The organism is Cytobacillus purgationiresistens (genome assembly GCF_030813235.1).
Taxonomy (GTDB): Bacteria; Bacillota; Bacilli; order Bacillales; family Cytobacillaceae; genus Cytobacillus; species Cytobacillus purgationiresistens.
The window spans coordinates 57,672-148,230 of sequence record NZ_JAUSUB010000009.1 but is presented as its reverse complement, the minus strand read 5'-3'; the positions used below and the strand labels follow the sequence as shown (position 1 = coordinate 148,230).

Annotated in this window: 93 protein-coding genes, 8 tRNA genes, 2 rRNA genes, 3 pseudogenes and 3 riboswitches; of the genes and pseudogenes, 87 read left to right on the top strand and 19 right to left on the bottom strand. The window is 38.5% G+C overall.

Annotated elements, in window-relative coordinates; genetic code table 11:
• The 11 genes from J2S17_RS12410 to rocF all read left to right on the top strand — a co-directional run.
• A 23S ribosomal RNA gene (locus J2S17_RS12410) occupies nucleotides 1-94 on the top strand; the annotation flags it as partial.
• Nucleotides 95-258: 164 nt separating this feature from the next.
• A 5S ribosomal RNA gene (gene rrf, locus J2S17_RS12405) occupies nucleotides 259-375 on the top strand.
• A 29-nt stretch (nucleotides 376-404) separates the two neighbouring features.
• Nucleotides 405-479, top strand: a tRNA-Asn gene (locus J2S17_RS12400).
• Between the two features lie 24 nt (nucleotides 480-503).
• A tRNA-Thr gene (locus tag J2S17_RS12395) sits at nucleotides 504-576 on the top strand.
• A 20-nt stretch (nucleotides 577-596) separates the two neighbouring features.
• A tRNA-Glu gene (locus tag J2S17_RS12390) sits at nucleotides 597-671 on the top strand.
• A 5-nt stretch (nucleotides 672-676) separates the two neighbouring features.
• Nucleotides 677-749 (top strand) — tRNA-Val (locus J2S17_RS12385).
• Between the two features lie 29 nt (nucleotides 750-778).
• Nucleotides 779-851: transfer RNA gene (locus tag J2S17_RS12380), tRNA-Thr, on the top strand.
• A gap of 12 nt (nucleotides 852-863) precedes the next feature.
• Nucleotides 864-947, top strand: a tRNA-Tyr gene (locus J2S17_RS12375).
• Between the two features lie 79 nt (nucleotides 948-1,026).
• Nucleotides 1,027-1,101, top strand: a tRNA-Gln gene (locus tag J2S17_RS12370).
• Between the two features lie 8 nt (nucleotides 1,102-1,109).
• A tRNA-Lys gene (locus J2S17_RS12365) sits at nucleotides 1,110-1,182 on the top strand.
• A 261-nt stretch (nucleotides 1,183-1,443) separates the two neighbouring features.
• On the top strand, nucleotides 1,444-2,340 hold the full coding sequence (gene rocF, locus J2S17_RS12360) for an arginase (protein ID WP_307475255.1): 897 nt from the start codon (nucleotides 1,444-1,446) through the stop codon (nucleotides 2,338-2,340).
• 30 nt (nucleotides 2,341-2,370) lie between these two features.
• Here rocF and J2S17_RS12355 read toward each other — a convergent pair whose 3' ends face one another.
• Nucleotides 2,371-2,535 carry an aspartyl-phosphate phosphatase Spo0E family protein gene (locus J2S17_RS12355; protein ID WP_307475253.1) on the bottom strand — a complete coding sequence of 55 codons (165 nt, stop codon included), beginning with the start codon at nucleotides 2,533-2,535 and terminating at the stop codon, nucleotides 2,371-2,373.
• A 277-nt stretch (nucleotides 2,536-2,812) separates the two neighbouring features.
• Between J2S17_RS12355 and sigW the strand changes: the two genes are divergently transcribed.
• The 24 genes and pseudogenes from sigW (at nucleotide 2,813) to J2S17_RS12240 (ending at nucleotide 24,360) form a co-directional block, all read left to right on the top strand.
• Nucleotides 2,813-3,376, top strand: coding sequence for an RNA polymerase sigma factor SigW (gene sigW, locus J2S17_RS12350; protein ID WP_307475251.1), 564 nt, complete (start codon nucleotides 2,813-2,815; stop codon nucleotides 3,374-3,376).
• Nucleotides 3,377-3,388: 12 nt separating this feature from the next.
• Nucleotides 3,389-4,036 (top strand): anti-sigma factor family protein, encoded by a 648-nt coding sequence (locus J2S17_RS12345; protein ID WP_307475249.1) that lies wholly within the window; start codon nucleotides 3,389-3,391, stop codon nucleotides 4,034-4,036.
• Nucleotides 4,037-4,351: 315 nt separating this feature from the next.
• A complete protein-coding gene (gene cdaA / locus J2S17_RS12340) occupies nucleotides 4,352-5,194 on the top strand; it encodes a diadenylate cyclase CdaA (protein ID WP_307475247.1) in 843 nt (280 codons plus the stop codon).
• Nucleotides 5,187-6,482 (top strand): CdaR family protein, encoded by a 1,296-nt coding sequence (locus J2S17_RS12335; protein WP_307475245.1) that lies wholly within the window; start codon nucleotides 5,187-5,189, stop codon nucleotides 6,480-6,482. The genes cdaA and J2S17_RS12335 overlap by 8 nt, the downstream gene beginning before the upstream one ends.
• A gap of 76 nt (nucleotides 6,483-6,558) precedes the next feature.
• A complete protein-coding gene (glmM, locus tag J2S17_RS12330; protein ID WP_307475243.1) occupies nucleotides 6,559-7,911 on the top strand; it encodes a phosphoglucosamine mutase in 1,353 nt (450 codons plus the stop codon).
• Nucleotides 7,912-8,186: 275 nt separating this feature from the next.
• Nucleotides 8,187-8,309: a hypothetical protein gene (locus J2S17_RS12325; protein ID WP_307475241.1), complete on the top strand. Its 123-nt coding sequence runs from the start codon at nucleotides 8,187-8,189 to the stop codon at nucleotides 8,307-8,309.
• 114 nt (nucleotides 8,310-8,423) lie between these two features.
• Nucleotides 8,424-10,223: a glutamine--fructose-6-phosphate transaminase (isomerizing) gene (gene glmS / locus J2S17_RS12320; protein ID WP_307475240.1), complete on the top strand. Its 1,800-nt coding sequence runs from the start codon at nucleotides 8,424-8,426 to the stop codon at nucleotides 10,221-10,223.
• Nucleotides 10,224-10,422: 199 nt separating this feature from the next.
• Nucleotides 10,423-10,554, top strand: a pseudogene (locus J2S17_RS28865) (hypothetical protein); the annotation flags it as partial.
• 51 nt (nucleotides 10,555-10,605) lie between these two features.
• On the top strand, nucleotides 10,606-10,728 hold the full coding sequence (locus J2S17_RS12315) for a hypothetical protein (RefSeq protein WP_307475238.1): 123 nt from the start codon (nucleotides 10,606-10,608) through the stop codon (nucleotides 10,726-10,728).
• Nucleotides 10,709-12,151, top strand: a complete 1,443-nt coding sequence (locus tag J2S17_RS12310) for a Tn7-like element transposition protein TnsE (protein WP_307475236.1) — start codon at nucleotides 10,709-10,711, stop codon at nucleotides 12,149-12,151. The genes J2S17_RS12315 and J2S17_RS12310 overlap by 20 nt, the downstream gene beginning before the upstream one ends.
• A 495-nt stretch (nucleotides 12,152-12,646) precedes the next feature.
• On the top strand, nucleotides 12,647-13,324 hold the full coding sequence (locus J2S17_RS12305; protein WP_307475235.1) for a response regulator transcription factor: 678 nt from the start codon (nucleotides 12,647-12,649) through the stop codon (nucleotides 13,322-13,324).
• Entirely contained in the window at nucleotides 13,321-14,325 is a 1,005-nt protein-coding gene (locus J2S17_RS12300; RefSeq protein ID WP_307475233.1) for a HAMP domain-containing sensor histidine kinase, read from the top strand. Before J2S17_RS12305 ends, J2S17_RS12300 begins: the two co-directional genes overlap by 4 nt.
• A gap of 136 nt (nucleotides 14,326-14,461) precedes the next feature.
• On the top strand, nucleotides 14,462-15,046 hold the full coding sequence (locus J2S17_RS12295; RefSeq protein WP_307475269.1) for an ATP-binding cassette domain-containing protein: 585 nt from the start codon (nucleotides 14,462-14,464) through the stop codon (nucleotides 15,044-15,046).
• Between the two features lie 60 nt (nucleotides 15,047-15,106).
• Complete coding sequence (locus tag J2S17_RS12290) at nucleotides 15,107-15,310, top strand: hypothetical protein (RefSeq protein ID WP_307475232.1); 204 nt, start codon at nucleotides 15,107-15,109, stop codon at nucleotides 15,308-15,310.
• Complete coding sequence (locus J2S17_RS12285; protein ID WP_307475230.1) at nucleotides 15,267-15,830, top strand: ABC transporter permease; 564 nt, start codon at nucleotides 15,267-15,269, stop codon at nucleotides 15,828-15,830. The genes J2S17_RS12290 and J2S17_RS12285 overlap by 44 nt, the downstream gene beginning before the upstream one ends.
• The gene (locus J2S17_RS12280) at nucleotides 15,827-16,585 is read left to right on the top strand and encodes an ABC transporter permease (RefSeq protein ID WP_307475228.1); all 759 of its coding nucleotides are present in this window, start codon (nucleotides 15,827-15,829) and stop codon (nucleotides 16,583-16,585) included. Before J2S17_RS12285 ends, J2S17_RS12280 begins: the two co-directional genes overlap by 4 nt.
• Before the next feature lie 104 nt (nucleotides 16,586-16,689).
• On the top strand, nucleotides 16,690-17,505 hold the full coding sequence (locus tag J2S17_RS12275; protein ID WP_307475226.1) for an ATP-binding cassette domain-containing protein: 816 nt from the start codon (nucleotides 16,690-16,692) through the stop codon (nucleotides 17,503-17,505).
• Between the two features lie 4 nt (nucleotides 17,506-17,509).
• Nucleotides 17,510-18,214: a hypothetical protein gene (locus tag J2S17_RS12270; protein WP_307475224.1), complete on the top strand. Its 705-nt coding sequence runs from the start codon at nucleotides 17,510-17,512 to the stop codon at nucleotides 18,212-18,214.
• A 274-nt stretch (nucleotides 18,215-18,488) separates the two neighbouring features.
• The gene (locus tag J2S17_RS12265) at nucleotides 18,489-19,211 is read left to right on the top strand and encodes a CPBP family intramembrane glutamic endopeptidase (protein ID WP_307475222.1); all 723 of its coding nucleotides are present in this window, start codon (nucleotides 18,489-18,491) and stop codon (nucleotides 19,209-19,211) included.
• 718 nt (nucleotides 19,212-19,929) lie between these two features.
• Nucleotides 19,930-20,067: an alpha/beta fold hydrolase gene (locus tag J2S17_RS12260; RefSeq protein WP_307475221.1), complete on the top strand. Its 138-nt coding sequence runs from the start codon at nucleotides 19,930-19,932 to the stop codon at nucleotides 20,065-20,067.
• Nucleotides 20,068-20,721: 654 nt separating this feature from the next.
• Complete coding sequence (locus J2S17_RS12255) at nucleotides 20,722-21,471, top strand: SAM-dependent methyltransferase (protein WP_307475219.1); 750 nt, start codon at nucleotides 20,722-20,724, stop codon at nucleotides 21,469-21,471.
• A gap of 363 nt (nucleotides 21,472-21,834) precedes the next feature.
• The gene (locus tag J2S17_RS12250) at nucleotides 21,835-22,425 is read left to right on the top strand and encodes a hypothetical protein (RefSeq protein WP_307475217.1); all 591 of its coding nucleotides are present in this window, start codon (nucleotides 21,835-21,837) and stop codon (nucleotides 22,423-22,425) included.
• Nucleotides 22,426-22,802: 377 nt separating this feature from the next.
• On the top strand, nucleotides 22,803-23,318 hold the full coding sequence (locus J2S17_RS12245; RefSeq protein ID WP_307475215.1) for a DinB family protein: 516 nt from the start codon (nucleotides 22,803-22,805) through the stop codon (nucleotides 23,316-23,318).
• A gap of 664 nt (nucleotides 23,319-23,982) precedes the next feature.
• On the top strand, nucleotides 23,983-24,360 hold the full coding sequence (locus tag J2S17_RS12240) for an SET domain-containing protein (protein WP_307475213.1): 378 nt from the start codon (nucleotides 23,983-23,985) through the stop codon (nucleotides 24,358-24,360).
• Between the two features lie 673 nt (nucleotides 24,361-25,033).
• On the opposite strand, the gene J2S17_RS12235 is transcribed toward J2S17_RS12240, so the two are convergent.
• The gene (locus J2S17_RS12235) at nucleotides 25,034-26,014 is read right to left on the bottom strand and encodes an ABC transporter substrate-binding protein (protein ID WP_307475211.1); all 981 of its coding nucleotides are present in this window, start codon (nucleotides 26,012-26,014) and stop codon (nucleotides 25,034-25,036) included.
• Nucleotides 26,015-26,249: 235 nt separating this feature from the next.
• On the opposite strand from J2S17_RS12235, the gene J2S17_RS12230 reads away from it, so the two are divergent.
• From J2S17_RS12230 to J2S17_RS12220, 3 genes are read left to right on the top strand one after another with little or no spacing between them, the layout of a single operon-like run.
• Entirely contained in the window at nucleotides 26,250-27,263 is a 1,014-nt protein-coding gene (locus J2S17_RS12230; RefSeq protein ID WP_307475209.1) for a FecCD family ABC transporter permease, read from the top strand.
• Nucleotides 27,250-28,305 (top strand): FecCD family ABC transporter permease, encoded by a 1,056-nt coding sequence (locus tag J2S17_RS12225; RefSeq protein ID WP_307475208.1) that lies wholly within the window; start codon nucleotides 27,250-27,252, stop codon nucleotides 28,303-28,305. The genes J2S17_RS12230 and J2S17_RS12225 overlap by 14 nt, the downstream gene beginning before the upstream one ends.
• A gap of 27 nt (nucleotides 28,306-28,332) precedes the next feature.
• On the top strand, nucleotides 28,333-29,130 hold the full coding sequence (locus J2S17_RS12220; protein ID WP_307475206.1) for an ABC transporter ATP-binding protein: 798 nt from the start codon (nucleotides 28,333-28,335) through the stop codon (nucleotides 29,128-29,130).
• Between the two features lie 134 nt (nucleotides 29,131-29,264).
• Here the strand turns inward: J2S17_RS12220 and J2S17_RS12215 are convergent, their stop codons facing one another.
• On the bottom strand, nucleotides 29,265-29,774 hold the full coding sequence (locus tag J2S17_RS12215; protein WP_307475204.1) for a VanZ family protein: 510 nt from the start codon (nucleotides 29,772-29,774) through the stop codon (nucleotides 29,265-29,267).
• Nucleotides 29,775-30,028: 254 nt separating this feature from the next.
• On the opposite strand from J2S17_RS12215, the gene J2S17_RS12210 reads away from it, so the two are divergent.
• Together J2S17_RS12210 and J2S17_RS12205 are read left to right on the top strand one after the other, a co-directional pair.
• Nucleotides 30,029-30,562: a sigma-70 family RNA polymerase sigma factor gene (locus J2S17_RS12210; protein ID WP_307475202.1), complete on the top strand. Its 534-nt coding sequence runs from the start codon at nucleotides 30,029-30,031 to the stop codon at nucleotides 30,560-30,562.
• Nucleotides 30,555-31,955 (top strand): DUF4179 domain-containing protein, encoded by a 1,401-nt coding sequence (locus tag J2S17_RS12205; RefSeq protein WP_307475200.1) that lies wholly within the window; start codon nucleotides 30,555-30,557, stop codon nucleotides 31,953-31,955. Before J2S17_RS12210 ends, J2S17_RS12205 begins: the two co-directional genes overlap by 8 nt.
• Nucleotides 31,956-32,057: 102 nt before the next feature.
• Here the strand turns inward: J2S17_RS12205 and J2S17_RS12200 are convergent, their stop codons facing one another.
• Nucleotides 32,058-32,936 carry a glycoside hydrolase family 73 protein gene (locus J2S17_RS12200; protein ID WP_307475199.1) on the bottom strand — a complete coding sequence of 293 codons (879 nt, stop codon included), beginning with the start codon at nucleotides 32,934-32,936 and terminating at the stop codon, nucleotides 32,058-32,060.
• A 174-nt stretch (nucleotides 32,937-33,110) separates the two neighbouring features.
• On the opposite strand from J2S17_RS12200, the gene J2S17_RS12195 reads away from it, so the two are divergent.
• From J2S17_RS12195 to J2S17_RS12180, 4 genes are all read left to right on the top strand, one after another.
• Complete coding sequence (locus tag J2S17_RS12195) at nucleotides 33,111-33,698, top strand: TetR/AcrR family transcriptional regulator (protein WP_307475197.1); 588 nt, start codon at nucleotides 33,111-33,113, stop codon at nucleotides 33,696-33,698.
• Between the two features lie 28 nt (nucleotides 33,699-33,726).
• Nucleotides 33,727-34,551 carry a DUF4097 family beta strand repeat-containing protein gene (locus J2S17_RS12190; protein WP_307475195.1) on the top strand — a complete coding sequence of 275 codons (825 nt, stop codon included), beginning with the start codon at nucleotides 33,727-33,729 and terminating at the stop codon, nucleotides 34,549-34,551.
• A 110-nt stretch (nucleotides 34,552-34,661) separates the two neighbouring features.
• The gene (locus J2S17_RS12185) at nucleotides 34,662-34,868 is read left to right on the top strand and encodes a helix-turn-helix domain-containing protein (RefSeq protein WP_307475194.1); all 207 of its coding nucleotides are present in this window, start codon (nucleotides 34,662-34,664) and stop codon (nucleotides 34,866-34,868) included.
• 42 nt (nucleotides 34,869-34,910) lie between these two features.
• Nucleotides 34,911-35,156 (top strand): hypothetical protein, encoded by a 246-nt coding sequence (locus J2S17_RS12180; protein ID WP_307475193.1) that lies wholly within the window; start codon nucleotides 34,911-34,913, stop codon nucleotides 35,154-35,156.
• A 60-nt stretch (nucleotides 35,157-35,216) separates the two neighbouring features.
• Here the strand turns inward: J2S17_RS12180 and J2S17_RS12175 are convergent, their stop codons facing one another.
• Both J2S17_RS12175 and J2S17_RS12170 read right to left on the bottom strand, forming a co-directional pair.
• Nucleotides 35,217-35,885, bottom strand: a complete 669-nt coding sequence (locus J2S17_RS12175; RefSeq protein ID WP_307475191.1) for a VOC family protein — start codon at nucleotides 35,883-35,885, stop codon at nucleotides 35,217-35,219.
• 278 nt (nucleotides 35,886-36,163) lie between these two features.
• Complete coding sequence (locus J2S17_RS12170) at nucleotides 36,164-36,478, bottom strand: hypothetical protein (protein WP_307475189.1); 315 nt, start codon at nucleotides 36,476-36,478, stop codon at nucleotides 36,164-36,166.
• A 12-nt stretch (nucleotides 36,479-36,490) separates the two neighbouring features.
• Here J2S17_RS12170 and J2S17_RS12165 point away from each other — a divergent pair, with 12 nt between their 5' ends.
• Together J2S17_RS12165 and J2S17_RS12160 are read left to right on the top strand one after the other, a co-directional pair.
• On the top strand, nucleotides 36,491-36,622 hold the full coding sequence (locus J2S17_RS12165; protein WP_307475187.1) for a hypothetical protein: 132 nt from the start codon (nucleotides 36,491-36,493) through the stop codon (nucleotides 36,620-36,622).
• A 203-nt stretch (nucleotides 36,623-36,825) separates the two neighbouring features.
• The gene (locus tag J2S17_RS12160; RefSeq protein ID WP_307475186.1) at nucleotides 36,826-37,296 is read left to right on the top strand and encodes an SET domain-containing protein; all 471 of its coding nucleotides are present in this window, start codon (nucleotides 36,826-36,828) and stop codon (nucleotides 37,294-37,296) included.
• A 226-nt stretch (nucleotides 37,297-37,522) separates the two neighbouring features.
• Here J2S17_RS12160 and J2S17_RS12155 read toward each other — a convergent pair whose 3' ends face one another.
• A complete protein-coding gene (locus tag J2S17_RS12155) occupies nucleotides 37,523-37,792 on the bottom strand; it encodes a hypothetical protein (RefSeq protein WP_307475184.1) in 270 nt (89 codons plus the stop codon).
• A 219-nt stretch (nucleotides 37,793-38,011) separates the two neighbouring features.
• Between J2S17_RS12155 and J2S17_RS12150 the strand changes: the two genes are divergently transcribed.
• The 4 genes from J2S17_RS12150 (at nucleotide 38,012) to J2S17_RS12135 (ending at nucleotide 40,851) form a co-directional block, all read left to right on the top strand.
• Nucleotides 38,012-38,545: a GNAT family N-acetyltransferase gene (locus J2S17_RS12150; RefSeq protein ID WP_307475182.1), complete on the top strand. Its 534-nt coding sequence runs from the start codon at nucleotides 38,012-38,014 to the stop codon at nucleotides 38,543-38,545.
• Between the two features lie 107 nt (nucleotides 38,546-38,652).
• Entirely contained in the window at nucleotides 38,653-39,033 is a 381-nt protein-coding gene (locus J2S17_RS12145; RefSeq protein WP_307475180.1) for a VOC family protein, read from the top strand.
• 287 nt (nucleotides 39,034-39,320) lie between these two features.
• The gene (locus J2S17_RS12140) at nucleotides 39,321-39,548 is read left to right on the top strand and encodes a DUF3951 domain-containing protein (protein WP_307475178.1); all 228 of its coding nucleotides are present in this window, start codon (nucleotides 39,321-39,323) and stop codon (nucleotides 39,546-39,548) included.
• A 337-nt stretch (nucleotides 39,549-39,885) separates the two neighbouring features.
• Nucleotides 39,886-40,851 (top strand): LLM class flavin-dependent oxidoreductase, encoded by a 966-nt coding sequence (locus J2S17_RS12135; RefSeq protein WP_307475176.1) that lies wholly within the window; start codon nucleotides 39,886-39,888, stop codon nucleotides 40,849-40,851.
• Nucleotides 40,852-40,934: 83 nt separating this feature from the next.
• On the opposite strand, the gene J2S17_RS12130 is transcribed toward J2S17_RS12135, so the two are convergent.
• Nucleotides 40,935-41,834, bottom strand: coding sequence for a 3-hydroxyacyl-CoA dehydrogenase (locus tag J2S17_RS12130; protein ID WP_307475174.1), 900 nt, complete (start codon nucleotides 41,832-41,834; stop codon nucleotides 40,935-40,937).
• Nucleotides 41,835-42,072: 238 nt separating this feature from the next.
• Here J2S17_RS12130 and J2S17_RS12125 point away from each other — a divergent pair, with 238 nt between their 5' ends.
• From J2S17_RS12125 to J2S17_RS12085, 9 genes and pseudogenes are all read left to right on the top strand, one after another.
• Nucleotides 42,073-42,384, top strand: coding sequence for a hypothetical protein (locus J2S17_RS12125; protein WP_307475173.1), 312 nt, complete (start codon nucleotides 42,073-42,075; stop codon nucleotides 42,382-42,384).
• 36 nt (nucleotides 42,385-42,420) lie between these two features.
• The gene (locus J2S17_RS12120) at nucleotides 42,421-43,029 is read left to right on the top strand and encodes a hypothetical protein (RefSeq protein WP_307475171.1); all 609 of its coding nucleotides are present in this window, start codon (nucleotides 42,421-42,423) and stop codon (nucleotides 43,027-43,029) included.
• A gap of 5 nt (nucleotides 43,030-43,034) precedes the next feature.
• Nucleotides 43,035-44,285 (top strand): hypothetical protein, encoded by a 1,251-nt coding sequence (locus tag J2S17_RS12115; RefSeq protein WP_307475169.1) that lies wholly within the window; start codon nucleotides 43,035-43,037, stop codon nucleotides 44,283-44,285.
• Nucleotides 44,275-44,749, top strand: a pseudogene (locus J2S17_RS12110) (nucleoside deaminase). Before J2S17_RS12115 ends, J2S17_RS12110 begins: the two are co-directional and overlap by 11 nt.
• Nucleotides 44,750-45,156: 407 nt before the next feature.
• Nucleotides 45,157-45,846, top strand: coding sequence for a DsbA family protein (locus J2S17_RS12105; protein ID WP_307475167.1), 690 nt, complete (start codon nucleotides 45,157-45,159; stop codon nucleotides 45,844-45,846).
• Nucleotides 45,846-46,259, top strand: coding sequence for a disulfide oxidoreductase (locus J2S17_RS12100; protein WP_307475166.1), 414 nt, complete (start codon nucleotides 45,846-45,848; stop codon nucleotides 46,257-46,259). The genes J2S17_RS12105 and J2S17_RS12100 overlap by 1 nt, the downstream gene beginning before the upstream one ends.
• A 755-nt stretch (nucleotides 46,260-47,014) precedes the next feature.
• The gene (locus J2S17_RS12095) at nucleotides 47,015-47,479 is read left to right on the top strand and encodes a DUF5391 family protein (RefSeq protein ID WP_307475164.1); all 465 of its coding nucleotides are present in this window, start codon (nucleotides 47,015-47,017) and stop codon (nucleotides 47,477-47,479) included.
• A 167-nt stretch (nucleotides 47,480-47,646) separates the two neighbouring features.
• On the top strand, nucleotides 47,647-47,949 hold the full coding sequence (locus J2S17_RS12090; RefSeq protein WP_307475162.1) for a phasin family protein: 303 nt from the start codon (nucleotides 47,647-47,649) through the stop codon (nucleotides 47,947-47,949).
• Nucleotides 47,950-48,011: 62 nt separating this feature from the next.
• The gene (locus J2S17_RS12085) at nucleotides 48,012-49,667 is read left to right on the top strand and encodes an ABC1 kinase family protein (protein WP_307475267.1); all 1,656 of its coding nucleotides are present in this window, start codon (nucleotides 48,012-48,014) and stop codon (nucleotides 49,665-49,667) included.
• Between the two features lie 63 nt (nucleotides 49,668-49,730).
• On the opposite strand, the gene J2S17_RS12080 is transcribed toward J2S17_RS12085, so the two are convergent.
• Nucleotides 49,731-50,147, bottom strand: a complete 417-nt coding sequence (locus J2S17_RS12080) for an Lrp/AsnC family transcriptional regulator (protein WP_307475160.1) — start codon at nucleotides 50,145-50,147, stop codon at nucleotides 49,731-49,733.
• A gap of 133 nt (nucleotides 50,148-50,280) precedes the next feature.
• On the opposite strand from J2S17_RS12080, the gene J2S17_RS12075 reads away from it, so the two are divergent.
• Both J2S17_RS12075 and J2S17_RS12070 read left to right on the top strand, forming a co-directional pair.
• Nucleotides 50,281-50,862, top strand: a complete 582-nt coding sequence (locus tag J2S17_RS12075; protein ID WP_307475158.1) for a DJ-1/PfpI family protein — start codon at nucleotides 50,281-50,283, stop codon at nucleotides 50,860-50,862.
• 84 nt (nucleotides 50,863-50,946) lie between these two features.
• On the top strand, nucleotides 50,947-51,837 hold the full coding sequence (locus tag J2S17_RS12070; protein ID WP_307475156.1) for a DMT family transporter: 891 nt from the start codon (nucleotides 50,947-50,949) through the stop codon (nucleotides 51,835-51,837).
• Nucleotides 51,838-51,846: 9 nt separating this feature from the next.
• Here J2S17_RS12070 and J2S17_RS12065 read toward each other — a convergent pair whose 3' ends face one another.
• Both J2S17_RS12065 and J2S17_RS12060 read right to left on the bottom strand, forming a co-directional pair.
• A complete protein-coding gene (locus tag J2S17_RS12065; RefSeq protein WP_307475154.1) occupies nucleotides 51,847-52,533 on the bottom strand; it encodes an ArsR/SmtB family transcription factor in 687 nt (228 codons plus the stop codon).
• 40 nt (nucleotides 52,534-52,573) lie between these two features.
• A complete protein-coding gene (locus tag J2S17_RS12060; RefSeq protein WP_307475152.1) occupies nucleotides 52,574-53,020 on the bottom strand; it encodes a YrvL family regulatory protein in 447 nt (148 codons plus the stop codon).
• A gap of 149 nt (nucleotides 53,021-53,169) precedes the next feature.
• On the opposite strand from J2S17_RS12060, the gene J2S17_RS12055 reads away from it, so the two are divergent.
• The 4 genes from J2S17_RS12055 to J2S17_RS12040 all read left to right on the top strand — a co-directional run bounded on the left by J2S17_RS12055 (nucleotide 53,170) and on the right by J2S17_RS12040 (nucleotide 56,711).
• A complete protein-coding gene (locus J2S17_RS12055) occupies nucleotides 53,170-53,901 on the top strand; it encodes a hypothetical protein (RefSeq protein WP_307475150.1) in 732 nt (243 codons plus the stop codon).
• Nucleotides 53,902-54,074: 173 nt separating this feature from the next.
• Nucleotides 54,075-54,398 (top strand): PadR family transcriptional regulator, encoded by a 324-nt coding sequence (locus J2S17_RS12050; RefSeq protein WP_307475148.1) that lies wholly within the window; start codon nucleotides 54,075-54,077, stop codon nucleotides 54,396-54,398.
• Nucleotides 54,385-55,002: a DUF2812 domain-containing protein gene (locus J2S17_RS12045; protein WP_307475147.1), complete on the top strand. Its 618-nt coding sequence runs from the start codon at nucleotides 54,385-54,387 to the stop codon at nucleotides 55,000-55,002. Before J2S17_RS12050 ends, J2S17_RS12045 begins: the two co-directional genes overlap by 14 nt.
• Before the next feature lie 161 nt (nucleotides 55,003-55,163).
• Nucleotides 55,164-56,711: a glycosyltransferase gene (locus J2S17_RS12040; protein WP_307475145.1), complete on the top strand. Its 1,548-nt coding sequence runs from the start codon at nucleotides 55,164-55,166 to the stop codon at nucleotides 56,709-56,711.
• A gap of 40 nt (nucleotides 56,712-56,751) precedes the next feature.
• Here J2S17_RS12040 and J2S17_RS12035 read toward each other — a convergent pair whose 3' ends face one another.
• Nucleotides 56,752-57,561, bottom strand: a complete 810-nt coding sequence (locus J2S17_RS12035) for a class I SAM-dependent methyltransferase (RefSeq protein ID WP_307475142.1) — start codon at nucleotides 57,559-57,561, stop codon at nucleotides 56,752-56,754.
• A 153-nt stretch (nucleotides 57,562-57,714) separates the two neighbouring features.
• Nucleotides 57,715-57,813, top strand: a riboswitch (TPP riboswitch).
• Between the two features lie 117 nt (nucleotides 57,814-57,930).
• Here J2S17_RS12035 and J2S17_RS12030 point away from each other — a divergent pair.
• From J2S17_RS12030 to J2S17_RS12020, 3 genes are all read left to right on the top strand, one after another.
• The gene (locus J2S17_RS12030) at nucleotides 57,931-58,686 is read left to right on the top strand and encodes a 3-oxoacyl-ACP reductase (RefSeq protein ID WP_307475140.1); all 756 of its coding nucleotides are present in this window, start codon (nucleotides 57,931-57,933) and stop codon (nucleotides 58,684-58,686) included.
• Nucleotides 58,687-58,762: 76 nt separating this feature from the next.
• Nucleotides 58,763-58,864, top strand: a riboswitch (SAM riboswitch).
• An 86-nt stretch (nucleotides 58,865-58,950) separates the two neighbouring features.
• Nucleotides 58,951-59,703 (top strand): cyclase family protein, encoded by a 753-nt coding sequence (locus J2S17_RS12025; RefSeq protein ID WP_307475139.1) that lies wholly within the window; start codon nucleotides 58,951-58,953, stop codon nucleotides 59,701-59,703.
• 244 nt (nucleotides 59,704-59,947) lie between these two features.
• A riboswitch (SAM riboswitch) is annotated at nucleotides 59,948-60,054 on the top strand.
• A 148-nt stretch (nucleotides 60,055-60,202) separates the two neighbouring features.
• Nucleotides 60,203-61,522, top strand: a complete 1,320-nt coding sequence (locus tag J2S17_RS12020) for an O-acetylhomoserine aminocarboxypropyltransferase/cysteine synthase family protein (protein WP_307475137.1) — start codon at nucleotides 60,203-60,205, stop codon at nucleotides 61,520-61,522.
• Between the two features lie 125 nt (nucleotides 61,523-61,647).
• Here J2S17_RS12020 and J2S17_RS12015 read toward each other — a convergent pair whose 3' ends face one another.
• Nucleotides 61,648-63,069 carry an aminotransferase-like domain-containing protein gene (locus J2S17_RS12015; RefSeq protein WP_307475135.1) on the bottom strand — a complete coding sequence of 474 codons (1,422 nt, stop codon included), beginning with the start codon at nucleotides 63,067-63,069 and terminating at the stop codon, nucleotides 61,648-61,650.
• 100 nt (nucleotides 63,070-63,169) lie between these two features.
• Between J2S17_RS12015 and J2S17_RS12010 the strand changes: the two genes are divergently transcribed.
• Both J2S17_RS12010 and J2S17_RS12005 read left to right on the top strand, forming a co-directional pair.
• Nucleotides 63,170-63,772, top strand: coding sequence for a LysE/ArgO family amino acid transporter (locus J2S17_RS12010; RefSeq protein WP_307475133.1), 603 nt, complete (start codon nucleotides 63,170-63,172; stop codon nucleotides 63,770-63,772).
• A gap of 99 nt (nucleotides 63,773-63,871) precedes the next feature.
• Nucleotides 63,872-64,366: a DUF1648 domain-containing protein gene (locus tag J2S17_RS12005; protein ID WP_307475132.1), complete on the top strand. Its 495-nt coding sequence runs from the start codon at nucleotides 63,872-63,874 to the stop codon at nucleotides 64,364-64,366.
• Between the two features lie 37 nt (nucleotides 64,367-64,403).
• Here the strand turns inward: J2S17_RS12005 and J2S17_RS12000 are convergent, their stop codons facing one another.
• A complete protein-coding gene (locus J2S17_RS12000) occupies nucleotides 64,404-64,916 on the bottom strand; it encodes a cupin domain-containing protein (RefSeq protein WP_307475130.1) in 513 nt (170 codons plus the stop codon).
• A gap of 185 nt (nucleotides 64,917-65,101) precedes the next feature.
• Here J2S17_RS12000 and J2S17_RS11995 point away from each other — a divergent pair, with 185 nt between their 5' ends.
• The gene (locus J2S17_RS11995) at nucleotides 65,102-67,180 is read left to right on the top strand and encodes a sigma-54 interaction domain-containing protein (RefSeq protein WP_307475129.1); all 2,079 of its coding nucleotides are present in this window, start codon (nucleotides 65,102-65,104) and stop codon (nucleotides 67,178-67,180) included.
• Between the two features lie 36 nt (nucleotides 67,181-67,216).
• On the opposite strand, the gene pepV is transcribed toward J2S17_RS11995, so the two are convergent.
• Nucleotides 67,217-68,602 (bottom strand): dipeptidase PepV, encoded by a 1,386-nt coding sequence (gene pepV, locus J2S17_RS11990; RefSeq protein WP_307475127.1) that lies wholly within the window; start codon nucleotides 68,600-68,602, stop codon nucleotides 67,217-67,219.
• Nucleotides 68,603-68,841: 239 nt separating this feature from the next.
• Here pepV and J2S17_RS11985 point away from each other — a divergent pair, with 239 nt between their 5' ends.
• The 5 genes from J2S17_RS11985 to J2S17_RS11965 all read left to right on the top strand — a co-directional run bounded on the left by J2S17_RS11985 (nucleotide 68,842) and on the right by J2S17_RS11965 (nucleotide 75,558).
• Nucleotides 68,842-70,497, top strand: coding sequence for a peptide ABC transporter substrate-binding protein (locus tag J2S17_RS11985; RefSeq protein WP_307475124.1), 1,656 nt, complete (start codon nucleotides 68,842-68,844; stop codon nucleotides 70,495-70,497).
• Nucleotides 70,498-70,587: 90 nt separating this feature from the next.
• Nucleotides 70,588-71,523 (top strand): ABC transporter permease, encoded by a 936-nt coding sequence (locus tag J2S17_RS11980; protein WP_307475122.1) that lies wholly within the window; start codon nucleotides 70,588-70,590, stop codon nucleotides 71,521-71,523.
• 4 nt (nucleotides 71,524-71,527) lie between these two features.
• Nucleotides 71,528-72,469: an ABC transporter permease gene (locus J2S17_RS11975; RefSeq protein ID WP_307475120.1), complete on the top strand. Its 942-nt coding sequence runs from the start codon at nucleotides 71,528-71,530 to the stop codon at nucleotides 72,467-72,469.
• A 23-nt stretch (nucleotides 72,470-72,492) separates the two neighbouring features.
• The gene (locus tag J2S17_RS11970; RefSeq protein ID WP_307475118.1) at nucleotides 72,493-73,518 is read left to right on the top strand and encodes an asparaginase; all 1,026 of its coding nucleotides are present in this window, start codon (nucleotides 72,493-72,495) and stop codon (nucleotides 73,516-73,518) included.
• A 24-nt stretch (nucleotides 73,519-73,542) separates the two neighbouring features.
• Nucleotides 73,543-75,558, top strand: coding sequence for an ABC transporter ATP-binding protein (locus J2S17_RS11965; protein ID WP_307475116.1), 2,016 nt, complete (start codon nucleotides 73,543-73,545; stop codon nucleotides 75,556-75,558).
• A 443-nt stretch (nucleotides 75,559-76,001) separates the two neighbouring features.
• Here J2S17_RS11965 and fabF read toward each other — a convergent pair whose 3' ends face one another.
• Nucleotides 76,002-77,237, bottom strand: a complete 1,236-nt coding sequence (gene fabF, locus J2S17_RS11960; protein WP_370875006.1) for a beta-ketoacyl-ACP synthase II — start codon at nucleotides 77,235-77,237, stop codon at nucleotides 76,002-76,004.
• A gap of 168 nt (nucleotides 77,238-77,405) precedes the next feature.
• On the opposite strand from fabF, the gene J2S17_RS11955 reads away from it, so the two are divergent.
• From J2S17_RS11955 to J2S17_RS11930, 6 genes are all read left to right on the top strand, one after another.
• Nucleotides 77,406-77,747: a VOC family protein gene (locus tag J2S17_RS11955; protein WP_307475114.1), complete on the top strand. Its 342-nt coding sequence runs from the start codon at nucleotides 77,406-77,408 to the stop codon at nucleotides 77,745-77,747.
• Nucleotides 77,748-77,951: 204 nt separating this feature from the next.
• Nucleotides 77,952-78,947, top strand: coding sequence for a DUF3231 family protein (locus tag J2S17_RS11950; protein ID WP_307475112.1), 996 nt, complete (start codon nucleotides 77,952-77,954; stop codon nucleotides 78,945-78,947).
• A gap of 366 nt (nucleotides 78,948-79,313) precedes the next feature.
• Entirely contained in the window at nucleotides 79,314-80,849 is a 1,536-nt protein-coding gene (locus J2S17_RS11945; RefSeq protein WP_307475110.1) for an ABC-F family ATP-binding cassette domain-containing protein, read from the top strand.
• Nucleotides 80,850-80,911: 62 nt separating this feature from the next.
• A complete protein-coding gene (locus J2S17_RS11940; protein ID WP_307475108.1) occupies nucleotides 80,912-81,301 on the top strand; it encodes a VOC family protein in 390 nt (129 codons plus the stop codon).
• Nucleotides 81,302-81,532: 231 nt separating this feature from the next.
• Nucleotides 81,533-82,768 carry an MFS transporter gene (locus J2S17_RS11935; protein ID WP_370875005.1) on the top strand — a complete coding sequence of 412 codons (1,236 nt, stop codon included), beginning with the start codon at nucleotides 81,533-81,535 and terminating at the stop codon, nucleotides 82,766-82,768.
• A gap of 67 nt (nucleotides 82,769-82,835) precedes the next feature.
• The gene (locus J2S17_RS11930; protein ID WP_307475106.1) at nucleotides 82,836-83,669 is read left to right on the top strand and encodes a glucosaminidase domain-containing protein; all 834 of its coding nucleotides are present in this window, start codon (nucleotides 82,836-82,838) and stop codon (nucleotides 83,667-83,669) included.
• Between the two features lie 21 nt (nucleotides 83,670-83,690).
• Here J2S17_RS11930 and J2S17_RS11925 read toward each other — a convergent pair whose 3' ends face one another.
• Entirely contained in the window at nucleotides 83,691-84,209 is a 519-nt protein-coding gene (locus J2S17_RS11925; RefSeq protein ID WP_307475105.1) for a TetR/AcrR family transcriptional regulator, read from the bottom strand.
• Between the two features lie 112 nt (nucleotides 84,210-84,321).
• Here J2S17_RS11925 and J2S17_RS11920 point away from each other — a divergent pair, with 112 nt between their 5' ends.
• Together J2S17_RS11920 and J2S17_RS11915 are read left to right on the top strand one after the other, a co-directional pair.
• Nucleotides 84,322-84,663 (top strand): VOC family protein, encoded by a 342-nt coding sequence (locus tag J2S17_RS11920; protein ID WP_307475096.1) that lies wholly within the window; start codon nucleotides 84,322-84,324, stop codon nucleotides 84,661-84,663.
• A gap of 358 nt (nucleotides 84,664-85,021) precedes the next feature.
• Entirely contained in the window at nucleotides 85,022-85,696 is a 675-nt protein-coding gene (locus tag J2S17_RS11915) for an HAD family hydrolase (RefSeq protein ID WP_307475094.1), read from the top strand.
• Nucleotides 85,697-85,709: 13 nt separating this feature from the next.
• Here J2S17_RS11915 and ade read toward each other — a convergent pair whose 3' ends face one another.
• The gene (gene ade, locus J2S17_RS11910; protein WP_307475092.1) at nucleotides 85,710-87,455 is read right to left on the bottom strand and encodes an adenine deaminase; all 1,746 of its coding nucleotides are present in this window, start codon (nucleotides 87,453-87,455) and stop codon (nucleotides 85,710-85,712) included.
• A gap of 336 nt (nucleotides 87,456-87,791) precedes the next feature.
• On the opposite strand from ade, the gene J2S17_RS11905 reads away from it, so the two are divergent.
• The 3 genes and pseudogenes from J2S17_RS11905 (at nucleotide 87,792) to J2S17_RS11895 (ending at nucleotide 88,805) form a co-directional block, all read left to right on the top strand.
• A complete protein-coding gene (locus tag J2S17_RS11905) occupies nucleotides 87,792-88,058 on the top strand; it encodes a GNAT family N-acetyltransferase (RefSeq protein ID WP_307475090.1) in 267 nt (88 codons plus the stop codon).
• Nucleotides 88,059-88,086: 28 nt separating this feature from the next.
• A complete protein-coding gene (locus tag J2S17_RS11900; protein WP_307475088.1) occupies nucleotides 88,087-88,227 on the top strand; it encodes a hypothetical protein in 141 nt (46 codons plus the stop codon).
• Nucleotides 88,224-88,805, top strand: a pseudogene (locus tag J2S17_RS11895) (GNAT family N-acetyltransferase). Before J2S17_RS11900 ends, J2S17_RS11895 begins: the two are co-directional and overlap by 4 nt.
• Nucleotides 88,806-88,858: 53 nt before the next feature.
• Here the strand turns inward: J2S17_RS11895 and J2S17_RS11890 are convergent.
• Nucleotides 88,859-90,424 carry a Vga family ABC-F type ribosomal protection protein gene (locus J2S17_RS11890; RefSeq protein WP_307475086.1) on the bottom strand — a complete coding sequence of 522 codons (1,566 nt, stop codon included), beginning with the start codon at nucleotides 90,422-90,424 and terminating at the stop codon, nucleotides 88,859-88,861.
• Nucleotides 90,425-90,559: the final 135 nt, after the last annotated feature.

The following is a 90,559-nucleotide window of genomic DNA, read 5'->3' as shown; positions in this document are numbered from 1 at the left end:
AGATCCCTGAAAGATGATCAGGTTGATAGGTCAGAGGTGGAAGTGTGGCGACACATGGAGCTGACTGATACTAATCGGTCGAGGACTTAACCAAATTGAAAAGCGTAGGCGGCTCTGGCGGCCGAAGCTGGACAAATTTGGCGTGTTACTTAGTAATTCTTCTTCTTATACATTATCTAGTTTTGAGAGAATAAATATTTATTTTTTCTCTTGAAAAATCTTAAAAAGACGTTATAATAATAAATGTCTTTAAAATAGTCTGGTGGCGATAGCGAGAAGGTCACACCCGTTCCCATACCGAACACGGAAGTTAAGCTTCTCAGCGCCGATGGTAGTTAGGGGCTGTCCCCTTGTGAGAGTAGGACGTTGCCGGGCGAAAGATTTACATAATTTTATATCATTATTCCGCAGTAGCTCAGTGGTAGAGCATTCGGCTGTTAACCGAACGGTCGTAGGTTCGAATCCTACCTGCGGAGCCATTTTTTAAATAATGTTAAGCTGGTGCTTCCATAGCTCAGCAGGTAGAGCACTTCCATGGTAAGGAAGAGGTCACCGGTTCGAATCCGGTTGGAAGCTCTGTAACAAACAACATAGACGGCCCCTTGGTCAAGCGGTTAAGACACCGCCCTTTCACGGCGGTAACACGGGTTCGAATCCCGTAGGGGTCACCATTTATGGAGGATTAGCTCAGCTGGGAGAGCATCTGCCTTACAAGCAGAGGGTCGGCGGTTCGATCCCGTCATCCTCCATCATTTTTTATTTTGTCTTGATTATTCAGGCCGGGGTAGCTCAATTGGTAGAGCAACTGACTTGTAATCAGTAGGTTGGGGGTTCAAGTCCTCTCGCCGGCATCATATTAAATCGGAGGGGTAGCGAAGTGGCTAAACGCGGCGGACTGTAAATCCGCTCCTTCGGGTTCGGCAGTTCGAATCTGCCCCCCTCCACCATTTTTTTGAATGAAAACTGTAAAAGTGGACAAAATATAATTAGTCCTTTTTATTTTGTTAATTTTTTATATAGGATTGATGGGCTATAGCCAAGCGGTAAGGCACCGGATTTTGATTCCGTCATTCCCTGGTTCGATCCCAGGTAGCCCAGCCATTTTTTTCGAGCCATTAGCTCAGTTGGTAGAGCATCTGACTTTTAATCAGAGGGTCGAAGGTTCGAGTCCTTCATGGCTCATAATATTTGAAAGACCTTAAGTGCTTCATGCTTAAGGTCTTTTTTGTTATATATCTTTTTTTGAGAGCAGGTTATGGTTAAATCCCTCCCTTATGCTCATATGAGGTGCTGTTGCACACGACATTTACTCAGGATTGGTTAGGTCAAATTGAAGTTTAATTAATTTTAAATGCATGTATAGATATACATAAAATTGTACAGTTGAACCATCTATCTGTAAGCGTTTACAATATATGAGAGGGACAACTAAGGGGGATGGACATGAAAAAGTTATCAATCATTGGAATGCCGATGGATTTAGGACAATTGCGTCGAGGAGTAGATATGGGTCCAAGTGCAATCCGTTATGCGGGGATTAATGAACGCTTACATGAACTGTTTGATGAAATAGATGATTTAGGTGATATTGAAATTGGCAGACCGGAAGTAAGTGTGGATTCGGAAACGGGTCTTAGAAATCTAGAATTAATAGCTGAGAAGACAAAGATTCTAGCAGATAAAGTAGATGATGTGATTGCATCCCAATCTTTTCCTCTCGTTTTAGGAGGAGACCATAGCATTGCAATTGGTACGCTTGCTGGTGTAGCAAAGCATTATCATAACCTTGGTGTGATATGGTATGATGCACATGGCGACTTAAATACACCAGAAACTTCTCCATCTGGGAATGTTCATGGCATGTCTCTCGCAGTAAGTCTAGGCCTGGGACATCCGGCATTGACAACTGTAGGCGGTGATCTGCCAAAGATAAAGTCAGAAAATATTGTCATTATAGGTGCCAGGTCTCTTGATGAGGGAGAAAGAAAACTTATTAAAGATCTTGGAATAAAGGTTTATACAATGCATGAGGTTGACCGTTTAGGTATGACAACCATTATGGAAGAGACGATAAACTATCTGAAGGGGAGAACAGATGGTGTTCATTTATCATTAGATTTAGACGGATTGGATCCTAATGATGCACCTGGTGTAGGTACACCGGTTATTGGAGGCATAAGTTATAGGGAAAGTCATTTAGCAATGGAAATGCTGGCAGAAGCAAATATGATAACTTCAGCAGAGTTTGTAGAAGTTAATCCAATCTTAGACGAAAAAAATAAAACGGCAACCGCAGCTGTCGCTTTAATTGGATCATTATTCGGTGAAAAATTATTGTGATTTATTAGATACAAGGCCTGGGGCGATGTCTCAGGCTCTATTTTTTTGTGTTAGTGTGTTGTACCTATTAATAAGATTGTCTAATTCAATACTCGCTTCAATTACTTGATGGTTTGAAAAAGAAGACAAAGAAGCTAATTTAATCATTCTGCTACGATATACTTCAATATCCCTTAATAATTCATTTGCTTGCATTAGAACAGTCCCCTTTCTCATTGATTTACATTCTTTATACCCAGACTGATAATTTAATAAACCAAGTCAGTAAAAATTTGTTAAAATAAAAAAGGATGAAATATTTAACGTAACAAAAGAACTATGATTTGGAAAGATATAAAAATAATCGTACATAATTTAAAGGGATTTTTCAGTCAAATGACATGAAAATCTGTAAGTAAAGAAAAAGTGAAACCTTTTCCGCTATCGATTCGTAATTATATCGATAAGCCGCATTAGAGCGGGGGTAAAAAATATGGAGATTTTAGTAAAGAAGAGAATCAAACAAGTTTTAAAAGGCGATCAAGATGCCTATGCTGAGATAGTTGAGATATATAAAGATAAAGTGTTCCATATCTGCTATCGCATGCTCGCCAATCAACATGAGGCAGAAGATATTGCGCAAGAAGCATTCTTAAGAGCGTACGTGAATATCAACAGTTTTAATATTGATTTAAAATTTTCCACTTGGCTATATAGAATTGCCACAAACCTTTGTATTGATAGAATTAGAAAAAAGAAACCAGATTACTATCTGGATGCGGAGGTTGCAGGGACAGAGGGGCTGACCATGTATTCGCAGATTCCATCAGATACAAGATTGCCCGAAGATGATGTACAAAGCTTAGAACTGCAAGAAACCATACAAAAGGAAATATCGAAGCTGCCGGAGAAATATAGATCGGTTATCGTCTTGAAGTATATAGAGGAATTATCATTAAAGGAAATTAGCGAAACGTTGAATCTGCCGCTGGGTACTGTAAAGACCCGGATACATCGGGGCAGGGAAGCTTTAAGAAACCAACTACGTTACGTATAAGAAGGTGAAAAGATGAAATGTAATGAAGAAATCATCCACTATATGCATGAATATTTAGATGAAGAGATCTCAGCTGAACATGAAAGTGAATTAAGAACGCATATACAAAAGTGTGAAACCTGTGCAGAGCACTTCCATGAACTAAAGAAAGCGATTGCTTTAGTTCAGAGTACCTCCCATTTTCAGGCGCCAAGTAATTTTACGGCAAATGTGATGGCGATGCTGCCTAAGGAGAAGAAGAAGGTAGGTATGCAGAGATGGTTTAGACATCACCCTATGCTCACGGCCGCATCTCTATTCATTGTACTAATGGCCGGAAGCCTCTTCTCATCATGGAACCAGGACCAGCAGCTTTCTGTTTCGAAACAGCCAAATCTTGTTGTCGATAATGACACCGTTATTGTTCCTAAAGGAGAAGTGGTAAAAGGGGACGTGACGGTGAAGAATGGGAATTTAAAAATAGATGGTGAAGTCGAGGGCAATGTGACGGTTATTAACGGGGAGATTAACGGGGAAAATTATCTTGCCTCAGCCGGACAAGTGACAGGAGATATTGAAGAAATCAACGCCATGTTTGAATGGCTTTGGTATCATATTAAAACGACTGCAAAAGGTGTAGTTAGTGTATTTGACCAAGATACCCAAGAAGATAATAAGTAGCGGAAGAATAAGAACACGCAATAATTGAATCCTGTTCTGGGTAATCTAAGGACAAGAAGAACCTTTTTAAAATGACAAAGGTTCTTTTTTGTTTTTAGAAGGTACGACTATAATAAGATTTTCTTGATATTTTTTTCATTTTCGCCCAATTCTTTGCATATTAAGAAATAAAGCGGTAGGATGGTTTGTAATATTATATTAATCCAAAACAAGCTTGTCTGAAATTGGAATTAGCATGAAATATGATATAATATGTAGGTTACATATGAAAATTAAAGCAAATGCTTTTGGAAATATATATTTGGAGGAAGGAAAATGTCGCTTATAGATTTCACATTTGCAGATTTCCCGTTTTTGAAACTACTGGCTAATACGGTTGACATTCTCCTTGTTTGGTTCGTCATCTATAAACTCACCATGGTTGTCAAAGGAACAAAGGCTGTTCAATTGGTTAAAGGAATCTTTGTCATTCTCATTGTAAAAGTCATCAGTGATCAGCTCCATTTACAAACATTAGGCTGGATGATGGAGCAAGTGCTATTATGGGGATTCTTAGCCGTTATCATCATTTTTCAGCCTGAATTGCGCAGAGCATTGGAGCAACTGGGCAGAGGTAAATTTTTTGCTAGAAGCGGCCACCAGGAAGAGTTGGATCAAGAAAAGCTGATTGAATCGATTGTTAAATCTGTCGACTATATGGCAAAACGCCGCATAGGTGCACTTATATCTATAGAGCGTGAAACTGGAATGGGTGACTATATCGAAACAGGCATCCCACTTCAATCAAAGATTTCATCAGAATTAATGATTAACATATTTATTCCAAATACACCGCTTCATGACGGTGCAGTTATTATACAAAAGGGTCAAGTTGCAGCAGCAGCCTGTTATTTACCGTTATCGGAAAGCCCATTCATTTCAAAAGAATTAGGAACCAGGCACAGAGCCGCACTAGGAATTAGTGAGGTAACGGACAGCTTGACAATTATCGTGTCAGAGGAGACAGGTGGGATCTCCCTCGCAAAAAATGGCGAGCTGTATCGTGACTTAAAGCTGGATAGATTTAAAGAACTGTTATCCAATGAGTTATTGTTCCAAAATAAGTCAAAACAGACTTCTTCCACTCTATGGAATTGGAGGGGTAAGAAAAATGGATAAGTACATTGATAAGCTCATTGATACGAGCTGGTTTATGAAGATTGTCGCTTTGCTTCTTGCCTTGCTGTTATTTGATTCAGTGTATGACCCGGATAAACAAGTAAGCAATGTGAATATCCCTGGAGACGAAGATACGGCTGTCCTGGAAGATGTTCCTGTCAAAGCTTACTATGATACTGAGAATTTAGTAGTATCGGGTATACCGGAAACGGTCACAGTCACACTTCAGGGACCGAAAAGTCATTTGCAGCCAGCAAAAGCACAGCGGAATTTCGAAGTGTTTGTAGACTTAGCGGATGCTGAAATAGGAGAGGAAAGTGTCCCTATTGAAATAAAGGATATTTCTGATAAGCTGGATGTAATTATTGATCCAAGTGTGGCCAATGTCACAATTCAAGAAAGAGTGTCAAAGGATTTTAGAGTTGAGGCAGAATTCAACAATGGCATTCTAGGTGAAGGCTTTGTGGCCGAAAGTGCAATCGCTGAACCTAATACGGTGACAATCACAGGGGCGATGGAAGATATTGAAAGTATTGGGTTTGTAAAAGCTACCTTGAATATAAGTGGCCCAATTACAGAATCAGTAAAAGAGGATGCAGTCATCAATGTCCTTGATCGAGAGATGAATAAGCTGAATGTGAAGGTTGAGCCTAGCAGAGTAGAAGTAAAAGTAGAAGTAAGTCGCATAAGCAAGACAGTCCCTATCAATATTGTTGAAAAAGGCGAACCTTCCGATGATGTCAATATAGAATCGTTAACACTGGATGTCGATGAAGCCACTATCTATGGCAAAAAGGACGTACTGGAAGAAACAGAGGCTGTCCGTGTAGAGGTGGATTTAAGTAAATTAGATGGGGATACGGAGCTAACGCTGCCAGTTATTATTTCTGAGGGGATTACTGAAGTGAATCCTAAACAAGTAAAGCTTAAAGTGAAAGCAAATAAGAATGAACCTGTTACAGAAAATAATGATAGTGATAATGAGCAAGCACAGGAACAAGAAACCAAGCGTACTTACTCAAATATTCCCATTAATATAACAGGATTGGCAGATGATTTCGAAGCTGAGTTTAAAAGTCCAACTGGCGGGCGGACAAGCTTGACCGCACATGGACGCAGTGATAAAGTAAACTCTTTAAAGGAAGCGGATTTTAACTTATTTCTTAATTTAGCTGGTCTCGATGAAGGGGAACATGAGGTTGAGATTAATATAAATGGTCCATCAGATATTAATTTAGAACCGGACGCTGAGAAGGCAACCATAGCAATCAAACCAAGAGAAGTATAATTTTTTCAAAGGATTGAAACAAAGAGAGCCGCTTTAATTGGTTTTCACGTATATGTTTAGAAGGAGCGATAAATTTATGGGAAAATATTTCGGTACTGACGGCGTACGCGGAGTAGCAAACAGTGAATTAACTCCAGAATTAGCCTTTAAGCTGGGGCGTTTTGGCGGTTATGTCCTTACAAAGAACCAAGAACGTCCGAAAGTATTAATCGGCCGGGATACACGTATATCAGGCCATATGCTGGAAGGAGCATTGGTCGCCGGATTACTTTCAATCGGGGCAGAAGTCATGCGCCTTGGTGTTATTTCAACCCCGGGCGTCGCTTACTTAACGAAGGCGCTTGGAGCGGAAGCAGGCGTAATGATCTCCGCTTCTCATAATCCAGTAGCTGATAACGGAATTAAGTTTTTTGGACCAGACGGATTTAAGCTTTCTGATGAGCAGGAACTTGAGATTGAAGGATTAATGGAGCTACCTGAAGATGAGCTGCCTCGTCCAGTTGGAGGTAACCTAGGCGTACCGAACGATTATTTTGAAGGTGGACAAAAGTATCTGCAATACTTGAAACAGACAGTAGATGAGGAGTTCTCAGGCATACATATCGCATTAGATTGTGCACATGGAGCAACTTCCTTCCTCGCTAACCATTTATTTGCAGATCTAGATGCTGACCTCTCTATGATGGGTGCATCACCGAACGGATTGAATATTAATGAAGGTGTAGGCTCTACCCATCCTGAAGCCTTAGCTGCATTTGTGAAGGAAAGAGAAGCAGATATCGGGCTTGCCTTTGATGGGGATGGCGATCGTTTGATAGCTATAGACGAGAACGGTGATATCGTTGACGGTGATCAAATCATGTACATCTGTGCAAAGTATCTGAAAGATCAAGGAAGATTAAAGCAGGGAACAGTTGTATCCACTGTTATGAGTAATCTTGGTTTCTATAAAGGTTTAGAAGCTGACGGCATCGGAAGTGTTCAGACGGCCGTTGGTGACCGTTATGTAGTCGAAGAGATGAAGAAATCAGGCTATAATCTTGGTGGAGAACAGTCAGGGCATATTATATTCCTTGATTATATTACAACTGGTGATGGGCTGTTATCCGGCCTTCAGCTTGTTAACATTATGAAAGTAACTAAGAAACCATTATCTGAGCTTGCGAAGGAAATGAAGAAGTTCCCGCAGAAGCTTGTGAATATTAAAGTGACTGACAAACATCATGTAACAGATAATGAAAAGGTCAGCACAGTGATTAAGCAGGTTGAAGATGAAATGAATGGAAACGGACGAATTCTCGTGCGTCCATCAGGGACAGAGCCGCTTGTACGAGTCATGGCAGAAGCATCTACAAAAGAATTATGTGATGAATACGTGGCTAGAATTGCTGCTGTTGTGGAAGTAGAAATGGGTATGAAAGACTCATAATAAAAAAAGTCATATGCATGAGGGAACAGACAAGTCCCCTCATGCATATTTTATTTTATGGCCATTTAGTGATTTCCCTTATATGGTAGAAAAACCCTATTGTCCAATGGTTTTATATTGACTTAAAGGTTATGATACGGTATGATTATCATGTTTTTGTATCATGCGAAAATATATCTAAGTGGAAGGTGGACAGAGGATATTCTTATAATTAAAGCGCCCGGACTAATCTATGGACGACACTTGGATTAGTTGACGAGGAGGAGGTTTATCGAATGATTCGGCGGATACCTCCCGGTTGCCAGCACAACCGAAATCACTTCTTTAAAACGTCAGGGCAACCTGATGCACAAAGAGAAGCGAATGTGAAAATAAGCGGCTTAACTGCCTTGATGTAAGGCTTAAGCTTAATGTTGAGGATAATGTGGTCCTAACATCATAAAATACGGAGATAAGGGGCAAGTATGCCCTAAAAGGCTTCTTGCCCCTTCTATTTTTAGGAGGAAAGAAGTATGTGCGGTATTGTAGGATATATAGGAAACAATGATTCAAAAGAGATTTTATTAAAAGGCTTGGAAAAGCTCGAATATAGAGGCTATGATTCAGCAGGAATTGCTGTGGTTAATGATAACGGCGTTCAGGTTTTTAAAGAAAAAGGCAGAATTGCAGATCTTCGCAGCATCGTTGATCTTGATGTACTGGCGAATACAGGAATAGGACATACGCGCTGGGCGACACACGGAGTGCCAAGCCATGAAAATGCCCATCCGCATCAAAGTAATTCAGGCAGGTATACCTTGGTTCACAACGGTGTAATAGAAAACTACGATCACTTAAAGCGTGAATACTTGCAAGAAATAGCTCTTAAAAGTGATACAGATACAGAAATCATTGTACAGCTGATTGAGCTATTCTCAAAAGACCTGAGCACAGAGGAAGCATTCCGCGAGACTTTAAAGGTTTTAAAAGGCTCTTATGCCATTGCTCTTTTAGATAAAGCAGACAACGGAACCATCTATGTTGCTAAAAATAAAAGCCCTCTACTCGTGGGATTAGGTGATGCATTCAACGTCGTTGCATCAGATGCCATGGCAATGATCCAAGTCACGGATCAATATGTGGAACTTGTTGATAAGGAAATGGTTATGGTAACGAAAGATGAAGTCATCATCAAAAATCTAGATGGTGATATCATTGAACGTGCGCCATATACGGCAGAGCTTGATGCAAGTGATATCGAAAAGGGCACGTATCCTCACTATATGCTGAAGGAAATCGATGAACAGCCAGTAGTCATTCGCAATATTATCCAAAAGTATCAAGATGAGAATGGCGCATTGACGATTGATGAAAACATCGTTTCAGCAATGAAAGAAGCGGACCGCATTTATATTATTGCTGCAGGGACTTCGAATCACGCAGGTCTTGTCGGCAAGCAATTCATAGAAAAAATGGCGAAGGTGCCAGTTGAAGTCCATATTTCAAGTGAATTCGGCTATAATATTCCGCTTTTATCTAAAAAGCCATTATTTATTTTTATCTCTCAAAGTGGTGAAACAGCAGACAGTCGTGCCGTACTTGTGAGTGTAAAAGAAATGGGCCATAAAGCCTTAACTATTACGAATGTACCTGGATCAACCCTATCTCGCGAAGCGGACCATACCTTATTATTACATGCTGGCCCTGAAATAGCCGTTGCCTCTACAAAAGCTTACACGGCTCAAATTGCCGTATTGGCGATTCTGGCTGAAGTAACAGCGAAAGCAAAAGGATTGAGCTTAGGCTTTAACCTTGTTCAAGAGCTGGGCATCGTGGCAAACGCAATAGAGATTCTATGCGATTCAAAGGAAGCGTACGAAGACATTGCCCGAAGCTTCCTGGCAACCACAAGAAACGCTTTCTTCATTGGCCGCGGCATTGATTACTATGTAGGCCTTGAAGGCGCGCTGAAGCTGAAAGAAATCTCTTATATCCAAGCAGAAGGCTTTGCCGGAGGAGAATTAAAGCACGGCACAATCGCTTTAATCGAAGACGGCACACCAATTATTGCATTAGCAACACAAGAAAGTGTTAACTTAAGCATCCGCGGAAACGTCAAAGAAGTCGTCGCTCGCGGTGCTAACCCGTGCATCATCGCAATGAAGGGACTCGAGCAGGAAGGAGACACCTTCATCATCCCAGAAGTGCACGAACTATTAACACCTCTTATCTCTGTCATCCCGCTGCAGCTGATTTCTTACTATGCAGCATTACATCGCGACTGTGATGTAGATAAGCCGAGGAATTTGGCTAAGTCTGTTACGGTTGAGTGATTTTGAGAAGTTTCAATTGATTTATGTAGTTTTATAAAAAAGATTGATCGTTTAAAACAAAATTCGATTATTTAAAATAAAGATTGATCATTTATAATAAAGTTTGATTAAAAATCCTGTGTTGATATGCAGGATTTTTTCTTATTCAACAATCGGGCCAGATTGTTGAACAAGTCCCTCAGAACTAGATAAGCCCGTTCGTATTACGATTTCGATTATTGAGAAACGTCTAGGGATTTTATCAAATTTGGAGAAACATCTTGATAAGTTACCCCGAACTAAAAAGTTTCTATCTGAAATTACAGAGTCTACCCAACAATTTCAAATCTGACGTTGTTGTAAGATTATTGATCAAATGTTACTGGAGCAACAACCCATTGTATTGTGGAAAGTACAACGTATTGGTGCAGTGAAATCACATCACTTTCAAGAAATAAAACCTCGGTTAGAAGCGTATATACAAGCGAAACAGGAAGTGGATAGTTATGAGCAAACAACAAGTTAAAATCATTTGGCCATTTCCAAAGGGAGAAAAAGCCGAATTAATTTGGATTGGTGAACCCTTTCGAGAAGACCATAAAATAATGATATATGCTTATTTCCGTACACATGGACGAACAGAAAAAATTCTGATGGACTGGGGAACGTTACCTTGTTTAGCAATTCAACACTTTTATACGGATGGGATTATTACAACTAGTCATCCACCTCAAGGAGTTCGAGAAGTGGATATAACTATTTATCCTAATGTAGTAAAGTTTTATGAGAAGCCCTGGAAAATTCGAGGTAACGATGATCCTGCAATTTCTCGTAGTTTCGTGTTCTCTTTTGATGGTAAGAATGTTATTTTACCAGTCATTGAAGCGTTTCGCAGTATATTAGCGCCAAACGGTTTTCTTTTATATCGCTTGTTTGAATCGAATTCCTTTCCTCAATTTTTTACAGAGACATATGAACCAAATAAAATTCATTTTAGTTTTTCAACATTGTATGAATTGAAATACTCTAGAATAGAGTTCATTTATCAACTGGTATGGTTACTAACGAACCATGATTTACGACAAGTATATGAAAATATCGCCTTTAATTGGTTGCAGGAAAAGACTTTGAAATTCGAATGGAGCTTTACACAACCGATCACAATAACAGCTCGTATAAAGGAGAAAAATAACACGTGTACAGTTTTACAAATTGTTAATGTGAAAAATAAACATATTCCGTACCAACATATTTCAATTTCGCATCCAAAAATACAAGATCGTGAGAAATCCAATGAGGCAAAGAAATACACTTACCGTTCTATTAATAAAAAGGACGATGAAGAAGGCCTTACAATAGATGAACAAGTCGATGGCTCTACTGAAGATTTTGATCTTGCACAAATGAATCAATTGAAACATGAATATACATCGGTACCTAAGATTGAACGAATTAAAAGCAATACCTCAAAGCAGCGTACGAGAGAGGATGAAAGTACAAAGAAATACTTTGGCAGTAATGATTCCAATCGGTCTACGGCAGACACTGGGGGTCAAAAACTAGCAAGAGGGCTAGAGCATCAGATGTTACACGAAATCCAAGCCCAGGGTGAGTTGCAAGATTTTATTAATGTGTTGAAAATAATGGAACAGCATCCACAAGTACAAACAATTCGTGCAATTATCCATGCTCTACCAGAGGGTGTAGGGCAACGGAAATTTACCAGGCTAAATGATGGTGTTACGAAAAGACGATATGTGATTGCTGAAATATCTCTCATGAATGGTAAACAATTTAATATTGTGGAGATAGAACGTGAAAATCGATCGTTGTCGATGCTCATTTTATCCTCGCCCACTATTCATAACTGGAAATCCATTTATCATTGTTTATTTATGAATCTTGTTAATGACAATGGCACTTGGACGAGTAAAACATTAAATTCTTGATATTCAAGGCGTTATTGTGATGAAGGCGAAGCACAGTTCTAAAGGTATTCGGCATAGGAGTGAAATGTTGTTAAAAAAGTTATTTAACACATTTCTATAAAATTAATTTTCTTCCATGTTCGGACCATTTTAATGGCAGATTAATAAAAGGAGAACAAGAAGTTATTGCTACTCCTAAACAACTTTAAAAAAGTTGCATTAGAACTAGATGTAAGTCTAAGGACAATTACAAATCGAATTGCACTTCAAGTAACATCCACAGACCTCACAAAAAAACGTACGGAATTATTAGAGTGGAGAGAGAAATTCCTAAATTCCAATAGAAAGCAATTTCAAACGGAGTTTAAAAAACATTCACTTACTTATATAAAAATGACAGAGAATGGCTGGAAGTCAATTTCCCTACACAACGTGATACCTTGCGCACACAAAAGCATCCAATTGTTACTGTAAATGATGCAAGATAAATTTGAAATTTAGAGAGAGGGATGTTACTTGAAAAGAAACGTATTATATATTGAAGATAATGAGAAAATAGGCAGTTGGGTAAAAGAAGAATTGGAACAGCGAGGGTTTTTAGTTCAATGGCTGCTTTCAGGTGAAGGAGCCGAAAGAGAAGTAAATCAGCATGAATTAGTTATTTTGGATATCATGCTACCCGGGTTAGACGGATTTACTGTGGGAAAACGATTAAAGAAGGCAGCTCCTGCTGTTCCTATATTGCTGTTATCTGCTCGAACATCGATAGAAGATAAAGTAGATGGTTTACAATTTGCTGATGACTATTTAACGAAACCCTTCCATACGGATGAATTAGTTGCAAGATTAGAAGTATTAATCCGTCGAAGTGGTGGAACACATTCCGAGCGCATTTCATTAGGAAATGATATTGAAGTAGATCCAGAAGTTCAAATGGTATACGACAAACGCACAGGTGAAGAAATTATATTAACAGGGAAACAACATCAAATATTAATGTACTTCTTACGCCATCCTAATCAGGTTTTACCCAAAGAACAAATCTATGAAGCCATTTGGCAAGAAGCTTATATTACTGGTGATAAAACAATATTGGTGCATATCCATCGATTGCGTCAAAAGTTGGAACGTCATCCAGATTCCCCAGGAATTATTGAAACGTTGAAGGGAATAGGCTATCGGGTGAAACTATGAAACAGAATAGATCATTATTTCGTCGTTTTCTAAAAGTGCATTTTCTATTTATCTTTTTTCCTCCTCTTGTGCTTATTTTCTTCACTGCGTTCGTTCCTGATAGCAATGAAAAAGAAATGAATATGTTAAATCTGTTTTACTTTACCGTACTTTCGTTTGGTTTTATTATTGTTGCATTTGTTGTAATATCTTGGCTGTTCTTCTTTAGACTTCGTAAACGTCTCACCCGCTTACAGGAAGTCATGTCATTTTCAGCTAATAATAATTCATTTCCTAAACCAATATCTGTTCAAACGGATCGTATGGATGAAATAGACCAGTTAGGAAGTTCTTTTAATTGGATGATTCAGCAGCTTGAAGACAGTCGCAAGCGAGAATATGAAGAGGAATTATTACGCCATCGACTCATTGCGAATTTATCTCACGACTTACGAACGCCACTTACCATTTTGAGAGGACATATCACCAGATTAAATAAAGAATCAATGAGTTTTGAAGGGCAAGACTCATTAGCAGAGATGAACCATACGATTACAAGAGTCGGAGATCTAATGGATGATTTACTTTCCTATACATTGCTTACATCAGGGAAACATCCTTTTCATCCCACTTCAACAGATATTGTACGATTAGTAAGAGCATCTGTCGCTGAGTGGTATCCTGCATTTGAAGAAAAAGAAATTCAGTTAGATGTTGATTTACCGACAGTGAAGACTTTTTATTGGGAAGCAGATCCTAAATGGATGACACGAGTTCTAGATAATTTATTTCAGAATATTCTTCGCCATGCAGCAGAAGGAAAATATACAAACATTGTGGTTGATGTAGAAAAAGAACTGATCATTGTTGCAGACAGAGGTCCAGGTATGGATAACTCTTCCTATGAGGGTGGGTCGGGGATTGGTTTATCGGCTTTAAATTATATGTTGAAAAAAATGAAGCTGAAAGCTGACTTTACATCAAATGAAAATGGTACAAGAGTAGCTATTGGTAGAGCTTAACCTAAAGTTAACCCAGAAGTAAACAGCAAGATAACCGAGATTTAACTTTGCTTTTTTATAATTAGAACCATAACAGAAAGGGAGTGTTATGGTTGCTTACGATCAATAACTTAGTCAAACATCGCGGAACTCAGATATCAGTTTTAAAGCTAGACCAGGTAGAGTAACTGGTTTTTTAGGTCCGAATGGGGCAGGTAAAAGTTCTACACTTCGCATCCTGCTTGGATTAGATCGTGCCACCTCAGGGAGTGCACTAATTAATGGAAAGCCATTCGCAGAATTACATAATCCTCTAGCAACAGTAGGTGCCGCACTTGATGGATTTGGAGCTCATCGTATGCGAACAGGACGTGCACATTTGCGTTGGATTGCTCGTGCCTCAGGATTATCTCGCTCACGTGTCGAGGAAGTTCTGGAAATAGTAGGTCTTACGAATGTAGCTGGTAAAAGGGTTGGGGATTATTCCCTGGGTATGGGGAGAAGACTTGGAATGGCTGCTGCACTACTTGGTGATCCAAAGATATTGGTTTTAGATGAACCTGTAAACGGGCTCGACCCAGAAGGAATTCGTTGGATTCGGACATTTTTACGTGAACGCGCTGAGTCTGGAAACACGGTGTTACTATCCAGTCATCTAATGGGAGAGCTTGAAGAGACTGTTGATGATGTGGTGATTATTAATAATCGTTGCAAATGGAACATTGAAAGAAGTAATAGGTAATCATTCCACGCTGGAGGAAGCCTTTTTTGCCCTGACATCTGAAAATGCAGGTGATGTTGTATGAGAGCATTTAACGCGGAACTATCTAAATTGTTCTCCCTGCCGGGTATTTGGCTTGCCTTTCTCATTGGAGCATTTGCCCCAGCGGTCATTGCTGCCTTGGACAGTACAGCACAAAAAGAGAAGATTATAGCTGGAGTTAGCACACGTCTATCTTGGTGTGCAAGGTGTCATTATTCTTGGTGTGCTTGCTGTCAACAGTGAGTATTTGACAGAGAGCAGTGAATCTGGTGGAGGGAATCAGATTACAACGAGTTTAACCGTTGTTGCATCCCGTTTCCACTTTTTGCTGGCAAAAGCAAGTGCAGTGACAGTGATCAGCATACTGCTTTCCATTGTTGCTATTCTAACAACTGTGTTGGCAACAAATCTTATTCTTGGTGAATACGCCCCTGCATTTGAAGCATCTAGACTGATCGGCGCGGTTTGTTACTGGATATTTACTGCTCTTTTAGCATTTGGGATTGCGGTTCTAACTAAGAATGGCATTATCCCGCTTGCTGTGCTCATGATAAATTCATCTGTTGTGACAGTCTCTTACCTCTTTACTAAGGTTACAAAATTAGCGTTTTACTTACCAGATATGGCTGGCCTTGATATGTTTATGTTTACGAGCGACAGTTTTCACACCCCATTCACAGGTGGTTTAATCATGTTTGCTTGGGTAACTGTTCTTTTCATTGTCGCAGCCATTGTATTCCATAGGAGGGACGTTACATCATGAGTGTCTCTTCTAGTAGAAAGATAACACTAATCCTTGGTGCTGAACTGGAAAAATTAGTTACATTACCATTGGTATGGCTCACTCTTATGGGGACATTCATTCTAAATTTAGTTTTAGCAGCAGCTTTTACTTCTGTTGGTCTACAAGGGGCAGCAGGAACGCAAAGTATACTGAAAATCGGACTTGCTTCTATGGGATATCTTCAAGCAGGGTTCATTATTCTAGGTATCTTAGCTACTTGTTCAGAGTATACGGGTGGACAGATTCGAACTACTTTAACTACGATCCCTTGGCGAGGGTTTCAACTATCCACGCAGCATTTAACTTTGGCAATTTTAACCATTCCTATGGCGTTTATTATTGCTGCATCAGGTGTACTATATGCTTTTATTATGATGAGAGACACAGCATTAGTGATTGAAATAGACGCTATGATAAAAACTTTAGTAGGTGCAACCGGCTATCTAACATTAACCACCCTTCTCAGTGCAGCTATAGGTGTTCTACTCAGACGAACCACTCCTGCTTTAGTGATAATGCTTGGTCATTATTTCATTGTCAGTCCATTATTGAAAGATTTTTTACCCAGTATTAAAAATTATTTTCCGGATACGGCAGGATATTATATGTATATGCCGCCTTCCTCTGATGAAATAAATGTCCTTACACCAATGCAAGGGACAGGTGTTTCAATGTTATGGACACTGATCTTTATTACAGTAGCTATTGTATTTTACCGTAAACGAGATGCCTAAGTTTAGGTTTCACCATTTATACAAAATAAGGAAATTGATTTATAGAGATGGAATTTTATTTTACTATAGAATTTTAGGAAGCAAAATCAGGGAAGAGGTTTTTCATGAAAATATTCGTGGCAAATCAAGCTTGCAAGAAAATTGATGGAATAATGATTCTTAAAGAAGTATCTATAACCATTTCGCAAGGTGAAAAAGTGGCGATCACTGGAAGTAATGGATCAGGGAAAAGCAGCCTTTTAAAACTTATTGGGGGTATATTTGAAGAAACTGCTGGGCAAGTGAAGCGATCTCAAATTAACATAGGATATGTACCTGAACACTTTCCGGAAAATATCCGATTCAAATTACAAGACTATTTAATGATAATGGGTAAAATGACTTGTAAATCGGAGGAAGGAATTTTAAAAAGAATTGAGAATTATGCTGAGCTGTTTGCAATTACAGACTTTCTATCTACCCCATTGAATCATTGTTCAAAAGGGACAAAGCAGAAAGCCGGAATTATACAGGCATTGCTAAAGAAACCTGATCTATTATTATTGGACGAGCCGTTAACTGGATTAGATGATAAGGCAAAAATCGCGCTTTTGAATCAGCTAATTTCTCTACAAAAGGAAAAAACGGTTATTTTTACTGCACATGATCCACTATTAGTGGAAGGATTAGCCGACAGGGTTTTAACTGTAGAAGGTGGAAGAATTGTCCACGATTCTACAAAAAACAAAAAGGAAAAATTAAGATTTATTAGGGCCAAAATCCCCGCAAGAGAGGTAATAACAGGGATCCCGTGTATTAGACATGAATTTGTAGGAGAAGGTTCTGTTGAAATAATCGTTTCAACTAAAGAGTCTGATAAGATTTTGGTAATGTTGCTAGAAAGGGGATGTTCAATATTGGAATTAACAGAGAGGAGGTAGTAAATTGTCAGCTTTTGTCTGTTATCAATTAATAAGCTTTGTTCGATCATTAAAATTTATCCCTCCTGTTATTATTTTTTTGGTATGGGTATTTATTTTATATGCCTATAAAGGTGTGCCTATCCTTAGTAGTTATGCAGTAACGTCTATTGCAATGTACTTGATCATGACATGGATTACGATGTCCATTTTTACATTGGATGAAGAAAGCGAAAAGCATATATTAATCTCTCATCTTAGAAGAAAAGCGAATTACTTATTTGGCAAATGGATAACTATTTTGATAGTAATGATACCTTTACTTTTGTTTGCTATCTTTTTCCCAATCATTACGGGAAGTTTCAAAGGATTTATGTCGATTAAGCTATATGCTTTTGCAATTTACAGCCACCTAGTACTCGTAATGTTTGGGATATTAGTCGGAACGCTATTTTCGGCTACCAAACTTGCAACAAAAAAATATGCCTGGCTTTCAGCCGTATTTATAATCGTAGTTTCACTTGCTTCAAAATCAATTATAGATAGTGCAATGTTTTTTAAATGGATTTTGTGGATCTTCCCTCCAGTTTTCAAGGTGATTGGGAATATGGAAGGCGAAGATCAAGTCCTAATAAATAAAACCTTGATATTGGACAGTACTTTTGTAATTGTTTATCTAATCGTGGGAGTTGCCATGTTAGTTCCTCTTTTTATAAAAAAGGAAAGTTAGCAGCTTTACCCATTCATGAATTTCCGTAAAGTCTATAGCATACATAACAAACTACCATTCTAGGGCACAATTCCAGTATAAGAATTGTTCTCTTTCTTATGTAAAGGGAGATTGTAATTACAGCCAATGAAATGTACCAACGCCGACAAACCTTTTACCTCGGAATGGCATGAAATGCACCAGTATGAGACAGGTGATTACCACCTCACATCTTCTGAAAGATTAGCCATACGTATATTGAATTATAAATGTTATACTTGTTGTACTAATTTGATTGATTTTCAATAAGAACTGTCTTCAACAATCGGGGCAGATTGTTGCAAACAAGGGGGAGCTTCTGATCTTATTAAAAACAAATAAAAATTATATTTGGGTATATTTCATAACTTTTTTTGCTCTTTGGTGTACAAAAGAATTATGGTTAGTCCAATACTTGGATATGATGGATTCCATTCCAAGAGATATAACATCAGCCGTTATTAAAATAGCCATTTGGGTCATTCCCGTTATTTTTTTGGTTAAAATTATGGAAAAAGATAATCCGTTATCCTATTTAGGATTACGTCATAACTTTAAAAAAGGGTTAAAATGGGCAGGTTGGGTGTCTTTAGTTTTCATATTCTATTTTGTAATTTTAAATCTAACCGTTTTAGAAAGTAATATTAATTTTCAAATGGGGTTGCATGAGTGGCTTAATACAATTCTGTTAGTTGGAATCACTGAGGAAATTGTTTTTAGAGGTTTTTTACTAAGAAAACTAATGGATTCTTATAAGTTCTGGATAGCAAATATAATTACAGCCTTACTCTTTGTGTCGATTCATTTTCCTATTTGGTTTTATAAAGGTCTGTTTGAATTCCCATATATTCTAGGTTCCATATTAACGGCTTTTGTATTGGGTATTCTATTTGGATTTGTATATAAGAAAAGTAAATCACTTTGGTCAGTAATTATTATTCATTCTTTGTATAATTTATTAGTGTCATTGTTCTACTAATGGGCGCAATTGTGAAGCAACACTTTAGAAAATGATCAAACTTTTTTATGAAAATTGTATAATACTTCACAAATAAAAAATCCATTTTGATCAAACTTTTTTCAAAACGGATTTTTCTTATTTAACACAAAAAGAGGGTTTGTGAGATATTTTTAATCAAACTTTATTTTAAACCTACAGTTAAAATACCGAATCCCCAGCAGAATTTGTGCAATCATATGAAAAAATCATGGAAAACATTCAAAAAAATCACCAACAAGTAAATCAAACCGAAAGAAAGATTATCAAGACTCGCTGCGCAATAAGTGGAATCAATTTATTTCAACTTCCAACTACAGCAAAAGCATTAATAGATATTACGCTATAAGAGTTTTTGTGATTTGAAAATAACAGTTAATTAAAACAAGTTCCTAAAGCTGTATATAGTATATTTATTATCATTCTTTTTATAAAAACTTAATTGCTCTTAAAACTAATCCTACTTATTTTGATTATCTTTTTACAAAAAGGGTGGGTTTCTTTTGTTATAAAATCAATGTTTATTCCGTAATTTTGATCAAAAATTATTCAAATCCATAGATAGACTTTTTTCAGCTATTATAAATGGATTTAACATTAAAAATAGGAATGCAAAATCAGTCTAGAGTCTGTTTCTAAGATAATATGCGGATCAAAAGATCGAATAAATCTTTCCGCAACGAAAGAACTGTTGCTAATAATGAATCAATCAACCTTAAAAATTATCTCTAATGGTGGTCATGAATTAAATCGTGAACAACCGGAAGATTTTGCTGAAGCAATCAATGATTTTTTAAATGATATTATTTTAAATTTTAGTTTACATAATCCCAATTAAGAAAAGAGCCAATCGTATCAAGGGTTGTAGTCTTTGATATTGAGAACTGTCAGATGGTCTAGTTTCTGCCCTTTGATTTGACTGGCTTTTGTGTTCTTTGATTAGTGAAATTTTTATTGTTGATCTTTTTAGAGTGATATTCTCTCTTTTGTGGTTGGGGGTTAGAAACGAGATTTTGCGGAGCAAAAATCAAGTTTCATCTTTTCATGATGACAATTAAGATGGCGATTTAATTAACGTAAGTGATGACAATGATGAAATTTGTGATTAAAATGATTGAGAATTCAAGCTGATTTAAAGCAATTGTTAAATCTTTTTGATCAATCCTTTTTATAAAAACTAACACGAATTCAAAACGAAACCCACTTCTTTTGAAAATCAACGTTTGCAACACACTTTTAATCAAACATGATTCTAAAGCTGCAAAAGTCGTACCGTTTATAAAAAAGTTTCACCGTATACCCCTTTGGATATGTTTTTTCTAAAGGGGTGTTTTTATAGTGGAAAAGAAAAGGAACATCTTGAATTGAAAGATCGATTAAGGAACTTTTGAGTGACAATAGAGTTGTTCTGTTAATGGCCAGATAATTGAATAAGCTTCCCTTTACTTTTACAATATGATAGAGGGAAATAAAATAAGTCTCTGGAGGTATTATGGATAGAAACAGATATTCAGCAATAGCCCATCAAAGCCATACTTTTTATAATCCGATTAATCCATCAAAGATAGACAAAGTTATTGAGTTCCTAGCTTTAAAAGATAATGACAAAGTAATTGATATAGGTGCTGGAAAAGGTGAAATTCTTCTTCAGATTATCGAAAGGTACAGATCTAAATGTATTGCTATCGAGAAATATGGTGATTTCACAGAACAACTTCAAGTAAATGCTAAAAATAGAGGGATTCTAAATAATATTGAAATCATTACAGAAGATGCTAAAGTAGCAATTAAGACAATAGATGAGCAGTTTGATGTAGCGATTTGTATTGGTTCAACTCATGCATTAGGCGGATTGCATGAAACTTTGGATACGCTTAAGAAGTGTGTAAAAAAGGGGGGATATGTACTCATCGGTGAAGGCTACTGGAAGCAGCAGCCAAGTAAAGAATATTTGGAGGCGCTCGGAGGAGCGGAAGAATCCGAATTACGAAGCCACTTCGAGAATGTGGAGGTTGGCGAAAAACTAGGCCTAATTCCACTCTGGTCATACACTACTAACGACGATGAATGGGATGAATATGAGTGGCTTTATGCTATGTCCATTGAGAATTATTGCTACGAACATCCTGATGATCCAGATCGCGATGCGATGTTACAAAAGATCCGGACTTGGAGAAGTACATATCTGAAATGGGGCAGAGATACCCTCGGATTTTGGATATATCTTTTTAGGAATAAGTAACTTCAATCAAAGGGCGAGATGGCTGAAGAACATAAGTAGAAAATGATCAAACTTTTTTATAAAAACTAAACTCAAATCTGCTGAAAAAGAATCCATTTTAATCAATCTTTTTTTAAGATGAATTCTTTTTTTTACCATAGAATGCGGATTTGTAAGGCTTTTAGATCAAATTTTATTTCAGCAACATTTTATGTTTACAAATAATAATAAAGTTGTTTTAATTTACAATAAAGTCATTTAAAAAATAATAAAGATATTTAAAAAGATGGTGTGGAATTGGTTCTTCATACCATCTTTTCTTGTTTCTCTGAGAAAGAAGAAGTTTCGGTATTCGTACAGTGAAGAAAAAAGGAGATGTGCTTTATGTTTTCTAATGAACAATTACAAGACTTAATTGAAGGGAAAATGGTAGGGAACAATTTCCCATATGATACAAATAATGAGCAAGAAATTGAAGCACATATCCGACGGTTATTTCATCGAATAAACCGTATTCCTAATTTAGTATGTGAAGCAGAGTGGAATCATTTTGGCAGTGGCTACGCCTCCTTTGTTGAACTTTTTTGTTATCAAAAAGAAGATGTTATAGTCGTTGAAGAGAAGTACGGTCGTCGAGAGATAAAGACAGAAGGGATTATTATTGATATTTGTCGTTTAGCACCTGTAGTAATCATGGGCGGAGATGACAGATATAAAACAATTCGTATCGAAACGAACGAAGTAGTTGGTGGGGCATACGGTTCTTTACTTGGTGGTCCAAATCTATTATATTTAAGCGAGAAATTTCAAACCATTGAAGAAAAATTGAAACAAGCCTTAAAAGAGTTTGATTATGAATTGTTGGAAGCTGAAAAAATAAATCAACCTTTGTCTTTTCAGACGAAAATTCCAACAATCTATCGTGAACCTAGAGGGTATTTAGTCATGGATGCTATTTTTTATTGGGAGGATTAGTTTAATTATTTTATTAAGTCCAAAACGAGGTGAATTGGATAAATAAAAGGTTGAGAAAGGGTATGTTGTACTATTCGCTTTTTGAAAATTAAACAACTTTATTATCCTTAAACTATCTTTCAGTGTGTAAATAAATTCTTAAATAACTTTAATAACCTCCTAAACGATTATTAGAAAGGAGGTTATTGTATTTTTAAGAATAAAATTAAACAACTTTATTATCTCTACATATTTAATGTAGATTTAAAATAAAGTCACGAAGTTTTTTGCCTTAGATATATCTATCTAGGCAATTTTTTTATTCAAATAAAGGTATAAGACGAATGAAAGCAGAATAGGAATCTAAGTACGCACTTTCTGGTAAAGGGGAAAATCTCATGAATAAATTAGTAAATGAAAATCTGTATGAAACGAGAAATAACCTAGTAAAGGAAATTGCTTTATTAAGTGAGGTTCAACTTAATAGTAAGCCAGATATGAATATGTGGAGTATAGCACAAGTTTGCCATCACTTAGTTTTAGTGGAAGAGGCATCTATAAAGGCTATTGCATGGGGATTAAAAGAGAATGATCGTACTCAAAAAGAACGTAAAAATGTTCAATTCATACTATTGGATAGAACGAAAAAGATTAAAGCTCCAAAGATCGTTGAACCAAATGTAGAATCATTTGAAGTTCCACAAATAATTGATTTGTTAAATGATTCGAGAAAAAAATTGATGGCTTTTCTTAGTACTATAGAAGATAAATCCATATTGGAGGAAAAATCAGTGAAGCATCCTGCTTTAGGTGAATTACCTCTTGATCAGTGGATTGAACAGATATATTTGCATGAACAGCGACACATAGAACAAATAAAAGAGATAAAATTACTTGTGGATACAAAGCACTAAACTTAGGGGTATAAACGGATTCTTGTGATCAAACTTTTTTATAAAAATCTAATACTTAGCTAAAAGAGTAAATTCATTTTGACTAATTTTTTTTCAAATGGCTTTTTTTACGTTTGCCGTTAAATAAGGATTGAAGGGAACTTTTTAATCAAATTTTATTTTATTGCTACATTTAATTGTAGAGTGACAATAAAGTTGTTGCATTTACAATAAAGTCGTTTAAAAAAATAAAGTTGTTTAATATTTGAATATATTACATCCGTTCGCTTATAATCAAAATAAGAGAACGGATGTTTTTGTTTTTAGGAGAATGGGTTCTACTAAACAAGATTATCAAAACGACGTAAAGGGTTAAACGAACTTTAAAATTTAGTAGATAATGCACTAATCTGGTGCTTATCCATTATTCATGCGAAAGTTTTTAGTATAAAAGCTGGTTGGACACTTAGAATTACATCCATTGCAGTCCATTTTTTTAGTACAGGACATACTCAAACATTTTCTATTCATAAAGTTGCCGAGAAAGAAGCTAGTGTTCGGTGACAATAAAGTTGTTTAATTTATAATAAAGTCGTGTAAAATAAAAACAAATAAAAAGAGCTCAACGTTCAAATTAATGTTACAGTTAGAAAGAATATTTTAAAAAGTGAGTAGGCGAACAAACATGATTGAGGTTAAAACATCTCCATTAAGTGATGGAGAATTTAATAGAGGGGTATTTACTACATGTGAAATCAAAAAAGGAGAACTTTTACATGTGGCACCTGTAATTTCTTATCCAAATGACCAGCATCAATACATTGAGCAAACATTACTCGCTGATTATGCTTTTGAGTATGGATTAGATCAATCTGCTATCCTTCTTGGGTATGGAATGTTGTTTAATCATTCTTATGAACCTAATGCCATTTATGAGATTAACTTTAAAAATCACACATTTGACTTTTATGCTTACACAGATATAAAAGCAGGAGATGAAATTCTAATCAATTATAATGGCGACGTTGATGACAAAGATCCACTGTGGTTTAATCAGGAATAAAAGGATCTAGTGACGATTATTGAAGATTCGTCTTCCGAAATGAACCAACTTTATTCTTCGGAAAATTAGAATTGAAGAAAAACAATTTTTAAAACATCTTTAATAACCATCTATCAAAGTGACTGATAGATGGTTATTGTATTTCTAGGAACAAAATGAACCACCTTTATTATCTCTACACATTAAGCAGGTTTATAATATATACGCGATGTATAAAATAGAGGGTGAAGTTTAGATTGCGCTCTTTTTTTAAAATGATTGAAACGGATATTATGCTAAATCGACAATAACCTTAATGGTTTCGCTTGATCAAAGGCTGATTGAATTTCATCTAATTTAAAAGTGTGTGTGACCATTATAGAGAATCGATTTTCTTGTCCTTCTTACACGTAAATCTACGTATGGTTCATCTGGCATACTATACACCTCATAATAGACATACTGTAAATTATACTACATTCGTTACGCATGAATAGAGCCAGGAATTTTCCTGGCGTGGAATTTTGAGAGGTGCTTCTAGTTCTATCCTTTGCCATAAAGAAACTATAATGTCCTTTAAACTGGAAAGGGCGGTAGACAATGTGATTGGATGTAGGGGAAATAAGCATTTGGAAAAAATCTTGAAAGGCAGAAAAACCTTGAGTCCACTCAGGAACTCAAGGTTTTCATTCATTTAAGGAAGCAGAATTTTCTCCAAATCCTCCAACACAATATTAGCTGATAATACACCACCAGATGTATTCCATGTTGCATCATCTACTTCATAAGACTTGCCATTTTTCACAACACTCAAGTTATTCCAGAGTGGATCATTTGTCCATTCTTTTGCAGTATCAACGGCAATTTTATCTCCAGGGACTGCATAGGTGAAGTAGAATAAGATATCTCCGTCCATTTTCGGGATGACTTCTTTTCCTACATCAATTGCCAGGTTCCCTAGCTGATTATCTTCAGTGAATAGCTCTGCTTGGTGCTCGGCATGCTTGAATCCTAATTGATCAAAGATGACACCTGAGAATGAATCAGTGTAATAGATTCGTACTTTATCTGCCATGAAGCGGACGACAGAGATTTCTTGATTTGTTTTCTCCCCTAGTTGTCCTTTTAGGGTTTCTACATTGTTATCGAAGTCTGCAAGAATTTTTTCACCTTGTTCCTTTTGGTTTAAGGCTTCAGCATATAATGCAAAGTTTTCCTTCCAATCACCACGAAGTGTTTCTGAGAAAATGGTAGGGGCAATGGCATTCAATTTGTCATAGACAGCTTCCTGACGAATCTTATTTCCTATGATTAAATCAGGTTTAAGAGCAGCTATTTTTTCTACATTTACCTCGTGTTCAACGCCAACAACTTCTACGCCTTCCATATCCTTGCTAATATGATCATACCAAGGTGAACCAAGCCATGACTGAACGGCGCCTACAGGTTTGACTCCTAATGCCAGCAAGGCTTCAGTTGCTTCATTGGTTAACACGACTATTCTTTTAGGCGCTTCATCCAATGTGGTTTCTCCCATTGCATGTTTTACTGTGTAGCTTGTATTTGCTTCATTTTTCTCAGTTGCGTTTGATTTCTCATTCTTGTCACTGCCGCAGGCAGCAAGTAGAATAAGAGTGAATATTGAAACCAAAATAAATGATAGATTGCGCTTCATATTAAAAGCCCTCCAAAGTATGTATTGAAAGTATTCTGATTGTTTATACGATCGGTATAATAATATATCTGTATGTAATCGTTTGTCAATCTAATTGATAATGATTTTCAGAATCATTGACTTTGGGCAATAATTATCATTTAATAAGAGTAAACCAATTTTACTAATTTTAAGAATTTAATAGATGATGGATTCGATTCTAGTGACCAAATTTATAATAAAAAGGAAATTTCATATGTTATTAAAAACCACGAAACAAAAATGGCTGGGAATGATCGCAGGCATCCTGTTAACAGTAGCTGCCATTTGCATGAGTATCGTTTATGGATATACCAATACGACCTGGTCGATGGCAATGGATTCGTTTATTCACTTTAATGGTTCTAACGAGCATATTGTTCTCCAGACAGTCAGGCTGCCTCGTGCATTAATCGCCGCAACAGTGGGGGCTAGCCTAGCGATCGCTGGTGTCATTATGCAAACCCTTACTAAGAATCCGTTAGCTTCACCAGATATATTAGGAATTAATGCAGGAGCCGGATTTGCAATTGTCCTGTTCGTGACCTTCTTTGGCATGAGTGATTTGCAGCATTTTACCGTTGTTTCTATTGCAGGTGCGGCTATTTCTGCCCTATGCGTATATGTAATTAGCATGAACGGAAGAGATGGACTGACACCGATGAAGATCACGCTTGCAGGTGCGGCCATGGCAGCATTATTCTCTTCTCTGACTCAAGGAATACTAGTGACTAATGAAGCGGCATTTGAACAAGTGCTCTTTTGGTTAGCCGGTTCAGTTGCCGGCAGGAAAATGGAGATATTAACCTCGGTTCTTCCTTATATCATCATAGGCATCGTTCTATCAATGATGTTTTCTAGCAAAATGAATGTATTAGCGACAGGAGAGGACGTTGCTAAAGGTCTTGGTCTAAAGACAGGCAGGTTGAAATTGATAATGGGTTTAACCGTTATACTACTGGCTGGAGGAGCTGTAGCCATTGCTGGGCCGATTGGCTTCATCGGTATGGTGATTCCGCATATTGCCCGTTATTGCATAGGCAATGATCACAGGTGGCTGATTCCTTTTTCCGGTTTATTAGGATCTATTGTATTAATAGCAGCAGATATTCTATCCCGATACATATTAATGCCGAGAGAAATACCTGTAGGAGTCATGACAGCTATAATTGGAACCCCTCTGTTTATTTATATTGCAAGAAAGGGGTTTGGCGGCAATGAAAAAATATAAAAGCCTTCGCTTATACAATGAAAAAGTTTCATTTTTATTATATCCAAGAGCTGGCATGATCTTCGCAATAATGGCAGTGCTTACTTTAAGCATCATTGTGGCAAGCACTGGAATAGGAGAGATGTACATAGCTCCCATTCAAGTACTGCAAGTTTTTTTGGGACAAGGGTCTGACCTAGATACCCTAGTAATCACTGATTTGCGTCTTCCAAGAATCTTAACTGCTCTTTTTGTAGGTATGAGCTTAGCTGTCGCAGGTGCTATTCTTCAAGGCATGATCCGCAACCCGCTGGCCTCGCCTGATATTATCGGCCTGACTGGGGGAGCCTCAGTAGCTGTAGTAACTTTCTTAACGATCTTCAGTGACGAGAACTACTCATTAACCGTCAGTATCAATTGGATGCCAGTAGCGGCGTTTACAGGTGCGGCAGTGGCTGCTATTATGGTCTATGTCTTATCATGGAAAAAAGGCGTATCAACCATTCGGCTGGTTCTGATTGGAATAGGAATAACCGCTTTAATGAAAGCTTTAACGACATTTATGATTCTTGTTGGACCGATATACAGAGCAAGTCAGGTCAATCTTTGGATCACTGGATCTGTTTCAGCTGCATCTTGGCAAAATGTACTCATATTGGCGCCTTGGAGCTTAGCTTTCATCTTTTTTGCATTTATTTATTCAAGAAATATTAATGTACAGGAGCTGGGAGAAGAGGTTGCTGTCGGGTTAGGAAGTAATGTTCAGAAGCAAAGAATGGTAATGCTGGCGATTAGCACCGCATTAGTTGGTTGTGCTGTTGCTTTTGCTGGAGGTATAGGGTTTGTTGGCTTAATGGCTCCGCATATGGCTAGGAGATTAGTCGGCTCGAATTTTGGCGCATTATTGCCAATCTCTGCATTAATCGGCGCTATTTTAGTATTAGTCTCTGACTTGATCGGCCGTACGCTATTTTCGCCGCTAGAAATTCCGGCAGGCGTTTTCACGGCCTGTATCGGCGCTCCGTATTTTATTTATCTTTTATTAAAAACGAAAACATCCTAAGGTCATTGCAAGGAGAGGAGGATAATCATGGTCAATGCAATTGAAACAAAACAGCTTACTCTTTCCTACGGGGACTCCATTATTCTGAAAGAGTTGGATGTGGAGATCACAGAGGGCGAAATTACAGTATTCATTGGAGGAAATGGGTGTGGGAAGTCAACTCTCCTTCGTTCGATTGCACGATTGCTAAAACCGATGTCGGGTGCTGTATTATTGGAAGGCAAGGAAATTGCCAAACAATCGACTAAAGATGTAGCCAAGAAAATGGCCATTCTTCCCCAATCCCATTCTGTACCAGAAGGGTTGACGGTAATGCAATTAGTGAAGCAAGGCCGATTTCCTTATCAAAATTGGCTGAAACAGTGGACAACGAAAGACGAAGAAGAAGTGCTGGAAGCGATTCGAGTCACTGGACTGGAATCATTAAAGGATCGTACGGTCGACTCGCTCTCTGGCGGACAAAGACAGCGGGCATGGATTGCCATGACGTTAGCGCAGGATACGAGCATTATTTTACTGGATGAGCCAACTACTTATTTGGATCTTACCCATCAGATTGAAATACTGGATCTGTTATACAAGTTAAACCAAACCGAAAAAAGAACGATACTCATGGTGTTGCATGATATCAACTTAGCTAGCAGATATGCACATTCCATTATTGCCATTAAAAATCAGCAGGTATATGGGAAAGGAAAGCCTGAAGAAGTGATTACGCCAGACTTGGTAAAGAAGGTATTTGATTTGGATTGCGATATAGTAGGCGATCCAATTTTTGGCACGCCAATGGTTATTCCTCATGGAAAGGGCAGACGCATCAAATAAGGGAATATTAAAGCTGAGCTTTTTAAAAAATATCTAAAGCAGGCCAACGTTTTATCTTAAATAAAATGACTAACTGCCAGAACTTATCCTCTGAAGTGGTAAACAAAAACCCCTCAAGATGTGAGGGGTTACAGCTACCAATTAACAATCGTAACGATAATAGCAATAATTAAAACGGGTATGCCTACTAAACCAGAAATAGCCGCAATAAATTTCTTTATACGATGTTCACTTTTGAAGATTTTCGCCAATACCAAGTAAATCAGTATCCCGATAAAACCGCCAAATGTATTCAAAATCACATCATCTATATCTGTTGCTCCAATAGCAAAAATATATTGAATGGTTTCAGCAGCAATAGAAAGTCCGCATATTATGAGAAGGGTTTTTAAAAATTCCCCTTTATTAAAAATCATAAGATACATTCCTGCTGGAACAAACATCAGGATATTGCCCCACACATTCACATCCACTAACTTTCTGCGTATGCCATTATCTACATTTATATAACTGGTAATGGTTTCAAAAGGTACAAGATTGACATTCCTATACCCGCCTCTTGATAAAAACAGCAATTCTACTATTAAAAAAATATAAAAAACAATCATCGACCAAAATAAAAACTTAAATATTCCTTTACTCATCAGCAAACTCCCCCGAAAATACTCGTCTAGTAAAATACTTTTCTGATATGTTTAAAAAGATTTAATCAAAAAGGACAGACCACCCTCATGCTTCTTCTCTAATAGACGAACGTAAAAGAGGGGAACCATACAATTAATATTAAAAAATTAATGGATGATTTTACATTGTATGGTCTGAAAATATCATTTTAATGAATTTATTTGAAACTTTTTTCAGTGTTTTTCTCCACTAATTACTTGAAAGGAGTTGTGAGATGGAAGATCGCAATCGCAGGCTCATTAAAAGAGCCATTAAAGGGGATAAAAAAGCATTTGAACAATTGCTTAAAAAGCATTATCAGCAAATTTACCGCACCGCCTTTCTATATGTGCAGAATCAAGAAGATGCCTTAGATGTTGTGCAAGAGGCTGCTTATCAAGCCTTGATATCCGTTCATACAATCAAAAGCCCCGAGTATTTCATGACATGGCTCACTAAAATCGTCATTCGCTGTTCAGGACAATTGCTAGCAAAAAGGAAAGTCATTGTTCCTTTAACAGAAGAGGTCTTACTTAGTTTAAAAAGCAGCAATGGCTCTATTAATGATGATGCACTGCTGCTGATGGATGCTTTAGGGAGTTTGAAGGACAGTTATCGTACGGCACTTATACTTTTTTATTACAACGATTATTCAATTAAAACCATTAGTGAATTAATGGAGATACCTGAAGGAACTGTAAAAACCTACCTCAGCAGAGGAAAAGAAGCACTCAAAATAAGCTTGGAAAGGGGGAGTCTCCATGGATAAGAAGCAAATGAAAAACTTAATTGAGCAAATAGACGTTCCGAGAGATGATGTGTTCAATGCGATTGACCGGGGAATCAAACGAGATCGAAACATAAAACCCTTTATAAAGAAAAAAATAATAATTAGCAGCAGCGTTTCAGCGGCACTCATCTCCATCACCCTTATTTCTGGTCTATTTAATCCAACCATGAATCGAGTATTAGCGGGAGCGCCAATCATCGGAGGCATATTCGAGCAATTTGGCGATCAAATGGGCATGCAACTAGCACAACAAGATTCAGTAACCGAATTGAATCAAACCGTAACCAAAGAGGGTGTAACAGTTCAGTTGAATCAGGCCTACTTTGACGGCAATGTGGTCTCCATCCTAGGGCACGTAAGCGGCGAGTTGAATAAAGGTAAAAATGAAGAAGGTGAGTTAAGCTTTGATGTGAATTTTGAAGAGAATAAAGGCGATGATGATCCATGGTTAAGCAGTATGTCTACTGATGTAAACAGCAAAGCTGGGGGATATGACTTTCAATGGAAATTAGTCTATCCATATACCACAATCGATGAAGACTTTTTGCTACCTATCACCATTCACCATATTAATGGCATAAAAGGAGGTTGGACTTTTAACACGCCCATCTCTCAAATGAAGAACAAAACCATCGCGCTTGATCATACAGAATCCTATCCAGATGAGCGCGTTCAAATCAGCTTAAATGAAATGAAGATAGCCAAAGCATCGTCAACACTATCATTTCAAACAGTTTCCGACTACAAGGGCGATCAAATCGATTTTAAAAAAGCGGTCGATGAGAAAGGAAATATTTTGTTTAATTACGCTAATAATACAACTCTTGCACAGTCAAAAAATGAAGAGGGCTACACTCAATCATTGCGCAAATCCATAGATAAAATAGGCGAGGATGTTCAAACAATTACATTCTATCCATTTATGAGTATAACTGAACCGCCAGTACAGCAATTGCTTGATGCTTCATCATTTACGCTTGGAAGCGAGCGATCAGATTTAAGAATTGAAGTGAATAACATCACTGAAAAGGATGATCAAGTCATTATTGATTATCAGTTCAATGGGAAAATGAGTAATCATCGTTTAGACCTGCTTCTCAATAACTTAAAGTACTCATTCGCTCTAATTGATCAGGATTTTGTTGGAGAAATTGATTTAGACAATCCTATACTTCCAGAAAAACATAGCATTTCCAGTAACGAAGTGACATTAATTGATAAGAAAACCTATCAGTTTCAATCTGTATTTCAACTAAATGGCGAGGAACAAATAGATAACTTCTCTTTGGAGAATACGATATTGCAATTTGATTTTTCGAGTTTTATTGAACAGAGGGAATTAGCGCCATTCACTGTTGAGCTATCAAAATAATGAATGAGAAAAGGTCAATTCCAATCGGCAGGAAATGATGCCGATGAATATTGACCTTTTTCTTTAACATGCAAGATAGGGTTTACAGGAGCTAAATATATATCAGCCATGTTTAAGCTGTGCTTGACTATCGATTAGCTGTAGTTGATGTTGTTGAATGATTTCTACTAATTGCTTGCTATATATTTTTTCGCCATGTTCATTCTCTATCGTACTGTAGCCAGCTGCTTGTAAGGCCATCGACTGCTCCATGTAGGTATTGGCTGAGAACAATCCATTCTTTTCGTAACGAGAGTGAGTAGATAGAAATTCACCATGATCTGCAACAGATTCATTCAGATTGTTGTACACTCTGAAATCATCTTTAATCGTCTGATTGTGAAACTCTTTCGTAGTTAAATTCGCTGAATCTCCGTGCCAATTATGGCTCTTAATGCCAAAATAATTGTTATATTGTGATGATAAAGTTGATCTTCCCCAATCGGACTCCAGTATGGCTTGTGCAATGGTGATAGAAGGGAGGATGTTGTGTGTCTTGTAATTAGATATTGCGGCTTCTTCCATCTCTTTAATGAAATCCCGCTGCATTGTTTTTTGATTGTTTATCGCTGCAGTATTCATTTCATCATCTAATTGCTTAAAGAAAGCTTCAACACGCTGCTTCTGTTCTTGATTGTAATTCTTATCTTTTGTTACTTGGTCTATATCTTTTAATATATAGTCATTGTCTCTTTCTTCTATAAATAGGGCAGCAATGCTTTCAATTTCCTGTTTAGATACAGATTGGATGCCATATTCGATTTGTGCTACCGCTGCGACATTTCGCCAATCTACTTGAACCTTCCCATGGCTTGTATCATCCACAATTGCTTGAATTTCTTTTGTCTTATCTATTGGAATAGTATTCTCTTTAACTGAGACATAGTAAATCACTGCCACTAGCAAAATGGTTACTATGAAGGCAGCTTTGCCCTTCTTCATATTGTGTGTCTCCTTTTCTTCTGTGAATTCATGTTTCATTCCTATCATAACTTTTCAATGACTCCGTCAGCCAGTTTTTAATCAATTTTTAATTGACAGAAAAGTTCGCCAAATGTATATTTATATTACGAATAAATTTATATTTTTATTCGCAATAAGAAAGGATGAATGGCAATGGCAAAAGGTCCTAAGGGTTTTTCTGAAATAGATAAGGAACTAATCAAAGGAAAACTGCGATCAGAATGTGAGAAAAGTTGGGCGGTACATGGATATAAAAAAACCAATGTGGGTGAATTATGCGGGAAGGTTGGAATCTCAATTGGCACATTTTATATGTGCTATTCCTCAAAAGAATCATTGTTTATTGAAACACTCGAAGTTTTGCAGAATAATTTGAAGGACTTCATGCAAGAGATGATATCTAAAGAACCAACAAAACAAGGTTTCGCAAAAGCAATCAAGCTGCTTTATCAAGAGTATGCAAAAAACAGCTTTTTATATTCTGTCATTAGTCCGGATTTTTTGTCCTTTTTAAATAAGCTGCCACAAGAAAGTGTGCTCAAGTTGAAATTTGATAATGAAAAATTCTTCCGGGAAAACATTCATAGTGCTGGATTGAAATTATTAGTAAGCGAAGAACAAGCATTTTCTGTTATAAATGCGTTATTGTCTATCCTTAACGTGAAACAAGTAATGCGGCCTGACCATTTCGAAGTATTCGAATTCATGCTGGATCATCTCATAAATGAGCTGTTTGAATAGGGAGGTCCTTTAGAAAAGAGGAGAACATTTGAAAAGAAAACCATTTATGATTGGAGTGATTACATTGATAATCATTGGCTCATTGGTTGTTTTTAATCATGGCAAAAAGAGATTTGAGCATAAGAGCGATTTGAAAACCGTAGAAAAGATTATTGTTGAATCCGACATTTCTAATATTGCTCTTGTAGAGGGTGGTTCAAGTTTACATGCAGAATACACAGGTCCAAAATGGTCTTTACTAACGCCTAATATAGATATTATTTATCACAATGAGGAAGCGGTTATTAAGGTAGAAGGGATTCCGGAGAAATGGATGTATATGGTGCCAGGGTCAAACACAAGAGGACAATTTGTGCTAAAAGTTCCTCCAGGTTTATTAGACCAAGTTCAGATTAAAACCCAGAATGGGAACATACATGTTCAAGCTCCAAGTGAAATAAGCAGATTATCCTTAAGTTCAAATGTAGGCAATATTCATGTGGATTCCTATAAAGGTGAGAGATTAAATATTGATGCAAAGAACGGTTCAATCGATATAGGGGCAGTCGACGGAGAGGTCAATATAAAGAATCAGACTGGAAATCTAAAACATTTGCATTTCGCTGATATTAAAGGAAAAAACAATATTAAACTGTCCAATGGCAAAGTAAAGATTACATTGCCCAGTGAATTAGACTTGAAAGAAATAGGACTAAATATTACTACTAAGAATGGCAAAATTATCTCTGACAACAATAAATTCCTTAAGGATAAAATAAAAAAACACGGGCCAGGTCAGGAGATTTTTCATAGAACAACTGGGGTAAACGAATTAAATATATCTGTGTCAGCAGGTAGTATTAGGATTGATTAGGTCTGATTGAAGAATGCACCGATAACTGCGGTGCACTCTTTTTTTATACTAGACATCGCTGTTGCTTCAACTCAATCGTCCATTTAGCTAGTCGAATCCTGCTGATGCACATGCAGGAGCAGGCAACTCAACGAGAACTTGATATACTTTTAATAGATTATTTTCTAGACTTAAGTTATTCAAATGAGGGGGTGATGAAAATAATGGATATGAAGAAAACTGGCAAGAAAATTGCGAAACTGAGGAAGGAAAAGCAGTTCACACAAATGGGAGTTGCCGATCAGTTAGGCGTTACCTACCAAGCGATCAGCAACTGAGAACGCGGGGAAACAATGCCTGATATTACAAAGAAGGAATGTATGAAAAATGGTTTGTGTGAAATATCCTCGCTCTTCCCATTTATAAGTGACGATTGCATGGAAGATATCAGCAGACAAAGCTATGAAAGCAAAGGATTCTCTTCGCTCCGGATCATTGCCCCTTTTCTTGATGATGATTTTCTCCAAGAGCTTGCGGAAGAAGCACTAGAGACACATAGATTTTCTGAAATTAAACCTTTATTTCCTTTTATCGACGTTGATCATCTTGTTCGTTCCAGGAAATAAATAAAAATGGGCTGGAGCATGGATATATGAATTCTGTCCATGCTCCGGCCCATCATTTTTTTAAGAAAATGGCTCGAAAATAAAGTCATCCAGGCGATGAAAGCAGATTTTCCCAAAATTTCTTATGGTTGCCTCGACAGGATAAAAAGCCGCCAATTGGTCAGAGAAATACCAACGTCTTTCATTTTTAACAATGATAAACAATCCCTCCTCATCGCCGATTGGCGTTAAACCTTCATTACCATTCCGCCAATTACCAAGCCCAAGGCCGTTCATTTTTTTAGCGAATGGAATCACTTCACTCGCAATCACTCCAACTTCGCTGATGTTTAATAGATGATTAGAATGGAAGGGTGCTTCAATACGATTATTGAGATTATGCCTGGCTATGAATTCAACTATATTCCCGGCAGGGTCGGTAAAATAAATAGCATTCGCGTTCCAGCTTTCAAAAAATACTTCATCTTCACCATCTACTATATTGAGATCAATCAGCTTTTTAATCCATGCTTTAGCTTCATTCATTTTGTTATGAGGGATATTAATGGCAAAGTGATAGATGGGATTATTTGCAGCAGCCGTTTCTTTAAATATTAATTCTGTGTCGCCTACCTTTACCGAGAATCTATCTTGTTCATCAATCATTAACTCCAGATTAAGCTTTTGCGTGTAAAATTCCTTCATGTTTGTAATTTGTTTCGTTTGAAAAGAAATGATTTCAAATTTCATAATGAATTATCACCTTACCTTTATTAAAGTTCTTCTATCTCTATTGTAGTTGCTTAGATATACGCTTTAATCCGAGTAAAGGTTGATTTTTTCTGCGACTATTGGCGTAGTTGGGTTAAATTTTGATAGTATAGAACATTTAAAAGCCTTACTAGTGTGGCAAGGCTTTTTTTTTCTTCTTGAAAAGTATCAACTCGATGCATCATTTAACTGAATTCTTAAGAATCTAAATCAAAAATACCCATACCATGAGTAAAAAACGGAATAGCTGTTTTTATCTATTCTTCGGCCTGCACCTTGCTATTTTGCTGCCAGTCCAGTGTAGCGGCATATATTCCCCAGCTCAGCATAACTGCTGCTACTCTTAGTGACTCGGGATCATAAGCAGGATGCTGTTCTAGCAGCATAGGATGGAAGACTGTTTCCATTTCTTTTTTTATTGTACTCTCAATGGTTGCAGTAAACGCCTCGAAGCTTTTTTTACATTGTGATATTAATGCATATTGGAATTCTGTAATGGCAAGGAAGAGGCTGATGATTGTCGTTTCATTTAGCTCTTTGTGCTTATCGATTTGATTTAATACAATGGTCATTAAATCTTATTCATGAAGCCGAATACGGGTGAGTTTGATGATCCTGATGTGGTGGCAGATATGTGGTACAACGTTTTCATAAACAAAAAAGGTGGTGAAGATGTCTATCCAGAAGGTGTGACACCATCAACTGTGAAGTTTTAATAGCATAAAGTCAGGGGGGCCGAGATTTTTGCCCCTCTTTTTTCTTGGGAAATATAAGAGGAAATATATATTAACCTAAAGTGTAAAGGGATTGTTTATCATTTTAGCTATTTTAGAACATGAGTTAGCTTTTAAACACTCATCATTGCACTGAAAGCAACTAATGATAAATTTTGCTTTATTGGGTTAAACATACATTCATAATGAAGAAACCTTTCATATTATTATATATTCAATGTAATAAATGTAAAAACATTGTTACGAAGAATTCGAGAAGGGAGCTGCTTGCTGCAGTGGGACCAATATGTATAAAAGACACTCAAAAGTATGGAAGAGGAGTATTTTCTACACGGGATATTAAGGTGGGCGAACTCATTGAGGTATCACCCGTTATAATATCACCTAAAGAAGAGTGGAAGTATCTGAAAAAAACGATTCTATACCATTACGGTTTCTATTGGGGAGAAAATTACGAGGATACAGCAATTGCTTTAGGGTATGGATCATTATTTAATCATTCATACACGCCAAATGCTGAATTTCATTATATTACAGATGATTTATTGATCGAATTTCATGCAATATCCGACATTAAGAATGGTGAGGAAATAACAATAAATTATAAAGGTGACCCTAAAGATAGGTCTCCATTATGGTTTGATGTAATCGAGTAAAAACAAATGAATTGTGTTTTCTGACAGAGAGGGACAAGCATTTGTTATGAGCATTAGATGAACCTAAGCCTCAGGATAGGGAAGATGCGCTAACTTTTGAATATTAAATATCCTTCAACATTGAATAACAGATCTTCTTTATTCTGACAAACTGATAAGACAAAGCATGGTGTAGATTAAAGAAAGTCATCGTAATTCACGATTAGTTGTTCATACCAAGTTCATTTTACTTATCAATCTGTTCAATAAGTTGGGCAAACAGCCCATCACCCTCCAACCATTCGGCTTTACTATACTCGAAAATACTTTGGGATGAGAGTTTTGTTTTTAACCAGGACTCATCTAAAGATAAATCTCTTAGTTCATCCCACAATACTTCACATCCCTTATAAGAGTAACAGGAACATAGACCGGTTCTATAGACATGCTGAAATCTCCCTGCGTCGTCTTTTGATACTTGGTCTTTTTCATTGATGGTTAAGTTTAATACATTCATGTTGCAAAGACTCCCGCTTAAATTTATTTAAATCATTCATTCAATCATTCGTCCAGTCTAAAACATGGAAGGATATTACATATAGGAAGAAGGCGTGATTTATACGATCAATCACGGTGTTGCTGCAGCTAATCTATCGTTAAGACATGGATTGGCTGAAGAAGGATTTTATTAGCAGATGTGGAATTCTAATACGAAGCATCACTTAGGGGGATTAGAATGTCAGTTTCTGAAAATAATAGTGTATGCACGATTCGGATTGGGGAAATAGAGGATGCCGAAAAAATTCTGGAGGTGAAGAATGCAGTTATTTCGGAAGGCAAGTATTTAATATCCGTTTCCGAAGAGGTTAATAACACACTAGAACAACAAAGAGAATGGCTAGAAAGTTTATTGGAAAATGAAAAAGGGACGCTACTGGTAGCTGAAGTAAATGGACATCTAGTTGGGTGGATTGTCTTTCATTCTCAAGATAGAAAGAGAATGTCCCACATAGGCTCCATAACAATGATGATTAGTCAAAATTACAGAGGCATGGGGATTGGAAAAAACCTTGTGAAAGCATTAATAAACTGGGCTGAAAAGCATCCAACCATTGAAAAGGTTAGTTTAGGTGTATTTTCAACAAACCATAGGGCGATTGCCTTGTACAAAAGTATGGGCTTCATAGAAGAAGGACGAAAAATAAGGGAATTTAAGATAAATGAAAATGAATATATTGACGATATCCTGATGTATAAGCTAGTTAAATAAGATTGAATAGTGAGAGTAGACTGAGGGATTCTTTTTTGTATAAAATATAATGTAATGTCTGAAAGATAATATATGAAAAAACTAAATGAAGAGATGAGGAAAAGAAAATGATTAATAAAGTCGGTCAAATTATGTTATATGTAAATAACCAAGATGAAAGTGTGAAGTTTTGGACAGAAAAAGTAGGGTTTAGCGTGATTTCGGAAGAAGATAACGGGCAAGGAATGAGATGGATTGAGATTGCCCCGTCGAGGGAAGCGGAGACGAGCCTTATTCTCCATAATAAGGAGCTCATTGGCAAAATGCAGCCAGAATTAAATCTGGGTACGCCTTCTTTAATGTTTTATTCGGATGATATTGATAAATTATATCAAGAGTTCACTGATCAAACGATTACAGTTGGAGAAATGGTGACTATGCCTAGTGGAAGAGTATTCAACTTTGCTGATGATGAAGGCAATTACTTTGCAGTAATGGAAAAAAAGTAAAGCAAGTAGCATTTAATTGGAAATACAGCTATTGAAGAAGACTAAAGATGAAGGTGAATATTTCAGTTTTAGGTTGTGGACGTTGACAGAGATGGCATTCTTTTATTATGACTTAAATTGCATGTATTAGGTAGGGAGTTACTGCGGCAACTCCCTACTTTTTAATGCTATCATTAATAGTACTTACATCATGGGGTGATCGTTTAAGAGTGAAACCTTATACTTCACCACTCATATATAAAAAGAAATGACTCATCAGATCACCGTATTTAAAAGGAGGGGTGTACATGAATCCTATGGATATGATGGCAGTAGGTTTCCCAGCTGTTATCGTTATATTAGTTCTCATTGGGTTTTACAAGGTGTTTGTAAAAAAGAGAAGTATTACCCCTTTTTATACTCCATTTGACGAGATAGTTGGACAAAGTGAAGTTGAATTTCATGAGGAGCAGGAAATTCTTGCAGAAGATAAAGACCAGAGTGACGATAAGCAAAAGAATAAAAAGAGTAAATGATTATGACATCAAAGGTACTCTTCAACCATGAGTAACTGACCCCCTATAAAACAAGGACTGTTGCCCATTAAAATCCCCAATAATTAAGCTTTTTCAATGGCATTAACAACCTGGAAGAAATCAACTTTAGTTAGCTAGGCTCCACAATTGCTGATTACATCATTGATGCTATTACGCTGCTCGTTAAAGAGACTTTTCAGATCTTCACAATAATGAAAACGATCAAAGGCTGTTTCGAGAATATATTGCTAGCTGCTGAAAAGAAGGCCCATTCTTATCATCTCACCCTCAAACCTGCTATACTTTCTCCTAACACAAAAGGAAGAAGGGAATACCTATGCGTTTAAGCATTCTAGATCAAATCGCAAGGCCAAAGGAAAAAACTGTAGAGGAAACGATGGCTGAGACGCTTGATACGGTTTCCTATGCGGAAGAATTAGGGTATGAACGGTATTGGTTTGCTGAACATCATGGCACAAAAGGAATGACATCGAGCTCGCCTGAGATTATGATGGCAGCAGCGGCAAGTCGTACGACCTCTATTCATGTGGGAAGTGGCGGGATTTTACTTCCTCAATATAGTCCTTATAAAGTGGCCGCTCAATTACTCCAGCTGCAATCGCTCTTCCCGGGGAGAATTGATGCGGGTGTAGGCCGCTCACCAGGCGGGAATGAGCGGATTCGTTTGGCACTTTCAGATGGTAAAGAAAATCAACTTTCTAAGTACCCGGAAAAACTGGAAGAGCTCATCCGTTTTCTTGAAGGAAATAAAGGTTTGCAAGCCACTCCGCGGACCGAAGAAGCTCCTGCGCTCTTTTCGTTGGGGCTAGGCGAAAACAGTGCCAAGCTTGCAGCTCAATTGGGCATAGGCTATGTATTTGGTCATTTTATTCATCCAGATAGAGGGCAGGAAGCGCATCAGAAGTACCGGGACAATTTTATTTCCGGGATGATGCGCAATCCGCATGCTTTATCGGCTATTTTTATTATTTGCGGAGAATCTGATGAACACGCTGAGGAGTTGGCGGCTAGTCAGGATTTATGGCTTTTGCGAACGGAAAAAGGTCTGGACAGCCGCATCCCGAGTATTGAAGAAGCTCAATCAATGAAGTTAAGAGAAGAGGACAAGAAACTCATCCAAAAGAACCGCAGGAGAATGATCATCGGTAGCCCAAAAAAAGTCAAAGAAGAACTAAGTGCTGTTACAGAACGGTATCAAAATGATGAATGGCTAGTTTTAACGAATGTCTATGACTATAAGGAGAAAAGACGTTCATTTGAAAGGTTGGCTTCACTATTTTAAGTGGAATTCATCAAAGTACAAATATGAATAAAGAAGCAGGAGCTGTCTCAAAAAATGAGCAGCTCCTGCTTCTTTAGAGTTTATTATTTTTTTAAGAAATCTGGTTCTGCAAAAGTTGGATTTGGATATTTATAAAATCCTTCTCCTGTTTCTCTGCCTAGCTTACCTTTATCGATATACTCAGTTTTAAGTAGCTCAGATAAATTTTTGGAGTCCTCATTGCCGGTCGCTTCTGCTTTTGCTGCAGAGATGTTATAAGCCGTTCTAATGCCAACCACATCTAAAATAGCGAAAGGTCCTAATGGTGCGCCTGTACCAATCATCCATGTTTTATCGATTGTTTCAGGATCAGATACCTCTTTAACAAGCAGGTTTTGTGCAGCTTCTAAAAGAGGAACCAATAGTGAATTTAAAATGTAGCCAGGCTGTTCTTTGTGCAATTGTAATGGAACCATACCAATTGCTCTAGCAAATGCAACTACTTCATCAAACACCATCATGTCAGTTCCTGGATGCTTCATCACTTCTGCGGTATTGTTCTTCCAAATTTCATTAGCAAAGTGTAAAGCTAAGAATTGAGCGGGTCTACCAGTCGCGTCAGCAAATTGACTTGGTAATAATGTAGAAGAGTTTGTTGCGAAGATTGTTTTCTCTGGCGCAACATTTCCCAACTCATTGTAGAAATCAGTTTTGATCTTTACCACTTCTGGAATGGCTTCAATGACTAGGTCGGCATCTGCAACAGCTTTTGATAAATCTGAGTAAAATGACATACGATTAAATGCCTGGTCGACTGCTTCGTCTGTCACATGTAAATCGTTTTTATAACTATCTTTTAATTTCGTAATTCTGCCTTTTGCTGTTTCCAACGCCTCATCAGTAATGTCGTAAACAGTCACATTAAATCCGTGAAAAGCTGTTTGGTAAGCGATTTGACTGCCTAATACGCCACTGCCAGCAATTGTGATATTTTTGTAATTCATGTTGAGTCCCCCTCAGGATTGTTCATTTTCTACCCTTCGTCATAATTATGACATATTTAGCAGATAGGTAACTTTAGAATTACTTAATGAAGGTTAAGTAAAATAGAACCATGAATAGTAATTTAAAAATTGACTGCCTCTATTATTATTGTAATGAGGACCATCCTAACCAAAGGTTTTCCGTTTCTTATTTATGATAAAATTGGAGAATCAAAAAAAGTAAAGGATGCTCAAACCTATGATCATGTTGATCCTTTGGCTAGGATTCATTATTTACCTGATTGTTCGTAATAGAGAAAAGCTGAGATTGCTTAGTGATGTACAAAAAATAGGTGTTTTTATTACATATTGCCTGACTGTATTTATCGCTTCTATGAGTATTTATTATGGCGGTAGAATGATAACGGAAGGTATGCATAACCCATTGTTTAGTTGCTTGATTCGTTTATGTGTAGTCATTTTAACCATGTGGTGCGCAGGATTGGCGTTGAATTACGTTCTAAACAAAATAACAAACGGTATGATTGATTTAACGAAACTAAAACGTTAGTAAATCGTAAATATAATTATTGGAATGTTTACTTAAATGTTTAACGCTAAGTTGAAAGTGGTGATTTTATCAATGCTAATTTTAGATGGATTATTTTTAATGATTATTGGATTTTATCTTTATCGTTTCATAAGAATATTATTTAAGATGAAGCAGGACAGAATATTGCCGGTAGCGAATGAGGAAATGAAAGATATCAGAATAGAGCCTCAGAGGCCAATTGATTCTCCTTCTGTACCCAGTCAAAAGTGGGGAATCATTGTTTATAGCATGAGCCTTTTATTTATTATTAGCGTATTTATCATAGGCATATCAACTGATTTCTTTGACTGGTCCATTTACTTGCTGCTATTTCTCCCGTTAGTGCATTCCGAAAATTTATTTAATCAATTCATCATATTAGATGATGGTTTAGTGAAAGGAAGCCGCTATGTTCCATGGGGGAAAATTAAATCATTTAGTTTTGTGCCAATAGATATTAATCATCAATACTTTGGATTTTCCAAAGAGGTGAATGATGGTTATGAATTAAAGATAGAATCCAGATTCCTGCCCATTCGCTGCATTGTGACATCTGATGCGATGAAAGAGAAATTGAATCAAACCTTAAATGAACGTTTAACACATACGAAAAATAAAGGATGAAGATAATGGATAGTAGAATAAAAGAATTAGTCGATTATTCAAAATTAAAATGGGGATTGGAAGAATATTATTTACATGATTTCAGTATTTATCAGAATGTGAATGCTTTTCATGAAACAATTTATTCACTTTGTACTGAATGGTTTCCTACTCATATAGCTGAAAATTCGGAAGATGATTTGAATCCGGAAGGGACAGCAGTCATCACGATCAATTTAGGCAGCAGAAAGTTTGAGAGTGTGATATTTGTTGGCGACAAGACGTTTGCAAATGGGGTAAGCTTCCCAAAAGAAACGAGCAAGGTGATTGAATGGATTGAACAAGAGACGCAATTAACATATATGAAACAATTTCAATTAGTAAACGAGGAAAAAGGGAAGCTATCATTTAAAGGGTGTATCGATGGTATTGCGGTCTCCCCTTCTGGATATATAGAATTAAATTTTGACGAAAATAGAAATCTCACATTTTTTTCTGTTCACGGCTATTTTCCAGAAGAATCAGTGGTGATAGAAGAGGAATATACACTTACTCTTAAACAGGCTGAGCAATGGATAGAACCTCAATTCCAACTAATCAACTTCCCTTCTTTTGAAAAGAATAAGGTCTCCCCTGCCTATGCCATGGAGGAATTGTATGTCAGTAATGATGCATCTTTATCGCTTCCCTTTCGTATAAATGATCGGCAGCAAGTGGAGTTAGATGAAAGATTGTATTGGGAAAGTCGTACCCCTGCCCCTTTTTCAAGAAAAGAATTAGACTTCAGCAGCGAGGTAAGTATTGAGCAAGCTCTTTCAGCGAAACCGAGCTCGGATTCCTTGCCCATCACAGCAGAAGACCAAAAACGATGTGTGGATACTGCAAAGGATTTCTTAAGTTTGGAATATCCAGCTGATCAGGGAAAGTGGATATTAAAGACTCTGTACCGTGATATCGGTTATATCCATGCGGTATTAAAGGAAAATGACAAGGGCAATTATGCCTTTCAACCTAAACTAGTAATAATCATTGATCCGCAAACTTATCAGATATTAAACTTTATTGATACCACATCCATATGGGAGAAGACCGGCGAAGCAGAAGAAGTCGTTATGGATAAGGCAACAGCCTACGAAAAAATAAAAAACTTAATCGAATTGACTCCGACCTATGTATACGATGAAAAACAAAAGAAATACATTCTTTGCGGTAAATTAGATTGTCACTATGGCGTAAATGCAAGCAACGGTGAAGTAGTTTCTCTAGATGATTTGTAGAATTAAGGAGGATTCCTTGGAGAAAAACAAACATGAGTTTTTTCTAAATAGGGCAGTGGAATTGGCAGTGCGCAATATTTCAACCGAAGGAGGCCCATTCGGTGCTATTTGGTGTGAATCGAGTGACAGACAGCAAGGATCCAACAGTACATGCTGAGGTAGTGGCTATTAGAGAAGCATGCAGTAAATAAAACACTTTTGAGCTAAAGGATTGTGTCTTGTATACGAGTTGTGAACCTTGCCCTATGTGTTTAGGTGCGATTTATTGGTCAAGGATTCATTCTGTCTATTACGCTGCCAATCGAAAGGATGCTGCAAGCCTTCATTTTGATGATGACTTTATATACGATGAAATTAATTTGTTGCCTGGAGAGCGTTCATTGCCATTCATTCAGTTACCGGTTATAAGCGCGCTTGATCCGATTCATTCATGGAGTAGCTTGGCGAATAAGACAATATATTAAGATTAAGATAACTGGGAGAGTAAGTTGGGGATGAAAGAGCTGATTGGGTCAATTTATATTTGTACCAGCATGTTGTTATTTTCTTTTCATAATTTTGGCGATTATTATTCATCTTTAGGATTTAAATTCATTCCATGGATTTTATTAATCATAGGTCTTCTCTATTTAATACCCTTGGTTAAGAGATTCTTTGCCCAATATGACGTATAAGTCTTTTCGAGTCCGGCCTTTTGATGGTAAAAGGCATGGCTTAATATGAGAGTATAAAGGGGTAAAGTGATTATTTGGGAAGATACAATCCAAATTCTACACAATTTTGTCAATCTGATTTCATCACTATTTTTCAATTATCACAAAGGTTCTGATAAAATGAAGATAAACAAGTAAAAAATCAAAGGAGATACATAATGGCTACAACAAAAAACTCATCTTCATTTAAAATCATTATTTTCCTCACAATTATTGTATTTGCGGCAATAACCATCTTTGTAATTGTCAGTAATAATAATAATAAAGAAGAAGGCAATGAAGTCGTATTTGATAATCAGCCTTCAACAGAAGGGCAGCCTATATTGGGCGATGATTCAGCACCTGTACAAGTGGTTGAATTCGGGGACTTCAAATGTCCGGCATGTAAATCGTGGGGAGAGACGGTTTTCCCACAATTAGAAGAGGATTATATAGATAAAGGTGAAGTGCAATTCTCTTATATCAATGTGCTTTTTCATGGTGATGAATCAAAGGTTGGTTCAATCGCTGCAGAATCTGTTCTAGATCTTGAGCCGGAATCATATTGGAGCTTTCATAAGAAGTTATTTGAAGCACAGCCCGCAAATGACCATGATACTGCGTGGCTGACAATGGATAAGGTGAATGAAGTAGCAGAGGAAACAACGAATATTGATCCAAATGATCTGCTGGAGAAAATGCAGACTAAAGAAGTGATTGATTCGGTAAATGAGGACATCACTTTAGTAAATGATTTTAAAGTCAAATTAACGCCTTCCATTATGGTCAATGGCAAAATGTTGGAGGATCCTTTTGATTACGAAAGAATCAAGGTTCTGATTGATGAAGCATTAGCAGGAAAAGAATAATGAAAAACAATCAAATCTCTCTTTATATCGCTTGGGTCATCTCGATCGTTGCCACATTAGGCAGTTTATACTTTAGCGAAATTCGCGGGTTTATACCTTGTGAGCTTTGCTGGTATCAGCGTATATTGATGTATCCGCTTGTTCTGATATTGGGAATTGGAACATTTTATCAAGATGCATCTGTTAAAAGAATCGTCCTTCCGATGGCCTTAATTGGTTGGTGTTTTTCCTTCTATCACTATTTAGTGGAAAAGGTGCCGGGGTTTGCAGAGATCAAACCATGTTCAAGCGGTGTCCCGTGCAATGTGGAGTACATTAATTGGTTCGGTTTTGTAACGATTCCATTTTTGGCTTTAACCGCCTTTACGCTGATTATTATTGTGATGTTCACGATGAAGTCAGGTAAGAAATAATGAAGATAGAGCGGGTTTCTTTATAAGAAATCGCTCTTTTTTTGTTGAATGCATTAAGAATTTGATTTTTCAGAAAGAGTAATAACGCGTGTGAAAAGGGATGTTAGCATTAGGATTGATTGGTGTAGTATTAACAGGATGCCGCAGCATAATTACGCCGATTCCAGTGAAAATGAAGAGAGAAGAGTGAAAATATCGCATAATTACACCGATCTCCAGTGAAGTTGAAGAGAGAAGAGTGAAAATATCGCATAATTACCCCGATCTCCAGTGAAAATGAAGAGAGAAGAGTGTAAATATTGCATAATTACGCCGATCTCTAGTGAAGTTGAAGAGAGAAGAGTGTAAATATTGCATAATTACGCCGATCTCTAGTGAAAATGAAGAGAGAAGAGTGAAAATATCGCATAATTACGCCGATCTCCAGTGAAAATGAAGAGAGAAGAGTGAAAATGAAGAGAGAAGAGTGAAAATATCGCATGATTACGCCGATCTCCAGTGAAGTTGAAGAGAGAAGAGTGTAAATATCGCATGATTAAGCCGATCTCCAGTGAAAATGAAGAGAGAAAAGTGTAAATATTGCATAATTACGCCGATCTCCAGTGAAAATGAAGAGAGAAGAGTGAAAATATCGCATAATTACGCCGGTCTCTAGTGAAGTTGAAGAGAGAAAGGGGTAGTTATCGTAAATACCGAGAACTTTTCAATCTAAGTATGTTTTTGTACTAAATCCTCTTAATGAACGATACATATCATTGAAACTTCTGTATATCTATATCCGTATTATTGGAAGTATTTTCAAAAAGAAGGAGGCTCTTAAAATTAAAAAGAACACAATAATCTCTGCTATACTCTTTTGTTGCTTAATAGCTGCTGCCCTTTCACCCTTATCAGAACTAGGCACAAATGTGAATCAATTTAATGATATGGGGATGTGGCTTTCAATCCCAGGAATACTCATAATATATTTTGCTCCTTTACTGATGTATGTGGCCGAGATGGAATGGGTGAAATATATCATGGCAGTTTTTTGTGCGATTGGCTTATTTATTTTTGCTTCAATGTTACTAATCGTGACTGGAATTGGAGTGTTTAATGGGGCGATCGCGTCACTGGTGGCTGTAATGGTGATATGCGGTCTCGCGAGTATTATGAATATCATGTGGTTCGTAGTGGCTTTTCGTTCAAATAACCATCGATCAGTAACCGTCAGTCATTAAAGAAGTCAAAATCCTGTTTGAGGGATTTTGGCTTTTTTACATTATTTATCGGTTTTTTAATAAAAGCATTAACCAGTCTTGGTTTTATTATAAAACCGAAAAGGTATACTAACTAATAATAAAGCTGTAGTTTAAATTAAAAACCAAAACTTTGGAGGTAGACTGTAATGAAGAACCCAATTAAAAAAGGAATGGCACTTGGATTAGGACTAGCTGTGGCAAGTAAAGAACAGGCACAGAAAATGATGGATGATCTCGTGAAGAAAGGCGAAATGTCGAAGCAGGAGTCAAAGGAATTCATGCAGGATGTAATGAAAAAAGGCGAAGAAAAGCAAATGGAAATGGATACAATGATGCATGAGAGAATGAAGAAAATGATGAGTGAATTGAACTTAGCCAGCAAGGATGAAGTTCAAATGCTTGAGCAGCGTGTTGTTGAATTGGAGAACCAAATAAAAAAGCCAGACTGAGGTTGCGAATCATTTAATTGCTTTAAGGAGGGTTTCCCATTTTTGAAAGAAGAATGCGACATATGCATCGCTATCGAGAAATCGCCGTTGCGTTTTCACGCAATGGCTTTGGTTTTTTTGTAAAAGAGTTGGGATTGCATGAATTCCTCTCCTTGCCAAAGCGGTTGCTCGTTAAAGGACAAAAGGGGACTCATACGAAAACAACGGGTGAACGTATAAGATTGTTTTTGGAGGAGTTAGGGCCTACTTTTGTGAAAATGGGGCAAATCGCCAGCACCCGACCCGATATCATTCCTAATGATATAATCGTCGAACTGGAAAAGCTTCAGGATCATGTGCAGTCATTTCCATTTGAAGAGGTTAAGCGGATTGTTGAAAAAGAGCTTGGAATGGAAATAAACGAGGTATTTAGCGAATTTCAAGAAGAGCCACTAGGATCGGCGTCTATTGGCCAGGTGCATTTTGGCGTCTTGCACACAGGTGAAAAGGTAGCGGTCAAAGTCCAGAGACCTCATATTGAAAAGGTAATGAAGACCGATTTAGAAATTCTTCAAGAGATAGCCAAACTTGCGGAACATCGACAAGAATGGGCCGCTAATTATCAAGTTACTGAGATTGTTGATGAATTTTCAAAGGCTCTGCTAGCTGAATTGGATTATTCCTTAGAAGGCAGGAATGCGGGCAGGATTGCCCAACAGTTTAAAGACGATCCTCGTTATCGTATTCCTAAAGTATTTTGGGATTATTCAACTAAAAAAGTGTTAACGATGGATTACATTGAAGGTACATATATTAATGAGCTGGAAGAAATTCATCAAAAAGGCTATGATAAAAAGCTCTTAGCTGAACGAATGGTTGAAGGGATTTTTCAGCAAATATTAATAGATGGGACTTTCCACGCCGATCCTCATCCAGGAAATGTATCGGTACTACCAGGGGAAGTAATTGTATTCATGGACTTTGGTATGGTGGGCCGTCTGACACCAGAAATGAAATCCAATTTTGCAACCTTAGTGATTGCCATGATGCGCCAAAGTACAGACGGTGTGATTAAAGCAATTATGCGAATGGGGGCAGTCCCCGATGATGTCGATATAGACTTATTGAGATCTGATGTTGATCTGTTAAGGGAGAAGTACTATGATGTTCCGTTTAGCCAGGTTTCTATTGGAGAAGCGGTTAATGATTTATTCTCGGTAGCCAATCACCATCATATACATATCCCAACCGATCTTACATTAGTAGGAAAAGCATTGCTAACAATGGAAGGGGTAGTTGAGAAGCTTGATCCTGATATAAGCATTGTGAAAATAGCAGAACCATTTGGTCGTCGCTTGATTTTAGACCGCTACAGGCCGGATCATGTGGTAAAAGATGCTGTTGATCACATGGGAGAGTATTGGGGTATTTTTGCCGATACTCCGAAGAATATTAAAGAAATTATTGCACTGATTAAAAAAGGGAAAGTTCCATTGGAGCTTAATTTGCCAGATAGTGAAAAGTTTTTAACAAGGATTGATCGAATTAGCAATCGATTGGCTTTTAGTATTGTATTGCTTTCCTTTAGTATTATTATGGTTGGTTTAATTGTCGGTTCAGCAATGGGCAGGCAATCCTCGCTACTCTGGAATATACCTGCGGTTGAAATTGGGTTTGTCATTGCCTTATTAATGTTTGTATTTCTCATCTATACGATATTCCGGGCAGGCAGGTTCTGATTAAAATGACTAGTACATCTAGTCATTTTTTTTATGGCAAATAGTTTGGTCACTCGATTGCTGCTATAATATTTTTTTCTCATAGGCTGACAGCACAATATTCGTTGAAGGGGTGCCAAAGGGCATGGCTTGGTCGATAAAGCCTTCTAATGTTTCAACAGATTTTGTGGCAACCTTAGCAATATAGCTGATTTCTCCAGCAACACGATAACATTCAATGACATCCGGGTGGGCATGACAAAATTGAGCCAGCTTTTTACAATCAATGGATTTAAATAAAACGAGAGCGGTGATGGAGCGGTCCAGCTTAGTCAGGTCCACCCTTGCCTCATAACCTTCAATTATTTGCTGCTCCTCCAGCTTCTTTATGCGTTCTGCGACAGCCGGTGCAGATAGATGCACGCGGGAAGCGATCTGTTTTATCGATGTCTTTGCATTCTCCTGAAACTGGGATAATATTTGATAATCAATGCGATCCATGATTTCACCTTTTTTAATTAATAATATAACTGATTTTTCAATAAAGATAAATGCAAAAGATAAAAATGACCTTTTCTATCCTATGTAACGAAAGTCTTAACTCTCGTACAATTGACATTAAGGAGTGATGATTATGTCGAAAACTTTATTGCTGCTTGCAAATGGATTTGAAGCAGTTGAAGCAAGTGTATTTACGGACGTATTAGGTTGGAATAAATGGGAGGGGGACGGTTCTACAGAAGTTGTTACAGCTGGCTTGCACCCCCAGCTTACGTGTACATGGAATTTTCAAGTAGCTCCGGAAAAGCAATTGGTTGACCTCAATTTAGAAGATTTTGATGCGTTGGCCATTCCCGGGGGGTTTGAAGAGGCTGGCTTTTATGAGGATGCCTTTAGTGAACCATTTCAGAGGGTAATTCAGCATTTTGATGCCAATAAAAAACCAATTGCCTCTATATGTGTGGCATCAATAATGGTCGCTCATAGCGGTGTGTTGAAAAACCGCAGAGCAACGACTTATAATCACCCAACGAGCAAACGATCATCTCAATTAAAACAGTACGGCGTGGAAGTGGTTAAAGAACGGATCGTCACGGATGATAATATTATGACTTCCTCTAATCCTGGAACCGGTTTTGACGTAGCCTTTCTGCTGCTTGAACGATTAACTTCAAAAGAAAATACGAAAAATGTGAAAGAGTTGATGGGTTTCTAATATATTTTCATGTATTTCATATTTCGACCGCAGTTGATGTATTCGAGAGTTATAATAATCTCAAACACATAACAGGAGATCAATATGAATACATTCAAATTTACAGGATTAATTCTTTTAACAACATTTTTGATGGGCTCTTCATTTGCGGTTGGAAAAATAGGATTAGCGCATAGTTCGCCATTGTTATTGGTGGGATTACGCTTTACCCTTGCAGGAATCATTATGGTATTGGTTGTTCTCGCATTGAAAAGACCGCATCCGAAAACAAAAACCAGCTGGTTAAAAATGGCGGTTATTGGTGCTTTTCAAACAGCTGGTGTGATGGGATGCATTTTTTTAAGCTTGCGTACGATTCCTGCTAGTGAATCTTCAATTCTCACATTTACTAATCCGTTGCTGGTGATCGTATTTGGAACACTATTTTTAAAAATAAAATATAGGTTGTACCAATGGGTTGGCGTGTTTCTAGGGATTATAGGAGTCAGCATTACGCTAGGTGCACAACTTGATTTTAAAATTGGTATGATCTTTGGCATTTTTTCATCTATCTTTTGGGCGATTGCAACGTTAATGGTTAATCAGTGGGGTTCTTCTTTTGATACTTGGGTTTTAACCGCGTACCAAATGTTATTTGGCGGACTTTTGCTGCTAGTCTGCAGTGTAATGCTTGAGCAGCCCTTTTTCGTGGCTAATGGCCAATCGATATTTATTTTATTATGGTTGAGCATCATGTCTTCGATTGTGCAGTTTGCCGTTTGGTATTATCTTTTGCAAAACAGCAACCCAGGGAAAACAAGTGCTTACCTATTCCTAGCTCCGTTCTTCGGTGTTTGCACAGGCTGGTTATTGTTAGAGGAGCCATTATCTCTTTCAATTATCACGGGAGGCGCCTTCATTTTCATGGGCATATTCCTGGTAAACAGAAAGTTCAAGGAGAAAATCGAACCAACAGCAAAAGCCCCTCATTTCTGAGGGGCTTTATTAGATTTCTATATGGAAATATTCTTTAAAGCCCGCTGTACCTCTGGCGGTAACCTTTACCGCACGCGTGGTGGGCATTTGTGCGATCCACCCCAGCTCAATGAAGCGGTTCATTAGGCTTGTGCCTAACGCTCCGGCCAAATGGTGGTGTCGTTCACTCCAATCTAAGCAGGCACGGGCGAAGGAGCGTCGATTTCTGCGTACCTCATCTAAATTTAAGCCAAACTCGCTAAAAAATTGTTCACCAATATCCGTAACCACAAACTCTTTTTCTCCCTTTTCTAAATATCCGGCATGGAGCATAGCTTCCGTTATTCGGACGCCCAACCTTCCTGCTAAATGGTCGTAGCAAGTTCTCGCCTCTTGAAGCAGCTTTAATTGGCTGGATTCTCTGAGTGAGTGGACCTTTGGTGCAGGAGATGCACCAAGTAAGGATTCCACCAATTCAGCCACCTCCTTATTTGCCAGCTGATAATAACGGTAGCGTCCGTGTTTTTCAACCTTCACGAGGTTTCCTCCAACCAATTTTGCAAGGTGGAAGCTGGCGGTCTGCGGTTTGATGGCTGCCATAAGGGCTAATTCACTGGCTGTATGAAATCGACCATCCATCAGGCTCGATAAGATCGTTGCCCGAGAAGTTTCTCCAAGTAGAGAAACAACCTCAGAAATATTCGGATTTAAGCTCATTTTTCTCAACCTGCCTTTTCTTGTTCAGAGTTGGGGATGATCATTTCTTTTTCTGATCAGTTACAAATACAACCTCTATTAGAGCAATGATACAAGCTAAAATTACTTGAGTGAGCCCATTGATTTCGATTGAATCGAACCAAAGATTTAAAACAGAAATCAATGCCCAGTTCACTAGAAAGCAAATGAGCAGTAGGCCTATTTTCAACTGGGTTGCGTTCCATTTATTCGGTAGCTTCATAAGGGTATGTAAAACCTTTATGAATAAATCACCTGGGATCCCCAGTAATAAATAGGACAATACAAACCAAAATATAGACCATAGAGATTCATATTGAACGCCTAAGATATTAAATAATCCAATGATGCCAAAATAATAAATGGCGCCAATAAAGGATAGGGCGCCAATCATTAATAATGATAGGGATAGGATAACGGTTATTTTTGTTAGTCGCGGTTCTTCTTTGAAGGAACGATCATCGTGCATAATAGTCCCCCTTTTTTATACGCTTTAATGATTTAAAAATGTAACGGAATTCTCATATATACTAAGTATAATAGAATATAAAATAAGTTTGTTTATTTTATTATCCTTCTTTTCTGATAAAATAACAAAGGCTGAATGGAGGTGCTATTTTGGCAAATGAATTCAAGCATCAATGGCGAGTTACAAAATATAATCCTGACAATCGAGATGAGAACGGTTCGTATACGAGAGATGAATGGACCTGTCCCTCGGAAATAGGTAAAACCATTAATCGCAAGGTATTTATGCTTCCTGAATATCTTCAGATAGAACAGGCTTACATTGAAACAATCATGCAGTTTTTACAGGAATGCAATGTCCAATCTGTAAGGATGTTCGGGGTAGAGGAGCGTGAAATTGAAGCTTCCATCTTATATGAAGAGTCGTTTTCAGACGTGAGATGGAAAGAAGATTCAATTGTAGACCAAAGCGATATTCCTATACTTTGCAGGATGATTCTGCGCAACTTTGCTTACTGCAGGCTTGAGGCAATGAAACAAATATATATTCATTTCGGCTGGGATTACTATATGTATATTGGAACAGCTCAGTTAACGCCTAAGTCAATTGAGTATGCAAGGCAGAACGGCCTATATGCTGAATCCTATGAGTCGCCTTATAATATTGCCGAAGAAGATGTTATTAGAATGATTCAATGGTCTGATATTAATGGAGAAGTGGTTGAGGGGGAAGAGATCATTCACAGTATTTCTAAGGAAGCCTATCAACAGATATTTCAGCTGTCTGAAGAACCCAATAACCGGTTGCTTTCCGCTTACTGCAGCTCAGAAAGACATTTTTCAGCCCTTCTTAAAGCATCAGATGGACTTCAACAAAAATGAATACTATTTATGGAGCGGAAAATAAAGAAGGATTAAGAGTAAGTGATAACAGACCCCTATAAAAGGGGGTTTGTTTTTTTAGAAGAATAAAGGTGTTATTTTGAGTTGACATATACAGTTAGACTGTATAAAATTTAACTATATAGTTGAACTGTATATGGAAGGTGGTAAATATGAAAAAACATAAACTTCTCCCCTTATCGGAAACCATGCATTATATTTTATTAGCTTTACGCGAACCGCTTCATGGCTATGCCATTATGCAAAAGATTGAAGAGATGAGCGATGGAGATGTGAGAATTGCTGCGGGTACACTTTACGGTGCAATCGATAATTTGTTAAAGCATCACTGGATTAAGCAGGTTCCATCAAATGATTCCAGAAGAAAGGTCTATTGGATTACGGAAGAAGGCATGGATATTTTAAAGACTGAACAGAAAAGACTGGCGCATATTCTTTCTTTATATAAGGGAGTGATGGAAGATGAGGAAGTTTAAATTATTTATCGATGTAAAAAAAGAAGAGAAGTGGCTGAATGAAATGCTTCAGGCTGGCTGGACATGCAAGCAAGCAAGGTTGTTTGGCAGCTATACTTTTGAAAAAGCCTCAGAACAAGAACAAGTCATTCGCATCGATTATCAAAATTTCGGAAAAAAACTGACATACTCTGATTATTTACAATTATATCGTGATTACGGTTGGGACCACATCAGCGGCTCGAAATGGTCCGGAACACAATATTGGATAAAAAAAATGGATGGTCGGGATGAGTTGTTTTCCGATGAGATGTCGGCAAAGGCTCTATATAAACGATTAATGGGCAATAATGGATTTTTTATCTTGTTTGTTATATTTGTGTTTTTAAGCCACCTAAACGCAGGTTCGGGGATATTTGACTACGCTTGGAGCTTAAAGTCAGCCTATTTGACACCTGGTCTCTGGGAAAAAGAAGGTATAGCCTTTGTCTCTGCCCTGCTATTTGAGACACCCTTTGCCTTGATGCGGTTTGGCTCTCCTTGGTTGATTATTTTAAGTGGTGTGTTTTGTGCATTCGCATATCTTAAATACAGGAAATACACTGCGCAGTTAACAGCCAAATAACAGTGCTATGCAAATATATTTGACGGTGAATCTAAAGAGATTCGCTGTTTTTTTATTTCACAGCGATAGCTCACATAGAAATTCAAAATAGAATATATATATAGCGAGGTGAGCGATTTGAATGTCATTAGCAAAAGCAAGCACCCGTGTTCAAGCTGGCTATGAGCACGAATAAAAAAAGAGTTTTAATAGGAAGTCCCATACACCAAGGACCTGTGATACTTCAAGAGTTTTTATGTTCATTAAGAAATATTGAGCGGTCTGAAATAGAAATTGGGTATTTCTTTATCGATGACAATGATGATGCCCTTTCAAGTCAAATACTGCGTGAGTTTGCGAAGGAAAATGAAAATGTGACTCTGCTTGTTTCTGGGCAAAAGGATACGTACTTTAAAAATGATACTACTCATTTTTGGAACGAGCATCTTATTTGGAAAGTAGCAAAATATAAGAATACGATCATCAATCAAGCGGTATATGAACAATATGATTATTTATTTTTGGTGGATTCGGATTTACTGTTGCATCCACTGACAATCAAGCAATTACTAGCTGCTGGGAAGGATATAGTATCTGAGATATTCTGGACTGCATGGCAGGATGACTCGATGTCTCAGCCTCAAGTGTGGCTGCGTGATGAATATACACAGCATGAACAAGGGAGGGGTGAAGAATTAACTTATGAGGAAGCATCAGATCGCTATTATCAATTTATCTCTCGAATGAAAACCCCGGGGCTCTATGAGGTAGGAGGCCTTGGTGCTTGTACACTCATCAGTCGTCGGGCAATGGATGCGGGTGTGGACTTCAGTCAGATAAAAAACCTGTCTTTTTGGGGAGAAGATCGGCATTTCTGTGTACGTGCTGCTGCACTTGGATTTTCATTATTTGTTGATACACATTTTCCTGCTTATCATATTTATCGATCCCCCGACCTCAATGGTATCAATCATTTTAAAGACGAGAGCGGTTATGCAGCAAAATCCATACATGGGACTATTGAAGAACCACAACGGGATAAATTAACTTTATCCATGATTGTGAAAAATGAAGGCAACCGCTATTTGAATCAAGTGCTGGAAGCGCATAAAAAGTATATTGATGAAGCTGTATTTATAGATGATGGCAGTGAGGATGATACAGTAAATATTTGTCTAAACGTGTTGAAGGGGATTCCCATCCATATTATAAGGAATGACACATCCAAGTTTAGCAATGAAGTGGAATTACGGAAACAGCAATGGGAGGAAACAGTTAATACAAACCCAGAGTGGATCTTAAATTTAGATGCAGATGAAATGTTTGAGAGTCAGTTCTCACAATATATTGAGCTGCTATTACAGCATGAAGGCATCGATTTATATTGCTTTAGGCTCTATGATATGTGGGACGATGCGCATTACAGAGAGGATTCTTTATGGTTTGCTCATCAAATATACCGCCCTTTCCTAGTCCGGTACCGCCCTGACTTTGAGTGTGAGTGGAAGGAAACAGCCCAGCATTGCGGCCGTTTTCCAGAGAATATTTTTAAGCTTTCACACAGCTTATCAACCTTGCGTGTAAAGCATTTTGGCTGGGCTAAGTACGAGGATAGATTGAACAAGTATGAGAGGTATATGAAACTTGATCCCAATGCACATTTTGGGATGGAGGCACAATATGATTCCATTTTAGATAAGGATCCAAACCTCATTAGGTGGATTGAATAGAGAGAGAAGAATCCTCCTTTATGTAGGAAAGTAGGATTCTTCATTTTTTCTTGCCAATATAAAGCAGGTGTGAGGATAAACCGAGAATATAGGGATCTGCTGCTCTTTCTTTGATTAATTCGATGATTTTATTGATCTCGTTATCTCCTTTATCTCTCCAATACGTCCATTGCTCATCACTTAAGATGGAACCAGGGTTAGATCCGATCAGCTCTAGTGTCTCGAAACCGCTTTGTTCCATAAATGGCTGAATTTCTTCAATTTCAAAATAATAAGCTCCAGTGAAACGTCCTTCATCACTGTGATTAAATCTCCCTGTTTGTGTGAAATGAAGAATGTTATCTATTTCATTGTTCGGCCGCCAATGCTCAGGGGAAAGAAGAGAAGTCAGTATATGTCTAATTCTTGGCATGAAAGCTACAAAAATGATGCCACCCAACTTGGTTACTCGATGAAGCTCACTCAATGCTTGATTGCGATCTTTTTCCTCTTGAAGATGATACAGAGGGCCAAGCATGAGTGACGCATCAAACTGTTCATCTTCGATCATATGAAGATGTCTAGCGTCAGCAGAGTGAAAACCATTGAATTGTCCTAATAAATTCAGCTCATCCGCTTTTTCCTCAGCTACTTGTACTAATTTTGCCGTAATATCTGTTAAAGTCACATCATATCCTTCGTGTGCAAGTGCCATCGCATACTTTCCCGGCCCTGCTCCATTGTCTAAAATATGACCACTTGAAGGTAAATGCTTTTTCATATAATGCCAGTTTACTTTAAATTCAATCGGTTCACGGTCCAATCGTCCCCATTCATCAAATTGATTATAATAATCTACCATACGACTCATGTTTCTATCTTCTTTCTCTATCGGAATAGTACTTTATTCGTTAGGGAAAGTAAAAAACCTTCAATAGACATGAAAAAGCTGTAACTGAATGCAAACTGAGAGAAAGGCTTTCGTTGAATGACACTAGGTCCTGTGCTATGATGCAAGTAATTAAAATAGTTGCAGGGGAACTCAAATGAGTTGAGAAGGTTAAAACCTGACCCTTAGAACCTGTTCGTTAAGACGAGCGTAGGGAGCAAAGTACATAGTACGTGAAGCGTAGATGAAATTTTGTACATAAAGCTCTCCTGATGGGGAGCTTTTTATATTGCTGCTAAGAACTCCTTCTGTATACATTTTAATAATCTTATATAAAAGAGGGACAACACTATGAAAAACAAAGTGGTTTTAGTCACAGGGGGAAGCCGCGGATTAGGTGCGGCCATCGCGCGGAAATTTGGTCAGCAAGGATATTTTGTTATTGTTAACTACATTCATAGCCAGCATAAGGCGGAAAGCGTAGCAGCAGAAATTGGCAATGACCATGCCATGGCGATTCGTGCAGATGTTCGGGATAGAGCGGAAGTTGAAAAAATGGTGACGCAGGCTGAGGAGAGATTTGGACCGATCGATATCGTAGTCAATAATGCGCTCGTTAACTTTAAGTTTGATCCAATTGCGCAGGCTTCTGTGGAGGATTTAACATGGGATCAATATAATGAACAGCTTGAAGGAGCGGTGAAGGCCTCATTAAATGTAATTCAGTCAGTTCTCCCTGCATTGAAGGAATCAAGCAGCGGCCGTGTGATTCAAATTGGAACAAATCTTTTCCAAAATCCAGTTGTCGCCTATCACCAATATACAACAGCAAAGGCTGCTTTGATTGGGTTTACACGCAATATGGCCAAGGAACTTGGACAATATGGGATCACAGTAAATATGGTTTCAGGAGGTTTGCTTGAGACGACGGATGCGAGTGCTGTGACGACGCCCGAAGTGTTTGCATTAGTTGCCGGCAGCTCTGCCTTACAGCGTGTTACCCAGCCTGAGGATGTAGCTGAAATGGTCGCATTTTTGGCATCCACAAGGGCAAAGGCAGTAACTGGACAGAACATCGTTGTGGACAATGGTTTGACAATGAATTAATAAATATAGAATTTTCAAATAATGATTGACATCACGAAATAATTTAAGTATCCTTACAATAATTAAATAGAAACATTTCTTATCAAGAGAGGTGGAGGGACTGGCCCTTGGATACCTCGGCAACAGGCTTATTAAGCACTGTGCTAATTCCAGAAGCAGCAATGCTTGAAGATAAGAAGAGAATGAATCATGGATATCCAACCTCTTCTTATAATGAGAAGAGGTTTTATTTTTGTGAAAAAATAATATTTTGAGGTGATTATGATGACAAACGTGCAAACAGAAAATGAATTACTTAAAGCAATTGAAGTAATCAAAGGGAAGAAGTGGGTGGATTTAACTCATGCATTTGGGCCTGACTCTCCCCACTTTTCAGCTTTTAATGATGCTGAGTTCTCCACATTATTTAGCCATGATGATGGTTTTTTTGCACAAAACTTTCAGTTCCCAGGTCAATATGGTACTCATCTGGATGCTCCTATCCACTTTGTCCGTGATACGAGATATTTACATGAGCTAGGTTTAAAAGAGTTCGTGCTGCCGCTCGTCGTTATTGATCAATCCAAGGAAGCGGCCGAAGATCATGACTTTACCTTAACTGTAGAGGATATTCACCGATTCGAAGAGGAACATGGGGAAATTGAGGAAGGATCCTTTGTTGCACTGCGTACAGATTGGAGTAAGCGCTGGCCAGATAAAGAAGCGTTTGATAACAAAGATGATGAAGGAAAAAGTCATGCACCAGGTTGGGGATTGGATGCATTGACATTTTTATTTGAACAAAGGAAAGTAAGTGCCATTGGTCATGAAACATTCGATACTGATTCCGCTATCGACTATCGTAAGAACGGTGCTTTATTAGGGGAGTATTATGTATTGGAACAGGATACCTATCAAATTGAGCTATTAACGAATTTGGATCAGGTCCCTGCAAAAGGGGCGGTCATCTTTAATATAGTGCCAAAAGCAGAGAGGGCATCAGGCTTTCCAGTCAGGTCATTTGCCATTCTTCCATAAAAGTACATTTGGGATAAGGAAAAGAAACCCTCTTTCTTAGAAACAGATGGTGCTGCATGTCATTCTGTAGGAAGATTACTCGGATTTTTTGCTATATTCGATTGGTGAGATTCATCTATTTAACTCTCTTTTTCCGGAATAATTAAAGATTTTAATTAGTATGATTTAAAACAGTGTTGACAGATTGGAAGATAATTTTTTAATCTATTGATTAATAAAATTTTTAGATAAGTAAATAAATATTGACTTATCCAGAGAGGTGGAAGGATTGGCCTGATGAAACCTCAGCAGCCGAACAGTTATGGAACGGTGCTAATTCCAAAAAGCATTTTTTGCTTTTGAAGATAAGTTGAGGCGATCCTGTATATGATCACCCCTCTTCTTATTTTTGAGGGTTAACTGCATATTGGAGCATGCCGATTAGACGACTAAAGGCAGCTTTTTCAAATTTATCATTTGAAAAAGCTGCCTTTTTTTCAATAAGAAAGGGGAATGAATAATGGCTGACAGGGAAAATGATTTTCAGTTTGGTTTTGATACGCTCGCACTTCATGGCGGACAAACGCCGGATCCGGTTACAAATGCGAGGGCGGTTCCGATTTATATGACATCCTCCTACGTGTTTGATAGTACGGATCATGCGGCTTCCCTTTTTAAAATGCAAGGGGAAGGTTACGTATATTCAAGAAATGCGAACCCCACAAATGCTGTACTTGAGGAGAGACTAGCGAAGCTCGAAGGAGGAGTTGGCGCCTTTGCTGTTGCATCCGGGCAGGCCGCGATCTCAATTGCAATGCTGACACTTGCAAAGGCAGGAGATGAGCTTATAGCTACGAATGCTTTGTATGGAGGAACCTATCATTTGTTTTCTGAAACCTTTCAAGGCTTTGGGGTGAAGGTCCATTTTGTTAATGGAACAGATCTGGATGAGATTGAAAGACATATCAATGATAAGACAAAAGCGATTTTCACAGAAACGATTGGAAATCCGAATCTGGAGATTGCTGATTTAAAGAAGCTTAGCGACATTGCCCATCGCAATGGGCTACCGCTTGTCGTTGATAGTACTTTTACAACGCCTGCACTATTAAAGCTGCTAGAATTTGGCGCTAATATTGTTATTCATTCTACGACAAAATTTATTGGTGGTCATGGTACCTCCATCGGCGGTGCAATTATAGACGGTGGCAACTTTCCTTGGGATAATGGCAGCTTCCCGGATTTTACAAGAAAGAAGTCAATCCTCGACAATCATTCCTTTGTTGAACTGTCTCGGGAGAAAGCGTTTATCAGCAAGGCGCGCTTTGAGCTGGGACATGATTTAGGTGCAACCTTGTCTCCGTTTAACAGCTGGTTGTTTATTCAAGGGCTGGAGTCGTTATCAGTACGAGTGAAGCAGCATGTGCAAAATGCAAAAGAAGTGGCTGCCCACTTAGCTTCCCATCCCGCGATTGAATGGGTGAACTATCCTAGTTTGCCGAATGATCCGCAATACCGTTTAGCGGAGGAATATGTGCCAGGTGGAGCTGGAGCGATATTTACCTTTGGAATAAAGGGAGGATTGGAATCGGCCAAAACTTTTATCAATTCCTTAAAGCTCCTATCACACCTCGCCAATGTTGGTGATGCAAAAACATTGATCATTCACCCTGCAAGTACGACCCATGCGCGATTATCGCCAGATCAGCAGCTTGAAGCCGGGATAACACCTGAGTTGATTAGACTTTCTGTCGGGCTTGAGGATGTTAAGGATATTGTGGCTGACATTGAACAGTCCTTGCAGATCAGCAGTCCTTTATATGTGCAAAGCACGAAGTAACGAGTGGACTATTCTTTCTCCAGCCAATCAACTGGCAGGCTGCTGTTTCATATCCGATGTCCGTTAAGTAACAGATAGATGTAAAAAAAGCGGAACCTCCCTTATGAATAAGGAGGTTTTTGTTATTACCGTAAAGCCTGCTTAAGTATGACTAATCCTTTTTCCATCTCAGCTAAGTCCGCGTAGGCATAGGACAGGCGGATATGATGCTGATCATGGGGATTATAAATATAGCCTGGGTTGATTAAAATTTGTTGTTTTATCAGTCTAAGGAAAAGAGATTTATTTACGATTGGTTTATTAAACCTTAGCCAAATATAGAATCCGCCTGTGGGCTTATGCCAAGAAGCTGCGTCCGAGAAATATTTAAGCAGAAGGGTGTGCATAAATTGAGCCCGTTTCTCTAATTCGCTCCTTAGCACATGTAAGTGCTTTTCATATAACTGACTTTGAAGCCAATGGGCTGCGATTTGCTGAGAAATGGCGCTTGATCCGTAATCTGTTTGCATTTTTATATCTGCTAATCTATTAATCACCGGCTGAGGTCCAACAATCCATCCGATTCTTAACCCAGGGCTTAATGTCTTAGAAAGACTCCCTATGTAGAGGACTTGACCAGATTCGTCTAAAGCTTTCAATGCTGGCAAGGTATCGTGGCTGAATAAGAGATCATGGTATACATCATCTTCAATAATTGGGATATGCAGAGAATGACAGGTCTCCAAAAGATGGCGGCGCTCCCCCAATGTCATCGTGCTGCCGGTGGGGTTATGTAAGGTGGGAACGGTATAAAAAATCGATTGTTTCCTGCTGCTATAGTTTTTAAGTTTAGTTTGCATTTCCTCATTTTTTTGAAAAGATATGACCTGCATCCCTGCTGATTGAAACGGATGGACAGAATTCAAATAGGATGGAGATTCTTGGAAAACAACAGACCCTTGCTCAAGCAAGCCTAAAGAGATCAGCTGCAATGCCTGAAGGGCACCGGAGACAATTAATATATTATCTGGTGAAGCATGAATGTTTCTATTCTTTAGATGCTGGCTGAGTACAGATCTTAGTTTTTTGTTTCCTTTCGGTTCAGAGTAACCCATATCTCTCGGTTGAAGTGTGATACTCTGAAGTGCTTGCTCGATAGCGTCGGCAGGCAAAAGGGAAGGAGAAAGCTCTCCTGTCCCTAAACGTATGATATCTTGATCCTGTTCATATTCATTAATTAATTGAATGGTATGGTAGTTAGGTTCGTGAATGCTCTCAGTAATATGCTTATCCCAGTCAGGCTGAGCATTTTTTAAGAGGATATTCCAGCTGTCGTTTGATATATAAGTGCCGCCGCCAGGTCTTGTTTCTATTAATCCATCAGCGGTCAGCTCATCCAGTGCAGCTACAACTGTACTGCGATTCACTTCAAAATTCTCCGCGAGCCTTCGCTGGGCCGGCAGTTTCGTTCCCACAGTCCATTCTCCATTTTGAATGCGCTCCTTTATCCAATCAGTGATTTGTATATGCAAGGATAAATGGGATGATCGATTGGGCTTCCAGTTCATTTAATCAAATCCTTTTAATTGGTTGGTTGTTAATCCATCCAATTGGTTGTTTCCTTTCTTTTTACCATAAATATAATAAAGGGGGAAGGGGGCGAGAGGTGTGGAGCCTTTGGTGCACGGATTTCTGCTGGCATTTGGCCTGATATTGCCACTGGGCGTACAGAATGTTTTTATTTTTTCACAGGGAGCGGAGCAAAGCACTTTTTTGAAAGCGAGCCCTGCAGTTATAACGGCATCTCTTTGTGATACGCTTTTAATTTTACTAGCAGTTTTAGGCGTATCAGCACTCGTTGCTCAGATGGAGGGATTGCGGTTGCTGCTGATGGGCGGTGGTGTGCTCTTTTTAATTTTTATGGGGTATACGATGTGGAGAGCGAGGCCGCAAGTTGCAGAGAACGTAGATGGATTGCCAATGAAGAAACAAGTTCTTTTTGCGCTCTCAGTTTCTTTGCTCAATCCTCATGCGATTCTGGATACAGTAGGGGTTATAGGAACAAGTGCACTTCGCTATGAAGCATATGACACTTGGATATTTACTTTCACCTGTATTTTCGTTTCATGGTGCTGGTTTTTTGGATTGGCTTTAGCTGGGAGAATGATGAAAAGGCTGGATGGATCAGGGAAGCTATTTATGGTGGTTAATAAATGCTCAGCAATATTTATTTGGATAACGGCATTGATTCTATTAAGAGAATTATTTTAAGTTACATACTTGCGACTGGCAAGTTAGGCTTCATGAAACTTTTAAAGCGCCTATTCGTAAATAATTATAAGGAAGATATAAGAGAGGGATGACTTCACTTTGAATAGGCCAGTTTTAAAGTTACGCAGAACAAAATCAGAATGGATTTGGGACATTATTGGTGGCCTATCGTTTATCAGCGCTATTGTATTTCTCATCATTTCCTGGGCACAGCTCCCTGAACAAGTGCCTGGGCATTATAATGCGGCAGGCGAGGTGGACCGATGGGGTTCTAAATTTGAACTTTTCATTCTTCCGATCATCGGTATATTCATGTGGCTTTTCCTTGGAATACTAGAGAAGTTTCCTCATGTTCACAATTATCCAGATAGGCTGAATGAAGCGAATGCGGAAGCGTTTTATTTGAATAGCAGAAAGTTACTGAATGTAACGAAGAATATATGTTTGATCTCTTTCGGTACTATTCTTGTCCAATCCATCCGCTTAGCATTAGGCTGGTCGGAATCGCTCGGAATGTGGTTTTTGCCAGTGTTGTGTGTGGGAGTGATGATACCAATTATTTTAGGAATGGTTCGTGCTTCAAAAATTAAATAAAGAAGCTGCCACTCATTTTATAGCGACAGCTCCAATTTTAAGGAAGTTCCGTATAGGTCAGCTTTCTAATGACTTCTTCATGTTGTGGATATTGAGCTAATAATTCATCTTGAGTAAAAAGCTCAAAGTCCGCAAAATCAAAACCTGGGGAAACCATACACCCTACAAGCGAATATGTATTTTGATTCATGACGGATGAACCGAAAATTGCGTTTTTCGGAACCTTCGCTTGAGGGACTTCTCCATTTTCAATGTCTAATCCTAATTTTATTTCTTCATATTTTCCATTTTCATGAATCAAATGGACGGTTAGTGAGCTGCCAGCGTGATAATACCATAGCTCATCTGATTTGAGGCGGTGGAAATGAGAAACATCTTGTGATCTTAACAGAAAATATATACTGGTGTAGAGACTTCTTTGGCCCTCAAATCTTCCGTTGAAATCCGTGATTTCTTCCTCAGAAGAAAACGTACTTCTGAAGAATCCTCCTTCAGGATGCGCCTCCAGCTGCAATCCTTTAATCCAATCGTTAGCGGTTTGCTTGTTCATTTTGTACATCCTTTCAATGGTGGATAGGTATTAAATTGAAAATCGCCCGCATGAGGGCTTCAAAGCATCGTTATGATTCCTGCAAAGCCAGGGTTCTATTGTTTTTCTTCCTTTTTCTATCAAATGAGTACAAATGACCCTGTGTTTTCTATGATAAAATCATTTATAAAAAGGAGGACGCCATCTTGCGTGCGAAGGAAAGCCTTCTTATAGTCACATATACTGAAAATACATTAAAAAGCCTAATGGATCAACTGACTGATATCGGTTTATTGGAGTTCTTTGATATTTCAGGGCTGACAATCGATGATTTAGAGTATGCCGCGACTAGGCAATGTTCATTGATATTAGTATCAAGCCAGATTGTTTACAAAATGGCAAGGCCTTATTTAGATAACCAAACACCTCATATTATTACAAGGAGAACGATAAACTACGCTAGGATTGGTGAACTATTAAAAATATCAAAGGGGACAAACGTGTATTTAGTAAGTGATTTGAAGCAGTCGGCAGAAGAATCTATTTCCCTCCTTAAGGAAATTGGTATTGAACTCGATTTTCAACCTTATTTTCCACAGGAACCGATTGATCGAACTATCCAGATTGCAATTACTCCAGGAGAACCTCAATTCATTCCCGATACGATCCAGAAAACCTATAACATTGGCAGTCGACTGATCGATATTTCTACATTAGTAGAAATATTTAACTACTTTAATATATCTCCATTTTCGTCCGAAATCCATTTATCAGCACGGTATGTACAATCATTGGTTGAGCTTTCTAAAGAATTGCGAAATGAAATATTTAAATCTAGGATTCTCCAAAACACTTTGGATAGTGTGGTGCAAAATATTGAAGACGGCGTCCTTGTTTATAATAATCATAATGAATTAAAGGCTTACAATAAAACAGCTGATGAGTTCTTGCAAATAGCTCAAATTAGAGGAAACCAACAGTTAGAGAATATTCCACCAGCCTTTTACTATGCGATTAGGAAGCTGGAAGTCGGCCAAGCAAGCTTTGTTGAGATTGAAGGCACTACTTTTCATATGAGAAAGAAAAGAATTATGGTCGATTCTGAAGTCCATCATACGTTGATTCTATTTCGAAAAGCCGAGGATTATCAAAAGATTGAATATGATTATCGATCGAAAGCAAAACAAAAAAACTTAATGACAAGGTATCGATTCGATGATATTAAAACAGTAAGTGCATCAGTCATTGACATGTTAAAGATTGCTAGTCGCCTGGCAAAAAGTGATTCCACCGTACTTATCCTTGGAGAAACAGGGACAGGAAAGGAAGTGCTTGGACAGGCCATTCACCGAGACTCCTTTAGAAGGGAGCTTCCGTTTGTTGGTGTGAATTTTGGAGCGATTTCTGAAAGCTTGATGGAGAGTGAACTCTTTGGCTACGAACCGGGATCCTTTACGGGTGCGAGAAAAAACGGGCATGTCGGGATGTTCGAGCAGGCACATTTAGGCAGTATTTTTCTCGATGAAATAGGGGATGCCTCCCCGGTTATTCAGAATCGGCTTTTACGAGTGATTCAGGAGAGGCAAATTATGCGTGTGGGAGGAGATACCTTAATTCCTCTTGATGTAAGAATTATTGCCGCGACCAATAAAAATTTCAAGAGATTAATTGAGGAAGGGTTATTTAGAGAGGATTTATTTTATCGGCTGAATGTCCTGCCGCTTCGCCTTTTGCCTCTGAGGGAAAGAAAAGAAGATATTATTTTATTAATCAACCTATTTTCAAAGGAATTTCAAGAAAGGCTGGGGCGGACTCCTTTTGTTTTTACAAGGGAAGCGATTCAGGCTTGTGAAAATTATGATTGGCCAGGGAATGTAAGAGAACTGCGTAATGTGGTTGAATATGTTGCCCATATTTGTGAGGATAAGGTGCATAAAGAGGAGCTGCCCTTTGGAAATGCTCGTGCACATCAGCCGTTGGTTGTTGTTCATCAACAAGAGGGTTTAGTAGAAATTCACGATGATTTATTGCAAAAGGGTTTTCTTGAAGATATGCTTTGCATATTGACTTACCTTAATAGAGAGGCAGTATTGTCAGCCGGCAGAGATGCAATGATGGATGAATTACGTGAACAGGGGCTGCTTCTGACCACCCATCAGCTTCGTTATAGGCAGAAGGTTTTGAACGATCATGAACTGATTGGTATTGAGAGAGGAAGAGCAGGCAGTAAGATTACTGAAAAAGGGAGGAGATTTATAGAGTTATTCAGTAGGAGCAGGTGCTAAAGGAAGCACCTGCTCTTTCAACTCCAGGGAGTATAATCAAATATTTGCTAAGCGGTAAATCGCTGTTGCGTAAATGGAAGCTGCTTTATATAAATCTTCTAAAATAATATATTCATTGATCTGATGTGCAGTATTTTCTTTGCCTGGAAATACCGCTCCATAGGCAACGCCGTTCTCGATAAATTGAGCATAGGTTGCTCCTCCGGTCGTCAATAATTTCGCATTTTCACCGGTTTCCAGTTCATATGCATGCTGCAGAATTTTAATCACCGGCTGATGCTCATCTACAAAATGTGGTTTCTTCTCTCTGACTTCTTCAATATCAAAGCCATACTCTTTAATGACTTCAGTTAATTTTTCGATTGTGCGTAAGTAGGGTGTTTCTACAGGGCAGCGTATATTGAGCGAAATAGCTCCTTCACCTTCAGAATACCTGAAAGTGCCGGGGTTAACGGTTAGCGGACCAGTTACTTTGTCGGTGAAGAAAATATTCAGGCCTTCACCATTATGACGTTCATGCAGCCGAGCGGAAATAAACTGAATAAACGGCTCCTCAGGTAAAAGATCAGCTAGAAAGAAGGCAAGTTTTGTCCCTGCATTGATTCCTTTTTCCGGCTCCATTCCGTGGGCTGATACACCCTTTAATGTAAAATGGATTTTATCATTTTCTATTTTAATAGTGGCAGTCTGATGTTCATTCTGGAAAAATGTATTGAAGTCGCTAAGAATTAGAGCCTGCGCTTTACTTGATGATATGACGGCCTCAGCATAATCGGGCACCATGTTTCCTTTTTCTCCAGAATAGAAAGAGCGTATCTGTCCCTTTTTGCTGCCCTTGTACTTAATTATTGCATTAATTTGGCCTTTCTCTGCATGAATAATCGGAAATACTGCATCAGGAGCAAAGCCGGCTAAAGGCTTAGGCTCAACCTTTATGTATTTCTTCATGCAGGACATTCCGCTCTCTTCATCCGTGCCAAAAATAATCCGGATGCGATGCTGCAAAGAAAAACCGCTTTCTTTAATTAATTTGATAGCATAATAGGCAGCCATTGTTGGCCCTTTATCATCGATAGCCCCGCGTGCAAACAGCTTTCCTTCCTTGATGATTGGACTGAAAGGATCTGATGACCATTCTCCAGTTGCTGGAACCACATCGAGGTGACAGAGGATGGCGATATATTCTTTGGCAGTTTCGGGTCCTATTTCTGCGTAACCAACCAGGCCATCGATATTATGCGTTCGAAAGCCATGGGCTTGGGCAAGCTGTAGCATATAATCTAAAGCCGCTTTAATCTTTAGACCTACAGGTGCCTCCTTAGAAAAAGTAGCCGGATCTTTTACGCTTTTAATAGATAATAGTTTAACTAAGTCATTTAATAAGTGATTTTCTTGTTCTTTCAAAGCATGTCTCCAATTCAATCTATTCCCTCCCCACAAATGTTCTATTACCTTCATGCAATTCCTATACCAATGTAAATGATAACGATTTAGTAGAAGTTCCTATTAATTAGTTAACCAATTAATAGGCTATTTGTTATTGGGGAGTGAATTGGTTAGCAAATTCGAGAAGTTTATCAGAAAATTCGAGTTTTTCACACAAATTATTCTGGCACAATAATTGCATTTAATCTATTGAATAAAAAATAGGGGGTTTTAATTTGCGGAAATCTTGGTCAAAGTGGATGATGCTTTTATTGTTCAGCGTAATGGTACTGTTGACAGGGTGCAATTTTGGAGAATCTTCAAAACCGACTGAAGCTGAGGGTGATGGTAAAAAGGCTGCAGAAAAAGAAGAGAATGGTGAAAAGGTTCTTAATTTAAGTCTGGATAACGATATACCTGACTTAAACCAATTGAAAACGACGGATGGGATATCGTTTTCCGTATTAAATAACGTAATGGAAGGCTTATACCGTTTAGATGAGAATAATGAGCCGCAGCCAGCAATGGCAGAAACCTATAAAATGTCGGACGACGGCCTCACCTATACATTTACTTTAAAGGATGATATTAAGTGGAGTAATGGAGATGCAGTCACTGCCGAAAATTTTAAATATTCATGGCTTAGAGCGATGCATCCGGATACGGCTGGCTCTTACGCTTCTATCTTAACGGATTATATTAAGGGCGGTGCGGAATATGCAGCTGGTGAATCGAAAGAGGATGGAGTGGCAATTGAAGTAAAGGATGACAAGACGCTGGTTGTAGAACTCATTCAGCCAACACCGTTTTTCGTTGATTTAACTGCTTTTGTTACGTATTTTCCTCTTAATAAAACATTCGTTGAGGAAAAAGGTAATAAGTTTGCTTTAACTTATGATGCCATCCTTTATAACGGTCCATTTGTCTTAACCTCATATGATCAGGCACAAGGGGTAACGATGAAAAGAAATGAGCAGTATTGGGATAACGATAAAGTAGCAATTGATAAAGTAAATATGAAAGTCATAAAAGAACAAAGTACCGCTTTGAATTTATATGAAGCAGGTGACCTTGATAAAGTGTACTTAGCTTCTGCAGATGTTGAATCTTATCAAGATAGTTCAGAATTCAGTTCAGAAACAGAGTTTAGAACGTATTTTATCCAGTTTAATCTTGAGAAGGAGCCATTTACGAACGAAAACATTCGTAAGGCGATGCAATTAGCCTATGATCAGCAGGTATTGGCTGATGTCATTTTAAATAATGGCTCTAAGCCTGCCTATGGCCTAATTGCAGAAGAGATGTCTGGCCTAGATGGAAAGAGCTTTAGAGAAATTCAAGGCGAAATCATTAAACCTAATATTGAAAAAGCGAAAGAGCTGTGGGCGAAAGGGGTCGAAGAGCTTGGCGGCACACCGCAGATTGAACTTTTGACTTCAGATGACACGCTTTCAAAAGATACAGGAACGTTCTTGCAAAGTGAATATAAGAAGAATTTAGGTATTGATATCAAACTTGTTACCCAGCCATTTAGCGGGCGATTGGATACGATGAGAGCTGGAGATTATCAAGTGGGTGTCAATAGATGGGGTGCAGATTACAATGATTCTATGACCTATCTGGATTTATGGGTAGAGCCTTCTAATCCGCCGTTCCGCGGAAACTATTCAAATGAAAAATATGATGAATTAGTAAACACTGCGAAGATAGAGGCAAATAATCAAGTCCGGATTGATAAATTGTTGGAAGCAGAGAAGGTATTAATTGAAGATGGCGTCATAGCGCCTTTATATTTTGATGGTTTAGCATTTTTGCAAAAGCCAGGTGTGAAGGGAATTGTTACTCATCCTTATGGGGCATCACCTGATCTTAAATGGGCAGTGATTGATTAATATGGAAATGGACTGGGGGAGAAATGATTCTCTCCCAGTCATGTGAACAAAACTGTTTTAAAGTGATGAAGGGAATTGGAGGTGACTTGCTTGAAAAAGTATTTTCTTCTCAGAGTGATGAACATTATCATTACCTTATTTATTATTGCAACAGCGACATTTTTTTTAATGAAACAATTGCCAGGTTCTCCATTTGATGAGGAAAGATTATCTAATTTATCGGATGATCAGAGGATAGAATTTTTATCGAGATATGGCTTAGATCAACCCCTTTCACAGCAGTACATCATTTATATGAAAAACCTGGTTACAGGAGATTTCGGAGAGTCCTTCTATTTTAAAGGACAGGAAGTTGCTGATCTGATCAAACATAGAATTGGACCTTCTGCATTACTTGGAGCACAGGCTGTAGTCTTGGGCATTACGATCGGCATTGTTTTAGGGATTATTGCTGCTTTTCGTCATAACACGATTTGGGATTTCTCAACGATGTTTATTGCGGTTATTGGTGTATCTGTCCCCAATTTTGTGTTTGCTGCATTACTGCAATATTATGTCGGTTTAAAGTTGGGGCTCCTTCCTGTTGCTTTTTGGGAATCGTATTCAAGCTCCATCATGCCGACAATTGCACTGTCATTAATGGTGATTGCGCTCATTGCCAGGTTTACAAGAAATGAGATGCTTGAGGTACTTCAGCAGGACTACATTATCACTGCTAGAGCAAAGGGCGTTCCACAGTTCAAAGTCATCTACAAGCATGCCATTAGAAACGCGTTAATTCCAGTTCTTACGATTCTTGGACCAATTGTAGTCAGTTTATTGACGGGTTCTCTCGTCATCGAAAATATATTTGGTGTCCCTGGAATCGGAAGCTTGTTTGTCGATTCGATTAAGGTAAATGATTATACGACGATTATGGGATTGACCCTTTTTTACAGTGCATTTTTTGTTCTCACAATGCTCATTATCGATCTGCTATATGGAGTAATTGATCCAAGAATTCGGATCAACGGGGCAAAGGAGTAGTGATATGAAGCCTATTGAAAAACGAATGAGTGAAGAATTATCCGATGATTTATTTGAGGTGGTTGGCCGAGAAGGACAGGCAAGTGAACAAATTGATCGGCCACAACTCTCATCGTTCAAGGATAGCTGGATGAGACTTTCGAAGAATAAAGGGGCTTTAATCAGCTTAGTTGTCTTGGCGGTGGTTTTTCTGCTCGCCATTTTTGGCCCTTATATGAATGAATATAAATATTATGAAACGGATTATGCAGCGGCCTATCAGCCACCAGGGGAAGAGCATTGGCTCGGTACGGATAAATTTGGCCGTGATCAATGGACAAGAATTTGGGAAGGTACTAGGATCTCGCTCTTTATTGCGATTCTAGCGGCATTGTTGGATTTATTTATAGGTGTTACATACGGGGCGGTATCAGCTCTTATTGGTGGAAAAACGGATAATATGATGCAAAGGGTCATTGAAATTTTAGTTGGTATACCGAATTTGATTATTATTATTCTCTTAATCATGCTAATGAAACCGGGGATTTTAACCATTACGATTGCGATGGTTATTACCGGCTGGGTGAATATGGCTAGATTAATGAGGGCGCAAATCTTTAAATTGAAGGAACAGGAGTTTGTTTTGGCAGCACGATCTTTAGGGGCAGGCAATAAACGGCTAATTGTTCATCACCTCATTCCTAATACGATTGGCATCATAGTCATTAATATGATGTTTACTATTCCTTCTGCAATTTTTACTGAAGCCTTCTTAAGTTTTATCGGCCTTGGCCTGCAGGAGCCAACTGCTTCTTTAGGTGTATTAATCAATGATGGCTTTCAAGGGATGAGAAACCACTTTTACTTGTTGCTGTATCCGGCCATTGTCATTGTGGCAATCATGGTAAGTTTTAATATATTAGCTGACGGAATGAGAGATGCCTTAGATCCTCGAATGAGAAAATAAAAATAGATAAAGAGGGATGAAGAGTGCATAAACCTATTAAAGTTTACAGAGGAGAATATTTGGAAAGTGCGCATGACATTCATATTGCAGTAGTAAATGTGAAAGGGGAATTACTCTATTCATATGGAAATCCAGATAAATATGTATTTCCAAGGTCGTCAATGAAACCCTTCCAGGCCATTGCGGTCTTAGAAACAGGTGCAGTTGATGTGGTGGGAATGGACGATCGGGAATTGTCATTAATATGTGCCTCGCATAATGGCGAAGCAATGCATAGAACCAGTGTAATGAGCATATTAAGCAAGGTTGAACTTGAGGAATCAGCACTTCAGTGTGGCACGCATATACCAAGGGATATGGCTAGTTATCATGAGCTCATTCGTGATGGGGGTCAGTTAACACCTGTATTTAGCAATTGTTCTGGCAAGCATGCAGGCATGCTAACAGCAGTAGCACATATGAAAGAGGACATAGCCGCTTATAGAGAGATTGACCATCCTCATCAGCAACGGATCTTAAACGTAATTGAAAAGGTATGTCATTTTCCAAGCAACGAGATAGGCATTAGTGTTGATGGCTGTGGTGTACCTGTACACCGCCTGCCCTTAAGGAATACTGCATTAGGGTATGCGAGTCTGGCTCTTTCTACTGACATACATCCAGCTCAAACGGCGGAATATTTGGACAGGGTAAAGAAAGCTATGGTGACTTATCCGGAGATGGTAGCTGGCACTGATCGATTTGATACAGATTTAATGAAGGTGTTTGGCGGCAGATTAGTAGCTAAAACCGGAGCAGAAGGTGTGCAGTGTATAGGAGATAGTGAAACTGGGATAGGCATAGCCATCAAAGCGGAGGACGGTAATGGACGGGCGGTGTCTGTAGCTACGATGGAGGTCTTAAAACAGCTGAATATAGGTGAGGAAGGCCAATATCGCCAGTTAAGTCAGTACATAACGGCTCCAGTACTCAATGCACGTCAAGCGGTAATAGGGCGAATTGAAGCTGATTTTCAGCTTAAGGCTGAGAAGATGCAGAATATAGAGTGATTTAAAATGAAGGAAGTGAGATTTGTGGACGCATTACTAGAAGTGAACAATCTCAGCGTTTCTTTCAGTACATACGCTGGTAAGGTTCAGGCTGTCAGAGGGGTTAATTTATTTTTGAAAAAAGGGGAAACACTCGCAATTGTCGGTGAATCAGGGTCTGGAAAGTCAGTTACGTCAAAAACAATCATGAATCTTTTGCCAAAGCGTTCTGCTCAAATAGAGGAAGGAGAAATTTTGTTTGAGGGCAAGGATCTGACGAAGTACTCAGAAAAGCAAATGGATAAGATTAGAGGATCAGAAATATCGATGATTTTTCAAGATCCGATGACTGCTTTAAATCCGACAATGACGATTGGGAAGCAAATTGCAGAAAGCATCCTATCTCATGAGAAGACGAGTAAAAAGGAGGCCATGCAAAAGGCGATTGCCCTTGTAAAGCTCGTTGGAATCCCGAATGCTGAAGGAAGAGTCAACCAATATCCCCACCAATTTTCAGGGGGAATGAGACAGCGTGTTGTCATTGCGATCGCCCTTGCATGTAATCCTAAAGTATTGATTGCTGACGAGCCTACGACGGCGCTTGATGTAACCATACAAGCACAAATATTGGACTTAATGAAGGTGATTCAACAAAAAATGGGGACATCCATTATCATCATTACTCATGACCTGGGTGTTGTAGCCAATATGGCTGATAGAGTAGCGGTCATGTATGCTGGAAAAATCGTAGAAACAGGTAAGGTAGATGAAATTTTTTACAATCCCCAGCACCCCTATACTTGGGGGCTGCTCGGATCGATGCCGAATATGGAAACGAGAGGGGAGCTCGTCGCTATTCCTGGTACACCTCCGGATATGCTGCATCCACCAAAGGGGGATCCGTTTGCTGAGCGAAATGAGCAAGCCTTGAAAATCGATTTTTTACGGGAACCACCCATGTTTAAATTAACTGAGACACATTTTGCAGCAACATGGCTCTTGCATGGGAAAGCACCTGTCGTTGAACGCCCAGTAAAAATGCAAAAAGGTCATCTTCAAACCAGAAAGCTGCAGAATGCGAATGAATTACAAGTGCGTCAGCTTGAACCATTAGTGCAGATAAAAAACTTGAAAAAATACTTTAGCGTAGGCAAGAATGAGGTTTTGAAAGCGGTTGATAATATCTCCATTGATATTATGAGAGGTGAAACATTAGGTTTAGTCGGTGAATCAGGTTGCGGGAAATCTACTCTGGGGCGCACCTTAATGAAGTTATATGAAGCAACTGACGGAGAAGTATTCTATCGTCAAGAGCTTGTTCATGGAAAAAAGAAAGCCAGTCAAATGAAGGATTTTAATAGAAAGGTCCAAATGATCTTTCAAGATCCATATGCGTCACTTAATCCAAGAAAGACGGTGTCAGATATCATAGCAGAGGGTATTGATATTCACGGTTTGGCAAAAACGAAAGAAGAGAGAAGGCAAAAGGTATATCATCTTCTGGAAGTGGTGGGTTTAAATCGCAGCCACGCAAGCCGCTACCCTCATGAATTCTCAGGTGGGCAGAGACAGAGAATTGGTATAGCACGCGCATTAGCTGTAGAGCCAGAATTTATCATTGCAGACGAACCAATTAGCGCCTTGGATGTATCGATTCAAGCACAAGTAGTTAATCTGATGAAAAAGTTACAAAAGGAGCACGACCTTACCTATTTATTCATCGCTCACGATTTGTCTATGGTCAAGCACATAAGCGATAGAGTCGGCGTCATGTATCTAGGAAATATGGTCGAGCTGGCCTCATCTGATGATTTATATAATGATCCATTGCATCCTTACACACAAGCATTGTTGTCTGCCGTTCCAGTGCCGGATCCAATGAGGGAAAAATCAAGAAATCGCATCGTATTGAAGGGTGAATTACCTAGTCCGAGCACCCCGCCAAGCGGCTGCCGCTTTCGAACCCGTTGTCCATATGCATTGGATTCATGTGCGAAAGAGGTACCTTTATGGAGAGAATTAAAGAAGAATCATTGGGCAGCTTGTCATATTTTAAAATAATAGCAAATCATCTATTCTACTCTAGGTTTTACCACAAACCAATCCGAAATTATTGCGTATCAATATAGAAAAAGGATTGAAGGAGTAGAATATGAGAGATTATAAGAGACGGGGTTTTTGTCTTCCTGGAGGCTATCGTTATTGTGGACCGGGATGCAGTGGTCCCGGGGCTCCAATTAACTATGTTGATTCTTGCTGTAAAAGACATGATGACTGTATAGATAGGTACGGGCCTTGCTGTAAATGTGACGAAGAACTTATCCGCTGTGTTCAATCTAGAACACGTGACAGAGGTAATGAAGGCAGTACCGCAAGACTGATTTCAGGCTTTATGAGATTGCGGTCGTCTTTTAGATGCCGGTGATTGCTTTTTTGAAATGAGTAATTAGTAAAAATAACCAGCGTTTCAAATGAACGCAGGTTATTTTTACTAATGAAGAATATTAGCCAACTGCTTTAAAAACTAAAACAGTATTATGGCCGCCGAAGCCTAATGCATTACTGATGGCTGCATTGACTCTGGTTTCTCTTGCTTGATTAGGTACATAGTCCAAATCACAATCAGGGTCTGCTTCCTGAAGGTTAATGGTTGGCGGGATAATCCCTGTTTTAATTGTTAATAAGGTGAAGATGGCTTCTATGGCACCTGCCGCACCCATCATATGACCTGTCATGGATTTAGTGGAGCTAATTGGAATATGTGGTGCCTGTTCTTTGAAGAATTCTTTGATCGCTTGTGTTTCTGATCGATCATTATATACGGTGCTTGTGCCATGGGCATTAATATAATTAATATCCTTCTTATCCAAACCTGATTGTGCGACAGCGATTTCCATTGCTCTCACACAGCCTTCTCCACCTGGAGCCGGACTCGTAATGTGATAAGCATCACTTACTGTGCCGAAGCCTACGATTTCTCCATAAATATAGGCGTCTCTTTTCAGAGCTGAATCCAAGGACTCAAGCACCAATGCACCTGCCCCTTCTCCCATGACAAGTCCGTCTCGATTTTTATCAAAAGGCCGGCAAGCTTTGTTGGGATCTGGATTAGAAGAGATGGCTCCCATTGCACAGAAGGCTCCGATACCGAGTGGGGTTAAAGATGCTTCTGTACCTCCAGCAATCATCATATCCGCTTCTCCTCTTTGGATGACACGCATTGCATCACCAATGGCATTAGATCCGGAAGCACAGGATAAAACAGTGCAGCTATTTACACCTCGAGCCTGCAGCGCAATGGCCACTTGGCTGGAAGCCATATTAGAAATGACAGTCGTAGTTGCAAAAGGGTATAAGCTTTCATATCCGCCTTTTTGTAGGTCCTGATATCCTGATTCAAAACTTTCGATGCCGCCGATTGCAGTCCCAAACCAAACGCCGATGCGCTCAGAATCAACATGCTCCCCAATCAAGATTCCAGCATCATTAACAGCCATAATGGCTGAAGCAATGGCGTATTGGGTAAATCTATCCATTCGATGCCGCTCGTTTACCTTCATATAATCAGTGAGTCTGAAGTCCTTTAGTTCTGAAGCCACTTTTGCAGAAAAGTTTGTTGTGTCAAATCTGGTCAATGGGGCAATTCCGGATCTACCTTGTTTTGCGGATTCCCAAATGGCATCGACATGATTCCCCATGCCAGTTAAAGCTCCGACTCCTGTTACAACCACTCTTGTCATGATAATCCTCCTTATAATCCGACTAAATCTACCATTTATATACAGTTTACAACAAAATCACCAAAATGAATATTTTATTTTCTAAATTTTAGAAATTTTTTAGGAGGTATTAATTAGAAAGTAACGAAATCTATCCTAGAATAAATGGGGTAGAAGGAAGTGTGATCAATGGGCAAAGTAATCGGATTTGAATTGAACAGTCAACATCCAGAAAAAGAGGCTGAATTTTATCACAATGTTTTTGGCTGGGAGGTGGCTGAGCCGCATTGGGGTTTTAGAGATGTGACTGCCTTAGAAGGAGGAATAAACGGGGGAATCTCAGAAGGGCCAAGTGATTATCCACATGGCACCAGAATTCTTATCGAAGTTTCTTCCATCGATCAAACAATAGAAAAAGCGAAAGACAGCGGGGCAATGGTGCTGAGAGAGAAGATGGAATTTGATGATTTCTATCTCGCGTACCTAGTAGATCCAGCAGGCTTAGGAATTGGGTTAAAAGAAAATAAATAATGAAGACAGGCAAGGCTTTTTTAGAGTCTTGTCTTTTTTCTGTTAAGAAATGGCCATTAAGGGAGGATACCGATAAAGTAGCTCAAGAACATCCAATTTTATTTCTGTAGATCTCCTCACAATTTAATATAACAAGAATAATTCTTGCAATAAATGTAAAACTAAGGTTATTGTAGTTTATTTTTTTGGGAGTGATGTACAATCATGGCTCATACTCAGAAAATGAGTTCAAGTGAATTAAGCGCGTTATGGATGACTTATCAGAAGAAGACGATGATTTTACGGATATTAGAACACCTTATCGAAACGGCAGAAGATAAAAATGCAAAAAAACTGATGTCAAGCTTGTGGAAGGAACTGCATCCTAAAGTATTGGAAATTAAAACGCTCATGCAAAATGAAGGGGCGGTCGTTCCAGTTGGATTTACAGAGGCAGATGTAAACCTCAGTGCGCCAAGGTTGTTTGAAAATGGGTTTGATATTTTGTTATGCCGCGTTCTAAAGGAAATAAGTTTGGGGCTTTATACATTGCACCTCACAATGTCGTATAGGAAGGATATTGTGAAACTTTATCAGGAACTAACTCAAATTACACAGAAGTATTATAATAACTTTACCCAATATTCATTCGAAAAAGGACATCTTCCTTTGCCAAACTATATAAATATGCCGAAAATCATTGATTTTGTCACTGATAAAAACTATACGAAAGGGTTCGGTCTGGGAGGAAACAAACGACCGCTTAACACCATTGAATTTAGTTATTTATTTCATTCATTGCAAACGAATGCTGTGGGTCTTCAGCTTATCACGGGCTTTGCACAATGTGCACAAGATAAAAAGGTGCAAAAACACATGATAAATGGAAAGGATCTATGCAAGAATATCATAAAAAAGACAGATGAAGTACTAATACAAAATGATGTCAGCTCCTCCTCCGTTTCAGGAGCAAGTGTCACTGTTTCTCAGGCCTCTCCGTTCTCGGAAAAGCTAATGATGTATTGTATCTATTTATTAAGTAATTTTGGTTTGGGTGGACAAGGGTTTGGTGCAGGCTTTAGCATGCGCGACGATATCAATCTGATATTTGGCCTGTATGCTAAAGATACTTATCAATTTATCAGAGAAGGACTAAAGCTGATGATTGAACGCGGCTGGTTGGAGGAACCTCCAAAAATGGATGTGAATGAACTAGATTAAATCAAGTTGACCGCAGTTTTTATGTGATATCTAATAGCTGAAAGTTGATTGACATCATCAGGAAAGAAACATATACTGTAATTAACGAAATTTTCGAATTTTAAAGGAGGAAGAGCAATGTTATTTTTATCGCCTGTTCAGATTAGAGTTTTAGCTTGATAGGGAGAAGTCTGCCTATTTCTTAAGCAAGAAGCTAATCAGGAACAGATGATAAAATACACATTCTCTTTCTGCTGACTGTTCGGTTAAGCAGACAAGGTGTGTTTTGTGCCTTGTTTTTTTGTGCACTTTTTTAATGAAAACTAAATTTATTATTCTGTCCTCCTGATTCGCAATGGAAGAATTGCAAAAAAAGGAGAGAACAAGATGAGTATTTTAACAATAGAGAAGATGACACATATGTATGGTGACCAAACGAATTTTAAAAGTATTAGCTTTCGCCTTCTTCGTGGCGAACACGCAGGGATCGTTGGAGAAAACGGAGCTGGGAAAACAACTTTATTGAAATTAATAGCTGGTGAACTTTTGCCGGATGAAGGGATAATTGAAAAGCATCCTCATATGAAAATGGGATATTTGCAACAACATATTGATCTAAATCCGGGTGTTACGATTAAAGGTTTCTTGCAGGAGGCCTATGCACATTTATTTGCGGCTGAGAGGGAAATCCACCATATTACAGACACAATGTCTTCTTCAGCAGGGGAGCTAGAAGGGCTGTTATCACGCTATGGAGAACTGCAAAATGCCCTTGATCAGTCAGATTTTTATCAAGTGGACGCAAAAATGGAAGAAATCGCTGCAGGATTAGGTTTGAAGGAGCTAGGTATGGAAAGGGATTGTGCCACGCTTAGTGGCGGTCAGCGCACGAAATTGCTGTTAGGTAAGCTTTTATTAGAAAAGCCAGATATTTTGTTGCTTGATGAACCGACCAATTTTCTTGATGATGTGCATATTCAGTGGCTAATTAACTATTTGAAGCAATATGAGCAGGCCTATTTGGTAATTTCACATGATGAGCGCTTTTTAAATGAAGTGACGAATATCATTTTTCATATTAGCCAAAAATCGATCAAGCGATATCCTGGGAATTACGCTTTTTTTCAAAAGTCCTATGAACTAAGCAAGGTCCAGCTCCATCAGGCTTATGAGAAACAGCAAAAAGAAATTGAAAAGCTGGAGGAATTTATTGATAAAAATAGAAATAGGAAAGCAAGACAAGCGAAAAGCCGGGAAAAAACATTAATAAAAACGGTCCGAATGGAAAAGCCGTCGTCTCAGGTGAGGCCAAAGTTTACCTTTTTAGTGAAGGAAGATCCTGTGAGTAAGGTTTTACAAGCGGAAGCGTTAGAGGTTGGCTACGGTGATTCCTTATTTTCCAAGTCTATTCATTTTCAAGTCAGGCGCGGTGATAAGATTGCGCTTGTTGGTTACAACGGGATTGGCAAGTCTACCTTGCTTAAGACATTGCTGGGATTCGTACCAGCCATCTCGGGGAAAGTGTTGGTTGGAGAGCGTGTGAAGGCAGCTTACTTTGCCCAAGAAGAGCTTGAATCAGACCAAACACCATTGGCACAAGTGTGGAGTATTAGACCTGATTTAACCCAAAGAGACATTCGCAGGAGTCTTGCGCGGTCAGGACTGACCGAGGAGCATATTAACAAGCCTTTGCGATTATTAAGCGGAGGTGAGCAAGCAAAGGTGAGACTTTGTGAGCTGTGCCTAACAGACAGCAATTTGCTCATATTAGACGAACCAACCAACCATTTAGATGTACTTGCCAAAGAGGCCTTAAAAGAAGCCCTCCAAGCATACGAAGGCACACTCATCCTAGTATCACACGAGCCCGACTTCTACCAAGACTGGATCACCACCACTTGGAAACTGGAAGACCTAAACTAAATCTTTTTGGTGCCTGTCACCTCCAAGTTTCGACAATTTTTGACAATGATAGGGGGAAGGTTATGATTTTTGAGATGACTTATCAAATTCGTGTAGCAGATTTTGCTGAAGGTTTTAGTTGGTATTGTACTTTTTTGGATAGGCAGCCTGACTTTATACCGCATGAAGGCTTTGCTGAATGGGAATTGATTCCGGGATGCTGGCTTCAATTGGCAGAGGGTGAAACCGCTGAGGGGAGCGGCCCTATCCGTCTAGGTGTAACGGATATTGCAGGAGAAATGAATAGACTCATAAGCCTATTAGCAATTGATCCTTTCGAAATCTATCAAAGGGAAGAAGTGCCAGTCAAATGGGGTACCTTTTCAGACCCATGGGGCAATCGCCTAGGCATGTTCGAATACCTAAACAAAACAGAAGAAGCTGAACGAATCGAAACAATCATATACAAATAAAATAGCAATGTCGAAAAATGTCGGTGACAGGCACCGACATTTTTTGTGGTTGTTTTTTGAATGAAATTAGATTATTATCAAATTAGATATATATCTAATTATAGGAAGAGCTTTAACCTAATCATTTATAAAGACAATATTTTTTTGTGGATCAATTCGATGTTTATCTAATTAGGTGTAATGCAGATGTAGGTTATGGTTGTTCATTGCCATGTAAAGGAGAGAAGAGTGTTGTCCATCATTCGGCTGTTTAGGGAAGAGAAGGATTATTTGAAGTTGTTTTCTGCTGGGATACTGAATGGAATAGGTGATCGGTTTAGCCAGGTTGCCTTGCTTGCTTTATTATTGAATATTACTGGATCAGGTTTAGCGGTGGGTCTTGCGCTCGCCATCAGGGTGATACCATTTTTGCTTTTTGCTCCTTTTGGCGGCGCGCTGGCAGACCGTTTTTCGCGAAGACATATTTTAGTATTTACCGATTTATCGCGAATACTGTTTGCGTTATCATTTATTTTTGTCAACGATTCATCCACTCTTTGGATTGTCTATGTTTCAAGTTTTTTCCTGGCAGCGGGTGAGGCCATCTATGCGCCAGCAAGAAAATCAGCCATTCCTGTGCTCGTTAAGCAGGAGAACATCGTTAAAGTGAATAGCTTAGAACAAGTGATGCTTGGTGTTGTACTCATTGGTGGTTCGTTTTCGGGTGGAGTCGTTACCCATTTTTTCGGTCCGGATCTCACTTTTATCATCAACGGGCTTTCCTTTCTCTTCGCAGCCATTTTTCTATCCAGATTGCATGCATTGGATCAGCAAGAGGAATTCACTGCACCGGAATTGGAACGCACAGATGCCAGGAAGTCATTTCAATCATTTTTAACATTCCATCAAACAATACTGGCTTCAAGCGCATTAACGATCATCTTGCTCAGCGAGATCCTTATTCCACTTGTAAATGGAATAGATAACGTACTTATAAGTATATATGCAGTACAGGAATTTAATCTTGGTGATGTCGGCGTCGGACTATTCTACGGTTCACTTGGTATCGGTTTAATGCTAAGCTTTCCATTTGCGGAACGCATTCAGAACCATCTGCTGAAAATTGGTCTGCTGGCATTAGTGCTAGAGGGAGCTGCATTAATGTTTCTTAGCCAAACACAATCAGTTACTGCAGCTATGCTGACATTTATCGTTGTATCGTTTTTCTCTGGTGTAGGAAATACTTGTTTTGATTCTGTGCTGATGAAGGAAACACCGAAAGCGCATCGAGGGTTCATTTTTGGTATATTAACAACAATTTCTAATTCATTAATGGGGCTGTCCATGTTTGCCGCAGGTGTCGCAGCAGAAATTTTCCCCAACCGTGCATTAGGGTTTGCGGGGGGATTAGGATTTGTCCTAACCGGAATGGCCTTATTCATTGTATATCTAATGATAAATAGGGGTAGAGGTCTAGCGAAATACTAGAATGTTAATAGAGAGTCCTATCAACTGCAGAATGGCCGGCATAAACTATGAAAAAAGGAGTGAAACCATGTCGTTTATGGCTGAAATTGTTCCAAAGGCTACAAAGGTAGCGCATGAATATGGAATTCTTGCTTCTCTCATCATTGCTCAAGCGATTCATGAGTCCAACTGGGGAAAAAGTAAATTAGCAACAGAAGGCTATAATCTATTTGGGATTAAAGGGGCATATGATGGGCAGTCCATTGTAATGAAAACATGGGAAGTAAGGGAAGGGAAGAATGTTCATGTAGATGCTCCATTTCGTAAATACCCTTCTTGGTACGAATCGATGCAGGATCTAGCTAACCTATATGTAAACGGAGTATCATGGGATCGCAACAAATATAAAGTCATTATCGGGAAAAAAGATTATAAGCAAGCAGCAAATGCTGTGCAAGCTGCAGGTTATGCCACAGATCCAGACTATGCGAAGAAACTAATCAATCTAATAGAAAACAATGATCTAATAAAATATGACTTACCTCCCGCACAAAACCCGTCTGCTCCTAAGAAATTTGAGATGCCAGCATTAAAGATTTATAAAGTATGTAAAGAGACTTTTGGTTATTTAACAGCGGACGATGCAACAAAGAAGAAGAATGCAAAGAGCACAGTCAAAGCAGGAAGTTATTATGTTTTTAATGAAAAAAATGGAATGGTCAATGTGTCTGCGAAAGCGGGTGTTCCTGGCTCTTGGATCAATGCAAAAGAAGCACCTAAAAAACAATATACAGTTAAGTCAGGAGACAGGCTGATAAAGATCGCTGCAGCCCATAAAACAACCGTTACAAAGCTACAAAAGCTCAATCATTTAAAGGACATCAATAAAATCTATGTTGGCCAAAAGCTTTTGATAAAATAGGGCATGTTCAAAAGGGGGGACTTAACTTGTCTCCCTTTTGAACATCCATCTAAGCAGTTTTTTGCCTTCATCAACATTCAGTTTACCTTCAGAGATCTCTTTTAAAGTTGTGCGCCAAGCAGCCATTAAAATTTTCTCAAGTGGCAGCTTCTCATGTGAATGTAACTTCGCAACACATTCTTCGATTGCATCCTTTTTTTGAAAAGGAAGCTCTTCACTCAGGAGCTTGCAAAGGTTCATTTTTACTGCAAAATCTAATCCGGTAATTAAAGCAGCCTCTAGTGCTTGATGAGATTGCTCAAATAACGAAGCTGCTCCCTCCATTCTATCTATTAGTCGTTGCTCCATTTCACTTCTAATCACTTCGTAAAGCTTAGCTTTTGAACCAAAATGATGGTAGACTGCGCCGGTCGTCATTTCGACCTTTGCAGCCAATTCGCTTATATTGACGGCTTTATAGCCTTTCGCGCTAAATTCTTCTAACGCTGCTTTAATTAATATATCTTTATTGCTTCCAGGTATCGGTATCCATTCTTTCATAATGGTTTTATTGTAGCATATTGACAGGTATGCGTAAATGAATTATGGTTAACGTAATCAACTTATGTAATACATAATTAGGTTATGCTAATAAAAGAATGGGGGAGAAAAAATGAAATTGGCCTTTTTGTTTTATCCGGTGAAGAATTTGAAAGAGTCCTTAACCTTTTATCGTGATCAGCTTGGATTTGAAGAAGCATGGAGGGAAGGAGAGCATACGGTTGCATTAAGATTGCCACAGTCAGATGTTCAATTAATGATTGAAGACGATGAGTTAGATTTAACCCCAGGTGCTGTTTTTCTTGTAGACAGCGTCGATAGCTATTATGAAGAGCATAAAGATCAATTCACCTTTATAAAAGAACCAGTAGATATCCCGCCGGGGCGATATGCAATATATAAAGATCCATCTGGTAATCTACTAAGACTCATTGATTTTTCAAATGAAAAATAAGCTAAATGGAGAGTTGAGACTGTAGATAAACTCATATCAATTTATGAAAAGAGTGGTATGGGATTTTCTGAAGCTTACCGCTCGCTTCTCCTGCAGGTGTCGAGCGGTAAGCATCTCCAAATCCATGGAAGATGGCTTACTTTAACTTTTGTCGACTTGCTGAGCTCTCCTTAACTATAAGGAGAGTTTTTTGGGCTTAAAAAGGTAACTGCAAGCAATTGGAGAATGTGAAAAAAGGAGAATATTTATCTTCGTAAAATTGTATCAATATCTTCTAGCTGCTGAGAAGCATAACAAAAAAAGGCGAAGCACTGAAAAAACAGCTGAAACGGTTTCAGCTCTAAAAGGGTGAATGCGAATGATAAAAGCAGTTATTTTTGATTTAGATGGGACATTATTGGATCGGGATACATCGGTGCAGCGGTTTGCGACGGCTCAATATGAAAGGCTAAACCCTATATTTCGGCATATTCCTGAGACGGATTATTGCAATAGATTCATAGAATTGGATGGACGCGGCTATGTATGGAAGGATATAGTCTATCAACAGTTAATAACCGAATTCACAATAGATGAAGCTTGGGGAAATTTACTTAATGATTATCTTCTCCATTTCAAAGAAAGCTGTGTCCCGTTTCCTCATTTGATTGAGACCTTAGACAGTTTAAAAAGAAGAAAGATTTCCCTTGGAATGATTACAAATGGCAGAAGTCGCTTTCAAATGGATAATATCATTTCTCTTGGCATCGATTCATACTTTAATGAAATTCTTATTTCTGAGAGTGAGGGTGTGAAAAAGCCGAATCTGGAAATATTCTACCGAGCACTAAATCGACTCGGCGCGGCTGCAAGTGAGACATTATATGTAGGAGACCATCCCAAAAACGATATAGAGGCTGCTCAAAAAGCAGGGTTAAAAGCTGTTTGGAAAAAAGATCAGCAATGGGACTGCAAGGGGGCTGATTATGTGATTGAAGATTTGCTTGAGGTCGACAATATTATAAAGGGTGTCCATAGGAGGACACCCAACTAAACCATTCTTTTGATTAAAGCGAATCTGATTGATATGTAACAGGAATATGTTTAAACGAGCTGACATCAAATAGTCCGATATCAGTTAGTTTCAGAGCAGGTATTACTGGAAGGGCAAGAAAGCTTAGAGTTAAAAACGGATTGAATGTGCTTTTCGCGCCGAGTTCTTCTAAAGCCTCATCTATACTTTCCAAAGCATGATTCACGTCGCTGTAGGATGCTTTTGACATCAGGCCAGCAATAGGAAGGCTAAGCTTAGCAAGGACCTCTCCATTTTTTACAACAACCAACCCACCTTGCATTTCTTCCACTGCTTTTGCAGCTGCGATCATATCATCATCATTGACACCAGCAATAATGAGATTATGCGAATCGTGAGCAACTGTTGTGGCAATGGCGCCAGATTGAAGCCCAAGTCCTTTTAAGATTCCAAGTCCAATATTGCCGGTTTGATGATGTCTTTCAATAACTGCAATTTTCAGTTGATCGCTCTCAACGGATGGAATGAAAAGATGATCAGCATTTTTATTTACTGCTTCAACCGCATGTTTTGTCACGATACTGTTTGGGATCACTTCAATGATATTGGCTTGCTCGTCTTCAATTGAGATATTAAAATCACTTTTTGAGAGATTAGGAATGTGAACACTGTCTTTTAACTCTTCTGCTTTTCCAGCACTCTCAAAGGATGGGAAGTTCAGTAATTCTCCATTTTTTACAACGCATTCCCCGTTTTTGAAAACAGAGTGAATCGTTAATTCATTTAAATCGTCAAGCAGAATAAAATCGGCTTTATACCCCGGCGCCACAGCACCCTGTTCAGTTAATCCAAAGCATTCTGCCGTATTTAATGATCCCATTTGAATAGCTGTAATAGGGTCGATCCCAGCCTTAATCGCTTTTCTTATCATATAGTCGATGCTTCCCTCATGAATGATATCATCTAAATGACGATCATCTGTGACGAACAGGAATCTACGGGCATTGCGGTCATTGACAATTTTAATGATTCTATCCAGTTCTTTTGCGGCTGTGCCCTCTCGGATCATGACATACATGCCTTTTTGTAAACGTTCGCGCGCTTCTTCCGCTGTTGTACACTCGTGATCGGTGCGGATTCCAGCAGCCATATAGACATCTAATTGTTTGCCGGAAAGACCAGCTGCATGTCCATCCACTTTTTTTCCCAGTTTACTTGCTTCTGCAATTTTTGCCATTAAATCTTGATCAGCATTCATGACACCTGGATAATTCATAACCTCTGCCAATCCAAGCACTCTTTTGTCAGCATAAAAAGGTGAAAGATCGTCTGCATTTAATGTTGCTCCGGCATTTTCAAACGGAGTTGAAGGGACACAAGAAGGAAGCATGAAGTAAGCATCAAAAGGAATGTCTTCAGATGCATCAAGCATGAATTGTATGCCCTTTGCACCGACCACATTAGCGATTTCATGTGGGTCACACATCACACCTGTGATACCGTGCTGCAAAAGAATTTTTGCAAATTCAGGAGGAGTAACCATAGAAGATTCAATATGAACATGTCCATCAAGAAAAGAAGGAGCGAGGAATTTATTCTTTGCGTCAATGGTTTCTATTCCTTCATATTCACCTATACCGGCAAAATAACCGTCCTTAATAGCTACATCACCAGTAATTACTTCACTGCTAAAAACATCTACGATTTTTGCATTCTTAATCACTAAATCTGCTGGTTCTTTTCCTGATGCTGTATGAATTCGATTGATGATATGATCCATTTCTTTTCCCCCTCAAATAAACTCTGTGTATATCGGTTAATTGCACCTTAATCTGATAATTAATTATCGGAATAAAAAAACAATGATTGCTGTGACAGATTGTTTAAGATTACCGTTCATTGTACCATTTAATAATGTTTAAGCCTGTCAGTTTGTCGTTGTTCCTAGCAAGGAAAGGATGTGGAACCTTTACAGTATCCAATACAATATCCCCACTGTTGAAGTTATTATACTCGGGAAGTCAGATAATATAAATTTAAAGACAATTTAGACTTCTGCTAAACAAGGTTTTACCTTTAGACAAAAGAATATAGAACAATGGAGGTTGAACAATCGATGAATATTAGAGTAGCTAAGAAAGAGGATTTAACTGATTTAACTGAGTTGATGAATCACCTTGGATATCCAACAACAACCAGGCAATTAATTGGACGTTTGACTTCAATATTTGCAAATCCTGATTATTACACATTTGTAGCAGAACTGGATGGCAAGGTCGTTGGTATGGCCGGTCTTCATCTTGGAAGATCCTATGAATATGATGGTCATCATGTAAGAATATTAGCATTTGTAGTGGATAGTTCATACCGGAACAAGGTATAGGACATAGACTCATTCAGGCGGCTGAAAATTGGGCAAAAGATCAGGGGCAGAAGCTATAGCATTAAATAGCGGCAATCGGGAGGAGCGGAAAGCAGCTCATCAATTTTACAAAGACAATGGCTATGAAATCAAAAGCAGTGGATTTGTGAAAAAGCTGGTGGACGTATGAAAATCAGAAAATATGATGATGGAGATGAACAAGGGTGGCTACAATGCAGGGTTCTATCCTTTTTGAATACAGCTTACTTTGACAATGTGTTTAAAGCAAAAGAAAAATATGAACATTCATCTATTGAGCTCGTGGCAGAGGAGGATGGCCTCATTGTCGGCCTACTGGATATCGAATATGAAAATGAAGAGAGGACTGTCTGCTCGAGGGGCACAGGGTTAGGAGGCATGATCTGGCATATAGCAGTCCATCCTGATTATCAGAGAAAGCAAATTGCTGCCCGGATGTTATACGAAGCAGAAAGCATCGCACAAGCAAAAGGACTCAACCGCTTTGAAGCATGGACAAGAGACGATGATTGGGTACAGCTTGGGTATATCAAGAATGGATTTCTCCAAGTAGATTCTTATTTGCATGTATAACTTGAACAGGATGAATGGAAGGAAGTAATTAAAAGCGAGGACAGTCAGCTGTTTCCTATTCAAGCCTTCGCCCATTATACAGGGCCAGATAAGGATGGAATTAAACGGCAATTCAACCGGGTTCATGATTGTGTTTGCTTTGAGAAGGAATTTTAGGATGAAGGTCTGAAAGAATGATAAGCCAGAGAAAAATATTCTCTGGCTCGGCATTAAATTAGCTCTCTTTTCTTCTGTAATAGCTCCTGAAACTCCTTCTCAAGCGCATCACTCGGTTCGATGCTCAATCGGGAGAGAACTTCAGTTATTTTCGTTTCAATGACAAGCAACTGATCTTCCTTGGCATCTCGTTCAGTCTCTGGTTCATAATTTTTGTACTCAGGGTAGGTTCCATTAAACAGCTTTATTTCCCGATGTTCAAATAGGAGGAGTCTGGTGGCGATTTTTTCTATAAAACGCCGATCATGGGAGACGAATAGAATGGTTCCTTCGTAATCATTTAAAAGCTCCTCGAGCGCCTCCACTGCCTCGATATCTAAGAAATTAGTCGGTTCATCCAGTATTAAAGTGTTGATATCGCTAACGAATAATTTGGCGAATGCCACCTTTACCCGCTCACCGCCACTAAGGACGTCAACTGGCTTATAAACATCTTCCCGAAAGAAGCGAAGTCTAGCAAGGACAGTTCTTACAAAAGTTTCATCTTGCCTTGAGGTCGATTTCACATTTTCTAAAATTGTTTCGTTTGTATTTAAAATATCGATATTTTGACTAAAATAACCGATTTTCATTGCAGGAGAGACTGAAAACCCTTCAGTCTGGTTCATTATTTTTTTCAAAAGGGTGGTCTTTCCGCTGCCATTGGGTCCAATAATCGCTAGCTTATCGCCACCTTTAATGTGAAATGTGGCTGGTTTCCATAGTGTTCGGTCTCCGATTATGCCTGGTGTATCGGTCACGCGCAGAACAATTCGGTTCTTAAAAGCTCGCTCATTAGGCAGATCCATTTTAATGGTCGGCAGATCTTTTATTTTTTCGACCTTATCTAGTTTCTCGAGTCTTGTTTCTATCGCTTTTGCCGTCTTCAGCAATTTCTTTTCCTTTTTGGCAAAATAGGGCTTGGCACCTGTAATGCTCGCTTCAGAAGCGCTGAGATTCTTAGGCTTTTTGGTAGCTCGTTCTGCTTTTCTGACCTTCATATCTAGAGCATTTTCAAGCTGGCTTTTTGTCCTTTCATAATCTTCATATGCGTTTTTTTGCTGAAGCAGTTCCTGTTCCTTTTGAGCTTTATAATCGGAATAGTTGCCATTGTATTCCTTTAGCTTACCATCTTCAATTTCCCAAATCTTCGTACAGAGGGCATCTAGAAACTCGCGATCATGTGAGACAAGAATGAAGGCACCTTGCCATCTATTCATGATTTTTTCGAGCCATTCGATATGAGATGTATCGAGATTGGTTGTCGGTTCATCCGCTAGCAGGATTTCTGGGTTCCTGGCGAGTGAAGCTTTAATATAATCCTGGGTAAGTTCGCCTCCGCTTTTATGGGAATCCGTCTGCTTAAGCTGTGGCAGAAGCTCTATTTGTGTTTTGTGAGAAAAACTTCCTTCATCAGGCGCTCTTTTACCTGCCAGCACCTCAAGTAAAGTTGTTTTTCCGCTGCCATTACGGCCAACTAATCCAATGCGATCCTGCTTTTGGATGGTTAGTTTTTCAATATCTGCAATGCAGCGTTCTTTTATATAGATTTTTAAGTAACTTCCTTCTAGTAATATCATCGAATCATCTCCTCTTTTGGAGACATAAAAAATGCCTCCTATCTTTAATCAGAATAGGAGGCATGGCGTGCACCAAATAAAGGACAGAAGTCCCCAAAGGTCACCTAAAGAAAGCCAATCCTATTCTGAAAACGA

Coding starts and splice junctions, on each gene's coding strand:
- J2S17_RS12030 (WP_307475140.1), top strand. CDS start 57,931: ATGAAAAACAAAGTGGTTTTAGTCACAGGGGGAAGCCGCGGATTAGGT.
- J2S17_RS11975 (WP_307475120.1), top strand. CDS start 71,528: ATGAAGCCTATTGAAAAACGAATGAGTGAAGAATTATCCGATGATTTA.
- J2S17_RS12040 (WP_307475145.1), top strand. CDS start 55,164: ATGAGCACGAATAAAAAAAGAGTTTTAATAGGAAGTCCCATACACCAA.
- J2S17_RS11950 (WP_307475112.1), top strand. CDS start 77,952: ATGGCTCATACTCAGAAAATGAGTTCAAGTGAATTAAGCGCGTTATGG.
- J2S17_RS11890 (WP_307475086.1), bottom strand. CDS start 90,424: ATGATATTACTAGAAGGAAGTTACTTAAAAATCTATATAAAAGAACGC.
- J2S17_RS12235 (WP_307475211.1), bottom strand. CDS start 26,014: ATGAAGCGCAATCTATCATTTATTTTGGTTTCAATATTCACTCTTATT.
- J2S17_RS12185 (WP_307475194.1), top strand. CDS start 34,662: ATGCAGGAGCAGGCAACTCAACGAGAACTTGATATACTTTTAATAGAT.
- J2S17_RS12225 (WP_307475208.1), top strand. CDS start 27,250: ATGAAAAAATATAAAAGCCTTCGCTTATACAATGAAAAAGTTTCATTT.
- J2S17_RS12215 (WP_307475204.1), bottom strand. CDS start 29,774: ATGAGTAAAGGAATATTTAAGTTTTTATTTTGGTCGATGATTGTTTTT.
- J2S17_RS11925 (WP_307475105.1), bottom strand. CDS start 84,209: ATGAAAGAATGGATACCGATACCTGGAAGCAATAAAGATATATTAATT.
- J2S17_RS12290 (WP_307475232.1), top strand. CDS start 15,107: ATGAGAGCATTTAACGCGGAACTATCTAAATTGTTCTCCCTGCCGGGT.
- J2S17_RS12075 (WP_307475158.1), top strand. CDS start 50,281: ATGTCGAAAACTTTATTGCTGCTTGCAAATGGATTTGAAGCAGTTGAA.
- J2S17_RS12255 (WP_307475219.1), top strand. CDS start 20,722: ATGGATAGAAACAGATATTCAGCAATAGCCCATCAAAGCCATACTTTT.
- J2S17_RS12335 (WP_307475245.1), top strand. CDS start 5,187: ATGGATAAGTACATTGATAAGCTCATTGATACGAGCTGGTTTATGAAG.
- J2S17_RS12035 (WP_307475142.1), bottom strand. CDS start 57,561: ATGAGTCGTATGGTAGATTATTATAATCAATTTGATGAATGGGGACGA.
- J2S17_RS12100 (WP_307475166.1), top strand. CDS start 45,846: ATGAAAAACAATCAAATCTCTCTTTATATCGCTTGGGTCATCTCGATC.
- J2S17_RS11915 (WP_307475094.1), top strand. CDS start 85,022: ATGATAAAAGCAGTTATTTTTGATTTAGATGGGACATTATTGGATCGG.
- J2S17_RS12220 (WP_307475206.1), top strand. CDS start 28,333: ATGGTCAATGCAATTGAAACAAAACAGCTTACTCTTTCCTACGGGGAC.
- J2S17_RS12050 (WP_307475148.1), top strand. CDS start 54,075: ATGAAAAAACATAAACTTCTCCCCTTATCGGAAACCATGCATTATATT.
- glmM (WP_307475243.1), top strand. CDS start 6,559: ATGGGAAAATATTTCGGTACTGACGGCGTACGCGGAGTAGCAAACAGT.
- J2S17_RS12240 (WP_307475213.1), top strand. CDS start 23,983: ATGATTGAGGTTAAAACATCTCCATTAAGTGATGGAGAATTTAATAGA.
- J2S17_RS12130 (WP_307475174.1), bottom strand. CDS start 41,834: ATGAATTACAAAAATATCACAATTGCTGGCAGTGGCGTATTAGGCAGT.
- J2S17_RS12120 (WP_307475171.1), top strand. CDS start 42,421: ATGTTTAACGCTAAGTTGAAAGTGGTGATTTTATCAATGCTAATTTTA.
- fabF (WP_370875006.1), bottom strand. CDS start 77,237: ATGACAAGAGTGGTTGTAACAGGAGTCGGAGCTTTAACTGGCATGGGG.
- J2S17_RS12105 (WP_307475167.1), top strand. CDS start 45,157: ATGGCTACAACAAAAAACTCATCTTCATTTAAAATCATTATTTTCCTC.
- J2S17_RS12020 (WP_307475137.1), top strand. CDS start 60,203: ATGGCTGACAGGGAAAATGATTTTCAGTTTGGTTTTGATACGCTCGCA.
- J2S17_RS12045 (WP_307475147.1), top strand. CDS start 54,385: ATGAGGAAGTTTAAATTATTTATCGATGTAAAAAAAGAAGAGAAGTGG.
- J2S17_RS12200 (WP_307475199.1), bottom strand. CDS start 32,936: ATGAAGAAGGGCAAAGCTGCCTTCATAGTAACCATTTTGCTAGTGGCA.
- J2S17_RS12090 (WP_307475162.1), top strand. CDS start 47,647: ATGAAGAACCCAATTAAAAAAGGAATGGCACTTGGATTAGGACTAGCT.
- ade (WP_307475092.1), bottom strand. CDS start 87,455: ATGGATCATATCATCAATCGAATTCATACAGCATCAGGAAAAGAACCA.
- J2S17_RS12355 (WP_307475253.1), bottom strand. CDS start 2,535: ATGCAAGCAAATGAATTATTAAGGGATATTGAAGTATATCGTAGCAGA.
- J2S17_RS12325 (WP_307475241.1), top strand. CDS start 8,187: ATGATTCGGCGGATACCTCCCGGTTGCCAGCACAACCGAAATCACTTC.
- J2S17_RS12085 (WP_307475267.1), top strand. CDS start 48,012: ATGCATCGCTATCGAGAAATCGCCGTTGCGTTTTCACGCAATGGCTTT.
- J2S17_RS12280 (WP_307475228.1), top strand. CDS start 15,827: ATGAGTGTCTCTTCTAGTAGAAAGATAACACTAATCCTTGGTGCTGAA.
- rocF (WP_307475255.1), top strand. CDS start 1,444: ATGAAAAAGTTATCAATCATTGGAATGCCGATGGATTTAGGACAATTG.
- J2S17_RS12300 (WP_307475233.1), top strand. CDS start 13,321: ATGAAACAGAATAGATCATTATTTCGTCGTTTTCTAAAAGTGCATTTT.
- J2S17_RS12205 (WP_307475200.1), top strand. CDS start 30,555: ATGGATAAGAAGCAAATGAAAAACTTAATTGAGCAAATAGACGTTCCG.
- J2S17_RS12310 (WP_307475236.1), top strand. CDS start 10,709: ATGAGCAAACAACAAGTTAAAATCATTTGGCCATTTCCAAAGGGAGAA.
- J2S17_RS12230 (WP_307475209.1), top strand. CDS start 26,250: ATGTTATTAAAAACCACGAAACAAAAATGGCTGGGAATGATCGCAGGC.
- J2S17_RS12195 (WP_307475197.1), top strand. CDS start 33,111: ATGGCAAAAGGTCCTAAGGGTTTTTCTGAAATAGATAAGGAACTAATC.
- J2S17_RS12000 (WP_307475130.1), bottom strand. CDS start 64,916: ATGAACAAGCAAACCGCTAACGATTGGATTAAAGGATTGCAGCTGGAG.
- glmS (WP_307475240.1), top strand. CDS start 8,424: ATGTGCGGTATTGTAGGATATATAGGAAACAATGATTCAAAAGAGATT.
- J2S17_RS12260 (WP_307475221.1), top strand. CDS start 19,930: ATGAATCAATCAACCTTAAAAATTATCTCTAATGGTGGTCATGAATTA.
- J2S17_RS12060 (WP_307475152.1), bottom strand. CDS start 53,020: ATGCACGATGATCGTTCCTTCAAAGAAGAACCGCGACTAACAAAAATA.
- J2S17_RS12145 (WP_307475180.1), top strand. CDS start 38,653: ATGATTAATAAAGTCGGTCAAATTATGTTATATGTAAATAACCAAGAT.
- J2S17_RS12080 (WP_307475160.1), bottom strand. CDS start 50,147: ATGGATCGCATTGATTATCAAATATTATCCCAGTTTCAGGAGAATGCA.
- J2S17_RS12160 (WP_307475186.1), top strand. CDS start 36,826: ATGAAGAAACCTTTCATATTATTATATATTCAATGTAATAAATGTAAA.
- J2S17_RS12250 (WP_307475217.1), top strand. CDS start 21,835: ATGTTTTCTAATGAACAATTACAAGACTTAATTGAAGGGAAAATGGTA.
- J2S17_RS11940 (WP_307475108.1), top strand. CDS start 80,912: ATGATTTTTGAGATGACTTATCAAATTCGTGTAGCAGATTTTGCTGAA.
- J2S17_RS12155 (WP_307475184.1), bottom strand. CDS start 37,792: ATGAATGTATTAAACTTAACCATCAATGAAAAAGACCAAGTATCAAAA.
- J2S17_RS12275 (WP_307475226.1), top strand. CDS start 16,690: ATGAAAATATTCGTGGCAAATCAAGCTTGCAAGAAAATTGATGGAATA.
- J2S17_RS12165 (WP_307475187.1), top strand. CDS start 36,491: ATGAAGCCGAATACGGGTGAGTTTGATGATCCTGATGTGGTGGCAGAT.
- J2S17_RS11930 (WP_307475106.1), top strand. CDS start 82,836: ATGTCGTTTATGGCTGAAATTGTTCCAAAGGCTACAAAGGTAGCGCAT.
- J2S17_RS12345 (WP_307475249.1), top strand. CDS start 3,389: ATGAAATGTAATGAAGAAATCATCCACTATATGCATGAATATTTAGAT.
- J2S17_RS12025 (WP_307475139.1), top strand. CDS start 58,951: ATGACAAACGTGCAAACAGAAAATGAATTACTTAAAGCAATTGAAGTA.
- sigW (WP_307475251.1), top strand. CDS start 2,813: ATGGAGATTTTAGTAAAGAAGAGAATCAAACAAGTTTTAAAAGGCGAT.
- J2S17_RS12150 (WP_307475182.1), top strand. CDS start 38,012: ATGTCAGTTTCTGAAAATAATAGTGTATGCACGATTCGGATTGGGGAA.
- J2S17_RS12125 (WP_307475173.1), top strand. CDS start 42,073: ATGATCATGTTGATCCTTTGGCTAGGATTCATTATTTACCTGATTGTT.
- J2S17_RS12115 (WP_307475169.1), top strand. CDS start 43,035: ATGGATAGTAGAATAAAAGAATTAGTCGATTATTCAAAATTAAAATGG.
- J2S17_RS12180 (WP_307475193.1), top strand. CDS start 34,911: ATGAAAAATGGTTTGTGTGAAATATCCTCGCTCTTCCCATTTATAAGT.
- J2S17_RS12245 (WP_307475215.1), top strand. CDS start 22,803: ATGAATAAATTAGTAAATGAAAATCTGTATGAAACGAGAAATAACCTA.
- J2S17_RS12170 (WP_307475189.1), bottom strand. CDS start 36,478: ATGACCATTGTATTAAATCAAATCGATAAGCACAAAGAGCTAAATGAA.
- J2S17_RS11945 (WP_307475110.1), top strand. CDS start 79,314: ATGAGTATTTTAACAATAGAGAAGATGACACATATGTATGGTGACCAA.
- J2S17_RS11920 (WP_307475096.1), top strand. CDS start 84,322: ATGAAATTGGCCTTTTTGTTTTATCCGGTGAAGAATTTGAAAGAGTCC.
- J2S17_RS11955 (WP_307475114.1), top strand. CDS start 77,406: ATGGGCAAAGTAATCGGATTTGAATTGAACAGTCAACATCCAGAAAAA.
- J2S17_RS12140 (WP_307475178.1), top strand. CDS start 39,321: ATGAATCCTATGGATATGATGGCAGTAGGTTTCCCAGCTGTTATCGTT.
- J2S17_RS12210 (WP_307475202.1), top strand. CDS start 30,029: ATGGAAGATCGCAATCGCAGGCTCATTAAAAGAGCCATTAAAGGGGAT.
- J2S17_RS12135 (WP_307475176.1), top strand. CDS start 39,886: ATGCGTTTAAGCATTCTAGATCAAATCGCAAGGCCAAAGGAAAAAACT.
- J2S17_RS12015 (WP_307475135.1), bottom strand. CDS start 63,069: ATGAACTGGAAGCCCAATCGATCATCCCATTTATCCTTGCATATACAA.
- J2S17_RS12175 (WP_307475191.1), bottom strand. CDS start 35,885: ATGAAATTTGAAATCATTTCTTTTCAAACGAAACAAATTACAAACATG.
- cdaA (WP_307475247.1), top strand. CDS start 4,352: ATGTCGCTTATAGATTTCACATTTGCAGATTTCCCGTTTTTGAAACTA.
- J2S17_RS12070 (WP_307475156.1), top strand. CDS start 50,947: ATGAATACATTCAAATTTACAGGATTAATTCTTTTAACAACATTTTTG.
- J2S17_RS11905 (WP_307475090.1), top strand. CDS start 87,792: ATGAATATTAGAGTAGCTAAGAAAGAGGATTTAACTGATTTAACTGAG.
- J2S17_RS12065 (WP_307475154.1), bottom strand. CDS start 52,533: ATGAGCTTAAATCCGAATATTTCTGAGGTTGTTTCTCTACTTGGAGAA.